This is a genomic window from Rhizobium sp. BK619 (assembly GCF_014195245.1).
Lineage (GTDB): Bacteria > Pseudomonadota > Alphaproteobacteria > Rhizobiales > Rhizobiaceae > Rhizobium > Rhizobium acidisoli.
In genome coordinates this window covers 1-115,343 of record NZ_JACIBH010000003.1, presented here as the reverse complement: position 1 = coordinate 115,343, position 115,343 = coordinate 1, and the positions used below count along the sequence as shown (strand labels likewise).

103 protein-coding genes, 2 tRNA genes and 1 other RNA gene are annotated in these 115,343 nt (G+C 61.3%); 56 read left to right on the top strand and 50 right to left on the bottom strand.

Features of this window, described 5'->3' with window-relative positions:
• Positions 1-211 precede the first annotated feature (211 nt).
• From recF to FHX14_RS06245, 3 genes are read left to right on the top strand one after another with little or no spacing between them, the layout of a single operon-like run.
• Positions 212-1,336, top strand: a complete 1,125-nt coding sequence (recF, locus tag FHX14_RS06255) for a DNA replication/repair protein RecF (RefSeq protein ID WP_184376585.1) — start codon at positions 212-214, stop codon at positions 1,334-1,336.
• Positions 1,333-2,157: a molybdopterin-synthase adenylyltransferase MoeB gene (locus FHX14_RS06250; protein ID WP_184376584.1), complete on the top strand. Its 825-nt coding sequence runs from the start codon at positions 1,333-1,335 to the stop codon at positions 2,155-2,157. Before recF ends, FHX14_RS06250 begins: the two co-directional genes overlap by 4 nt.
• Positions 2,154-2,642 (top strand): GNAT family N-acetyltransferase, encoded by a 489-nt coding sequence (locus FHX14_RS06245; RefSeq protein WP_184376583.1) that lies wholly within the window; start codon positions 2,154-2,156, stop codon positions 2,640-2,642. Before FHX14_RS06250 ends, FHX14_RS06245 begins: the two co-directional genes overlap by 4 nt.
• Positions 2,643-2,654: 12 nt before the next feature.
• On the opposite strand, the gene FHX14_RS06240 is transcribed toward FHX14_RS06245, so the two are convergent.
• Positions 2,655-3,656 (bottom strand): D-glycerate dehydrogenase, encoded by a 1,002-nt coding sequence (locus FHX14_RS06240; RefSeq protein ID WP_184376582.1) that lies wholly within the window; start codon positions 3,654-3,656, stop codon positions 2,655-2,657.
• A gap of 184 nt (positions 3,657-3,840) precedes the next feature.
• Here FHX14_RS06240 and FHX14_RS06235 point away from each other — a divergent pair, with 184 nt between their 5' ends.
• Positions 3,841-4,380 (top strand): SH3 domain-containing protein, encoded by a 540-nt coding sequence (locus tag FHX14_RS06235; RefSeq protein WP_003589321.1) that lies wholly within the window; start codon positions 3,841-3,843, stop codon positions 4,378-4,380.
• Here the strand turns inward: FHX14_RS06235 and FHX14_RS06230 are convergent.
• The gene (locus tag FHX14_RS06230; protein ID WP_003589322.1) at positions 4,373-5,365 is read right to left on the bottom strand and encodes an adenosine kinase; all 993 of its coding nucleotides are present in this window, start codon (positions 5,363-5,365) and stop codon (positions 4,373-4,375) included. The two genes, FHX14_RS06235 and FHX14_RS06230, sit on opposite strands and share 8 nt — an antisense overlap.
• A gap of 243 nt (positions 5,366-5,608) precedes the next feature.
• On the opposite strand from FHX14_RS06230, the gene FHX14_RS06225 reads away from it, so the two are divergent.
• Positions 5,609-5,803, top strand: a complete 195-nt coding sequence (locus FHX14_RS06225) for a hypothetical protein (RefSeq protein WP_157179771.1) — start codon at positions 5,609-5,611, stop codon at positions 5,801-5,803.
• Between the two features lie 36 nt (positions 5,804-5,839).
• The gene (locus FHX14_RS06220) at positions 5,840-6,787 is read left to right on the top strand and encodes an AEC family transporter (RefSeq protein WP_003589323.1); all 948 of its coding nucleotides are present in this window, start codon (positions 5,840-5,842) and stop codon (positions 6,785-6,787) included.
• Between the two features lie 176 nt (positions 6,788-6,963).
• Here FHX14_RS06220 and FHX14_RS06215 read toward each other — a convergent pair whose 3' ends face one another.
• The gene (locus FHX14_RS06215) at positions 6,964-7,530 is read right to left on the bottom strand and encodes a cytochrome c family protein (protein WP_003589324.1); all 567 of its coding nucleotides are present in this window, start codon (positions 7,528-7,530) and stop codon (positions 6,964-6,966) included.
• 153 nt (positions 7,531-7,683) lie between these two features.
• On the opposite strand from FHX14_RS06215, the gene FHX14_RS06210 reads away from it, so the two are divergent.
• Together FHX14_RS06210 and FHX14_RS06205 are read left to right on the top strand one after the other, a co-directional pair.
• Positions 7,684-8,439 (top strand): 3-deoxy-manno-octulosonate cytidylyltransferase, encoded by a 756-nt coding sequence (locus FHX14_RS06210; RefSeq protein ID WP_012559498.1) that lies wholly within the window; start codon positions 7,684-7,686, stop codon positions 8,437-8,439.
• Between the two features lie 123 nt (positions 8,440-8,562).
• Complete coding sequence (locus FHX14_RS06205; protein ID WP_003589326.1) at positions 8,563-9,417, top strand: prephenate dehydratase; 855 nt, start codon at positions 8,563-8,565, stop codon at positions 9,415-9,417.
• Between the two features lie 75 nt (positions 9,418-9,492).
• Here the strand turns inward: FHX14_RS06205 and FHX14_RS06200 are convergent, their stop codons facing one another.
• From FHX14_RS06200 to FHX14_RS06180, 5 genes are all read right to left on the bottom strand, one after another.
• Complete coding sequence (locus tag FHX14_RS06200; RefSeq protein WP_184376581.1) at positions 9,493-9,861, bottom strand: VOC family protein; 369 nt, start codon at positions 9,859-9,861, stop codon at positions 9,493-9,495.
• A gap of 132 nt (positions 9,862-9,993) precedes the next feature.
• Positions 9,994-10,254 carry a hypothetical protein gene (locus FHX14_RS06195; protein WP_184376580.1) on the bottom strand — a complete coding sequence of 87 codons (261 nt, stop codon included), beginning with the start codon at positions 10,252-10,254 and terminating at the stop codon, positions 9,994-9,996.
• 72 nt (positions 10,255-10,326) lie between these two features.
• Positions 10,327-11,019 (bottom strand): YafY family protein, encoded by a 693-nt coding sequence (locus tag FHX14_RS06190; protein WP_003589329.1) that lies wholly within the window; start codon positions 11,017-11,019, stop codon positions 10,327-10,329.
• A gap of 4 nt (positions 11,020-11,023) precedes the next feature.
• Positions 11,024-11,983 carry an NAD(+) diphosphatase gene (gene nudC, locus FHX14_RS06185; protein WP_054182194.1) on the bottom strand — a complete coding sequence of 320 codons (960 nt, stop codon included), beginning with the start codon at positions 11,981-11,983 and terminating at the stop codon, positions 11,024-11,026.
• Entirely contained in the window at positions 11,980-12,390 is a 411-nt protein-coding gene (locus FHX14_RS06180) for an HIT family protein (RefSeq protein WP_184376579.1), read from the bottom strand. The genes nudC and FHX14_RS06180 overlap by 4 nt, the downstream gene beginning before the upstream one ends.
• 89 nt (positions 12,391-12,479) lie before the next feature.
• Here FHX14_RS06180 and ffs point away from each other — a divergent pair.
• The 4 genes from ffs to FHX14_RS06160 all read left to right on the top strand — a co-directional run bounded on the left by ffs (position 12,480) and on the right by FHX14_RS06160 (position 15,678).
• Positions 12,480-12,576, top strand: an RNA gene (ffs, locus tag FHX14_RS06175) — signal recognition particle sRNA small type.
• A gap of 45 nt (positions 12,577-12,621) precedes the next feature.
• On the top strand, positions 12,622-14,502 hold the full coding sequence (locus tag FHX14_RS06170; protein ID WP_184376578.1) for a DNA polymerase III subunit gamma/tau: 1,881 nt from the start codon (positions 12,622-12,624) through the stop codon (positions 14,500-14,502).
• Between the two features lie 20 nt (positions 14,503-14,522).
• On the top strand, positions 14,523-14,846 hold the full coding sequence (locus FHX14_RS06165) for a YbaB/EbfC family nucleoid-associated protein (protein WP_003571208.1): 324 nt from the start codon (positions 14,523-14,525) through the stop codon (positions 14,844-14,846).
• A 262-nt stretch (positions 14,847-15,108) separates the two neighbouring features.
• Complete coding sequence (locus FHX14_RS06160; RefSeq protein ID WP_184376577.1) at positions 15,109-15,678, top strand: hypothetical protein; 570 nt, start codon at positions 15,109-15,111, stop codon at positions 15,676-15,678.
• Between the two features lie 43 nt (positions 15,679-15,721).
• Here the strand turns inward: FHX14_RS06160 and FHX14_RS06155 are convergent, their stop codons facing one another.
• Positions 15,722-16,339 carry an MOSC domain-containing protein gene (locus FHX14_RS06155; protein WP_184376576.1) on the bottom strand — a complete coding sequence of 206 codons (618 nt, stop codon included), beginning with the start codon at positions 16,337-16,339 and terminating at the stop codon, positions 15,722-15,724.
• Positions 16,340-16,396: 57 nt separating this feature from the next.
• Here FHX14_RS06155 and recR point away from each other — a divergent pair, with 57 nt between their 5' ends.
• Positions 16,397-17,002: a recombination mediator RecR gene (gene recR, locus FHX14_RS06150; protein WP_012559493.1), complete on the top strand. Its 606-nt coding sequence runs from the start codon at positions 16,397-16,399 to the stop codon at positions 17,000-17,002.
• A 182-nt stretch (positions 17,003-17,184) separates the two neighbouring features.
• Complete coding sequence (locus FHX14_RS06145; RefSeq protein WP_037073379.1) at positions 17,185-18,456, top strand: lytic murein transglycosylase; 1,272 nt, start codon at positions 17,185-17,187, stop codon at positions 18,454-18,456.
• Positions 18,457-18,459: 3 nt separating this feature from the next.
• On the opposite strand, the gene FHX14_RS06140 is transcribed toward FHX14_RS06145, so the two are convergent.
• Both FHX14_RS06140 and FHX14_RS06135 read right to left on the bottom strand, forming a co-directional pair.
• Entirely contained in the window at positions 18,460-18,915 is a 456-nt protein-coding gene (locus FHX14_RS06140; protein WP_003589341.1) for a GNAT family N-acetyltransferase, read from the bottom strand.
• An 8-nt stretch (positions 18,916-18,923) separates the two neighbouring features.
• A complete protein-coding gene (locus FHX14_RS06135; RefSeq protein ID WP_184376575.1) occupies positions 18,924-20,555 on the bottom strand; it encodes an MFS transporter in 1,632 nt (543 codons plus the stop codon).
• A gap of 243 nt (positions 20,556-20,798) precedes the next feature.
• On the opposite strand from FHX14_RS06135, the gene rimP reads away from it, so the two are divergent.
• The 10 genes from rimP (at position 20,799) to FHX14_RS06085 (ending at position 33,156) form a co-directional block, all read left to right on the top strand.
• Entirely contained in the window at positions 20,799-21,404 is a 606-nt protein-coding gene (gene rimP, locus FHX14_RS06130; RefSeq protein WP_003589345.1) for a ribosome maturation factor RimP, read from the top strand.
• Between the two features lie 59 nt (positions 21,405-21,463).
• Complete coding sequence (gene nusA / locus FHX14_RS06125) at positions 21,464-23,065, top strand: transcription termination factor NusA (RefSeq protein ID WP_003589346.1); 1,602 nt, start codon at positions 21,464-21,466, stop codon at positions 23,063-23,065.
• Positions 23,062-23,760, top strand: coding sequence for an RNA-binding protein (locus FHX14_RS06120; protein ID WP_172643259.1), 699 nt, complete (start codon positions 23,062-23,064; stop codon positions 23,758-23,760). Before nusA ends, FHX14_RS06120 begins: the two co-directional genes overlap by 4 nt.
• Positions 23,761-23,861: 101 nt before the next feature.
• The gene (gene infB, locus FHX14_RS06115; protein WP_003589348.1) at positions 23,862-26,615 is read left to right on the top strand and encodes a translation initiation factor IF-2; all 2,754 of its coding nucleotides are present in this window, start codon (positions 23,862-23,864) and stop codon (positions 26,613-26,615) included.
• Between the two features lie 161 nt (positions 26,616-26,776).
• Positions 26,777-27,181 (top strand): 30S ribosome-binding factor RbfA, encoded by a 405-nt coding sequence (gene rbfA / locus FHX14_RS06110; protein WP_003589349.1) that lies wholly within the window; start codon positions 26,777-26,779, stop codon positions 27,179-27,181.
• A 12-nt stretch (positions 27,182-27,193) separates the two neighbouring features.
• Entirely contained in the window at positions 27,194-28,126 is a 933-nt protein-coding gene (gene truB / locus FHX14_RS06105; RefSeq protein ID WP_003589350.1) for a tRNA pseudouridine(55) synthase TruB, read from the top strand.
• 113 nt (positions 28,127-28,239) lie between these two features.
• Positions 28,240-29,091 (top strand): alpha/beta hydrolase, encoded by an 852-nt coding sequence (locus FHX14_RS06100; protein ID WP_003589351.1) that lies wholly within the window; start codon positions 28,240-28,242, stop codon positions 29,089-29,091.
• Positions 29,092-29,244: 153 nt separating this feature from the next.
• Positions 29,245-29,514 (top strand): 30S ribosomal protein S15, encoded by a 270-nt coding sequence (gene rpsO, locus FHX14_RS06095; protein WP_003571238.1) that lies wholly within the window; start codon positions 29,245-29,247, stop codon positions 29,512-29,514.
• Between the two features lie 356 nt (positions 29,515-29,870).
• Positions 29,871-32,009, top strand: a complete 2,139-nt coding sequence (pnp, locus tag FHX14_RS06090) for a polyribonucleotide nucleotidyltransferase (RefSeq protein WP_003589352.1) — start codon at positions 29,871-29,873, stop codon at positions 32,007-32,009.
• Positions 32,010-32,139: 130 nt separating this feature from the next.
• Positions 32,140-33,156, top strand: coding sequence for a class I SAM-dependent methyltransferase (locus FHX14_RS06085; protein ID WP_184376574.1), 1,017 nt, complete (start codon positions 32,140-32,142; stop codon positions 33,154-33,156).
• A gap of 107 nt (positions 33,157-33,263) precedes the next feature.
• Here the strand turns inward: FHX14_RS06085 and FHX14_RS06080 are convergent, their stop codons facing one another.
• The 5 genes from FHX14_RS06080 to fabA all read right to left on the bottom strand — a co-directional run bounded on the left by FHX14_RS06080 (position 33,264) and on the right by fabA (position 36,559).
• On the bottom strand, positions 33,264-33,659 hold the full coding sequence (locus tag FHX14_RS06080; RefSeq protein ID WP_003589354.1) for a type II toxin-antitoxin system HicB family antitoxin: 396 nt from the start codon (positions 33,657-33,659) through the stop codon (positions 33,264-33,266).
• Positions 33,656-33,853, bottom strand: coding sequence for a type II toxin-antitoxin system HicA family toxin (locus tag FHX14_RS06075; protein ID WP_012559482.1), 198 nt, complete (start codon positions 33,851-33,853; stop codon positions 33,656-33,658). The genes FHX14_RS06080 and FHX14_RS06075 overlap by 4 nt, the downstream gene beginning before the upstream one ends.
• A 103-nt stretch (positions 33,854-33,956) precedes the next feature.
• On the bottom strand, positions 33,957-34,763 hold the full coding sequence (gene fabI, locus FHX14_RS06070) for an enoyl-ACP reductase FabI (protein WP_003589356.1): 807 nt from the start codon (positions 34,761-34,763) through the stop codon (positions 33,957-33,959).
• 4 nt (positions 34,764-34,767) lie between these two features.
• Positions 34,768-36,000: a beta-ketoacyl-ACP synthase I gene (gene fabB / locus FHX14_RS06065; protein ID WP_003589357.1), complete on the bottom strand. Its 1,233-nt coding sequence runs from the start codon at positions 35,998-36,000 to the stop codon at positions 34,768-34,770.
• Between the two features lie 43 nt (positions 36,001-36,043).
• The gene (fabA, locus tag FHX14_RS06060) at positions 36,044-36,559 is read right to left on the bottom strand and encodes a 3-hydroxyacyl-[acyl-carrier-protein] dehydratase FabA (RefSeq protein WP_003589358.1); all 516 of its coding nucleotides are present in this window, start codon (positions 36,557-36,559) and stop codon (positions 36,044-36,046) included.
• A gap of 300 nt (positions 36,560-36,859) precedes the next feature.
• Between fabA and irrA the strand changes: the two genes are divergently transcribed.
• Positions 36,860-37,279, top strand: a complete 420-nt coding sequence (irrA, locus tag FHX14_RS06055; protein ID WP_003555773.1) for an iron response transcriptional regulator IrrA — start codon at positions 36,860-36,862, stop codon at positions 37,277-37,279.
• Positions 37,280-37,291: 12 nt separating this feature from the next.
• Here irrA and FHX14_RS06050 read toward each other — a convergent pair whose 3' ends face one another.
• Positions 37,292-37,927 carry a trimeric intracellular cation channel family protein gene (locus FHX14_RS06050; RefSeq protein WP_003583389.1) on the bottom strand — a complete coding sequence of 212 codons (636 nt, stop codon included), beginning with the start codon at positions 37,925-37,927 and terminating at the stop codon, positions 37,292-37,294.
• A gap of 175 nt (positions 37,928-38,102) precedes the next feature.
• On the opposite strand from FHX14_RS06050, the gene FHX14_RS06045 reads away from it, so the two are divergent.
• Positions 38,103-38,576, top strand: coding sequence for a hypothetical protein (locus tag FHX14_RS06045; RefSeq protein WP_003589362.1), 474 nt, complete (start codon positions 38,103-38,105; stop codon positions 38,574-38,576).
• 1 nt (position 38,577) lies between these two features.
• On the opposite strand, the gene FHX14_RS06040 is transcribed toward FHX14_RS06045, so the two are convergent.
• The gene (locus FHX14_RS06040) at positions 38,578-39,363 is read right to left on the bottom strand and encodes a YdcF family protein (protein WP_003589364.1); all 786 of its coding nucleotides are present in this window, start codon (positions 39,361-39,363) and stop codon (positions 38,578-38,580) included.
• A gap of 68 nt (positions 39,364-39,431) precedes the next feature.
• On the bottom strand, positions 39,432-40,154 hold the full coding sequence (locus FHX14_RS06035; RefSeq protein ID WP_003589366.1) for a YoaK family protein: 723 nt from the start codon (positions 40,152-40,154) through the stop codon (positions 39,432-39,434).
• 247 nt (positions 40,155-40,401) lie between these two features.
• Between FHX14_RS06035 and FHX14_RS06030 the strand changes: the two genes are divergently transcribed.
• The 3 genes from FHX14_RS06030 to FHX14_RS06020 all read left to right on the top strand — a co-directional run bounded on the left by FHX14_RS06030 (position 40,402) and on the right by FHX14_RS06020 (position 44,625).
• Positions 40,402-41,628 (top strand): alpha/beta hydrolase, encoded by a 1,227-nt coding sequence (locus tag FHX14_RS06030; protein WP_003589367.1) that lies wholly within the window; start codon positions 40,402-40,404, stop codon positions 41,626-41,628.
• An 11-nt stretch (positions 41,629-41,639) separates the two neighbouring features.
• Entirely contained in the window at positions 41,640-43,577 is a 1,938-nt protein-coding gene (locus tag FHX14_RS06025; RefSeq protein WP_003589369.1) for a mechanosensitive ion channel family protein, read from the top strand.
• An 88-nt stretch (positions 43,578-43,665) separates the two neighbouring features.
• On the top strand, positions 43,666-44,625 hold the full coding sequence (locus FHX14_RS06020; RefSeq protein ID WP_003589371.1) for a hypothetical protein: 960 nt from the start codon (positions 43,666-43,668) through the stop codon (positions 44,623-44,625).
• 121 nt (positions 44,626-44,746) lie between these two features.
• On the opposite strand, the gene FHX14_RS06015 is transcribed toward FHX14_RS06020, so the two are convergent.
• Positions 44,747-46,555 carry a hypothetical protein gene (locus FHX14_RS06015; protein WP_003589373.1) on the bottom strand — a complete coding sequence of 603 codons (1,809 nt, stop codon included), beginning with the start codon at positions 46,553-46,555 and terminating at the stop codon, positions 44,747-44,749.
• Positions 46,556-47,070: 515 nt separating this feature from the next.
• Between FHX14_RS06015 and cax the strand changes: the two genes are divergently transcribed.
• The 3 genes from cax (at position 47,071) to FHX14_RS06000 (ending at position 48,897) form a co-directional block, all read left to right on the top strand.
• Positions 47,071-48,165, top strand: a complete 1,095-nt coding sequence (gene cax, locus FHX14_RS06010) for a calcium/proton exchanger (protein WP_003589375.1) — start codon at positions 47,071-47,073, stop codon at positions 48,163-48,165.
• Between the two features lie 47 nt (positions 48,166-48,212).
• The gene (locus tag FHX14_RS06005; RefSeq protein ID WP_157179772.1) at positions 48,213-48,524 is read left to right on the top strand and encodes a potassium channel family protein; all 312 of its coding nucleotides are present in this window, start codon (positions 48,213-48,215) and stop codon (positions 48,522-48,524) included.
• A 136-nt stretch (positions 48,525-48,660) separates the two neighbouring features.
• The gene (locus FHX14_RS06000) at positions 48,661-48,897 is read left to right on the top strand and encodes a hypothetical protein (RefSeq protein ID WP_003589377.1); all 237 of its coding nucleotides are present in this window, start codon (positions 48,661-48,663) and stop codon (positions 48,895-48,897) included.
• Positions 48,898-48,933: 36 nt separating this feature from the next.
• Here the strand turns inward: FHX14_RS06000 and FHX14_RS05995 are convergent, their stop codons facing one another.
• From FHX14_RS05995 to FHX14_RS05975, 5 genes are all read right to left on the bottom strand, one after another.
• Positions 48,934-50,091, bottom strand: a complete 1,158-nt coding sequence (locus tag FHX14_RS05995; RefSeq protein WP_003589378.1) for an AI-2E family transporter — start codon at positions 50,089-50,091, stop codon at positions 48,934-48,936.
• A 17-nt stretch (positions 50,092-50,108) separates the two neighbouring features.
• Positions 50,109-50,954: a polyphosphate kinase 2 gene (gene ppk2, locus FHX14_RS05990; protein ID WP_184376573.1), complete on the bottom strand. Its 846-nt coding sequence runs from the start codon at positions 50,952-50,954 to the stop codon at positions 50,109-50,111.
• Positions 50,955-51,037: 83 nt separating this feature from the next.
• Complete coding sequence (locus tag FHX14_RS05985) at positions 51,038-52,729, bottom strand: SulP family inorganic anion transporter (protein WP_210300968.1); 1,692 nt, start codon at positions 52,727-52,729, stop codon at positions 51,038-51,040.
• A 110-nt stretch (positions 52,730-52,839) separates the two neighbouring features.
• Positions 52,840-53,997: an HlyD family secretion protein gene (locus FHX14_RS05980; protein ID WP_003589381.1), complete on the bottom strand. Its 1,158-nt coding sequence runs from the start codon at positions 53,995-53,997 to the stop codon at positions 52,840-52,842.
• Positions 53,997-54,338, bottom strand: coding sequence for a DUF3302 domain-containing protein (locus FHX14_RS05975; RefSeq protein ID WP_003589382.1), 342 nt, complete (start codon positions 54,336-54,338; stop codon positions 53,997-53,999). The genes FHX14_RS05980 and FHX14_RS05975 overlap by 1 nt, the downstream gene beginning before the upstream one ends.
• Before the next feature lie 321 nt (positions 54,339-54,659).
• On the opposite strand from FHX14_RS05975, the gene FHX14_RS05970 reads away from it, so the two are divergent.
• From FHX14_RS05970 to FHX14_RS05960, 3 genes are read left to right on the top strand one after another with little or no spacing between them, the layout of a single operon-like run.
• On the top strand, positions 54,660-54,971 hold the full coding sequence (locus FHX14_RS05970) for a hypothetical protein (RefSeq protein WP_184376571.1): 312 nt from the start codon (positions 54,660-54,662) through the stop codon (positions 54,969-54,971).
• 42 nt (positions 54,972-55,013) lie between these two features.
• Positions 55,014-56,399: a DUF3300 domain-containing protein gene (locus FHX14_RS05965; protein ID WP_184376570.1), complete on the top strand. Its 1,386-nt coding sequence runs from the start codon at positions 55,014-55,016 to the stop codon at positions 56,397-56,399.
• A 29-nt stretch (positions 56,400-56,428) separates the two neighbouring features.
• On the top strand, positions 56,429-57,367 hold the full coding sequence (locus FHX14_RS05960; protein ID WP_184376569.1) for a DUF2950 family protein: 939 nt from the start codon (positions 56,429-56,431) through the stop codon (positions 57,365-57,367).
• A 37-nt stretch (positions 57,368-57,404) separates the two neighbouring features.
• On the opposite strand, the gene FHX14_RS05955 is transcribed toward FHX14_RS05960, so the two are convergent.
• Entirely contained in the window at positions 57,405-57,890 is a 486-nt protein-coding gene (locus tag FHX14_RS05955) for a CYTH domain-containing protein (RefSeq protein WP_012559465.1), read from the bottom strand.
• Positions 57,891-57,912: 22 nt separating this feature from the next.
• Positions 57,913-58,380: a hypothetical protein gene (locus FHX14_RS05950; RefSeq protein ID WP_003589388.1), complete on the bottom strand. Its 468-nt coding sequence runs from the start codon at positions 58,378-58,380 to the stop codon at positions 57,913-57,915.
• A 261-nt stretch (positions 58,381-58,641) separates the two neighbouring features.
• On the opposite strand from FHX14_RS05950, the gene FHX14_RS05945 reads away from it, so the two are divergent.
• The gene (locus FHX14_RS05945) at positions 58,642-60,432 is read left to right on the top strand and encodes a hypothetical protein (protein ID WP_184376568.1); all 1,791 of its coding nucleotides are present in this window, start codon (positions 58,642-58,644) and stop codon (positions 60,430-60,432) included.
• Between the two features lie 74 nt (positions 60,433-60,506).
• On the opposite strand, the gene FHX14_RS05940 is transcribed toward FHX14_RS05945, so the two are convergent.
• Positions 60,507-60,582, bottom strand: a tRNA-Ala gene (locus FHX14_RS05940).
• Positions 60,583-60,732: 150 nt separating this feature from the next.
• A complete protein-coding gene (locus tag FHX14_RS05935) occupies positions 60,733-61,116 on the bottom strand; it encodes a TIGR02300 family protein (protein WP_003589408.1) in 384 nt (127 codons plus the stop codon).
• Positions 61,117-61,444: 328 nt separating this feature from the next.
• Here FHX14_RS05935 and cmk point away from each other — a divergent pair, with 328 nt between their 5' ends.
• Both cmk and rpsA read left to right on the top strand, forming a co-directional pair.
• On the top strand, positions 61,445-62,092 hold the full coding sequence (cmk, locus tag FHX14_RS05930) for a (d)CMP kinase (RefSeq protein ID WP_184376567.1): 648 nt from the start codon (positions 61,445-61,447) through the stop codon (positions 62,090-62,092).
• Between the two features lie 177 nt (positions 62,093-62,269).
• Positions 62,270-63,973: a 30S ribosomal protein S1 gene (gene rpsA / locus FHX14_RS05925; protein WP_003571265.1), complete on the top strand. Its 1,704-nt coding sequence runs from the start codon at positions 62,270-62,272 to the stop codon at positions 63,971-63,973.
• A 69-nt stretch (positions 63,974-64,042) separates the two neighbouring features.
• Here the strand turns inward: rpsA and FHX14_RS05920 are convergent, their stop codons facing one another.
• The 3 genes from FHX14_RS05920 to FHX14_RS05910 form a co-directional block, all read right to left on the bottom strand.
• The gene (locus FHX14_RS05920) at positions 64,043-65,599 is read right to left on the bottom strand and encodes a hypothetical protein (RefSeq protein ID WP_184376566.1); all 1,557 of its coding nucleotides are present in this window, start codon (positions 65,597-65,599) and stop codon (positions 64,043-64,045) included.
• A gap of 228 nt (positions 65,600-65,827) precedes the next feature.
• Positions 65,828-66,454: a ribonuclease D gene (locus FHX14_RS05915; protein ID WP_179613384.1), complete on the bottom strand. Its 627-nt coding sequence runs from the start codon at positions 66,452-66,454 to the stop codon at positions 65,828-65,830.
• Between the two features lie 140 nt (positions 66,455-66,594).
• Positions 66,595-67,404, bottom strand: a complete 810-nt coding sequence (locus FHX14_RS05910) for a MerR family transcriptional regulator (RefSeq protein ID WP_184376565.1) — start codon at positions 67,402-67,404, stop codon at positions 66,595-66,597.
• Between the two features lie 166 nt (positions 67,405-67,570).
• Here FHX14_RS05910 and FHX14_RS05905 point away from each other — a divergent pair, with 166 nt between their 5' ends.
• On the top strand, positions 67,571-68,851 hold the full coding sequence (locus tag FHX14_RS05905; protein ID WP_184376564.1) for a 4-aminobutyrate--2-oxoglutarate transaminase: 1,281 nt from the start codon (positions 67,571-67,573) through the stop codon (positions 68,849-68,851).
• A 63-nt stretch (positions 68,852-68,914) separates the two neighbouring features.
• Positions 68,915-70,396, top strand: coding sequence for an NAD-dependent succinate-semialdehyde dehydrogenase (locus FHX14_RS05900; protein ID WP_184376563.1), 1,482 nt, complete (start codon positions 68,915-68,917; stop codon positions 70,394-70,396).
• A gap of 46 nt (positions 70,397-70,442) precedes the next feature.
• Here FHX14_RS05900 and FHX14_RS05895 read toward each other — a convergent pair whose 3' ends face one another.
• Positions 70,443-70,652, bottom strand: a complete 210-nt coding sequence (locus FHX14_RS05895) for a SlyX family protein (protein WP_183694343.1) — start codon at positions 70,650-70,652, stop codon at positions 70,443-70,445.
• 181 nt (positions 70,653-70,833) lie between these two features.
• On the opposite strand from FHX14_RS05895, the gene uxaC reads away from it, so the two are divergent.
• Positions 70,834-72,249 carry a glucuronate isomerase gene (gene uxaC, locus FHX14_RS05890; RefSeq protein WP_184376562.1) on the top strand — a complete coding sequence of 472 codons (1,416 nt, stop codon included), beginning with the start codon at positions 70,834-70,836 and terminating at the stop codon, positions 72,247-72,249.
• Entirely contained in the window at positions 72,246-73,703 is a 1,458-nt protein-coding gene (locus tag FHX14_RS05885; RefSeq protein ID WP_184376561.1) for a mannitol dehydrogenase family protein, read from the top strand. The genes uxaC and FHX14_RS05885 overlap by 4 nt, the downstream gene beginning before the upstream one ends.
• A 262-nt stretch (positions 73,704-73,965) precedes the next feature.
• On the opposite strand, the gene FHX14_RS05880 is transcribed toward FHX14_RS05885, so the two are convergent.
• From FHX14_RS05880 to FHX14_RS05850, 7 genes are all read right to left on the bottom strand, one after another.
• Complete coding sequence (locus FHX14_RS05880; RefSeq protein ID WP_184376560.1) at positions 73,966-76,416, bottom strand: FAD-dependent oxidoreductase; 2,451 nt, start codon at positions 76,414-76,416, stop codon at positions 73,966-73,968.
• On the bottom strand, positions 76,417-77,292 hold the full coding sequence (locus FHX14_RS05875; RefSeq protein WP_184376559.1) for a phosphotransferase: 876 nt from the start codon (positions 77,290-77,292) through the stop codon (positions 76,417-76,419).
• Between the two features lie 79 nt (positions 77,293-77,371).
• Positions 77,372-78,448, bottom strand: a complete 1,077-nt coding sequence (gene ugpC, locus FHX14_RS05870; protein ID WP_012559454.1) for a sn-glycerol-3-phosphate ABC transporter ATP-binding protein UgpC — start codon at positions 78,446-78,448, stop codon at positions 77,372-77,374.
• 32 nt (positions 78,449-78,480) lie between these two features.
• Positions 78,481-79,578 (bottom strand): Gfo/Idh/MocA family oxidoreductase, encoded by a 1,098-nt coding sequence (locus FHX14_RS05865; protein WP_003589428.1) that lies wholly within the window; start codon positions 79,576-79,578, stop codon positions 78,481-78,483.
• Entirely contained in the window at positions 79,578-80,456 is an 879-nt protein-coding gene (locus FHX14_RS05860) for a carbohydrate ABC transporter permease (RefSeq protein WP_012559452.1), read from the bottom strand. Before FHX14_RS05860 ends, FHX14_RS05865 begins: the two co-directional genes overlap by 1 nt.
• Position 80,457: 1 nt before the next feature.
• Entirely contained in the window at positions 80,458-81,417 is a 960-nt protein-coding gene (locus tag FHX14_RS05855; RefSeq protein WP_184376558.1) for a sugar ABC transporter permease, read from the bottom strand.
• 6 nt (positions 81,418-81,423) lie between these two features.
• A complete protein-coding gene (locus tag FHX14_RS05850) occupies positions 81,424-82,710 on the bottom strand; it encodes an ABC transporter substrate-binding protein (RefSeq protein ID WP_003589431.1) in 1,287 nt (428 codons plus the stop codon).
• Between the two features lie 205 nt (positions 82,711-82,915).
• Here FHX14_RS05850 and FHX14_RS05845 point away from each other — a divergent pair, with 205 nt between their 5' ends.
• The 5 genes from FHX14_RS05845 to FHX14_RS05825 all read left to right on the top strand — a co-directional run bounded on the left by FHX14_RS05845 (position 82,916) and on the right by FHX14_RS05825 (position 88,488).
• A complete protein-coding gene (locus tag FHX14_RS05845) occupies positions 82,916-83,593 on the top strand; it encodes a TetR/AcrR family transcriptional regulator (RefSeq protein WP_003589432.1) in 678 nt (225 codons plus the stop codon).
• Positions 83,594-83,992: 399 nt separating this feature from the next.
• The gene (locus tag FHX14_RS05840; RefSeq protein ID WP_054182232.1) at positions 83,993-85,141 is read left to right on the top strand and encodes a Gfo/Idh/MocA family oxidoreductase; all 1,149 of its coding nucleotides are present in this window, start codon (positions 83,993-83,995) and stop codon (positions 85,139-85,141) included.
• Between the two features lie 3 nt (positions 85,142-85,144).
• A complete protein-coding gene (locus FHX14_RS05835; protein ID WP_184376557.1) occupies positions 85,145-86,308 on the top strand; it encodes a dihydrodipicolinate synthase family protein in 1,164 nt (387 codons plus the stop codon).
• A 30-nt stretch (positions 86,309-86,338) separates the two neighbouring features.
• Positions 86,339-87,169, top strand: coding sequence for a sugar phosphate isomerase/epimerase family protein (locus FHX14_RS05830; RefSeq protein ID WP_179613394.1), 831 nt, complete (start codon positions 86,339-86,341; stop codon positions 87,167-87,169).
• A 41-nt stretch (positions 87,170-87,210) separates the two neighbouring features.
• Complete coding sequence (locus FHX14_RS05825) at positions 87,211-88,488, top strand: Gfo/Idh/MocA family oxidoreductase (protein WP_179613395.1); 1,278 nt, start codon at positions 87,211-87,213, stop codon at positions 88,486-88,488.
• 30 nt (positions 88,489-88,518) lie between these two features.
• On the opposite strand, the gene FHX14_RS05820 is transcribed toward FHX14_RS05825, so the two are convergent.
• From FHX14_RS05820 to FHX14_RS05810, 3 genes are read right to left on the bottom strand one after another with little or no spacing between them, the layout of a single operon-like run.
• Entirely contained in the window at positions 88,519-89,529 is a 1,011-nt protein-coding gene (locus FHX14_RS05820; protein WP_184376556.1) for a hydroxyacid dehydrogenase, read from the bottom strand.
• Positions 89,526-91,382: a DUF2264 domain-containing protein gene (locus FHX14_RS05815; protein ID WP_184376555.1), complete on the bottom strand. Its 1,857-nt coding sequence runs from the start codon at positions 91,380-91,382 to the stop codon at positions 89,526-89,528. The genes FHX14_RS05820 and FHX14_RS05815 overlap by 4 nt, the downstream gene beginning before the upstream one ends.
• A 5-nt stretch (positions 91,383-91,387) precedes the next feature.
• Positions 91,388-92,419, bottom strand: coding sequence for a LacI family DNA-binding transcriptional regulator (locus tag FHX14_RS05810; RefSeq protein ID WP_184376554.1), 1,032 nt, complete (start codon positions 92,417-92,419; stop codon positions 91,388-91,390).
• A gap of 144 nt (positions 92,420-92,563) precedes the next feature.
• Here FHX14_RS05810 and FHX14_RS05805 point away from each other — a divergent pair, with 144 nt between their 5' ends.
• Positions 92,564-93,850: an ABC transporter substrate-binding protein gene (locus FHX14_RS05805; RefSeq protein WP_184376553.1), complete on the top strand. Its 1,287-nt coding sequence runs from the start codon at positions 92,564-92,566 to the stop codon at positions 93,848-93,850.
• A gap of 188 nt (positions 93,851-94,038) precedes the next feature.
• Here the strand turns inward: FHX14_RS05805 and FHX14_RS05800 are convergent, their stop codons facing one another.
• From FHX14_RS05800 to FHX14_RS05780, 5 genes are read right to left on the bottom strand one after another with little or no spacing between them, the layout of a single operon-like run.
• Positions 94,039-95,007 (bottom strand): glycosyl hydrolase, encoded by a 969-nt coding sequence (locus FHX14_RS05800; protein ID WP_184376552.1) that lies wholly within the window; start codon positions 95,005-95,007, stop codon positions 94,039-94,041.
• Between the two features lie 3 nt (positions 95,008-95,010).
• On the bottom strand, positions 95,011-95,538 hold the full coding sequence (locus tag FHX14_RS05795; protein WP_012559441.1) for a DUF995 domain-containing protein: 528 nt from the start codon (positions 95,536-95,538) through the stop codon (positions 95,011-95,013).
• Positions 95,539-95,575: 37 nt separating this feature from the next.
• Positions 95,576-97,444 (bottom strand): glycosyltransferase family 2 protein, encoded by a 1,869-nt coding sequence (locus FHX14_RS05790; RefSeq protein ID WP_012559440.1) that lies wholly within the window; start codon positions 97,442-97,444, stop codon positions 95,576-95,578.
• Positions 97,441-98,424, bottom strand: coding sequence for a UDP-glucose 4-epimerase GalE (galE, locus tag FHX14_RS05785; RefSeq protein WP_003589445.1), 984 nt, complete (start codon positions 98,422-98,424; stop codon positions 97,441-97,443). The genes FHX14_RS05790 and galE overlap by 4 nt, the downstream gene beginning before the upstream one ends.
• A 1-nt stretch (position 98,425) precedes the next feature.
• The gene (locus FHX14_RS05780) at positions 98,426-99,448 is read right to left on the bottom strand and encodes a UDP-glucuronic acid decarboxylase family protein (RefSeq protein WP_012559439.1); all 1,023 of its coding nucleotides are present in this window, start codon (positions 99,446-99,448) and stop codon (positions 98,426-98,428) included.
• 400 nt (positions 99,449-99,848) lie between these two features.
• Here FHX14_RS05780 and FHX14_RS05775 point away from each other — a divergent pair, with 400 nt between their 5' ends.
• Positions 99,849-100,169 (top strand): hypothetical protein, encoded by a 321-nt coding sequence (locus FHX14_RS05775; RefSeq protein ID WP_184376551.1) that lies wholly within the window; start codon positions 99,849-99,851, stop codon positions 100,167-100,169.
• A gap of 183 nt (positions 100,170-100,352) precedes the next feature.
• Here the strand turns inward: FHX14_RS05775 and FHX14_RS05770 are convergent, their stop codons facing one another.
• Positions 100,353-101,135, bottom strand: a complete 783-nt coding sequence (locus FHX14_RS05770) for a response regulator transcription factor (RefSeq protein WP_012559437.1) — start codon at positions 101,133-101,135, stop codon at positions 100,353-100,355.
• Positions 101,136-101,957: 822 nt separating this feature from the next.
• Between FHX14_RS05770 and FHX14_RS05765 the strand changes: the two genes are divergently transcribed.
• The 7 genes from FHX14_RS05765 (at position 101,958) to FHX14_RS05735 (ending at position 114,904) form a co-directional block, all read left to right on the top strand.
• Positions 101,958-102,932, top strand: a complete 975-nt coding sequence (locus tag FHX14_RS05765; RefSeq protein WP_003589453.1) for a hypothetical protein — start codon at positions 101,958-101,960, stop codon at positions 102,930-102,932.
• 139 nt (positions 102,933-103,071) lie between these two features.
• Positions 103,072-105,141, top strand: coding sequence for a hypothetical protein (locus FHX14_RS05760; RefSeq protein ID WP_184376550.1), 2,070 nt, complete (start codon positions 103,072-103,074; stop codon positions 105,139-105,141).
• 25 nt (positions 105,142-105,166) lie between these two features.
• The gene (locus FHX14_RS05755; protein ID WP_184376549.1) at positions 105,167-107,509 is read left to right on the top strand and encodes a type I secretion system permease/ATPase; all 2,343 of its coding nucleotides are present in this window, start codon (positions 105,167-105,169) and stop codon (positions 107,507-107,509) included.
• A gap of 5 nt (positions 107,510-107,514) precedes the next feature.
• Entirely contained in the window at positions 107,515-108,864 is a 1,350-nt protein-coding gene (locus FHX14_RS05750) for an HlyD family type I secretion periplasmic adaptor subunit (RefSeq protein WP_184376548.1), read from the top strand.
• 125 nt (positions 108,865-108,989) lie between these two features.
• Positions 108,990-109,481 (top strand): hypothetical protein, encoded by a 492-nt coding sequence (locus FHX14_RS05745; RefSeq protein ID WP_003589459.1) that lies wholly within the window; start codon positions 108,990-108,992, stop codon positions 109,479-109,481.
• A gap of 258 nt (positions 109,482-109,739) precedes the next feature.
• The gene (locus FHX14_RS05740) at positions 109,740-111,392 is read left to right on the top strand and encodes a GNAT family N-acetyltransferase (RefSeq protein ID WP_184376547.1); all 1,653 of its coding nucleotides are present in this window, start codon (positions 109,740-109,742) and stop codon (positions 111,390-111,392) included.
• A gap of 131 nt (positions 111,393-111,523) precedes the next feature.
• Positions 111,524-114,904, top strand: coding sequence for a DEAD/DEAH box helicase (locus tag FHX14_RS05735; RefSeq protein WP_184376546.1), 3,381 nt, complete (start codon positions 111,524-111,526; stop codon positions 114,902-114,904).
• 99 nt (positions 114,905-115,003) lie between these two features.
• On the opposite strand, the gene FHX14_RS05730 is transcribed toward FHX14_RS05735, so the two are convergent.
• Positions 115,004-115,080: transfer RNA gene (locus tag FHX14_RS05730), tRNA-Met, on the bottom strand.
• Positions 115,081-115,343 lie beyond the last annotated feature (263 nt).

Sequence of the window (115,343 nt, the reverse complement as noted above, 5' to 3'; positions counted from 1 at the left end):
TCAAATAGGCTGACGGCCACAGCGCCCGGGCGGCACCGGAACGTCCTCCCCCAGGTTGTATTTTCATTGAGAATTTGGTTCCGCGCTGCATCGTGCCTGGAGCTCATCCCGCACCGAGGGCAGCACCAATGATCCACGGCAGCGAAGTTGCGAGCCTTGCCATCAACGCCGCTTGGGCTTAGCTGTCACGCTTCACGATTCCGGACATTCGATGCCGCACAAGGTTTCTCTTTCCCGCCTGAAGCTGACAGACTTCCGCAATTATGCGGCGGCGGCGCTTGACCTTGACGGCCGGCACGCCGTGCTGACGGGAGACAACGGCGCCGGCAAGACCAATCTCATGGAGGCTGTCTCGCTGCTTTCGCCCGGCCGGGGGCTGCGCCGCGCCGCCTATGGCGACATTACCCGCGTCGGCGCGGCCGGCGGTTTTTCGATCTTCGCCGCGCTCGACGGCATGGAAGGCGAAGTCGAAATCGGTACCGGCATCGAAACGGGCGAGGAGACCACGGCCCGCAGGCTGCGGATCAACGGTACCCAGGCCAAGACCGCAGATGAACTTACCGACCATCTGCGCCTTCTCTGGCTGACACCGGCCATGGACGGCCTCTTTACCGGCGCCTCCTCCGACCGTCGCCGCTTTCTCGACCGGCTGGTGCTGTCGCTCGATCCCGCCCATGGCCGTCGCGCCAGCGATTTCGAGCGTGCCATGCGCAGCCGCAACAAATTGCTCGATGAAGGCCGCTTCGACCCCTCCTGGCTTGCCGGCATCGAGGAACAGATGGCCAGCCTCGGCATTGCTATGGCGCTCGCCCGGCAGGAGATGCTCGGCTTGCTGAGCCGGCTGATCGAGGAAACGCGCGAGACGTCGCCCTTCCCTTCGGCATCGCTGCAGCTTTCCGGCTTCATGGACGGTCAATTTACGCGCCCCTCGGTCGATCTCGAGGACGAATATGCGGCCATGCTTTCAGAGAGCCGCTACCGCGACGCCGGCGCGGGGCGCACGCTTGACGGGCCGCATCGGGCCGATCTCATCGTGCACCACCGGGAAAAGGCGATGGAGGCGGAACGCTGCTCCACCGGCGAGCAGAAAGCGCTGCTTGTCGGTCTGGTGCTTGCGCATGCGCGTCTCGTCGGCAATCTCACCGGCCACGCGCCGATCCTGCTGCTCGACGAGATCGCCGCCCATCTTGACGAGGGCCGCCGCGCCGCGCTGTTCGACCTCATCGACGGGCTGGGCGGCCAGGCCTTCATGACCGGAACCGATCGCGCGATGTTTTCGGCGTTGGGCGACAGGGCGCAAGTCTTCACGGTGGCCGACGGAAAGATATTCGAATGACGGAGGCGACTTTTCCCGGTATCGAGCGCCATGATAAGATCGGCGCCATGGAACCGCTCAGCCCCGACGAAATCGCCCGTTATCACCGTCACATCCTGCTCCCCGAAATCGGCGGCGCGGGTCAGCAAAAGTTGAAAGCCGCCCGTGTGCTGGTGATCGGCGCAGGCGGCCTCGGTGCGCCGGTGCTGCAATATCTGGCCGCAGCCGGGATTGGCACGCTCGGTATCGTCGACGACGACCGGGTGTCGCTGTCGAACCTGCAGCGCCAGGTGATCCATGATTCCGGCACGATCGGCGAATTGAAGACGGAAAGTGCCGCCTTCGCCATCGCCAGGCTCAATCCGCATGTCCGGCTGATCCGCTTCGAGGAACGCTTTTCCGCCGAGACCGCCCGCCGGCAGCTCTCCGGCTTCGATCTGCTGATCGACGGCTCCGACAATTTCGACACGCGTTATGCCGCCGCCGATGCGGCTGAGGAAGCCCGCCTTCCGCTTGTCAGCGGCGCCGTCGGGCGCTTCGACGGCTCGCTGACGGTTCTCAAACCCTATGAGAGCGCCGAGGACGGGACGCCCAACCCCAGATATCGCGACCTTTTTCCGGAAGCGCCGCCGGCCGGGCTCATTCCCGCCTGCGCCGAGGCCGGGGTCATCGGCGCACTCACCGGCGTCATCGGCACGATGATGGCGATGGAGGCGATCAAGCTCGTCACCGGCACCGGCGAGCCGCTGGTCGGACGGCTGCTGCTCTATGACGCGCTCTCGGCCCGGTTCGACACGGTCCGCTACAGAAGACGCCGCACAACGCAAAGACAGGCCGGATGACGATTTTTCCTCTTGATCATAATTTCACGCGCTGGGACGAGTTGCTCGCACTGATCCTCACCGCCTTCGCTTCGATGAACGGCAGGATCGATCCGCCATCCTCGGCGCTGACGCTGACGGCGGAGTCGCTGGCCGAAAAGGCAAGAGCCGAGATCGGTCATATCGCCATCGACGGCGAAAAGCTGACCGGCTGCCTGTTTTTGCGGCCGGAGGCTGATTGTCTCTATGTCGGCAAGCTCGCGGTTCTCCCCTCAGCGCAAGGCAAGGGTCTCGGCAGGCGGCTGCTGGCGATTGCCGAGGAAACGGCCGCAAGTCTCGGCCTTGCCGCTTTGCGGCTGGAGACGCGCATCGAGCTCACCGACAATCACGCCGTCTTCGCCGCCTGCGGATTTTCGAGAACCGCCGAGAAGGCGCATCCGGGCTTTGCCAGGACGACCTTCGTCGAGATGCGCAAGACGCTTGCGCATCGGATCCAGGTCGTCTGACCCGGCTCGGCTTCAGCGGCCGGGCAGCACCCGGTTCGGCGGCCTGTGACCGTCGATGAAGGTGCGGATGTTGATGATGACCTTGTCGCCCATGTCGATGCGGCCCTCGATCGTCGCCGAACTCATATGCGGCAGCAGCACGACCTTGCCCTCATTGGCGAGCTTGACGAGCTTCGGATTGACGGCAGGCTCGTTTTCGAAGACGTCGAGGCCGGCGCCGGCGATCCGACCCTCCCTCAGAGCCTTGATCAGCGCAGCTTCATCGACGACGTCGCCGCGCGCGGTGTTGACGAGATAGGCCGTCGGCTGCAGCAGCGCCAGCCGGCGCGCCGAGATCAGGTGGAAAGTTGCCGGCGTCGACGGGCAATTGACCGACACGATGTCGACGCGGGCGAGCATCTGGTCGAGGCTTTCCCAATAGGTCGCTTCCAACTCGTCCTCGACGGCCGGATTGACGCGCTTGCGGTTGTGGTAGTGGATCGACAGGCCGAACGCCTTGGCGCGGCGGGCGACCGCCGTGCCGATGCGGCCCATGCCGACGATGCCGATGCGCTTGCCGTGAATGCGCCGACCGAGCATCCAGGTCGGAGACCAGCCGGCCCATTCGCCAGGCTTGTCGGTGAGCACACGCGCGCCTTCTCCGAGCCGCCTCGGAACAGCGAGAATGAGCGCCATGGTCATATCGGCGGTATCCTCGGTCAGGACGTTCGGCGTGTTGGTGACGGTGATGCCCTTGCGCGCCGCCGCCTCGACGTCGATATGGTCTATGCCGTTGGAGAAGCTCGCAATCAGCTTCATCTGCGGCCCCGCCTGATCGATCAGCGCCGCATCGATGCGATCGGTGACGGTCGGCACCAGCACGTCGGCGGTCCTGACGGCGGCGATCAGCTCGGGCACGGAGCGCGGCGCGTCGTCGATGTTCAGCTCGGCGTCGAACAGCTCGCGCATGCGCGTTTCGACGGCATCGGGCAGCTTGCGGGTGATATAGACCTTCGGTTTTTTCTTCGCTGTCATGGCTGGCTGTGGTGCCTTGTTCAGAGGTCTTTAACCAAGAGGGGTGATAATTTTCCCATCCGGGCATTTTCTACCAGACCCGCACGCGAAGACAAACAAAACTCGCGGTGCAGGTGGGGAATGTCAGAGCCCGGACCGCGAACAGGCCGGGCCTGCCCGCGAATTCGAGCAAACGGAAACTTCCATGCGCAGCAAAGTCCTGAAGTCCTGCCTTGCCCTTGCCATCGCTCTGGCCGCATCCATGGGAACCGTCGAATTGGCCCATGCGCAGGCCGCCAAGGGGCCAAGCGGGCTGCCATTGCCGCGTTTCGTCACGCTGAAATCCAAGCGCGTCAACCTGCGCATCGGCCCGGGAACGGATTATGCCGTTTCGTGGATGTATCTGAAATCCGGATTGCCGGTGGAGATCATCCAGGAATACGACAACTGGCGCCGCATCCGCGATGCCGACGGCACCGAAGGCTGGGTCAACCAGTCGCTGCTGTCAGGCCAGCGCGCGGCGATCGCCGCTCCGTGGATGAAGACGAAGGCGAAGGGCGTCTTCGTCAATCTGCGCCGCGAGGCGCTGCCCTCCGCATCGATCGTCGCCAAGCTGGAACCCGGCGTGATGCTGACGATCGGCGAATGCAACGGCGACTGGTGCCGCGCCGAAACCGACGGCGCCTCCGGCTGGGTGGCGCAGTCGGAAATCTGGGGCGCCTATCCCGGCGAAGCCTTCAAATAAGCCCAGCCTGCTTGGCCGCCTCGGACAGCGAGGTCATCGGGCGCGGGCCGATCTGCTGGATAACGATGCCGGCGGCGAGGCAGCCGAGCTTACCGCAATCCTCCAGAGAGCGCCCCTGCGTATAGCCATAGAGAAAGCCGGAGGCGAAGAGATCGCCGGCGCCCGTCGTATCCACGACTTCCCTGATCCTGATCGCATCGACGTAATAACGCTCGCGGCCCTTCAGAATGACGGCGCCATCCTCGCTCATGGTCACGGCGGCGATCTTGCAATCGGCAGCGATCCTGTTCAGCGCCTCTTCGAAATCGTCGGTTTCGTAGAGCGACAGCGCTTCCTGGCGATTGGCGAAGACGATATCGATCTTGCCGGAACGCATCAGATCGAGGAATTCACCGCGATAGCGGCCGACGCAGAAGCTGTCGGACAGCGTCATCGACACTTCCCGGCCGTTTTCATGGGCAATACGGGCGCAATCGAGGATCGCTTCCTTGGCGCGCGGCGGATCCCAGAGATAACCTTCGAAATAGGTGACCTTGGCCTCGGCCACGACGTCGGCCTCGACGTCCTCCGGCCCGAGCTCGACGCAGGCGCCGAGATAGGTATTCATCGAACGCTCGCCGTCCTCGGTGACGAAGATCATCGAGCGCGCCGTCGGCGGGAAGGTTCCCTTGGGCTTCGTCTGATAGTGGACGCCCTGGGCGCGGATGTCGTGGGTGAAGATGTCGCCCAGCTGATCGGCGGCGACATTGCCGAAATAGGCGGCCTTGCCGCCGAGATTGGCAACGCCCGCAGCCGTATTGCCGGCGCTGCCGCCGGAGGCTTCGAGCGCCGGCCCCATGCGCGAATACAACAGTTCGGCCCGCTCGGCATCGATGAGGTTCATCGCCGCCTTGGTGATCTGGTTGTCAATGAGGAACTGGTCGTCGCAACGGGCAATGATGTCCACGATTGCGTTGCCGACTGTCAGAACATCGAATCTTGTCATGAAATGGGGAGTCCCGGATTTGTGATAGCCGGGGTTCGGTCTTAGCGAAATTTCCGCGGTTTGGAAGGATAAATGGTGGATGGCGCATCTATTTCTTCGCAAAACTGCCGCTTGTTCGTCATGCCCCTGTCACTTTGGAAATCTAGATATAGTCGCGAGAAGACCGGCATGAGCAGCTTTCAGTTGCAGCCGGACGCACGAGGGATGAACCCCTCGATCTTACTGGCGCGATGCTGACCACGGATGAACTGGCAGCTTCGCGATCGCTTCGGCAAGGCCGGAGCGGAAAAGCGGGCTGTGCCCGCTTTTTTTGTTTCTCGGATGCCGCCGGATCGGCGGCGATCGGCTCTTCAATCCAAGCCGTTTGCTGCTGCAGCATTTTCAGATGCTGCATTATTTATCCTTAAACCGATTCCGATTTACGGAATTATGCGGTAGAGGTGCGACACTCCCCCGCGCAAAGCAGCCTCCCCCATGTCAGCCATCATTCTCGACGTTCTTCCCATCTTCATCCTGATCCTCATCGGCTGGGTGATCGTCCGCAGCGGCTTGATGGCATCGAATGTCGGCGAAGCGCTCAGTGAATTCGTCTTCAAGATCGCGGTGCCGCTGCTGCTCTTCCGCACCATCGCCGAGGCGGATTTTCACGGCGCCTCGCCTTTCCGGCTGTGGATCGTCTACTTCTCCGGCGTTGCCATTACCTGGGCGACCGGCCATATCGCCGCCACGCGCCTCTTCGGCCGCGACGAACGGATCGGCGTGCTGGCCGGCGTTTCCTCGGCTTTCGCCAATAATATCTTCATCGGCCTGCCGCTGGTCGAGCGCACCGTCGGCGACGAAGGGCTGGTGGCGCTGTCGATCCTGCTTGCCGTACATCTGCCGGTGATGATGGTCGCCGGCACGGTGTTGATGGAGCATGCCGAACGCAAGATCGCCGGCAAGAGCGATCGCAGCATGGTGCTGGTGCTTCGCCAGATCGCCGTCAATCTCGTGCGCAACCCGCTGGTGATCGGGCTTGCGGCCGGCATGGCCATGCATCTTTCCGGCCTCACCATGCCGGTAACGCTCGAAACTGTCGTCAAGCAGATCGCCGGCATTGCCGGCCCGGCGGCGCTGATCTCCCTCGGCATGGCGCTGGAGAAATACGGCATCTCCGGCAATCTCGGCATCGCCAGCGTCACATCGAGCTTGAAGCTGCTGCTGCTGCCAGGCTGCGTGTGGGCGGCGAGCCATCTCCTCGGCCTCAGCCCGGAATGGACGGCGGCGATTGTGCTGACATCCTCGGTGCCCACAGGCGTCAACGCCTGGCTGATCGCCAACCGATTCGGCGTCGGCCATAGTATTGCTGCCTCGACGATCACGGTGACGACGGCGCTCGGCGCCATCACGGTCTCGCTCTGGGCCTATTTCCTGGGTGCCTAAAGCGCATCACGATCTTACAGATTCGTTCCTTGCGCTTTAGGTCTTTATTTTCTCGCATGTCGTTGTCGCAAAACCGCTCTACACTTTTACGCGACATGCTTTAAACGTCCTTCCGCACAGCAAAAAGCCCGGCTTCGCGGGCCGGGCTTTCATGAGATGCGATCATTCCGTCCGCGTCACTGCGTCGCGGTCTTCGGGTCCGGCAGCGGCACCGGCGAATCGGCGAGCGTGTGCAGGTAGAGGATGACGTTGGCGCGGTCCTGATCTTTCGCCAGACCGGCAAAGCCCATGGCAGTGCCGGGAACGTCCTTCTTCGGCGCCATCAGGAATTTGTTGAGGAATTCGAAGGTCCACTTCTCGCTGCTGCCCTTGGAGAAATCCTTCATGGCGGCGGAATAGCCAAAGCCCTCATGCGAGGCGATCGGGCGATCTACGACACCAAAGAGGTTGGGACCGACCTTGTTCGGTCCCCCTTTGGTGCCGTCATGACAGGCCTGACACTTCTTGAAGACCGTTTCACCGGCCTTGGCATCGGCAGAAGCGAGCAATTGCGCGATCGGAACGGCAGCAGCGGCAGGCGCAGCTTCGCCACCAGCGGCGGGCGCCTCTTCGGCAACGATCGCGAAACCTTCCTTTTCCGGTGCTTCGGAATGGAAGATCCCTTCGGACGCGATAGAGACCGACATCAGAACGAAAATCGTTCCGAGCAGTGCCCCCACGGCCGTATTGACGTATGAATTCATCTGCAATGCTCCCCTTGCAGCCGGCAGACCATAACCGGACCATCTTGAAATCGCGCGGAACCTATGTCTTTTGGCTGATCGTTGCAACTGTCTAAATGGTCTTGTGCGTGAGACTTTTTGACACTTTTCAGCCCGGAATAGAAGGCCCGACCAATGAGTGATTCAAATTTAGACGGCGTGCTCGTACTGATCCCGGCGCGGATGGCCTCCACCCGGCTTCCGGGCAAGCCGCTCGCCGATATTTGCGGGCTGCCGATGATCGTCCAGGTGGCGATGCGCGCCCAAGAGGCAGCCATCGGCCGCGTCGTCGTCGCCGTCGACGACATCAGGGTGTTCGATGCGGTTTCTGCCGCCGGCTTCGAAGTCGTCATGACCAGCAGCGATCATCAATCGGGTTCCGATCGGATCTTCGAGGCGCTGCAGAAAGTCGATCCTGCCGGCAAGGCGGAATTCATCGTCAACGTCCAGGGCGATCTGCCGACGATCGATCCGGAAACCGTGCGCGCGGCTTTGCGCCCTCTCGAGAACGAGGCGGTCGATATCGGCACGCTGACGACCGAAATCGATAATGAAGAGGACAAAACCGCGCCGCACATCGTCAAGGTCGTCGGCTCGCCCGTGTCCGACACCCGACTGCGCGGGCTCTATTTCACGCGTGCGACCGCACCTTACGGCAAGGGTCCGCTCTACCACCATATCGGCCTTTACGCCTATCGGCGCGCGGCGCTGGAACGGTTCGTCTCGCTCGGGCCTTCGACGCTCGAAAGGCGCGAAGCGTTGGAGCAGTTGCGGGCGCTGGAGGCGGGCATGCGCATCGACGCCGAGATCGTTGACACGGTTCCGCTCGGTGTCGATACTCCCGCCGACCTCGAAAAAGCGCGGCGCATCCTCTCCGCCAGAACAGGATGATTTTAGGCTCGGTTGGCCTAAAATCTGAATCCTGTTCTCAATTAAAGAGTTAGAGCATGATGTCGTCCGAAAACCGCTCACACTTTTCGGCATCATGCTCTAAGTCGAACTGACGGAACCATCATGAACATCAAGACCAACAGGATCGCCTTCCAGGGCGAATTCGGCGCCAATTCCGACATGGCCAGCCGCGACATGTTTCCGACCATGGAGCCGCTGCCCTGCCAGACCTTCGAGGATGCGTTCACGGCGGTCGACAATGGCGACGCGGATATCGGGATGATCCCGATCGAGAACACGATCGCCGGGCGCGTCGCCGATATCCACCATCTGCTGCCGGAATCGCGGCTGCACATCATCGGCGAATATTTCATGCCGATCCGCTTCCAGCTGATGGTGCTGCCGGGGGTGACCAAGGACGAGATCCGCACGGTGCACAGCCATATCCACGCGCTCGGCCAGTGCCGCAAGATCGTCCGCGCCAATGGCTGGAAGCCTATCATCGCCGGCGATACGGCCGGCGCGGCAAAGCTGGTGAAAGAGACCGGCGATCGGTCGATGGCCGCCTTGGCGCCACGCCTTGCCGCCGATCTCTACGGGCTCGAGATCATCGCCGAAAATGTCGAGGATACCGAAAACAACGTCACCCGCTTCGTCGTGCTGTCGCGCGACGAGGAATGGGCGCAACGGAATTCGGCGGATGAAAAGGTTGTCACCACCTTCGTCTTCAACGTCCGCAACATTCCGGCCGCGCTCTATAAGGCGCTCGGCGGGTTCGCCACCAACAATATCAACATGACCAAGCTCGAAAGCTATCAGCTCGGCGGCAGATTTGTGGCGACGCAGTTCTACGCCGATATCGAAGGCCACCCGAACGATCCGAACGTGCGCCGGGCATTGGAAGAGCTGCGGTTCTTCTCCGAGAAGGTGCGCATCCTCGGCGTCTACAAGGGGCATGCGATGCGAGGGCTGCTGTAGCTCTTTGTTCTATGCATATGCCCGGAAGCGCTGCACACTTCCGGGCATATGCACGAGGGGCCTCGACATCGGCTCTTATTTATCCGGCTCGCAGACGCGCAGCCGATGACCGTCCGGATCGAGCACGACGAAGGTCGGGCCGAAATCCAGTTCGGTCAGTTCCTGAGCGATCGGCAGGCCGCGACCGCGCCAATCCTCATACTGCCGGGCGACGGCATTTTCCCCCTTGACCATGAAGGCCACTTCGCCACGGTTGCCGATGGCGGAGGGCTGCGGCTCGACCTTGCTGCGCCGCCAGAGGCCGAGAGTGAAACCGCCCTCGAGCGGAAAGGCGACAAAATTCGGCGCTTCCACGGCCGGTTCGCGGTTCAGGAGGTTGCGGTAGAAACTGGCGCTTTCGCCGGGGTCCTTGACGTAAAGGATTATCAGGTTGGGGCTGGTCATTTCGGTTCTCCCGTTTATGTGAAATGGAAAAGGCGAGGCCCGCTGCTGCCAATGAATGGCAGCAGGACGCAGCGGACGCTGCCGAAGCAACGCCCTCATCTGCCGGGTTGATGCGGATGACGATGAGATGGTCTAGAGCGGAAACCGATCCTCGCGGCGCGGGCTGCGCCCGTCCATGAAGCCGAGGTCACGCTTCAAGGAATCCGGTGTCGATTCAAGATCGAGTTTCGGGCGGCTTCTCCCGGGATTCCGGAGAAAGCCGATGACCAGCCGCAGAAAGCCGGAGCGCGCCGATTGGCGGACGTCGGCAAAAGTTTCGGCCGAAATCACATCGGCAAAGGTCTCAGCTGTAAAACGCTCATTGGCGAAATGGATGGCGGGAGGCATTGCCATGATCAGTACTCCTTCCTGGTGGATTGGCACTGATATTAATCCTGACTGCTGACAGTTTATGGCAGCAGCGTTTCAGTTCTCAAGCGGCACGTCCTGCTCGCGCCATTCCTTCAGAAGAACCGTGCGGCGGCGCGGATAGCGCACCTCATGCAGCGTCATGTCGATAATGCGGTCGGTGCGGAAATGGCGGAAGTCCTGGCGCAGTTCGCACCAGGCCATGAGGACCCGCACATGCTCGAAATAGCCGAGTGCGAAAGGCCAGACGCGGCGACGCGAGATCCGGCCCTGTTCGTCGCCGTAATGCAGTTCGAGAATACGCTCGAGGCGGATCGCCCGGCGGATGGCCGAAACGTCAGCCTTGTCCTCGTCCCGGCGCTTGGGGCCGACGAAAAGGGCGGCCGAATCGATCATGTCCCGCATATCGGCCGGCAGCACCGCAGCAATCTTGGCCAGCGCATCGGCGCCGGCGCCGGCCAGGCGCGGCTCGGCGGCGCGGGCGACCCAGCGCGAGCCGAGAACCAGCGCCTCCAGTTCTTCTTCGGAAAACATCATCGGCGGCAGCATGAAGCCGGGCTTCAGCACGTAGCCGATACCGGCTTCGCCTTCGATCATCGCCCCCTGGGCCTGCAGGCTGGCGATATCGCGATAGAGCGTGCGCAGGCTGACGCCGGTCTCCTCGGCAAGCACGATACCGGTCACCGGCCGCCGGTAACGCCGAAGCGTCTGGAGCAGCGTCAGCAGCCGTTCCGAGCGGGCGACCGGCATGGCGCTATCGCTTCCACTCCACCCAGTCGCGCATCAGGCGGTGGGCGATCGCCCCTTTCGGCGGCGAGGCCTTGCCTGTCGCGCTCGGGCGTTCCAGCATCTCGATCGTTTCCGCGCGGGTGAACCAGCGGCAATCCTCCAGCTCCGTCTCGTCGCGGGTGATTTCGGTGGATTTGGCCTCGGCGTAACAGCCGATCATCAGCGAGTGCGGCATCGGCCAGGGCTGCGAGGCGTGGTAGCGGATGCGACCGGTGCGGATGCCCGATTCCTCCAGCGTTTCGCGGCGCACGGCGTTTTCGATGGTCTCGCCGGGTTCGACGAAGCCGGCAAGACAGGAATACATGCCGGGCGCGAAATGCGGGCTGCGGCCGAGCAGGCAAAGGTCGCGGCTCTCGTCGATGGTCAGCATGATGACGACGGGGTCGGTGCGCGGGAAGATCATGTGTTCGCAGGCGGCGCAGACACGCTTGTAGCCGCCGATGTGGATCTCCATCGCCGAGCCGCAACGGCCGCAGAAGCGGTTGTCGCCATTCCAGCGGATGAGGCTCGCGGCCTGGGCGAATTCCCCGAGCAGCACCTCGTCGATCAGCATTTCGCGAAACAGCGTGCGGCCGTCGGCGGGCTTATACTGGCTGGCGAGGTTCTCTACGTCGATGCCGACGGGAACGGCAAGGCGCGGCTCGCCGGATTTGCGGTAGCCGAGAAGCACCGTCTCGTCCCAATCCGGCTGCAATTCCTTCAGCTCGTAGCGGGCAAAGAGCGGATCGAGCACCTGGCCGTCATGCTTCAGCACCAGCTTATCCCCAGCGAAGGCGAAGATATGCGTGCCGTCCCTTGCCAGCGCCTTTTCGACGGAGTGTTCGTCGCGATGCTCGGAATCGCGATTGAGGTCGTTGGCGGCAAAAGCCGTGAGATTGCTGGGTTCGGGATGCGGCACATCCGAATCGAAAAGCGAATGACTCATGATGAAAGGGCTTCCCGCAGCTTCGCTATGAATTCGTCTCTCTTTCCGTCCTCGTAAGGCTCCGCCTGTCCGAAGCCCCAGACGGGACCCGGCCAGTTGGCATCGCCTTCGAAGCGGGCAATGACATGAACATGAAGCTGGCGGACGATATTGCCAAGAGCCCCGATATTGATTTTTGCAGCACCGGTGATCTCTTTCAGCGCTTTGGCGACAAGCTCGGTCTCGAAGGCAAGCAGCACCTGGTCGAGCGGCGTCAGCTCGAAGATTTCGGTGATTTCAGCCCGACGCGGCACGAGAATGAGCCAGGGCCAGCGGGCATCTTTCGACAATCTCAGATCACAGAGACCGGTGACCATGATGCTGACGCTGTCGTTTTCCAGCCGGGGGTCGAGCGCGAAACCTTTCAAAGGGCATTCTCCTCATGTTTTCCAACGACTAGCAGTTTTTTCGCATGTTGGCTTGCTTTTGATGACGATATTGCCGATATGTGCATCCGGGAGGTTGGTGGTGGACGAGCCACTCGCCAACCGGGTCAGGTCCGGAAGGAAGCAGCCCTAACGAGCCCGGCACGGGTCATCGTGCCAGCCTCCCACCTTCTCTCCACGAAGTGCCCGACGATCCGGGCGACAAGCAGGGCGATGAGCGACACCGAGCGACAATCAAAAGATGCCGCCTCGACGGGCACCGGGTACCGGGTGCTGGCTCGCAAATACCGCCCCAAGGATTTCACGGACCTGATGGTCGGCCAGGAGCCGATGGTCCGCACGCTGACCAACGCCTTCGAAACCGGCCGCATCGCACAAGCCTATATGCTGACCGGCGTGCGCGGCGTCGGCAAGACGACGACGGCGCGCATCCTGGCGCGGGCGCTGAATTACAAGACATCCGATGTCGACAAGCCGACGATCGACCTTCGCACGCCCGGCGAACACTGCCAGGCGATCATGGAAGGCCGGCATGTCGACGTGATCGAAATGGATGCCGCCTCCCATACCGGCATCGACGATATAAGAGAGATCATCGAGCAGGTGCGCTACCGGCCGGTTTCGGCGCGCTACAAGGTCTATATCATCGACGAAGTGCACATGCTGTCGACGCAGGCCTTCAACGGCTTGTTGAAGACGCTGGAAGAGCCGCCGGAGCACGTGAAGTTCATCTTCGCCACCACCGAAATCCGCAAGGTGCCGATCACCGTGCTGTCGCGCTGCCAGCGTTTCGACCTGCGCCGCATCAGCGCGTCGGATCTCGTCGGGCTGTTTTCGACAATCGCCGCCAAGGAAGGCATCGAGGCCGAACCGGATGCGCTGGCGATGATTGCACGCGCGGCCGAAGGCTCGGCGCGTGACGGGCTGTCGCTGCTCGATCAGGCGATCGCCCATGGCGCAGGTGCGGTGCAGGCGGAAGCCGTGCGCGGAATGCTCGGCCTTGCCGACCGCGCCCGGATCGTCGACCTCTTCCAGCATGTGGTCAAGGGAGACGTCGCCGCAGCCCTCGGCGAATTCCAGAGCCAATACGAGGCCGGCGCCAATCCGGTGGTGGTGCTGACCGATCTTGCCGATTTCACCCATTTGGTGACGCGGCTGAAATATGTGCCGGATGCGGCGAACGATCCCTCGCTCAGCGAAGTCGAGCGCACCAAGGCGGCGGAATTCGCCAAAGGCGTCGCAGTCACGACGCTGTCGCGCATCTGGCAGATGCTGCTGAAGGGCATTCCGGAAACGGAAGGCTCGTCGCGGACGGCGGGTGCGGCCGAAATGGTGCTGATCCGCCTCGCGCATGCCGCGCATCTGCCGGCGCCCGAGGATGCGGCGCGGCGGCTTGGCGAATTTTCCGGCGACAATGCCGGCCCGCGGCCTTCCTCCTCGCCATCAGGCAATGGCGGCGGCAGCGGCACGCGTGTTCCCTATCAAAGCAGCGTCGCGGCACGCGCGCCAGAAATCGCGCCTGGCAAGCCGCAGGCGTCCGCGCCGGTGGCGATGTTGCGCGCCGTGCCGAGCAGCCAGCCCGAGACGATGCCTGTCGGACGGATCGAGACGAAACCGGCTGAGACACCGAAGCCGCTCGTCCCGGTCAATTCGGTCAGCGATATCGTCGAGCTCGCCGCCGAGAAGCGGGACGTCAAGCTGAAGGCGCTGGTGCGCAACTTCGTGCGGCCCGTCCGCATCGAACCCGGCCGGCTTGATGTGAACCTCACCGAGGGCGCACCAGGCACGCTGCTCAACGAGCTTGCCGTCAAGCTCAAGGAATGGACGGGCATCCATTGGATCGTCAGCACCAGCCGTGAAGAAGGCGGGCCGACGATGGTGGAGGCGGAAGCCAAGGCTCAGCAACAGCGCGTCAGCGATGCACGCCAAGACCCTGATGTCGCGGCGATCCTTGCACAGTTTCCGGGCGCCAAGATCATCGACGTGCGCGTAAGGGCGCCGACGCCGGAGGAGGAAGCCGAAGAGGCGATCCCGCCTGCCGCCGCCGAATCGGAAGACGGTGATATCCTGCCCGGCGATGACATAGAATTCTGATTTCAAGAAGGAGCGAGACGATGCGCGACATCATGGGCATGATGGGCAAAGTCAAGGAAATGCAGGCCAAGATGGAGCAGATGCAGGCGGAGATCGCCGAGCTCACGGCCGAAGGCAAAGCCGGCGGCGGCCTCGTTACCGTCATCATCTCCGGCAAGGGCGAGCTGAAGAGCCTGAAGATCGATCCGTCGCTGTTCAAGGAAGACGATGTCGAGATCCTCGAGGACCTGATCGTCGCCGCCCATAAGGACGCCAAGGACAAGGCCGAAGCGCTCGCCGCCGAAAAGACCAAGGCGCTGACCGCCGGCCTGCCGATCCCGCCCGGCTTCAAGCTGCCGTTCTGAGAGCAGGCAATTCGCCTTCTAAAGTATTTCCGCTTGCTTCGAATTTGCGCAGATATTCAAAAGCGCATCGCATGAAATCTTATTCATGCGATGCGCTTTTTGTTTTGAAGCATGTCGTTATCGTGGAGCCTCTGCACGCTCCCAGCGACATGCTTTATTTCTTTGCCTTCAAGTAGTTCTCGAAACAAAAAACACGCCATAGTTTTGCTGGAATTGCTCTCATATTTCTCAACAAGTAAACCCAATATCTCAAAGGCTTTTCATGAATATCGCTGGCGTTTTTCGCCTTTTCCTCGCCGCCGCCTTGGCCATGCCGACGGTTGTCAATGCGGGTCAGTGCGATCGAAACAAACGTGTTTATGTCTTTGATCAGTCTAATCCGGGCGACGACACTAAAATCTTCTACAAGGTGCGCGCTGGAGAACATCCATTCTATGCGGAACTGGTAAGATTTGAAACTTGGCGAAAATCCAAACTGGTTTGGTCTATCGACGGCGTTGTCATATGCAGCGATGTGATACCCATGTGCAATTTAGACTTGCCTACCGCCAAGAAAAATAGTGACAAATCCGTGGCTTACGAGTGCTTTAAAGAAATCAATGATCCGGCTACATCCAATGAGCAGACGGCACCGTTCATGATCCCGGTCACCGACATTTCCTCCGGCGATCAAACGCCGTACATTGCCTTCGGTAATTTGACCGCCTTCTCCATCGCCTGCAGCAAGCACATGGGCGTCCAAGTTAAGCGGAAGGATCTGCTAACCGAAGACGAACGGAAAATTGGATTCATATTGCCTCCTTTTGTTCGGCTAGATTCATGCCAGGAATAGCTTCGGCGCGGATGCGATCGCCATTGTTGGTGCGCACTGCCCTTTATATTCCGAGCTCCAATATCGCCCGCAGCTTGTAGTGGATGGGAGCAGCGAGATATCGCGCCCGGTCCGCCTCCGAAAGCCGCCGGCCGAAGGTTTCCATTAGTTCCGGCATCATCACCCTTTCTCCGGGAAAAGGCTGATATTCCACCGGCGTCCCGGCTTCGGCCACGCCACCCGTGACAACCCGGCAATAAATGCCGGGTCGGGCGGCGGCGGTATAGCGCTTGACGAATTTCGGATCGTTCATTTTGGCGGCGAAGGTGGCGCAGGGGATACGGCATGCGCTGACTTCGAGGTCGAGATCGCCCGATATGAATCGGTCGCCGACGGAAACGTCGCGATTGTCGAGGCCTGAGATCACCATGTTTTCGCCGAAGGTGCCGGGCTCGTACGGGCGGCCGAGTTGCTGCGCCCACCAGTCGAGCGTCAGCGATCCCTCGATATAGACGGCCTGATCGACGCCGCCATGGTGTTTGCGGTTGCAGATGGCATCACCGACCAGCCCTTCGGCATCGATCATCACCGCGCCGTTGACGGCATGTTTGAAGATGCCGGTCTTGTAGCTCTTGCCGGGCAGCCTTTCCGGATTGCCGATGCAAAGCGCCAGGATTTTCATGGGACGGCCGATCCTTCCGCGATTCCGTTTTCGTTGCATATCAGCTAAGAACGGCGCATGGCAAAACGAGTCACCGGCCCCGAAATCGAAAAACTCATCCAGCTTCTGGCGAAGGTGCCGGGCCTCGGGCCGCGCTCGGCGCGCCGGGCGGCACTGCATCTGATCAAGAAAAAGGACCAGCTGCTGGGGCCCCTGTCGAATGCGATGGGTGAGGCTTACGACAAGGTGAAGATCTGCTCGCGCTGCGGCAATGTCGATACCGTCGATCCCTGCACCGTCTGCACCGACACGCAGCGCGATCAATCCATCATCATCGTCGTCGAGGACGTATCCGACCTCTGGGCGCTGGAGCGGGCAGGCGCGATGAACGCCGCCTATCACGTGCTCGGCGGCACGCTGTCGCCGCTCGACGGGATCGGCCCTGACGATCTCAATATTCGCGGGCTGATCGACCGGATCGGTGAAGGCGGCATCCGGGAGCTGATCATCGCCGTCAACGCCACCGTCGAGGGACAGACGACAGCGCATTACATCACCGACCAGCTGCAGGGGCTTAACGTGAAGATCACCCGGCTGGCGCATGGCGTGCCGGTCGGTGGCGAGCTCGACTATCTCGACGAAGGCACGCTTGCCGCAGCACTTCGGGCACGGACGGTGATATGAAGGGCTTGCGTATGCCGAAAGATACCCCCCTCTGCCCTGCCGGGCATCTCCCCCACAAGGGGGGAGATCGGCAAGTTTCACCGGCGTCGCGAAATTTTGACCGCGCGCCAGGCGGCGGCGATCTGCAGCGTTTGGTTCGGACGAGAGGGTGCCCCCAGCCGATCTCCCCCCTTGTGGGGGAGATGTCCGGCAGGACAGAGGGGGGTGTTCCACGACGGCTGCGGATATTCGCATTGGCGATAATGACCGCCCTCCTCCCCCTCTCCGCACACGCAGCCCCTTCAAAAACCGATGTCGAGGCGCAGTTCGAGACGTGGGTGCAGAAGGACCTCTGGCCGGAGGCGAAGGCGAACGGGATTTCCGAGAAGAGCTTCAAGGCCGCTTTCTCCGGCATCACCCTGAACTGGAACCTGCCCGATCTCGCCCCGCCCGGTTTCCCGCCGCCGAAGGAGCAGAAGCAGACGCAGGCGGAGTTTTCCTCGCCCGGTCCCTATTTCAACGAGGACCATCTGAAGAGGCTTGCCGCAACCGGCCGCGGCTTTGCCGCGCAATATGGCTCGACGCTGAAGCGGATCGAGAAGACCTATGGTGTGCCGGGGCCGATCGTGCTGGCCATCTGGGGTCGGGAGACCGGCTTCGGCGCCGCGAAGATCCCGAATTCGGCGATCGAGGTGCTGGCGACCAAGGCCTTCATGTCGACGCGCAAGGAGATGTTCCGCACCGAACTGGTGGCGGCGCTGCATATTCTCGACGGCGGCGACGTGACGCCTGCCGATTTCAAGGGTTCGTGGGCCGGCGCGCTCGGGCAGCCGCAATTCATGCCGACGAGCTACCTGAAATATGCCGTCGATTTCGACGGCGACGGCCATCGCAATATCTGGACCTCGGTGCCGGATACGCTCGCCTCGATCGCCAATTTCCTGGTCAAGAAGGGCTGGCAGCGTGACCGCGACTGGGGCTTCGAGGTGTCGATACCAGAGGCGGTCTCCTGCGCGCAGGAAGGCCCGGATCTGGCAAAGCCGCTGTCGCACTGGGCCTCGCTCGGCATCGACCGCATCTCCGGCAAGGATTTCCCCTCAAGCGAGATGAAGGCCGAGGGCATGATGCTGGTTCCGGCGGGCCGCGACGGGCCTGAGTTCATCGTCACGCCGAATTTCTACATCATCAAGGAATACAATAATTCCGATCTCTACGCGCTCTATATCGGCAATCTCGCCGACCGGATCGGCTCGAATGGCGGCGCCTTTCAGGGTCGCTGGGGCGATGTCGGCAAGATGCTGCGCTCGGATGTCGCCGCCATGCAGAAGGCGCTGGAACGGCAGGGCTACGATGTCGGCGGTTCCGACGGCCTGCCGGGCTACAAGACCCGGCGTTCGATCGGCCAGTGGCAGGCGAAGAACGGCATGAAGCCGACCTGCTTTCCCGAAGCCACGATGAAAGGCAAGCTCAAGTAGCGTTCAGAGATTGCGCTTCAGCCCTTCGTGGCTCGCGACGAAGCCAAGCCTCTCGTAGAAGCGGATCGAATCCGCCCGCGTCTTGTCCGATGTCAGCTGCACGAGGCCGCAGCCGCGCGCGGCGCATTGGCCAATCGCCCATTCGATGAATGCGGAGCCGAGGCCCGAGCCGCGAAGATCGCTCGCGACGCGCACGCTTTCGATCTGGCCGCGCCACATGCCCGTCCTCGACAGGCCGGGAATGAAGCTCAGTTGCAGACAGCCGACCACCCGATCGGAAGCGTCGATTGCAACGGCCAGAAGCTGATTGGCATCCGCCTCGATCGCGGCAAAGGCCGAGAGATAACGCGCGTCGACGGGCTCCGAGATGATCTCTCTGGTGCGGCCGAGATCGTCATCGGCCAGAAGCCGGACGATGGCGCCAAGATCGGATTGGCGGGCAAGCCTGAAATTATACATGACTCACCTCAATGATGCAGATCGATCGGCGCCTTGTGGAAGACGTCGGTATCGGGCGGAATGGCCTGGCGTTCGATCATGCGGTGGACATGCAGCGGGCCTTCGCCGCGATGAAGCGCACGAAGTCTGTCGGTGTTTTCAGCATCGGCCTGCGTGCGCCGCTGGTTGTGTCTTATATATTCAACCCAGGTCGGCGTGTGATAGGTTTCCGTCCAGAGCCCGGGATTTTCGAGATCGCGCATCAGCGCCCAGTTGCGGGCGCCGTCGCGGATGCGGATGCGGCGGCGTTCGCCCATCAGCTGCATGAATTCGGCAAGGTCGTCATCTCCGATCTCATAATCGACCTGGATGACGATCGGGCCGCTGCGGGGGGTGATGTCGAGGCTGAGAGCCGGCTCGGTGAAGCGGTTCAGCGGATCGAGATTGAGCGAGGCAAAGGCCGGCATGGAAAAGGGCAGGCCGATCACGATGCCGAGCAGCATGACGACCGATGACATCAGCAGCGCGTCGGCGACACCGTAGCGATCGGCGGCCACACCCCAGAGCCAGCTGCCGCCGGCGATGCCGCCGAAGGTGACGGTCTGGTAGAGCGACAGCGCCCGTCCCACCACCCAGCGCGGCGTCGACAGCTGGACGATGGTGTTGAAGAGCGACAGTGCGGAGACCCAGCAGGCGCCGGAGATGAGCAACCCGGCCGAGGTCAGCACTGCGCTTGGGCTGAAGGCAGCGATGACGGCGCTCAGCGCGAAGCCTGTAAAGGCCAGACGGATGATCATCTCGCTCGACAGCATCTGGCGCAGCCGCGCATTCAACACCGCGCCGCCGATCGCGCCGATGCCGAAGGCGCCGAGCATGAAACCATAGGTCAGCGGGCCGCCGCCGACGAGATCGAGTGCCACGACCGGCAGCAGCGCCAGGATCGAGCTGGCGCCGATGCCGAAGAGCAGCCCCCGGAGGAGAACCTTTTCGAGATTGGGCGACATCGAGACATAACGCAGGCCGGCGAAGATGGCGCTGCCGAGCGCCTCGCGCGGCAGGGTCGAGACCGGCGTGCTCGGGCGCCAGCGCAGCAGGGCATAGATCAAAGCGAGGTAGCTCACGGTGTTCACCGCGAAGGCCGCCGCCGCGCCGGCTGCTGCGACGATGACACCGCCGATGGCCGGGCCGACGCTGCGGGTAATGTTGAAACCCATGCTGTTCAGCGTGACGGCGCCCGGCAGATCGGCGCGCGGCACCATGTCGCCGACCGAGGCCTGCCAGGAGGGATTGTTGAGTGCAGTGCCGCATCCAATCAGGAAGGTGAAGAAGAGCAGCAGCCAGGGTGTGATCCAGCCGAGAAGGGCGAAGATCGTCAGCAGAGCCGAGACCGTCAGCATCATGCACTGGGCCGTCAGCATCACCCGGCGGCGGTCGTAATTGTCGGCGAGAGCGCCCGAGATCAGCGAAAACAGCATGATCGGCAGCGCCGTCGAGGTCTGCACCAGCGCGACCATGTCCTCCGAGGCGGTGATCGTCGTCATCATCCAGGCAGCACCGACCGCCTGGATCAGGCCGCCGAAATTCGAGGACAGGCTGGCGAACCAGATGGTGCGGTAGGTATCGTGCCGCAAAGGCGCCAATGTCGACGAAGTGTAGGCCACGATTTCTCCGCTTTTGTTGTTGCGCCCCACGGCAATATATGCGCAAGACCGGCGCTGGCCATAGGTCTCTTCGCCTCGCCGGAAGCGAATTGGCCGAATCGGTCGCAGACCTTGCAATTTCGGAAAAACCCGACTATATGGCTCTCAAATTCTTGATCGCTTGATGAAGAGTGGGCCGCAAGGACCCGCTCTTTTTTATTAGCGCGATCCCTAAAAAACATGAAATTGCGAGGAGCGCATCGCTTGTCGGACATGACAAACGCAGGCAACGAACTTGAGCCGCGGCTGATTACCGAAACCGGGCTCGACCAGCGTCTTGCCGATATCATTGAACCCGTCCTGATCGGCATCGGCTTCCGGCTTATCCGCGTCCGCATGCTGAACCAGAACGGCGTGACGATGCAGGTGATGGCCGAACGCAACGACGGGACGATGACGGTTCAGGACTGCGAAGAAGTCTCGATGGCGATTTCTCCTGTCCTCGATGTGGAAGATCCGGTCGATAAAGAGTATCATCTCGAAGTGTCTTCGCCCGGCATCGACCGTCCGATGGTGCGGAAATCCGATTTCGTCCGCTGGCAGGGCCACCTTGTGAAATGCGAGACGTCGATTTTGATCGACAATCGCAAGCGCTTCCGCGGCAAGATCGTCGAGGCAGGCGTCGATGGTTTCACGCTCGAGCGTGACCAGGTCGCTTACGGGGAAGAGCAGAAGGTCACCATTCCCTTCACGGCGCTTAGCGATGCGAAGCTCATTCTGACCGACGACCTGATCCGTGATGCGTTGCGCGCCGACAAGCTGGCGAAAGCCCAGGCCGCCAACCAGAACGAAGCGGACGACCAGGAATAACCGATCAACAGACCGCTACAGGGACGGGAACCCTGGAGTAAAGACGGAGAAACAAGACAATGGCAGTCAGTGCGAACCGGCTCGAACTTCTGCAGATCGCAGATGCAGTGGCGCGCGAAAAGGTCATCGACCGCGAGATCGTGCTGGCCGCAATGGCCGACGCCATCCAGAAGGCGGCACGCTCCCGTTACGGCACCGAGTCCAACATCCGGGCCGACATCAATCCGAAGACCGGCGAAATCCGTCTGCAGCGCCTGCTCGAAGTCGTCGACAAGGCCGAGGATTATTCGACGCAGATCCCGCTGGAGCTTGCCCGCGACCGCAACCCGGACGCCGCACTCGGCGATTTCATCGCCGATCCACTGCCGCCGATGGATTTCGGCCGTATCGCCGCACAGTCCGCCAAGCAGGTGATCGTGCAGAAGGTGCGTGAAGCCGAGCGCGACCGCCAGTTCGACGAATTCAAGGATCGCGTCGGCGAAATCGTCAACGGCACGGTCAAGCGCGTCGAATATGGCAATGTCATCGTCGATCTCGGCCGTGGCGAAGGCATCATCCGCCGCGACGAAATGATCCCGCGCGAAAACGTCCGTTATGGTGATCGCGTCCGTGCCTATGTCTATGATGTCCGTCGCGAACAGCGCGGCCCGCAGATCTTCCTGTCGCGCACGCATCCGCAGTTCATGGTGAAGCTGTTCACCATGGAAGTACCCGAGATTTACGACGGCATCATCCAGGTGAAGTCGGTCGCCCGCGATCCGGGCTCGCGCGCCAAGATCGCCGTGATCTCGAACGACAGTTCGATCGATCCGGTCGGCGCCTGCGTCGGTATGCGCGGTTCGCGCGTTCAGGCCGTCGTCGGCGAGCTTCAGGGTGAGAAGATCGACATCATTCCGTGGAGCCAGGACCCGGCGACCTTCGTCGTCAACGCCCTGCAGCCGGCCGAAGTCGCCAAGGTCGTTCTTGACGAGGACGCCGAGCGTATCGAAGTCGTCGTTCCCGACGAACAGCTGTCGCTTGCGATCGGCCGCCGCGGCCAGAACGTCCGCCTCGCCTCGCAGCTGACCGGCTGGGACATCGACATCATGACGGAGGCCGAGGAATCGGAACGCCGCCAGAAGGAATTCAACGAGCGCACCAACCTGTTCATGGATTCGCTCGACGTCGATGAAATGGTCGGCCAGGTTCTAGCCTCTGAAGGCTTTGCCGCGGTCGAAGAACTGGCCTATGTCGATCTCGACGAAATCTCCTCGATCGACGGTTTCGACGAAGAGACGGCGCAGGAAATCCAGCAGCGTGCCCGCGAATTCCTCGAGCGTCTCGAAGCCGAGATGGACGAGAAGCGCAAGGCGCTCGGCGTTCAGGACGAGCTGCGCGAAATCAACGGCATCACCGCCCAGATGATGGTGGCGCTCGGCGAAGACGGCATCAAGACGATCGAGGACTTTGCCGGTTGTGCCGCCGACGACCTCGTCGGCTGGTCGGAACGCAAGAACGGCGAAACGAAGAAGTTCGAAGGCCTGTTCTCGAAGTTCGACGTCTCGCGCGTCGAAGCCGAACAGATGATCGTCCAGGCCCGCCTTTCGGCCGGCTGGATCACCGAAGAGGACCTGGCTAAGGGGACCGAAGAAGAGGTCACCGAAGCCGAACAGGAAGTATGATGACCGCGCATGAGCCGGACGCTCTCCCTGATGAGGACGACGATCTTGCAGGTTATGACGTGAACGGACGCATGTGCATCGTGACGCGCGAAAGCGGATCGCCGGAAGAGCTGATCCGCTTCGTTGCCGCTCCCGATGGAACGATTGTCGCCGACCTGAAGCGCGAGCTTCCGGGACGCGGATGCTGGGTGAAGATCGACCGGTCGCTGGTCGACAGGGCAGTGGCGAAGAAACTCTTTGCCCGCGCGCTGAAAATGGATGTGAAGGCGGCGGACGATCTCGGCGCGAGCGTCGATCGGCTGCTCGCGGCGCAATTGATGCAGATGATGAACATGGCGCGGAAAGCCGGCCAGTTCGTCAGCGGATCCTCGAAAGTGGATGCCGCAGTCAGAAGCGGGGCAGCCCTTGCGGTGTTCCATGCGACTGATGCAGCGGACGACGGCGTCCGGAAAATCGACCAGGCCCGCAAGGCCTGGCACCTCGGAATGGAGACCGAGGAGGAGATACCTTCCTTCCGTCTCTTCTCGGAGAGCGAAATGGAAGGCCTGATGGGCCAGAATGCTTTTATCCATGCCGCAGTGCTTGCAGGGCAGGCGGGTGAGGGTGTAGTGAAGCGCGCAAAGATGCTCGAACAGTACCGTATTGGCGGTCAGTCCCGGGCAGCAGCGGGCGACGCTGGCCGGCAAAAACAATGAGGCGGTCACCGGCATCGGCCGGTCGCATTCTCATTGATCGACAGTATTGAACGACAGGGTCTGATCTAGTCATCGCTCCCTGTCCGAAGGAACGGGAACGAATGACCGATAGTAACGACGACAAGACAATCAGCGTGACGGGCAAAAAGACGCTTTCCCTGAAACCATCGGGGATGAGCCAGGGCACCGTTCGCCAGGATATGGGTCGAGGTCGCACCAAGGCGGTTGTCGTCGAGACCCGCAAGCGGCGCCCGATGCGCCCGGAAGACGAAAAGCCGATCACACCTGCCGCTCCGGTGGCCCCTGTGCGTGCTGCCGAACCGGCGCCCGCGCCTGTGCAGGCGCGCCCGCAGCAGCCGACGCCGGCACCGCGGATCCAGCAGGGCAACAACAACAGCCAGACGAACCAACGTCCGCAGCAGTCTCACCAGTCGCCGCGCCAGAACGATCGTCCGCGTCCGGTGGTGCTGAACCATCTGTCGCCTGAGGAAATGGACGCCCGCCGCCGTGCGCTTGCCGACGCTCAGGCGCGTGACGCCCAGGATGCGATCCGCCGCGCCGAGGACGAAAAGCGCCGTGCCGCCGAAGAGGTTGTCCGCAAGGCAGCCGAAGCGGAAGAAGCTGCCCGCAGGGCCGCTGAAGAGGCCATCCGCCAGGCTGAGGCGCCCGCCGTGGTTGCTGAACCTGCTGCCGCAGCAGCGGCTCCGGCCGAAGCACGCGCCGACGCCCCGCAGCAGCCGGCATCGTCGGCACCTGCCGCGCGCCGGCCCGATGCGGCTGGAGCACCGGCTGCTGCCCGCCCGGCAGCGGGCGCTGCTGTTCCCGGCGCCGTTCGCGGCCGCCGCGACGAAAAGGAAGAAGAAGATCGGGGTGCCGCGCGCGGCGGTCCGGTCCGTGGCCGTGTCGTTCGCCCGGAACCGGCAAAGCCGGTCACCACGCGTCCGAAGACGGATGAAGAGCGCCGTCGCGGCAAGCTGACGATCTCTACTGCCAACGTCGACGGCGACGACAATGCCCGCGGGCGTTCGCTCTCGGCGATGCGCCGCCGGCAGGAGAAGTTCCGCCGCGGTCAGATGCAGGAAACCCGCGAGAAGATCTCCCGCGAGGTGGTTCTGCCGGAGACCATCACCATTCAGGAACTGTCGCAGCGCATGTCCGAACGCGCCGTCGACGTCATCAAGTACCTGATGAAGGAAGGCCAGATGATGAAGCCGGGCGACGTCATCGACGCCGACCTTGCCGAACTCATCGCCAGCGAATTCGGCCATACGGTCCGGCGCGTGTCGGAATCCGACGTCGAACTCGGCATCTTCAACGTCTCCGACGAGGATGGCGAACTGGTTTCGCGCCCGCCCGTCGTCACCATCATGGGCCATGTCGACCACGGCAAGACCTCGCTGCTCGACGCCATCCGCCATGCCAACGTGGTCTCCGGCGAAGCCGGCGGCATCACGCAGCATATCGGCGCCTATCAGGTGGAGCAGAGCGGCCAGAAGATCACCTTCATCGACACCCCCGGCCACGCCGCCTTCACGGCCATGCGTGCCCGCGGCGCCCAGGCGACCGACATCGCGATCCTGGTCGTTGCAGCCGACGACAGCGTGATGCCGCAGACGATCGAATCGATCAACCACGCCAAGGCGGCCGGTGTTCCGATCATCGTTGCGATCAACAAGGTCGACAAACACGAGGCCGATCCGCAGAAGGTCCGCAACCAGCTGCTGCAGCACGAAGTCTTCGTGGAATCCATGGGCGGTGAAGTGCTCGACGTCGAAGTTTCGGCCAAAACCGGCAAGAACCTCGACAAGCTGCTCGAGGCGATCCTGCTGCAGGCGGAAATTCTCGACCTCAAGGCCAACCCGAACCGGACTGCCGAAGGCACCGTCATCGAAGCCCAGCTCGATCGTGGCCGCGGTTCGGTCGCGACCGTGCTCGTCCAGAAGGGCACGCTGCGTCCGGGCCAGATCATCGTCGCCGGCGACGTCTGGGGCCGCGTACGCGCGCTCGTCACCGACAAGGGCGACCATGTGAAGGAAGCGGGTCCCGCGACCCCGGTCGAGGTTCTCGGTCTTTCCGGCACGCCGCAGGCGGGCGACAAGTTCGCCGTCGTCGAAAGCGAAAGCCGCGCCCGCGAGATCTCGGAATATCGTCAGCGTCTGGCCCGCGACAAGGCGGCTGCCCGCCAGTCGGGACAGCGCGGTTCGCTGGAACAGATGATGATGCAGCGCCAGAGCGCCGGCATCAAGGAGTTCCCGCTGGTTATCAAGGGTGACGTACAGGGCTCGATCGAAGCGATTGCCGGCGCACTTGAGAAGCTCGGCACCGACGAGGTCCGCGCCCGCATCGTCCATTCGGGCGCCGGCGGCATCACCGAGTCGGATATCTCGCTCGCCGAAGCCTCGAACGCGGCCATCATCGGCTTCAACGTTCGTGCCAATACGCAGGCACGCCAGTTCGCCGAGCGCGAAGGTATCGAAATCCGCTACTACAACATCATCTACGATCTGGTGGATGACGTGAAGGCGGCGATGTCGGGCCTGCTCTCTCCGGAACGGCGCGAAACCTTCATCGGCAATGCCGAAATCCTCGAAGTGTTCAACATCACCAAGGTTGGCAAGGTCGCAGGCTGCCGTGTCGTCGAAGGCAAGGTCGAACGTGGTGCGGGCGTCCGCCTCATCCGCAACGATGTCGTCGTTCACGAAGGCAAGCTCAAGACCCTCAAGCGCTTCAAGGACGAAGTGTCCGAAGTGCCGATGGGCCAGGAATGCGGCATGGCCTTCGAAAATTACGAGGATATGCGCGCCGGCGACGTCATCGAGTGCTTCCGCGTCGAACATATCACGCGCACGCTCTAAACCGCCGCGCTTTAAGCGCAGCATCAGCTTTCCGAAAGCCATTCGCCAGCCGGCGGATGGCTTTCGGGCATCCGCCGGCTTGACCTTTTCGGCCAAAGGAGTCATTGACGCTCTCCTTTGACGGGTTCGATTCCCAGCCGCATCGGCAAATAGAGATAACAATGACCAGAGCAACTTCTTCCGCGCCTTCGCAGCGCATGCTGCGCGTTGGCGAACAGGTCCGCGCCGCGATCACCCAGGTACTGCAGCGCGGCGAAGTGCGCGACGATGTCATCGAAGCGACGGTGATCTCGATCTCGGAAGTGCGTATGTCGCCCGACCTGAAGATCGCCACCGCCTATGTGACGCCGCTCGGCGTTTCCGACCACAGCGTCGTCATCGAGGCGTTGAACCGTCATGCGAAGTATATCCGCGGCAGGCTCGGGCAGCAGCTTCGGCAGATGAAATACATGCCGGAAGTGCGCTTCCGCGACGATACCAGCTTCGACAACTACAAGAAAATCGACGAGCTGCTGCGTTCGCCCGAGGTGAGCCGCGACCTCGATGGCGATAACGACGAACAATAACAGAAGAGACGCATGTCCAAACCACGCAAACCCAAAGGCCGGCCGATTTCGGGCTGGCTGATCCTCGACAAGCCGGTGGATTTCGGCTCGACGGAAGCCGTTTCCAAGATCAAGTGGCTCTTTAAGGCGCAGAAGGCCGGTCATGCCGGCACGCTCGATCCGCTCGCCTCCGGCATGCTGCCGATCGCGCTCGGCGATGCGACGAAGACCGTTCCCTATGTGATGGACGGCCGCAAGATCTATGAATTCACGGTCAGTTGGGGCGAAGAGCGGGCGACAGACGATCTCGAGGGCGAAGTGACCGCAAGCTCGGACAGCCGTCCCAGCGAACAGCAGATCCGCGATATCCTGCCCGGCTATATCGGCACCATCAGCCAGGTGCCGCCGCAGTTTTCGGCGATCAAAATATCGGGTGAGCGCGCCTATGACCTGGCTCGCGAAGGCGAAACCGTCGAAATCCCCTCGCGCGAAGTCGATATCTTTCGGCTGACCCTGCTCGCCTGCCCGGATGCCCATAGCGCGCATTTCGAAGTGGAATGCGGCAAGGGCACCTATGTCCGGGCGCTCGCCCGCGATTTCGGCCGCGAGCTCGGCTGTTACGGCCACGTGTCGGGTCTCAGGCGCACCTTTGTCGCGCCCTTCGCGGAAGAGGCGATGGTGCCGCTCGCAGACCTCGTGGCGCTGGAGGCGATCGAGGACATGGACGAGCGGCTTGCCGCCCTCGACGCGCTGCTGATCGACACTTGCGAGGCGCTATCGGCCCTGCCCCATCTCGTCATCAACGACGACCAGGCGCACCGGCTGAAGATGGGCAACCCGATCCTCGTGCGCGGCCGCGATGCGCCGATTGCCGAAAGCGAAGCCTATGCGACGGCCCGCGGCAGGCTGATCGCGATCGGTGAGATCGGCCAGGGCGAGTTTCGCCCGAAGCGGGTTTTTGCCTGAACCTATGCAGCTGACGATTGTCAGGCGGTAGCGATACGATATCTTCCTTTCGGGCCGGCCCGAGGGGCCATTGCGGCCCGAGGGGCCGTGGCGGCCCGACAAGGGGGATGATGATGCGCGCAACCGCGATCGGCCTGCTGACGTTGTTTTCGATGTTTCTCACCGTTACCGGTGCCCAATCCGGCGAGCGCTGGGCAGAGCTTCCGGCTTTTCCGGCGATGCCCGTGCCGAAGACCAGCGGCATGGCTGAAGTGAACGACATCAAGATGTATTACGCCGAATATGGTGAAGGCGAGCCGATGCTCTTCATCCATGGCGGGCTTGGCAATGCCGATGTCTGGGGTCACCAGATCGCCGAATTCTCCAAAGACCACCTGGTCATCGTTGCCGACAGCCGCGGGCATGGACGCTCGACGCGCAGCCAAAAGCCCTTCGGCTACGACCTGATGACATTGGATTATGCAGCCCTTCTCGACCATCTGAAGATCGGCAAGGTGACGCTGGTGGGTTGGTCGGACGGCGGCATCATCGGCATCGACATGGCGATGAACCATCCGGAAAAGCTGACGCGCGTCATTGCCCAGGCGGCCAACGTCACGACCGACGGCGTCAAGCCTGACGTCATGAGCAACAAGACCTTCAACGACTATATCAACGTCGCCGGCGAACAATACCGAAAGCTGTCGCCGACGCCGAGCGAGTACGACGCCTTCGTCACCCAGATCTCCGAGATGTGGGCGACCCAGCCGGCCTGGACGGCAGCGGATCTCGGAAAGATCACGGTGCCGGTCACGCTCGCCATCGGCGATCACGATGAAGCCGTGAAGCTCGACCATACAGAGATGATGGCGAAAGAAATTCCGGGCGCAAAGCTGGTGATCCTGAAAGAGGCCAGCCATTTCGCCATGCTGCAGGATCCCGCGGGTTACAATGCGATGATCCGGGAGGCGATGGCGGGCCGCTGAAAACCGCTGCCGGCGCTCCCCTCTTTCCATCGCTGCTTAATTGGTTTATAGGCAGCGCCAGCGTCAGGTTCGCCTGCTCGCATTCACGGCCAAAGCTGGACGACATCCCGGCTTTTGGCGACCTTTATCTCCTCTCTTAGAAAGGATCACCCGATGTCGATCACTGCTGAGCGCAAGTCTGCGCTGATCAAGGAATACGCAACCGTCGAAGGCGATACCGGTTCTCCGGAAGTCCAGGTCGCGATCCTGACCGAACGCATCAACAACCTGACCGAACACTTCAAGGACCACAAGAAGGATAACCATTCCCGCCGTGGCCTGTTGACGATGGTTTCGAGCCGCCGCTCGCTTCTTGATTATCTCAAGAAGAAGGATGAAGGCCGCTATTCCAAGCTGATCTCCAGCCTGGGTATCCGCCGCTAAGATTGTCCGGCGGGCGCTTTCCGAGCGCCCGCCGGATCCTGTTTGGGGACACGGTTCCCGATGAAATGTTCCAGCCGCGCCCTATCTGAAAGCGGTGGAAAGATCGGCGGACCCGGATGGGCCGGTTCTGCCAAACCAACCGTTGACCTGTCATGGGGCAGGATTGCCGGATGCTTTCGGCCAAGGCTTCTTCAAAGCTTTGGACTGGTTTTCCAAGGGATCTCGGATTTATCGAGGAACCGACGATGAAAAGCCTCCCGTTGTCTTGCCCGTGATACGTCACATTATTTGCGGTCGACTGTGCGCTGCGCCTTGGTATCGGCGATGGCGCGTGCTCCCGCATTGAAGGACAAGTCATGTTTGATACACACACAGTCGAAATCGAGTGGGCCGGCCGCCCGCTGAAGCTCGAAACCGGCAAGATCGCCCGTCAGGCCGACGGCGCGGTTCTTGCCACCTACGGCGAAACCGTCGTTCTCGCCACCGTCGTTTCGGCCAAGGCGCCGAAGCCTGGCCAGGACTTCTTTCCGCTCACCGTCAACTACCAGGAAAAGACCTACGCAGCCGGCAAGATCCCCGGCGGCTATTTCAAGCGCGAAGGTCGTCCGTCCGAGAAGGAAACACTGGTTTCCCGCCTGATCGACCGTCCGATCCGCCCGCTCTTTCCGGAAGGCTACAAGAACGACACCCAGGTCGTCGTCACTGTCGTCCAACACGATCTTGAAAACGATCCCGACGTGCTGTCGATGGTTGCCGCTTCCGCAGCGCTGACGCTTTCCGGCGTTCCCTTCATGGGCCCGGTCGGCGGCGCGCGCGTCGGCTACATCAATGGCGAATACGTTCTCAACCCGCATCTCGACGAGATGGACGAGTCGAGCCTCGACCTCGTCGTCGCCGGCACCTATGACGCCGTGCTGATGGTTGAATCCGAAGCCAAGGAACTCAACGAAGAAGTCATGCTCGGCGCCGTCATGTTCGGCCACAAGGGCTTCCAGCCGGTTCTCGACGCGATCATCAAGCTCGCCGAAGTGGCCGCCAAGGAGCCGCGCGATTTCCAGCCGGAGGATTACTCCGAGCTCGAAGCCGAGATGCTGAAGCATTTCGAAGCTGAATTGCGCGAAGGCTACAAAATCACCCAGAAGGCCGATCGCTACGCAGCCGTCGACGCCGTCAAGGCAAAGGTCAAGGCTCACTTCTTCCCTGAAGGCGTTGAGCCGAAGTACACTGCTGAAGTCATCGGCGCCGTTTTCAAGCACCTGCAGGCGAAGATCGTTCGCTGGAACATCCTCGACACCAAGAGCCGTATCGACGGTCGTGACCTGTCGACCGTTCGCCCGATCGTTTCGGAAGTCGGACTCCTGCCGCGCACGCACGGTTCGGCCCTGTTCACCCGCGGTGAAACGCAGGCGATCGTCGTTGCGACGCTCGGCACCGGCGAAGACGAACAGTATGTCGACAGCTTGACGGGCATGTACAAGGAGCGCTTCCTGCTCCATTACAACTTCCCTCCCTACTCGGTTGGCGAAACCGGCCGCATGGGCTCTCCGGGCCGTCGCGAAATCGGCCATGGCAAGCTCGCATGGCGCGCAATCCGCCCGATGCTGCCTACGGCTGAGCAGTTCCCCTACACGCTGCGCGTCGTCTCCGAGATCACCGAGTCGAACGGCTCGTCCTCGATGGCGACCGTCTGCGGCACTTCGCTCGCGCTGATGGATGCCGGCGTACCGCTGGCCAAGCCGGTTGCAGGTATTGCCATGGGTCTGATCCTGGAAGGCGATCGCTTCGCCGTCCTCTCCGACATTCTCGGTGACGAAGACCACCTCGGCGACATGGACTTCAAGGTTGCAGGGACCGCCGACGGCATCACCTCGCTGCAGATGGACATCAAGATCGCCGGCATCACCGAAGAGATCATGAAGGTCGCTCTTGGCCAAGCCCAGGGCGGTCGCGCCCACATTCTCGGCGAAATGGCGAAGGCCATCACCGAAAGCCGCGGCCAGCTCGGCGAATTCGCTCCGCGCATCGAAGTCATGAACATCCCGGTCGACAAGATCCGTGAAGTCATCGGCTCCGGCGGCAAGGTCATTCGCGAAATCGTCGAAAAGACCGGCGCGAAGATCAACATCGAGGACGACGGCACCGTCAAGATCGCCTCCTCCTCAGGCAAGGAAATCGAAGCGGCCCGCAAGTGGATCCACTCGATCGTCGCCGAGCCTGAAATCGGCCAGATCTACGAAGGCACTGTTGTCAAGACCGCCGACTTCGGCGCCTTCGTCAACTTCTTCGGCGCCCGCGACGGCCTCGTCCACATCTCGCAGCTGGCTTCCGAGCGCGTTGCCAAGACGCAGGACGTCGTCAAGGAAGGCGATAAGGTCTGGGTCAAGCTGCTCGGCTTCGACGAACGCGGCAAGGTCCGCCTGTCGATGAAGGTCGTCGACCAGGCCACCGGCCAGGAGATCCCGAACGAGAAGAAGAAGGAAGAAGCGGCCGAATAAGCCGCGTCTCCCCGATTTCATTCCGGGCGCGGGAATCTTCCGCGCCCTTTTTGTATCCTGGTTTTGCGCATGTCGTGGCCGCAGAACCGCTCAACACTTTTGCGCGACATGCTTTAACGAGACGAGACCCATGAGCCGCGAGACGCTGAAGACCCTGTTCCATCCCTTTGCCAGCGGCACGGTCGCGGCGCCCGGCGAGGGCGAGCGCGTGCTCTTCCTCGGCGCCGAGGCAGGCTTTGCGCTGCCGGAAGGTTTTGCCGCCGCGCTCAGCGCTGTCCAGGGCTTCCGGCCGCTCTACCGGCAGCTTCAGGCGCAGCGGATCGAAGCAAAGCCCGAGATCGACGGCGAGGACTATGATGCCGCCCTGGTGCTCTGCACGAAGCACAAGGGCGAGAACGAGGCCAATCTTGCCGCCGCCATCGCCCGCACACGGGTCGGCGGCCTGATCGTCGTTGCCGGCGCCAAGGAAGACGGCATTCAGCCGTTGCGCAAGCGCCTCGAAGGCTTCGGCCTCGCCATTGACCATATGCCAAAATATCACGGCGTCGCCTTCTGGTTCGGCCGCCCTGCCGATGCCGAGGAGATCGTCTCGAAGCTGGCAAAGGCGCCGGTGCGCGTCGACGGCCGCTTCAACGCGACCGCCGGCATATTCTCGCATGACCGGATCGATGCCGGGTCGGAACTGCTCGCCTCGCGCTTGCCGCAGGATTTTACCGGCGACGTGGCGGATTTCGGTGCCGGATGGGGTTATCTCTCCGTCGAGCTGGCACAGAGGTCGCGCGGACTGACCCGCCTCGACCTCTACGAGGCCGATCACGCGGCTCTGCAGGCTGCGCGGGATAATCTGGCCGAGAACTGCCCGAACGCGCCTGCGCGCTTCTTCTGGCACGATCTGGCGGGCGAGCCGGTCAAGGACAAATACGATCTCGTCATCATGAACCCGCCCTTCCACGAAGGGCACGCCGCCGATCCGGCACTCGGCCAGGCAATGATCAAGACCGCCGCATCGGCCCTTCGCGGCGGCGGCCGCCTGATGCTGGTCGCCAATCGCGGGTTGCCCTACGAGCCGGTTCTGGCGGCGAATTTCAGGGAAAGCGGTGAAACCTGCCGCAACGCCCGCTTCAAGGTGCTGTGGGCGAAGAAATAAAGCATGTCGCGCAAAAGTGTGCAGCGGTTTTGCGGCAACGACATGCGCAAAAACAAAGAGCTAAAGCGCGAGGAGCGAATCTGAAAGATCGCGACGCGCTTTAGAGCTCAGGCGGCTTCGATTTCCTTGCGGGCCGCACTCGCAAGGAAAGCCGAGCGGGTCAGACCACGCTCCTTTGCAGCCTTGTCGATTGCCTCAAGCATGCCTTTGTCGAAGGTGACATTGGCTCGAACGGTGCGCGTGGCGTCTTCGATAAAGGGAACACGCGTCAGGAAAGCACCGGCAGCCAGTTGCTCGCGGATATCCTGCCGAGAACTGATCTCGTCATATGAGGATGGCATCGGCAAAGTTTCATCTTCCGCCCAGAGGCGAAGGGCTTCTATGGCGTTGGCAGTCAGGTCTTCTTCCTCATCGGCGGCCGAAAATACCGCCGGCAGATCTGGAAAGCTGATCCCGAATGCGCTGTCGCTGTCCTTATGCACGAGAGCAATGAAATATTTCATGATTTGTCACTCGCATTCCATCCGGCTTGCTTGGCAATAGCAAGCGCCGTGCCGATCGGCAGATCCTTCTTCGGGTGCGGAACGATGATGGTTTGATTGCCTCTTCGAAGCTTGTGGTGCGAGCCCTTGATCGAAACGATTTCGAAGCCCTCCCGCTTCAGCCTGGCGATGATCTTCTGACTGTTCCGCTCCACGGATCGCCCCAAATCCCTGTTCAATATAATTCTTGCAGCCAAAAACAGCAAGGCCATGCGCATCATGATGCGCATGGCCTTTTAGACACATCGGAACAAGTTCTTACTCGACGTCGGCCCTGCGCAGCGTGTCCAGCGTCGGCATGGAGGTGACGTTGAAGCCCGCGTCGACGAAGTGGATTTCGCCGGTAACGCCGGCGGAAAGATCCGAAAGCAGGTAGAGCGCGGAGTTGCCGACTTGGTCGATGGTGACGGTCTTGCGCAGCGGCGCGTTACGCTGGTTCCAGGAAAGGATCGCGCGCGCGTCCGAGATGCCGGCGCCGGCCAGCGTGCGGATCGGGCCGGCCGATATGGCGTTGACGCGGATGCCGCGCGGGCCGTAGTCGGCGGCGAGATAACGCACCGAAGCCTCGAGCGCTGCCTTGGCGACGCCCATCACATTGTAATTCGGGATGACTCGCGTCGAGCCGTTATAGGTCAGCGTCAGCATCGCACCGCCATCTTCCATCAACGGCGCGCAGCGCTTGGCGATCTCGGTGAAGGAGAAACAGGAAATGACCATGGTGCGGCTGAAATTCTCGCGCGTCGTATCGGCGTAGAGACCCTTCAGCTCGTTCTTGTCGGAAAAACCGATGGCATGGACGATGAAATCGAGCTTGCCCCAGCGCTCTTCGATCGCGTCGACCAGGGCATCGACCGAGGCGATGTCCTCGACGTCGCAGGGCATCACAAAATCCGAGCCGACTTCGGCGGCAAGCGGCTTGACGCGCTTGCCGAGCGCGTCGCCCTGATAGGTGAAGGCGAGTTCCGCACCCTGTGCGGCAAGAGCTTTTGAGATTCCCCAGGCGATCGAGTGGTTGTTTGCGACGCCCATGATGAGGCCGCGCTTACCCTGCATGATTCCAGTCATTTTATTATCCGTTATAGCGCTGGAAGACGAGCGTGGCGTTCGTCCCGCCGAAGCCGAAGGAGTTGGAGAGGGCGATATCGATCTTCGCATCGTCGATACGCTTGCGCACGATCGGCACGCCTTCGAATTCGGGATCGAGCTCGGTGATATGGGCGCTTTCGCCGATGAAGCCTTGCTGCATCATCAGCAGCGAATAGATCGATTCCTGCACGCCCGCCGCACCCAGCGAATGGCCGGTCAGCGACTTGGTCGACTGGATATGCGGGATCTTGGCGCCGAATACCTCGCGGATGGCGCCGATTTCCTTGCTGTCGCCGACCGGCGTCGAGGTGCCGTGGGTGTTGACGTAGTCGACGTCGCCTTTGACGGTGGCGAGCGCCTGGCGCATGCAGCGGATGGCGCCTTCGCCCGAGGGAGCAACCATGTCGTAACCGTCCGAAGTTGCGCCGTAGCCGACGATTTCGGCATAGATCTTGGCACCGCGGGCCTTGGCGCGCTCCAGCTCCTCGAGCACCAGCACGCCGGCGCCGCCGGCGATGACGAAACCGTCGCGGTTGACGTCATAGGCGCGCGAGGCGCTGTCGGGCGTATCGTTGTACTTGGAGGACATGGCGCCCATGGCGTCGAAGAGGTTGGACATCGTCCAGTCGAGATCTTCGTGGCCGCCGGCGAACATCACGTCCTGCTTGCCCCACTGGATCATCTCTGCAGCGTTGCCGATGCAATGCGCCGATGTCGAGCAGGCCGACGAGATCGAGTAATTGACGCCGTGGATCTTGAACCAGGTGGCAAGGGTCGCCGATGCGGTCGAGGACATCGCCTTCGGCACGGCGAAGGGGCCGATGCGCTTCGGGCTGTTGTTCTTGACGGTGATGTCGGCCGCCTCGATCAGGGTGCGGGTGGACGGGCCGCCGGAGCCCATGATGATGCCGGTGCGCTCGTTCTGAGCGTAGTCCTTCTCGTCCAGCCCGGAATCGGCCAGTGCCTGCTTCATCGCGACATGGTTCCAGGCGCCGCCCTGCGACAGGAAGCGCATGGCGCGGCGATCGACCAGTTCGGCAAGCTCCGCAGCGCCGAGCTTGGGGCTGCCCCAAACCTGGCACTTGAAGCCGTGCTCTGCGAAATCGCTGGAGAAGGAGATACCCGACTTTGCCTGCCGCAAGGATTCGGTGACTTCGGCGGCGTCGTTTCCGATCGAGGACACGATACCCAGACCCGTGACAACTACCCGTCTCATCTGATCAAACCTTTTTTGTTTCGTGAGCCGCTCGAGATGCGGTTCAGGCCGTCTTGTCTTTCGAGAGACCGACGCGAAGATCGGCCGCCTGATATATGGTTTCGCCGTCCGCCTTCAGCCAGCCGTCGGCCGTGCCGAGGACCAGACGGCCGCGCATGACGCGCTTGAAGTCGATGCCATATTCGATCAGCTTGGTGTGCGGGCGGACCATGCCCTTGAATTTCACTTCGCCTGTCGACAGCGCCATGCCGCGGCCTTCCTCGCCGAGCCAGCCCAGGAAGAAGCCGGTCAGCTGCCACATGCCGTCAAGGCCGAGGCAGCCCGGCATGATCGGATTGCCTTCGAAATGGCAGGGAAAATACCAATCGTCGGGACGTACGTCGTATTCGGCCCTGAGATACCCCTTGTCGAAGGTCCCGCCCGTTTCGGAAATATCGGTGATGCGGTGAACCATCAGCATGGGCGGCAGCGGAAGCTGCGCATTGCCGGGCCCGAACAGCTCGCCATGTGCGCAGGCGATGAGTTCGTCGTACGAGAAGCTGGACTGTCTGGTCGTCATAAAGTTTCTTTTCCCTCCCGCGTGAGCCCATGGATGTGAACGTGTAGTCCAAGTTCTTCAGAAAATGAAGCACGAGCAAGGCGGCTTCATCCATGGTCCCGGACCAAGCTTGCGCTATTATTTGGTGGTCGCATACAGGAAGGCCAGGGCTGCGACCAGACCTATTTGCGTTAAAAGCCGGTTTTGGCGGCGTTTATCAGGCTCTTGTCCCCATTGAACTATTGAAAGGCTCCTGTGCAAAAGTTATACCGCTTGAAGAAACATGATTGAATTATGCAGGAATAACCGGAGTTGGTTTTGATGACGGGTGCACTCCCGATCGCCATAGAGGTCAGGCTGCGCGGCGCAGGCCTGCGGCCTACCCGCCAGCGCGTCGCGCTCGGCGACCTGCTGTTTGCCAAGGGTGACCGGCATTTGACGGTCGAGGAACTGCATGAGGAGGCGGTCGCCGCCGGCGTGCCGGTGTCACTGGCAACCGTCTACAACACGCTGCATCAGTTCACCGAAGCCGGCCTCATCCGCGTTCTCGCCGTCGAGAGTGCCAAGACCTATTTCGACACCAATGTTTCCGACCACCACCATTTCTTCGTCGAAGGCGAAAACGAGGTGCTCGACATTCCCGTCAGCAACCTGACGATCGCCAATCTGCCGGAGCCGCCTGAAGGCATGGAGATCGCCCATGTCGACGTGGTGATCCGGCTGCGGGCGAAGCAGGGCTGACGACACGCTGTTTCACATGACATCGTCGGGGTGCCGGCCGGGCTTGTGCCTGTAGGTCGGAAAAGTCCAGCCGAACCACAGAGCGCCGCCGCGCACCGCGAAGGCCGCCACGACACCGCAGGCAGACGCCAGATAGAGCGGCATTCCCAGCCCATTGGCGAGCGTGAAGACGCCGGCGCCGATAAGGGCGGCGGTCACGTAAATCTCCGGCCTCAGCAGCACCGAGGGCTCATTTGCCATCAGATCGCGCAGAATGCCGCCGAAGGTCGCCGTCAGCGTGCCGGTGACGATCGCAATGGTCGGTGAGCCGGTGGCGGCAAGGCCCTTGGCGGCGCCGAGCACGCAATAGGCGGCAAGGCCGATCGCATCCAGCCAGATCAGCAGGCGATAGCGCGACTCCAGCAGGTGGGCGGTGAAGAAAACCACGACGCCGACGATGCAGCAGACGAGGATATAGGCCGGGTTCAGCACCCAGAAGACCGGCACGCGGCCGAGCACGATATCGCGCACGGTGCCGCCGCCCGTTCCCGTCACCATGGCGAAAAACAGAAAACCGATCAGGTCCAGCTGCTTGCGCGAGGCGGCGAGCGCGCCTGTCGCGGCAAACAGCGCGATGCCGGCGTAATCGAGATAAACGAGCAAGGACATGCGAACCCCGGAACGGCGGAATATTTCACCAAAAACCACGGCGGCAAGGGCGGCGCAAGGCGGTGCGGCCATAAAGATAATGTGTTTATTGATGCATGTCGTTGACCAAGAACCGCTGCACACTTTGTGGGCGACATGCATCGGGCTGCAGAGCCTTATCCAAAAGAGGAAAGCCGTGAAAACGCTGGTGCTCGCCGTTCTGAATATTCTCCTGCTGGTGATCATGCCGGCTGTGGCCTTCGGCCAGCAATCGCTGATCTCCGATCCGGAGATCTACGAGAAGAAACATTTCCAGGCGCAATGCAAGGCGGCCGAATTCGCCGACGGCTTCGTCACCCGGCAGGACATCAACAATGACGGGCTGATCGATGCCGTGGTCAATGAGGGCCAGCTGACCTGCGACGGTGAGAAGGGGCCGCAATGCAACGATGATGGCTGCACCTATAATTTCTATCTGCAGGTGGCCGAAGGCGGTTATTTCATGATCGCGACGGCGCAGATCTACGGTTACGACTTCGTCCAGCGCTTCGGCAACATGGTGCTGGCGATGAAGATGCATCCGCGGTTCTGCGACCGCACCGAAGGTGACCCCTGCATCGTGACCGCGCGTGTGCGCGGCACGAAATTCGTCACCATCTCAAAAAAGTAACTCAGCGCGGATAAAGCGCCGAGGTCCGGCCGGCGAGATAATAGCCGACCAGGCCGTACCATTCGCGGATCGCCGTCGCCATGTTCTGCGCGTTGAGGTTCGGCTGGGTGAAATCCAAGCCCGCCTTCACCTCACCGTCGGTGCGATAATCGGTCGGCCAGGGCACGATATCGATGCCGAGCTTGCGGAAGATGCCGACGGAGCGCGGCATATGGAAACCCGAGGTGATCAGCAGGCAATTGACAAGCCCCTGGCTTGCCAGGAATTCCTTGGTGTTGACGGCGTTTTCGAAGGTGGTGCGCGACTGCGTCTCCTCGATCAGGCGGTCCTTGCCGACGCCGAAGAGCGGGAAGAAGCGCTCGGATGCCGCCGCGTCGCCTTCATAGATGCCCGAAAGGGAGCCGTCGCCGCCCGACACCAGAATGCGCGACTGCGGAAATTTCTGCGCGAGCCGCAAGGCTTCGACGAAGCGATCGGCCGCGGCGTTGAATTCGATGCCGTGGCGCGCCGTGTTCACCTCGTTTTCGAAGCCGCCGCCAAGCACGATCATGCATTGCAGGCTATCGGGGTCGGCGGGCTTTGCGAAGCGCTGCTCGAGGCCTTGCATCATCAGGTTGCCGGCCGTGGTGTAGAGCGTGACGAAGAGGATGAGGGCCGAACCCGTTGCGCTAAGGATACTCAAGGTCCGCCACCGCAGCAGGCCGGCAATGAGGGCAAGAAAGACGAGGAAGAATGCCAGCGACAGCGGCTGGGCGAAAATCCAGACAAGCTTCGAAATGACGAACAAGACCTACTCCTTGAGGATGGGCGGCGGTCCTTCCTATCCGATTCGATGGTAACAGGAATGCGACGGTTCTATTTCGCCGGCGCAACGGCCGGTCGATGCGGCGCGATCTTCTGGTTGAAGCGCCGCTGAAGCGGCCGGGGGATGAACATGGCGGCGAGCGCAAGCACCATGGCAAAGAGAGAAACCATCCACAGCGCATGCGCACCGGTCAGCCGCGTCAGGACGGCGCCGGCGATCGCCCCGAGCACCATGCCGCCCCAGGGCACGATCTGGATCGTCCATCCGATATGGCGATCGCCGATGATCCAGCGGCCAATGCCGCGGCCGAGGCGCGACAAGGCACCGGTGACATAAGTCAGCCCAATCGGCAGGCCCTCGATATGCTCGACAGCAGCGTTCACCATGCCCATGGCGAAAACGATCATATAGAAGCGGGCAAGCAACAGGCCCTGCATCGTCGTCACCGAGGCGAGCGCCAGGACGAGACCGACGCAACCGAGCACCACGAAAATACGGCGCTCGGAGATATGGGCAATGACGATGCCTGCCGCATTGCCGAGCACGAAAACGAGGATGGCGGAGATCAGCACCGCCGCGTGGTAGAGATTGCCATCACTCAGGGCGAGTGCGGCCCGCGTCGTATTGCCGGTCATGAAGGACACGAAATCGCCGGTCAGCAGCAGCCCGGTCGCATCGGTCATGCCAGCCAGAAAAGAGATCGAGCCGACGAGGCCAACCCCGGTCAGGGTTCGCCTAGTACGGATGAGGCGGCGGCGTCTTGCTCTGGTCATGACTGCTAGTCCTGAAGCCGAATCGCTGAGATTCCGGCAGCAAATATACATGCTGTTCATTTAGGAATTGGCAAAGACGATCAGACGGACTGCAGCAATTCGCCCAGGTTGGATCGGGACTTGTCGATCGATGATCTCCATCGCCTTGAACGCCACAGATATTACGTGATGCTACAAGCGCCGATATAACCCGCCTGCTAGTATCCAGGGCTCGGAACGCCCTCTCGAGCGATTGCTGGATGCGTGAATGGCAAAGCGTAGCGTGGCTCTTTTTCTTCTACTTCTTCTGGCAAGTTGCGGGCATCCGGGCGGCGTGATGACGCCAGTTTCAGCCTCATTGTCTTCATCGTCGATAGCGCCGACCTCCACGGTCGACATGCTGGTTGCGACCACGCGCGAGCCTTCCGGGAACCCGGCGACGCTCTTCAACGGCGAGCGCAGTTCTAAGCCGCATCTGACGCAGATCTCGATTTCGATCCCGGCAAAGCGCGAAGCCGGCACCGTGCAGTGGCCGAAGCGGCTTCCGCCCGATCCGGCCACCGACTTTGCCGTCACCCGTGTTCAGCAGATCGACACCGTGGCACAGGGCCGCGTCTGGTTCCGGCAGCATGTGCACGGCGGCCATGCGCTCGTCTTCATCCATGGCTTCAACAACACCTATGAGGATTCCGTCTTCCGGCTGGCGCAATTGGTGCATGACAGCAAGATGCAGGCGACGCCTGTCCTGTTCACCTGGCCGTCGAGAGCGGAGATCACCGCCTACCAATACGACAAGGAGAGTACGAACTATTCGCGTACCGCGCTGGAGCAGGCGCTCCGCACGCTGGCAGCCGACCCCGACGTCAAGGACATCACCGTCATGGCCCATTCGATGGGAACGTGGCTTGCCATGGAATCGCTGCGGCAGATGGGAATACGCGACGGTCACGTCATTTCGAAGATCCACAATGTCATCCTGGCCTCGCCCGACATCGACATCCAGGTCTTCGCCAAACAATATGTGGAGATGGGCGAGCCGCGTCCGAAATTCACGATCTTCGTTTCCCAGGACGACAAGGCTCTTGCGGTTTCGAGCTTCATCACCGGACGCGTTTCCCGTCTTGGCGCGATCAATCCGGCCGAGGAGCCCTACCGCTCGAAGCTGGAAAATGCGGGCATCACTGCCATCGACCTGACGAAGGTGAAGACCCACGACAGGCTCAATCACGGCAAATTCGCCGAAAGTCCCGAGATCGTCCAGCTCATCGGCCAGCGCCTCATGACCGGCCAGACCTTGACCGATTCCAAGGTCACGCTGGGTCAGGGCATTACGGCCGTCGTCGGCGGAACGGTATCGACGATCGGCACCGTTGCCGCGACCGCCGCCGCGGCGCCGGTTGCGATCATCGAACAGCCCGTCACGCGGAAGAAGCCGCCGCGAGCTGCCAACGAGACGCTCGACGGCGACCTGAAGCAACAGACGCTGACACAGTGAGGAGTTTCAGGTTGAAATGGCTTCTTTCCTTCACCGCCGCTTTTCTCTTCGCGTTGAGTGCTTTGGCGCAGACGCCGCCGGTGGGCCAGCAGCAGAAGATCGACGACCTCGTGCGCCTTCTGCAGGATCCAGAGGTGAAAGCCTGGCTGGATAGCCGCAAGGCGGAGAGTGCGCCTGTGACACCTGCTTCACCGGCCGGCAATTCGTCCTTGGCCCGGTGGGAGGCCGGCGCGCGGGAACGTGTGAACGCTGTTCTGACGGCGATTCCGGCGATCCCGGCAGAGGTGACGGCCGCGGCAACACGAGCAAGGCGCGAAGCTGCCGGCAGAGGCTATGCGCCGGTCTTCGTCATATTCGGCGGGCTGGTCGCTTTCGGTCTCGCCGCCGAGGCGGTGTATCGCAGATTTGCCGCGCGCCGCGAGGCACTGCTTGGCCGGCTTATCCCGGTCGGCATATTCGCGGGAGCGATGGGCATCGTCTTTTTCGCAGTGGAATGGCCGCCGCTCGCGCGGGTGACGCTGCTTGCCTATCTCTCGGCCTTCATCCTGTTTCGATTGGCGGCCGCGCTTCTGTCGACGGCGACGATGGGCTCGTCGCTGCGCAGGCGGCTCTTGATCCTGTTCGGGGTCATCAGTTTTGCGATCGCGACAGCAGCCGTCGGCGAGCCGCTTGGCGTTTCCCCTGAGGTCAGCAGCGCCATCACCTACTGCTTCTCGGTGATCGGGCTGTTGCTTGGGATCGAGGCCGTATGGTCGATCTCGGACGGAAGCCGCGCCTGGAAAGCCGCGAGAACAGCCTTTCTCGTCGTCCTGTGGCTCATCTGGTGCGTCAATATGAAGGGCCTGTTCTGGATCGGCATCTATGCGCTGGTGTTGCCGGGGATCCTGAATGCCGTCGGCCGCATGGCGCTCTCCTTCACCAGCGATCCAGGCAGCCTGCGCGGCATCCTGGTCGCCCGCGGCGCGCGCGCCGCGGTTATCGCGGCCGCCGTGGGATGGCTGGCGCTCGTCTGGCATCTCAATCCGGATACGCTCGGTCAGCGCGACCCGATGATCGCCGCCTTGTTTTACGGCTGCCTGAAGAGCGTGCTGATCCTCGTGGTTGCCGACCTTCTTTGGCAAATAGCGCGAGGCTGGATCGATCGGACGCTGCGTGTCTCCACAGGCACGACATCCCTCGCGCCGGCCGACGCCGCCCGACGCGCCCGGTTTCGCACCCTTCTCCCAATCTTTCGCAACGCCTTGGCCGTCGCTGTCGCGGTCATGGCCGGGCTGATCGTATTGGCGCAATTGGGTGTGCAGATCGGCCCGCTGATTGCCGGAGCAGGCATCTTCGGCGTCGCCATCGGTTTCGGCTCGCAGACCCTGGTCAAGGACGTCATCAACGGTGTGTTCTACATGCTCGACGACGCCTTCCGGGTGGGCGAATACATTCAGGCCAAGGACTACAAAGGGACTGTGGAGAGCTTCAGCCTGCGCTCGGTTCGTTTGCGCCATCATCGCGGCCCGGTGTTCACGGTGCCGTTCAGCGAGTTGGGTGCCGTCGAGAACATGAGCCGGGACTGGGTGATCGACAAGTTCAGGATCACCGTCGGTTTCGACACCGACATAGACAAGGCGCGCAAGCTGACCAAGAAGGTCGGAGCCGAACTGATCGAAGATCCGGAACTCGGCCAGCACTTCATCGAGCCGCTGAAAATGAAGGGCGTCGAGCAGTTCGGCGATTATGGCATCGTGTTGAGCTTCGCCATGACCACAGTGCCGGGCATGCAGACCTATATCCGCCGCAAGGCCTATGCCAAGATTCGCGAGGTGTTTCTCGCCAACGGCATCGCATTTGCGCAGCCAACGGTGCAAGTCGGAGGCGACGACAAAGGCGGCGGCGCAGCGGCAGCCGCGCAAGCGATCCGCGCGCAGCAGGCGGCAAACACGGCGGCGCCGGCAAAGTGACCTCGCCGGCCGCTGTGGCAGGCGACCGCCGACAGATGGATAAAACGATCAGCCTTGAAGTGATATGACCGCATCGCGGGAGGTCCAAATGGCACCGGAAGAACGAGGAGACAGCCAGGCCCGTCAAGACCCCGAAGGCGTTCGCGCGCAGCTTGATCGTATCCTCGCAAGCCCGGAATTCCTTGCGCCTGAACGCGGGCGCCGCTTTCTGCAGTATATCGTCGAAGAGACGCTTGAAGGCCACGGCGACCAGCTTAAGGCCTTTGCGATCGCACAGGCGGTATTCGGCCGCGATGCCTCCTTCGATGCCCAGAACGATCCGGTTGTCCGCATCGAAGCGGGGCGCATCCGTCGCGCCCTCGAACGATACTATCTCGTCTGCGGAAGCGGCGACCCGATACAAATCACCATTCCCAAAGGGGGCTATGCTCCGCATTTTTCCAGCGATGACGAAGGCTCCACCCCTGGTGGGGCGGCCACGCCGCCAAACCGCCAGGGCCATGTGCCCGGGCATGAGCGACCGCTACGCTATCGCGATCTTCTGCTGCCGATCGGGATTCCTGCCCTCTTCGGTGCAATCGCGGTACTTGCCCTCATCCGTCCGATGGAATCCTACCTCTCGCCACAGAAAACGCCGGCAGCACCTGCCGCGTCGACATTGATGGGCAAGACCAGGATGGTTGTCGAACCCTTCGCGGCCCTCGGCGGCACCGCGCGCGCGGCGGATTTTGCCAAGGGCCTGGTCGATCAGCTGATCGCCAAGCTCATGAAGGTGGACAGTCTTGTCGTGCTTGCTCCCGGTCGATCCGGCATGGAGACGACCGGCTCGCTGTTCAATCTTCAGGGCAGCACCGTAGTCGAGGGCACGGTCCTGCATCTGCATGTCCGCCTGGTCAACGGCGCCGACGGCGCGGTCGTCTGGGCAAATCAATATGAACGCGAGCTGCGCGATCAAACCATTCTCGATGTCGAGGACGAAATTGCCGCTCAAATCATTATGGAAATTTCAAGTAGCCGCAAACTGAGCGGCGCAGGGCCGCTTCCGTAGCCGCGGTGCAAGCGACCATGTTTCAGATCGCAGGGGGACCATCCAATAGGCATGGTTGCTCGCACCAAAGCTCTTTGATTTGTCCATGTCGGAACCGCCGCACACTTCCGGGCAACATGGATTATCCTCCCGACGGCAGGTCAATGGCGACGCCTGCGGCCCGCAGTCCCGCAAGGACCCTTTCCTGATCCTCCGGCCGCTGCAAGCGTAGGGAAATCTCCTGGCGGATGTTCGTCATCAATGCCGGCGCGTTGGCAAGGAGCCAATCCTGCTCCAGCTTGGCCTCAGCCGTTTTGCCCGCTGCCCCGAGAATGGACAGCAGGGCAAGGTGGCGCATGGGATTGAAGTCGAGATCGGATATTCTCGACCATTGTTCCGCCGCGTCGATATCGCCCCGCATAAAGGCGCACATCGCCATGCCGCCCGCGTAATAACCTCTGGGGCCGACATTTTTGTCGAATGCGATCGAAACCAACTCGCAGCCCGATTGCCATTTCCCCGCCATCGCCAAACGCAAACCGTACTCGCCCGCAACTTCCACATCGTCGGGATCTGCAGCATAGGCCGCCGTTCCAGCCGCCAGTGCTTTGTCGATATCTCCCCGGAAGAAATTCACCAGCATAACGGCGCGGAGCACGCGGGTATTGTCCGGCGCGAGCGATGCCGCCCGTTGCGCTGAAGCATTCGCCAATTCGAGAGGTTCGGCCGAAGATGGGGTGCCGAGCCTGTAGCGAAATCGCACTTCGTCAAGATAGACAAGGGACAAGAGCGCCCAGGACGTAGCATTATCAGGGTTACGCTGGGTTGCCTGTCGCAGGCACTCGCGCACGACACTATGGCTTTGCGCAGTCATCGTCTGAAGATAGCTATCATAGGCCGGGCTACAGGCTTCAGCATTTTGGTCTGCCTTTAGGCCCGACCGCGCGATCATCGCTGGCTCGGCCTGAAAGATCGCGCCATGGGGCTGCGCTATCGCACCGGCGATTTGCCGGGCGACGTTTGCTTGAATTCCAAGCTTGTTTTGAGCGCGAAAATCGGCATCGAAATTATCGGCCCAGATGACGACCCCGTCCCTTTGGCGCACCAGCCTGGCGACCGAACGTAACCTGCTGCCGTCCATCTGGATGTTGCCTTGCAGCGCGTAGTCGGCAGCAACGGCACGATCACCCGTCGACGGATCGGCGACGACGATGACCTCATCGCGCTGAGCAAGCTGGCCGATAATATCATCCCTCAGGCCGCGGGCGATATCCGCCCTGGAATCGACGGAGCTGCTTTCGGCGAACACCTCGACGGCAACCGTCGGCGAGGCGGCTGCCGGCGGCGGCGCGCGCACCGGGACACTTCGGGCAATAAAAAGTGCGGACACCAGTGCGAGGAGAAGAAAAACGAAGATGGCCGGTAGAGCGATCCCGCGGCCGCGACCCGCCGGCAGCGTCGGAGGGTGCGCCTCCGGAAGTGGATGAGCTTGATTCGCGAGGTCTGCGATCCGAGCATTTTCCGGCTCGTTCAGCGGCGGCGTCATCGCCGCATCGCGGACATATTCGAAATGCGGGACATATCCGCCTTTCGGCATCGTAATAATGACCTCGTCTGCCTGGCCCGCGACGAGATAATACCGTTCCAGGGCCTTTCGTATCCGGCCGGCCTCGATCCGGACGACCGGATCATTCTGCGGATCGAAGGACGCTTCCCTGCCAAAAACCACATTTGCGATGGTGAACGCCTTCAGGAAGCCAGATCGGCCGGCGAGCGTCTCGTTGACGACAAACTCCAGAAAATTTCGGCCGCGCTGCGGCGCGTGAAATTCTTCACTTGCGAGAATTCTCTCGGCCTGCCGGCAGATTTCCTCAGCCGTCGGCCCAAGACTGCTGAATAGATTGACGTTTGTCGCGTTTCTCATGATCGCCCCCACGACAAGATCACGCATTTATGTAAGCTTCTTCTAAAGCATCATATCCGAGGAGCTTGCAGTTGCAAGCATCGCTTCGATTTATCGAGCGCCGGCCGGCCTGGGGGGCGCGGCAAGAGTGGATGCAATTCCTCCCCAGCCCGGTGGGTGGGCAATCCTTGTAGTATCGCGTAGCCTCTCTTGCTCGTCGAAGGTCTTGGGTGCAAATCTATAGGCGGCGCCGGATTTCATCGCCATTGGTTGGGCTCAAAGCCCCGCCTTCGGGGAGACAATCACAATCTATCGCAGCAAACGGTCTTCGATCAGCGTCCGCGCCGCGCATAAAATCGGCCCCGTGCCGACAGTGACCAACAGGCGCAGGCAATCCGGTCTGCTGCACGTTCCAGGCGTCTGGCCTTCCTTGCAAACGACGTTTCCGGAGGCCGCGTCCGGGATAGGGGAACGAGCAAGGCAGAATCCTCGGCGTTGGGTAGGAGCAGATCAGCTCCCGCTGACATTGCTGCAACGCGCGAGGATAATCACGGGGGGAAAGGTTGAGCCCACTTTTCAAAGAGATTCGCGGCAGCCCCATACGCTGGCTGCTGGCCGCTGTGCCGGTGGTGTTCTTGGCTGCGGCACTCTTTCCCGAAGCCCACACGGCGCTTTTCGTCCTGTCGGTGTTGGCCATCGTGCCGCTCGCCGGGCTACTCAGCCATGCGACGGAATCTGTTGCCGCCAAGACGGGTGACGCAGCCGGCGGGCTGCTGAATGCGACCCTCGGAAATCTGACCGAGCTGGTCATCGCGCTGGCTGCGCTACAGGCCGGTCAATATACGCTGGTCAAGGCATCGATCGCCGGAGCGATCGTCACCAACACGCTGTTCATGCTGGGCGCTTCGTTTCTGCTCGGCGGGCTCAAATACCACATTCAGGAATTCAACCGCGCCAGTGCGCGTATTCAGGCCGGCCTGCTTTTCCTGGCTACAGTCGCCCTGCTGATGCCTTCGGTGCTTGGCGGATTGGACACGGCATCGGTTGCCCCGGTCACCCAAACGCTCAGCCTCAGCCTGGCCGTTCTGCTGATCATCGGATACGGCCTGGGGCTGTTGTTCACGCTTGGAACGCATCGAGAATTTTTCTCGTCAGCAGATCATGCCGAGGCCGGTGAGGCGCCGTGGCCGATCGGCCTTGCTCTCGGCACGCTTGCCGGGGTCACCGTCCTTGTGGCCTTGGTGAGCGAGATTTTCGTCGAATCCGTGCAGGAAGCGGCCGTCGCCTTCGGAATGACCCCCGCCTTTGTCGGTTTCATCGTCGTCGCATTGGTCGGCGCCGCCGCCGAAATGGCCTCGGCGTTTTCCGGCGCGCGTAAGAACCGGCTCGATCTGAGCGTCGGCATCGCGCTCGGGAGCGCGTCCCAGATCGCGTTGTTCGTCGCGCCGGTCCTGGTCTTGATGAGTTACGTGATCGGCCCGTCACCGATGGATCTGCAGTTCTGGCCGGGGGCCGTGATGATGATGTTCCTTGCGACGGTGACTGCGATGTTCGTCACCAACAGCGGGCGATCGGCGTGGTTCGTCGGCGTCCTGGTGCTGATGGTGTACATCATTTTCGCCACAACCCTGTATGTCTTGCCGCCGGCAGTGCGATGAGGTTCCGCGTTCCCAAGCAATCAGGCGGCGAACCGCAAACTCAAAAGATGAGGCGGTTGTTCTTCATCGCACTCGCAAAGCAGCTTCGCGTCATCTGGCCGATCCTTTCCGGCATCGTATCGATCATGGTCGCCTCTGGTCTTGCAATTTGGCAGATCGAGGATTGGCGGATCGATGAAGCGCTTTATTTTACCTTCGTGACGGGACTTACGATCGGCTACGGCGATTTCACGCCCAAACATGTTTCGGCACGAATACTGGCCTTGCTCATCGGTTTTGCAGGAATCGTGCTGACCGGCGTCATTGCGGCCATCACAGTAAAGGCCCTGAACGCAACGGACCGAGACGGCAGCAGCTAGATGTAGAGCCGTTCCTAGTCGGATGCGGCATCCCGTCGTTCTCAAGTCCATACATTAATTCGTGATCTCGGGAACGATCCGCTCCCTCGGCGACTTCGTATCCATTGCAGGAGTGTTTTGAATGCGGAGCTGACCCATGAGCCAAGAGCGCGGCCGCAGAAAATTGATGTTGAGACTTCCCGATATCCGGCATCTGCTGGCGAGCATGACTAGTGAGGCCCTCGCTGAAATGTTTGAATCCTACGATCTCGCCGTCGATGCGCTGGAGCGGTTCCGCAATAAGAGCCCCAGCGAAGAGAGGCTGATCAGCGAGTATGAACAGCTCTGCCGCGAAATCGAGCAGGAGGTTGTCGTCTACTGCAAGAACCGGTGACCCCGAAAACGCTCACTGCGACCTATCGGCAGACCGTCATTGCCTGTGCTCGATGCGTTCCGGCAGAGCATCGAGCTTGGCTGGGCCGCTATTTTCCGACACGGTCTGGACTGAGGGCCAGGCCCAGGCTTTCAGAAGCTCGTAGAAGACGCTGAGCACGACCGGCCCCAGAAATAAGCCCAGCAGCCCGTGGGAAAGTGTGCCGCCGATGACTCCGATCAGGATGACCGGCATCGGGGTCGAGAGACCCCGCGCCATCAGCACGGGCTTCAATATGTTGTCGATGAGCATGATGGGCACGGTAATGGCGGTAAAGGCAAAAGCAGCGGCGGGCGACCACGAAAACCACGACCAGATAATAACGGGAAGAAGCACGAGCCCCGGCCCCAGCTGCATCAGGCAAAACATGAAGATCACGAATGTCAGCGCCCCACGCGCCGGGACGCCAAAGAAAGCAAAGCACAATCCGCAGAGCAATGTCTGCAGGAAGGCAACGCCGATGACACCCCGCGATACATTGCGCACCGTGGCTCCCGCCAGCCGGGCAAAGCCGACACCCTTTTCACCGGCGATCCGGTTTGCCAGCACTTGTATGGCCGCCGCCAGGCGTGCTGACCGCGTGAGAAATATTCCCGAAAGCATGATCGAAACGACAAAGCTCAACACACCGCCGCCGATCGAGGCAAGCTTGGTGACGATAACGGCCGTCACTTCACGAATGGGCGCCTGAAACTTGACGATCGTCGCGGCCAGATCGCTTGCAATCTGATTCCAGGCGTCATGGATCCGCTCGCCGACGACGGGCCACTCCCGAATGGCGGCCGGCGCCGAGGGCAGCGTGAATTCCCCCGCCCGCAACTTGCCGATCAATGCCTGCGCGGTGTCGGCAAAATTGACCGCGACCAGAGCCAGGGGCGCAATGATCAGGACGAGGCAAAAGACGACGATGATACTGGCTGCGATGACGGGCCTGTTTCCAAGCAGCCTGCAGAGCGCTTGGAATATCGGGAATAGCGCCACCGCCAGAATGGCCGACCAAATAACGATTAGCGCGAAGGGAGCAATCAAGACGATCGTCCAATAGGCGAAAAGCCCGATGATGCCCAACCGGACAAGATCGCTTATTCTCGCCTCTACTGAAGTCTGCCCTGACCCGGCTCCCTGCGCTGCCGTATCGCCTGTGTTCTCCGCCATGTTCGGCTAAAGCCGTGTTATGACGTCGCGTCGGGCACAACATGGCGGACGCTGAGGTCCTCCACGAAATCCGCCGGCCGCTTCTGACGTTTGCCGAGATCGGGCGCCTCAAACTTCACCCGTTCATACGGAATGGATTGCAGGATGTGCGAGATGCAGTTGACCCGGGCACGTTTCTTGTCATCCGAGGGCACCACCCACCACGGCGCGTGATTGCTATCGGTCATCCGCAGCATCTCGTCATAAACACGCGTGTAGTCCCACCAGCGCTGATAGGATTCGACATCCATGGGGCTGAGTTTCCACTGCCGCAGCGGGTCGTCGATCCGGCGTCTGAAACGGCGTTCCTGCTCTTCCTCGCTGACCGTCAGGAAGTATTTCAGCAGAACGACGCCGCTTTCGACGATCGCCGCCTCGAAGCGGGGCGCCAATTCAAGAAAGCGCTGCGCCTTCTTGTCGCTGCAAAATCCCATGACGCGATCGACGCCGGCGCGGTTGTACCAGCTGCGGTCGAATATGACGACTTCGCCGGCCGCCGGCATATGCGCGATATAGCGCTGCATGTAGATCTGGGATTTCTCACGGTCGGTCGGCGCCGGCAATGCGACGATGCGAAAGACCCGCGGACTGACCCTTTCGGTTATACGCTTTATCATGCCGCCTTTGCCGGCGGCATCCCGCCCCTCGAAGACGATGACGATCCTCGCACCGGATTTCTTGATCCAGGCTTGCAAATGGGCCAGTTCCACCTGCAGCCGCCCGATTTCCTTGTCATAATCCCATGATTTCTTTTTCTTCTTCTTATCCTTTTCGACGCGGCCTGCCTCTCCATCCGTCCGGCTGGGTTCGTAATTCTCGTCCATTTTCTCTCCCTCCTTTTAGCGAAACCTCTTTGTTTTCACACAATTGCGGACGCAAACCGCTGCGCAGCTTTGCCGGAATTGCTCTAGCCTGCCGACGCGGCAGTGCCGGCCTCGCCGACAGTCCCGATCAACGCTCTCAGTGCTTCTTCCCTGCCATTGAAGAGATTGTGGGCGCCGATCGCCTCGATGACCCCGGCACGCTCGAGGATGCCGCGGCTTTCTTCGCTGAGATCGGCCATGGCGAAGACGATATTCCGCTTTGCCAGGATCTCGGCCACGGCGTCGAGCGCGGCTGCGCCGGTGCTGTCGATATGGGTGACGGCGCCGGCATCGAGCACGAGGCATCTGGTTTCGGCGGGAAGTGCCCTGGCCACCGAGGTCAGCCGCGTGCGCACGTAATCGGCGTTGTAAAACAGAATGCTGCCTTGGATGGCGAAGACGGCAGCACCCTCGACGGGGCGCGCTTCCGGAAAGCGGGCAAGATCGAAAAAGCCGTGCCGTCCCTCGATGCGGCCGAGAAGACCGTCGCGGGGAAACATCGTCTGCCGCAAGAGGTAGACGAGGGTTGCCGCAACTGCGACGATGACGCCGTTGAGAACACCGAAGCTGATTGCGCCCCACATGGCGATCAGCGCAAAAATGAATTCCATGCGGCTGATGCGCCAGATCTTTTTCAATTCGTGAATATCGATGAGGCTGATCGCCGCCGTTGCGAGGATTGCGGCGAGCGCGGGAATGGGGAGTATGCGCAGCGCGCTGTGAAGGAACACAAGAGCGGCAACCAGCGTCGCGGCCGATACCAGTCCCGCGGCCTGGGAGACGCCGCCCGTCGACAGGTTTATCGCGGTTCGGGAATCCGAGACGCTGACCGGAAACGAGCCGAACAGAGCGGGCGCGATATTGGCGGCGCCAAGTCCGATCAATTCCTGATTGGCGTCGACCTCCTCGCCGGTTCGCGACCCGAAGCTCCTTGCCGCGACGATGCCGGCGCCGAAACTGACCAGAAAGATCGCGGCCGAACCGAGCACGATCTTATCGAGAGGCATCTGATGCAAGGCAGGCAGAGACAGGCTCGGCAGTCCGCTCGGGATATCGCCGACAACGGCAATGCCCCGGCCTTGGAAATCGAAGATCGCCGAAAGAACGACCGAGAGGACAACCACCAGAACGGGGCCCGGAACTCTGAACCGGAAGGCTTTGACGATCCATAACAAAGCGAACATCACCAGGCCGAGGACGAGCGAAGGCCAGTGGATCAGACTGCTCTTGGCGAGCATTTCGACAAGCGGCGGGATCAGTCCATCCGATTGGATCTTCACCCCCGTGAAGCGGCCGATTTGCCCGACAAGGATCGACAGCGACACGCCGGCGAAGAAGCCGACCAGGATGGGACGGGAGAGAAAGCTCGCGAGAACGCCGAGCCTCAGCAATTTCGCGGCGATGCAGAAGACGCCGACGCCAAGCGCAAGGGCCGAGGCAATGGCGACCCTGTCGACACTTGCCGTCGCGGGTTCGGCGGCGATGATGGCACCCATGGCGGCCGCCAGCACGGTCATGGTCGCAGCGTCTGGCCCGACGACCAAAAGCCGGGAAGGACCAAAGATCGCATAGGCAATCGGCGCAACGATGCTGGCATAGATGCCGGTCTCCGGCGGCAGGCCGGCGATGGCGGGATAGGCGATGGCGCTCGGCAAGCCGACTGCGGCGATCGACAGGCCGGCCGGAATGTCACTGCGGAGCCAGGCTCTGTTGAAGCCGGCCAGGCCCCGCAACATGGGAAGACTTCCTATCACCCCTGGCTCCCTATCTGATGCCGTTGGCCCCCGTGCCGCTCGATCCTTGATTTTGCGGCGCAAGCCTAGGCAGGGTTTTCGCGGACATGGCCTTAGTGTTCGAGGAACACGAAGTTCATCCAGCTGCTCATCCGCAGCAGCACCTTGCGAAGGACAGCGACATGGTGCCAATGATGGGTGTAGACCGCGACCTCGGCGACGACGCCGCCGGGCAATTGATATTCGTCGGTACTTTCGAGCAACTCGATCCGAGCCAGCGTCTGTCCCGGCGAGACGCGCTCGGGCGATTGCGGATCGATCAGCGCACCGCTCGGCTGCAACTGGCCCTGGGCCATCACATCGATGACCTCCTGAACCCGCGCCTTGAAAATCTTGCCGGGCACGGCTTTGAAAGAGACCTCCGCCTCATCGCCGACACGGACGCGCTGCAGCGAGTTCTGGATGAAGGCTGCCGCCAGCATGCGGTCCTGACTGTCGATGAACACCATGACCGGCCGCAGGGGTAGCGGGTTGGCCATCATTCCAGGGCGCAGGAAGACCTGCGTGACGTAGCCATCGGTCGGCGCCCGCACAACCGTCTGGTCGAGTTCGTACTCGGCATTGTGCAATTCCGCTTGCAGCCTTGCGACTGTCGGGTTGGTTCCGTCGATCTCGGACTCATAGGCAAGCTTTGCCTGCACCGCTTGCGCGCGGGCCGTGGCGACCGCAGCCTCCGATGTCAGGTAGATGCCGCGTCGGTTTTCGACCTCGAGTTCGGAAAAGGCCGCACCCTTGCCGCTCGACTTCGCATTCTCGTTTGTCTGCTGGAACTTTTCGAAGGCCTGCTGTGACCTGTCCCTCGTGGCCTCGGCGCCCGTGACCCCTGATTCGGCGGCATCCATGGCGGCTTTCAACTGCAGGACGGACTGCTCAGCCTCGGCGAGCGCCGCTTTCTTTTGATCGACGGTAAACTGATAGGGCCGCGGATCGATGCGAAAGAGGATATCGCCCTTTTTGAGAGGCGCATTCGGTGTCACCGGCACCTCGACCACCTGGCCTCCGACGACGGGAATAACCGGCGCGGAGGTGAAATAGATGCGGCCGTCGCTCGAATAGGGATGGTTGTAGCTCATCAGGAGCAGGAGGGTAGACAGAAGGAAGATCCCTCCAAGGACGGCGGTTGCGAGCGTCCACTGGTTTACCGGGATCCTGAATATTTTGAAGATTGCCCAACAGATCGCGGCGTAGGTGAGTATCAGGAGCAGATCCATCAGGCGTTCTCCTTCTCCGGCGTCTTTGCTTCGAGTTCGGCGATTCTTGCATGGAGACGAGCGATTTCCGCATTCGCCTCAACTTCCGCCGATAATTTTCCGTCCTGCCGGATGCCCCAGCCCCTGTCTTCGCGGTAAAGCGTTGCCCAAATGAACAGAAACGGCCAGATCACGTGGAGCGTGAAGAGGCTGACCCATCCGGCAACATGGATGGCGTCTTGATGGGGATGATTTCGTGCCTTGGCCATCAGGTGGGGAATGTCGTGAATGGCAATCACGGCATAGAAAAGCGTGATCACGACGAAGACCAAGACGCCCAAGGCAAAATAGTCGAGAAACACGGATCCCCCTTCTGGCTTGGTCTGCCCGAGCCAATCTGATCGCAAGCGACAACCGGATAATAAGCCCGTTTCGGCGCAAAGACCCGTAGCATCGCGTAATCTCTATCGAGACTTTCGCAGCCGATCCGGCTGGCGAGATTGCCTGCCCAGGAAGGAAAGATGCGCGATCGCCCGACGATCCCCATTCGTCCTCTCGAATGGCGACCGGGATGCGGCAGTCAGAAGCCGGCGACCGTAGGTTCGCGTATTTTACGTCTCCTGACGGTCCGGCTGTTATATAGTTTTCGCACTGCTTAGCGCAGTTCGTCGGCGGGGGCGGAGATGGCGTCGGGAGAAAGTGGTTCGACATATTTGTCCGCCCTTGAAACGGCAGAGACTTATTTTCCCGACCAGGCGAGGCTGGTGCAGCGGCTTTTCTACGTCAATGAGGCCTTTCACAGCATGTGCGAGGATCTGGCTGCCGCGGCGCAGGCTTTGGCGCATGCCGAACAGTTACCCGACACGTTGAAGGAGGCGCGGCGGCTCGAATATGCAGGCCTGGTCGACGCCCTGTTGAAAGAGATGAGGGAGGCGATTTCACAATCGAAAATCGTGATGCTCCGGCGGTCACCTGTCACCGGCCCAAGAAAGTAAACGCGTCCGTCCTTCAACCGATTCAAGGGAGGTGCATGTGCGATGAAAGCAATTTCCCGCAAACTGCTTGGTGGATTATCGGCTCTGGCGATCATTGTGCTGCAGCCGGCCTTCCCCGCACGAGGACAGACCCCCGCGCCGGCTGCGGCGCCTATCCAGGCCGGCGCCGAACAGCCCGCGGCTGCCCTTCTTTCAGAGGATGAGCTCGAGGTGCTCGTGGCGCGGATCGCGCTCTATCCGGACGAACTGGTCGCGGCGATTTCGGCCGCTTCGCTCTTTCCCCTGCAGATCATCGAAGCGCAGCGTTTTCTGGACGCGACAAAGAAAAGTGCCGACCTCAAGCCCAAAAGCGATTGGGACGGCAGCGTCGTGTCGCTTCTCAACTACCCCGACATTATCAAGATGATGAGCGAGGATCTCGATTGGACTCAATCGCTCGCCGATGCGCTCGCCAATCAACAGAAGGACGTGCTGATCGCCATCCAGCAGCTTCGCGACGAGGCGGTGGCAAAGAACATCATCAAGACGGATGACAAGGTGACGGTCGTCACCGAAAACGATAATGTCATTATCCGTCCGACCGATCCGGAAAAAATCTATATCCCGCAATATGCGCCGGAGATGCTTTACGAGCCCGGCTATGCGTCTGAGCCGATCTCTTATTATCCGGAGCCGTACGACAATTATTACTATCCCGGAGCCACTTTTTTTGCCGCCGCGGTCACTGGGCTCGCCTGGGCGGCCGTCGTTAATTGGGACGACTGGGGGGTGTGGGGCGGTCGCTGGGGCGGTGGTGACATCGATATCGATTGCAACAATTGTCTGAACAATCGCAACTTCAACGGAAAAATGAAGTGGAACGATGTCGACTGGGCGAATGTCGACCGCAGCAAGCTGAGCATCGGCAAGGATCAGCTTGCCAAGCTGGACCGGTCGGCGATCAAGTCAGGACTTCAGACCGACAATCGCAATCAGCTGCGCAACAAGGCAGCAGATATGCAGGCAGGCCAAAGGCCTGGCAATCGCGGGACTGCCGCTCGCGCGGAAGATATCCGGAAAAACACCGCGCAAGGGCTGAAGGCCAAACCGCAGGCGGACAGGCCGACGGCGGCCAATCGCCAGAACGCGTCGCGGCCGGAGAACCGTCCTAATCAATCGGCCAATCGCCCCTCGGCGAAACCCGCGCAGAAATCCGTTAAGAAACCCAGCAAACCGCAGATGGCTGCGAGGCCCGACAATCGCGGGCGCCAGTCGAGCGCACTCGGCAATGTCCAGTCCGGCCGCCAGCAGACCGTCGCTTCGAAACGAGGCGCGCAAAGCATGGGCGCACACCGCCCGGCAGCCCGTCCCGTCCAGCATTCGCGCCCGATGCCGTCTCGCGGCGGTGGCGGCCGCGGTGGCGGTGGCGGCGGCAGGGGACGGAGATAACACCCTTTACGAGCCCATGGAGTTACATCATGAGACGTCAATCGATCGTAATCCCGCTCATGCTTGCGACAGCGCTTTCTACGATGCCGGCGACGCCGGCGCTTTCGCAGGCGCAGACAGATCTCGGCGAATACAAGGCGGCAAAATCTTCGCCGAAATTCGACAGCCCGACTCTCGCCCTCGATCGGCTGAAATCGGTGCTCGGTTCCAACAATATCGGCGATCTTGCGGATCTGCTCGGTCTGAACACAGACAGGCTGCGGGCGAGCAACGAGGCGATGATCGCTTATGGATTGATCCGAGAGGGCGCCGAGCGACAGATGATCCTGAAAGACGCAAACGGTGCCAAAGTCGTTGCGATCGGCGATCGGCTCTGGCCCCTGCCGTTTCCGCTGACCGAGGACAAGGACGGGAAATGGTCCTTCGACACGCGGCGCGGCCTTGAGGAGATCGTCAATCGGCGCATCGGCGAAAACGAACTCGCGACGATCGACACGATGCACGAATATGTGGGGGCGCAGTATCAATATGCCTCCGACGATCGCGACGGTGACGGTATTTACGAGTTCGCCAAAAAATTGATCAGCAGTCCGGGCAAGCTGGACGGCCTTTACTGGGATCCGAGCGTCTCTGCGGAGGAAAGCCCGGCAAGCGCCCTGGTCGAGACGGCCGCCTTCGGCGCCGCCAAACGCGGGGAAGGTTACTTCGGTTATCGCTATCGTATCCTGACCGCCCAGGGCGACAATGTGCTGGGCGGCAAACAAAGCTACCTCGTCAATGGTTATATGACCGGCGGTTTTGCGCTCATCGCCTGGCCGGTCACCTATCGGGTGACCGGCGTGCAGACTTTCGTCGTCAACGGCATGAGCGTCATCTATCAACGCGATCTCGGGGCCCAAACGGAACAGCGCGCCGCCGCGATCAAGGATTTTAACCCGGACGCCAATTGGACCATTGTCAGCGAATAGGGTCTTACAGCACGCGCCTCTTAGACGGGCGCCGTCATCAGCCGCCGCATGCACCCAGAGGCGGCTGACGTGAGGCCTCAGCCATAGCGCGATTGGAATAGCGCTTGTTACCCGTGACTTCCCGCCCAAGCCATTGCGGCAGGGCCGGCAGATCGTCTTCGCCAGCCATTTCGATCTCGGCGAGCGTCAATCCCTCATAGGCGCCGGCAAAAACGTCCACATCCCAGTTTCTGCCCTCGTGCAGGACCCGGTAGCGCGTTTTCTCAATGACGTGGCCGGTCGCATGGCGAAGCAGGTCCCGTGCCTCCTCGACAGGAATCTCGTATTCATATTCGTCTTTGGCGAGCCCTGCCGTGTGGAATTTGATCGTCAAGCAAGCAGAACGGCCGTCAATCAGACGAACACGGACCGAGTTCTCATCGCGAGACAGATAAGCCTGCTGCAGGACATGCGGAATGCCGGCGCAATCGCGCCAGCTATCGTTGCGCACGAGAAACTTGCGCTCGATCTCGATCGCTTTCACGTTGATCGCCCCTACGTGCTGGTCACTCGACAGGCGGCTCCCAAGTGAGGAAGAAGCCGACGTCTCCGGGCATGCCATCGGGGAAGTTGATGATCATGGCCTTCAGCCCATAACCCTGCGGCCTCGCGACCTCCTCGAAGAGTTCCAAGAGTTCCTTTGCCTTTCCCTGCAGCGTCTTCTGCCATCCGGACAGGTTGTTGTTGATGGCTCGGCCGCTGTCGGAGCAGAACGTCGATGGAAAACTATAGATCAGTGCTTCGTATTTGCCGTCTGCGGCCGCTTTCATGACCAGCCGCTTGATGGTGGCGCGTTCCGTTTCGCCAATCTGCTTGCGGAAAAAATCCTCGACGAATTCCGCGTGTTTCTTCGCTTCACGCGCCTTGATCCTTTCGCTGCGCTCCATCTCGACGAGCTGAAGCTCCAGAGCACGTTTGCGCAGTTCCTCCGCGCTTGTCATGGGATGGGGTGTAGAGGTCTCAGGTGATGTCATCGCAGCCTCCTCCAGAATACACGGCGATGATAGGGCGAGCTTGCAGACTAAGGCAGTAAGATACATGACGGCGCCGGTAGAATACGGTATCCTACGCTGGCATTTCGTAAGCCGTGACTACGTCCATCCTTGGCTAATCATCGGATTCGTTTAGCGTTGGTTAGGGTATTCGGCCGGTCGCCATTGCCGTTACGCGGCGGCGAGACTATCGTTTAAGACAGCGTGCTGCAGGTTGTTCGCAATCGGCGTCTGGGGGAACCGATGACGAGTGCAGGCATAAATAGGATCGCCGCCTCGCAGGAGGAGGTACAGCAGCAGCTTGAGCGCATTCTTTCCAGCCGCGAGTTCCGCCTGCCCGAACGAACGAGGAAGTTCCTCGAATTCGTGGTCACGGAAACGCTGGCGGGCCGTCGCGACTATCTGAAGGCCTTTACCATCGCACAGGCCGTTTTTGGCCGGGACGCGAACTTTGATGCCCAGCAGGATCCCTGCGTTCGTATCGAAGCCGGCCGGCTGAGACGGGAACTGGAACACTATTACCTCACAGCCGGCGGCACCGACCGGATCATCATCACCATCCCGAAGGGCGGCTACGCGCCGGTCTTCGATGTCATCGGCGGCGCTGAACCCGCTGATATCCTGCCGCTCGAGCAGCCCGAACAGCCGGGCGTGTCAGGCGCCGATAACGGACAGATCCATGCGGCAACGGATGCGATCAGCCGGAACCCCGGGGGCTCGCGCCTTTCGCCTCGATATTGGCTGCTTGCGGCAGGCGCGGTGATTATCCTCGCCTCGGCAGCAGCTCTGCTTCGGCAGGTCGAATCGCCGAGTGCAGAGCGCGAGGCGGGACAGGGCGCCAACAACCGTCCCACCATCATCGTCGAGCGTTTTGAAAGCGGCTCCGGCGGGAACCTTGCCTCCGATATCTCTCGCGGCATGACCGACGACATCATCGAGAAGCTGGTGCGCTTCAATGACATCGTTGTCGTCACCGCCATGCCGCGGAATAAGTCCGGCGAAGTTTCGGCAGAGTCGCTCTATGCCCTGCAGGGAAGTGTGCGGCTCGAAGGCAGCATGCTGCGCTCGACGGCAAGGCTCGTGCGGCGGGCGGATGCGGCTGTCATCTGGGCAAGCAATTACGACGCCGATATGACGGTGCAAGGCATCCCGAAAACGCAAGCGAGCCTTGCCGGGGATATCGCGACTGCGGTCGCGCGCCCGTTCGGCGTCATGTTCCAAACCGATACCGCGACCATCGCCGGACGCACGGACGCCTTTTCATGCATTCTCTCCTACTATAGCTACCGCAGCGAAATGACCGTGCAGGCGCATGAGGTGGCGAAATCCTGCCTGCAACGGGCCGTGGAGAAGATGCCGGCCGATTCCAATGTCGTGGCCCTACTTTCGTTGATCCATCTCGACGAGTTCCGCTTTTCATACCAACTTCACACGAAATCGACGGCCGCGACGCTTGGCCTGGCAAAGCAACTTGCCGAGCATGCGGTGCGGCTCGACCCGAAGAATGCACGCGCTCTTCAGGCGCTGATGCTTGCCAATTTTTTCGACAATGATCCGGCTGCGGCCCTCAGCGCCGGCGCCGGCGCCTATGCCAGCAATCCAAACGATACCGAAGTGGCCGGTGAATACGGCCTGCGGCTGTCGATGTCGGGGGAATGGGACAGAGGCTGCACGCTGATTTCAGAAGCGGTCGGCAAGAATGCGGGGCCACGCGGATATTACGAGGTCGGAATGGCGCTCTGCGCCTTCATGCGGGGCGATACACAGGCAGCGGAACTCTGGTCGCGCATGTCGGATCTCAACTACAATCCGATGCATCGCCTCGTATTGCTCTCCATTCTCGGCGCGCTTGGAAAAAAGCAGGAAGCGGAGGAGCAGCTTGATTGGCTCCGGCGCGAGTCACCCGCGTTGATCCCGCACATCAGGCAGGAAGTCACCAGGCGGCTGGCGCGGACCGAGGATCAGCGGCGGTTTCTTGCGGGAATAGAGTCTGCCGGTTTGTCGGTGCAAGATGGTGAGGCGCCGAAGGATTGAGTTGGCGGCCGGGCACTGCTTTGGCCTAATGGTTTCTCGCGACTGCGCCACGCGAAGCCCGTAAGGGCGAAGCGTGGTGGAGCTAAGCGGGATCGAACCGCTGACCTCTTGCATGCCATGCAAGCGCTCTCCCAGCTGAGCTATAGCCCCATCAAGGTGGTCCGGCTCAGGGCCGGTCCTGGGATGCTTCGCAGGGCGTGCCCTGCGGAGTGGCGGCTTATTACTTCCGGTTTTCGGAGATAGCAAGCCTAAAAAATCCGGCCCGGAGAATTTTTTCCTCACCGGGCCGAAATGCAGTCGTCAAACTTCGTCTTCGTCGCCGGTCACGCCGATGATGTCGCTCATGTCGTCATCGTCATCGTCTTCGTCGGGTGTGAGGAAGGTATCGTCGTCGTCATCGCCTTCGATTTCGACATCGTCGTCGCCGATATCGGGGATGTCGTCGCCGGAGGCGGCGTCATCGGCATCCTCAAGCGAAACCAGTTCGACTTCGGTGTTTTCGGTATCGACTTCCGCAACCTCGTCTTCTTCGGCAACGTCGGCGATCGCCGAGGTTTCCTCGAAGAAGGACAGGGGGTAGGACTTGCCGGTATAAGGAGAAACGATCGGATCCCGGTTCAGATCATAAAACTTCTTGCCGGTTTCCGGATCGGTACGCTTGGTTCCAAGTTCCGCTTTCGCCACTATAAGCCTCGTGAGAATGGCCGAATGCAAGATTCGGCAAATGCCGTTCAAGCCGGCGTTCCATCGGAATTTATAAGCCGGTCCCCTTAATCGCTGTGGCTTCCCATGTCAAAGCCAAACTTTATGATCGGAGTGCAAGGTATTTCCGGCATCGGCGGATGACCGGCCGGCGGGTTTATGGTAACGAGCCGCGGCAGCCGCAGAACCGAGCGAAGATCGTCGCCGGAAAGGGCGGCCTTGCGAAGAAAATGCTGCGCCTTTACAAAGGATTACGCCAAGCACGGCCTTCGCGCCGGGGCCTTTGGGCCCGCTGCCCAGGATTGATCGCATGACCACCAAGACTTTCACTATCGCCATCGATGGCCCGGCTGCGGCCGGCAAGGGCACGCTTTCGCGCCGCATCGCCGAGCAATACGGCTTCCATCATCTCGACACCGGCCTGACCTATCGCGCCACGGCCAAAGCGCTGCTCGATGCCGGCCTGCCGCTTGACGATGAGGCGGTGGCGGAAAAGATCGCGCGGGAGGTTGAACTCGCCGGATTGGATCGCGATATACTTTCCAAACATGAGATCGGCGAAGCTGCCTCGAAAATAGCGGTCATGCCGGCGGTGCGCCGGGCCCTGGTCGAAGCGCAGCGGCGATTTGCGACGAAGGCGCCGGGAACCGTGCTCGACGGGCGCGATATCGGCACCGTCGTCTGCCCGGATGCACCTGTAAAGCTCTATGTGACGGCGACGCCGGAGGTCCGCGCCAGACGCCGTTACGACGAGATCCTCGGCAAGGGGGCGACGGCGGATTTCGATGCGATTTTCGAGGACGTCAAGCGGCGCGACGAACGCGATATGGGACGGGCCGACAGCCCTTTGAAACCAGCTGATGATGCGCACTTGCTTGATACGTCGGAAATGAGTATAGAGGCCGCGTTTCAAGCCGCTCAATCGATCATCGATGCGGTCTTGAGCCGAAATGCCTAAATTCAAGCGATTTTGCATGCTCAGACGCATGGATCGCTTTTAATACAGCAGCCTGAAATTCCGTCCAAGCGCCGGATTGCCTTCGTGAAAGAGGGCGGACTGGGTTCAGGCCCGTTCAACGCAAACCAACCGGCGCATACGTGTCCGCTCCGCTATTTGGGACACGCAGGAGATTTTATGTCAGTAGCTACTCCCTCTCGCGAGGATTTCGCGGCCCTTCTCGAAGAGTCCTTTGCCAAGAACGATCTGGCCGAAGGCTATGTCACCAAGGGCATCGTCACGGGCATCGAAAAGGATGTCGCCGTTGTCGACGTCGGCCTGAAGGTCGAAGGCCGCATCGCGCTCAAGGAATTCGGCGCACGCGCCAAGGATGGCCAGCTCAAGGTTGGCGATGAAGTCGAAGTTTACGTTGAGCGCATCGAAAACGCGCTCGGCGAAGCCGTTCTGTCGCGCGAGAAGGCTCGCCGCGAAGAGAGCTGGGTCAAGCTCGAAGCCAAGTTCGAAGCCGGCGAGCGCGTCGAAGGCGTGATCTTCAACCAGGTCAAGGGCGGCTTCACGGTCGACCTCGACGGTGCGATCGCCTTCCTGCCGCGTTCGCAGGTCGATATCCGCCCGATCCGCGACGTCACGCCGCTGATGCATAACCCGCAGCCCTTCGAAATCCTCAAGATGGACAAGCGCCGCGGCAACATCGTGGTATCGCGCCGTACGGTTCTGGAAGAATCCCGTGCCGAGCAGCGTTCTGAAATCGTTCAGAACCTCGAAGAAGGCCAGGTTGTTGACGGCGTCGTCAAGAACATCACCGATTACGGTGCGTTCGTTGACCTCGGCGGCATCGACGGCCTGCTGCACGTCACCGACATGGCATGGCGCCGTGTGAACCATCCGTCGGAAATCCTGAACATCGGCCAGCAGGTCAAGGTTCAGATCATCCGCATCAACCAGGAAACCCACCGTATCTCGCTCGGCATGAAGCAGCTCGAGAGCGATCCTTGGGATGGCATCCAGGCCAAGTATCCGGAAGGCAAGAAGATTTCCGGTACCGTCACGAACATCACCGACTACGGTGCATTCGTCGAGCTGGAGCCGGGCATCGAAGGCCTGATCCACATTTCGGAAATGTCCTGGACCAAGAAGAACGTACACCCGGGCAAGATCCTGTCCACGAGCCAGGAAGTCGAAGTCGTCGTTCTCGAAGTCGATCCGTCCAAGCGCCGTATCTCGCTCGGCCTCAAGCAGACGCTGGAAAACCCGTGGGCAGCATTCGCCCGCAGCCATCCGGCCGGCACTGAAGTCGAAGGCGAAGTCAAGAACAAGACCGAATTCGGCCTGTTCATCGGCCTCGATGGCGATGTCGACGGCATGGTGCACCTCTCCGACCTCGACTGGAACCGTCCGGGCGAACAGGTCATCGAGGAGTTCAACAAGGGTGACGTCGTCAAGGCCGTCGTTCTCGACGTCGATGTCGAGAAGGAACGCATCTCGCTCGGCATCAAGCAGCTCGGCAAGGATGCGGTCGGCGACGCCGCTGCATCGGGCGACCTGCGCAAGAATGCAGTCGTTTCCTGCGAAGTCATCGCGGTCAACGACGGTGGTGTCGAAGTGAAGCTCGTCAACCACGAGGACATCACTTCCTTCATCCGCCGCGCCGACCTCGCCCGCGACCGCGACGAACAGCGCCCCGAGCGCTTCTCGGTCGGCCAGGTCTTCGACGCCCGCGTCACCAACTTCTCCAAGAAGGACCGCAAGATCATGCTGTCCATCAAGGCTCTGGAGATTGCGGAAGAGAAGGAAGCCGTTGCTCAGTTCGGTTCGTCCGACTCGGGCGCTTCGCTCGGCGACATCCTGGGCGCAGCCCTGAAGAACCGCGGCGGCGAATAAGCCTCGCATCCGCCTTTGAATTGAAGAACCCGCCGGAGCGATCCGGCGGGTTCTTCATTTTCAGGTCATTTATTCCCAGCCGACCATGCGCTGATAGAGCGCATAAACCGGGTCGGCGGCCGCGTCCGGCTGATATGGCGTCGGCTCGGAATCGATCATCCTCGGCGTCCGGCGCTCAGGCGCCGCATTGGCTGCTTCGCCAGCGGCCGCGGCATCCCCGCCGCCGGTCTGCGCCTGCTGCTGATCCTCTTGCTGCTGATCTGGCGACCCGCCCTCATGGTGGTGCTGATTCTGGTGGCTGGTTTCATCCGCCTTCCCGTCCGCCGGGACATCCTTGGCGAACTGATAGGGCAGTTGCGTATAGGCAAGTCCCTCCGGCATCCGTGCCGCGAGCGGCACATAGGCAGCATCGGCCGTCTCGGGAAGCGGCATCATCGGCGGTGGCGCGTCGGTCTCTTTCGGCTGGCGGGCAGCCGCAGCCACGATCTCCGTTTCGGTCGGCGATGGGTGCAGCGCCGCGGAGGCGCGCGGGTCGGCTGCTGCGAGCTCAGCCGGCTGCCTGGTCAAGGTCTCAGCCGCATCGCTGATGACGGCATCGTCGAGGATCGTATCGATCTCCATGGCCGCTTCGACGGGACCGTCCTCCAGCACGGCTTCGACGTCCTGCTCGCGGATGATGGTGACGATCATCTCGGAGACCTCTTCGGTCATCGAAGCGACAATTCCTGTCCAGTTCCTCGGAATGACGGGATCGCCCTTTTCCGACACAGTGCGAGGCTGGAGAGCAGACGCCTCCGGCGTTTCCTGCGCCTCGGCCGCTGGGGTTTCGGCCACCAAGGCTGGCGCGGCGTCGATCTCCTGCGGGTAAGGCTCTTCCGGGGCGACCTCCCCTGCCGCTGCCGACGCGGACTGAGCCCGATTTTCAAGCCGCGGCGTTTCCGGATCGGTTACTTCCGCGGCCTCGGCGATTACCGCTTCTTCGGCGGTCGCCAGCGCCGCAGCCTCGATAAAGGCACCGGCCGGCCCCGACAGCTTGTCTGCCGGCTGGCGCATGGCGACAGACGCATGATCCTCATGCAGCTGGATCTCCGGCCGGGCTTCGGTGCGCATCGGCGAAGCGTCATTCTGGCCATAGGAGCGCACGACGGCGCGGGCGGCGAGATCGCGGTCCTTGTAGCGGACGATTTCCAGATAGGCGACGATGCGGGCCGCTTCCGGGCCTGCAGGGTTCTTCAGGGCTGCGGCGATCATCCGAAGCGGCAGGCTGTGGCCTTGCTCCGTCAGTTGGCGCTCGACCTCGTCGATCTTGGCGGCCGGCAGTCGCTGGATGGCATCGGCAAGCCGGGAGGCAAAGGCAAGATTGGTTTCGTCCTCGCCGCGATCCAGCGAGATCGCGCGCCCGGCAGCATCAATGGCATCGAAGAGGGCTTCGATCATGCGCTCGCGTGCGGCAAGGAGCAGGATACTGAGCTTGCCGGCAATGGCGGAATTCAGGTCGGCGGCTTCGACGGCGTTGACGGGCGCGGGCGCAATCACAGAACGGCCGAGGCCGCCGGCGACGATCGCCGCAGTCTGGCCTTGAGACGAAAAGCTTGCATTGGACGCTGCACGAACGGGAGTCAACATGGCATGCTCCTTTCGTAAAGTGACGATGAAAGCAGGCTCTATAAAGGACCGCGCTCATCCGGCCCCTTGCATCCCCGCAGATCCTCCTGTCCGCATGACGCAACAGCGGCGTCATCGAAATGCATAAATATTAACGGGAATTTTAGGAAAGAGGCGTTAACGAATCGCTAACGCCGCGGACATGCCGATCCACGATCTCTGTTTTCATGCGTGCCGCAGGCAATTTACTCAGCTATGGGCGAAGATATCGGCCTCTTCCCAGCCAAGCAGGTCGAGCTTGGCGCGGGTCGGCAGGAATGCGAAGCAGGCCGTCGCATGGTCGAAGCGGCCGTCACGGAGCAGGCGTTCCGTCAGCTTGTCACGCAACGCGTGCAGATAAAGCACATCGGAAGCGGCATATTCGAGCTGGGCCGGAGACAGCGTCTCGGCCGCCCAATCGGAAGATTGCTGCGCCTTGGAAATATCGACATCGAGCATCTCCTTGAGATTGTCCTTGAGGCCGTGGCGATCCGTATAGGTGCGGATCAGGCGCGAGGCGATCTTGGTGCAGAAGACCGGGTTCGTCGTGACCCCGAATGTGTGGAAGAGCACGGCAATATCGAAGCGGCCGTAATGAAAGATCTTCTGATGGGTCGGATCTTCGAGCAGGGCGACGAGATTGGGGGCCTCTTTCTGGCCGGCGGCGATGCGGATGACGTCGGCGGTGCCGTCACCCGGTGAAAGCTGGACGACGCAGAGCCGGTCCCGGCGCGGCACCAGGCCGAGCGTTTCGGTGTCGATGGCAATCGCGCCGGTGTAGCGCGCGGCATCGGCTGCGGAAATATCGCCTTCGTGATAACGTATGGTGGCGGCCATGAGACTGTCTTTCCTTAGGACGCTGTAGCACTTTGAATTGCCGCATAATTTTATCCTTAAATCGATGGCGATTTAAGGAATTATGCAGTGCGCTATAGCGCAAAGCCGCAAAATGCGAAACCGCTTCCTCTGCAGGCGTTTCAGAATGTCGGCGGCGTGTTGATCCAGAGAAGCACGGTTTCGCCATCATGGCGGTTGCGCCAGGAATGGTAGCGGCGGCTTTCGAAGTAAAGTGAATCGCCCGGGCCGAGATCGAAGAACTGATCGCTGTCGAGCACCAGCTCGAGCCGGCCGGACAGGACATGCATGAATTCCTCGCCCTCGTGGCGATAGGCGCCCTCGCTGGCAGCACCCGACGCCAGCACGAAACGATGGCAATCCATCATCCTCGGGCCCTCGGCCAGCAGCTGCACCGCGACTCCAGGCGTCGTTTCCGGCCAGCTGCGCCATTCCCCGGCACGCACCAGCACCGGCACCTCAGCACTTTCTTCGCCGGAGAGGCGTGAGACGGTAGTGCCATAATACTCGGCGAGGTCATGCAGCGTCTTGAAACCGACGCCCTGCGAAGTGCGCTCCAGCGTCGAAAGCGTCGAGGAGGTGACGCCGATATCGCCGGCCACCTGATCCAGCGTCTTGCCGGCGGCGTGGCGCAGGCTGCGCAGCTTGCGGCCGAGGCCGGTGCCCTGGCTTGCCTCGGCGCCATCGGCAGAAGGCTCCTCGCCTTCCAGCGCCTCGCGGATGGCGGCGGGATTGAGACCACGTTCGACCCGATACCAGGAGATGCGCTTCAGCCGCGCCACATCGTCGGCGCTGTATTGCCGATGACCGGTCTGCGAACGGTCGGGAACGACCAGGCCCTGGCTTTCCCAGAGACGCAGCGTCGAGGCCGAAACACCCGCCAGCCTTGCGGCCTCCGCCACCTTGTAGCGTACCGGCCCGTTATCGTTCATCCGCCAATATCCCCGATTCCAATCGCTGCCGAGCATTTATCAAAAAGCGTGATGTTTGAAGCAAAAAATCCCACTTGTTTTCTTGCAGGAAAAATGTAGGAGTTTTATAAATAACTTGCAGAACTTATACAAGATAATTTCAAGCCCTTCAGACAGGAGCGCATCGATGACCGCGACGAGCCTTACGGACCGGAAGAACGCCGCCATTTCACGGGGCGTCGGCATGACGACCCAGATCTATGCCGATCGCGCCGAGAATGCCGAGATCTGGGACAAGGAGGGCCGCCGCTACATCGATTTCGCCGCCGGCATCGCCGTTCTCAACACCGGCCATCGCCATCCCCGGGTGATTGCGGCGGTCAAAGATCAGCTCGACCACTTTACCCATACCTGCCATCAGGTGGTGCCCTATGAGAACTATGTCAGTCTCGCCGAGCGGCTGAATGCGCTGGTGCCGGGTGACTTCGAGAAGAAGACGATCTTCGTCACCACGGGTGCCGAAGCGGTCGAAAATGCCGTCAAGATTGCGCGGGCGGCAACCGGCCGCTCGGCTATCATCGCCTTTGGCGGCGGTTTCCATGGCCGTACCTTCATGGGCATGGCGCTGACCGGCAAGGTGGTGCCCTACAAGGTCGGTTTCGGCGCGATGCCGGGCGATGTCTTCCATATTCCCTTCCCGGTCGAGCTGCACGGCGTCACCGCCGATCAGTCGCTGGCGGCGCTGAGGAAGCTCTTTGCCGCCGATGTCGATCCGCAGCGGGTCGCCGCCATCATTATCGAGCCCGTGCAGGGCGAAGGCGGTTTCTACCCGGCGCCCGCGGCCTTCATGAAAGCGCTGCGCGAACTCTGCGACCAGCACGGCATCCTGCTGATCGCCGACGAGGTGCAGACCGGTTTTGCCCGCACCGGCAAGATGTTCGCGATGGATCATCACGACGTGGCGGCCGACCTGACGACGATGGCAAAGAGCCTTGCCGGCGGCTTTCCGCTCGCCGCCGTCACCGGCCGTGCCGACATCATGGATGCGCCGGGACCGGGCGGGCTCGGCGGCACTTATGGCGGCAATCCAATCGGCATCGCCGCCGCGCATGCCGTCCTCGACGTCATCGCCGACGAGGATCTCTGCAACCGCGCCAACCTGCTCGGCGGCCGGTTGAAACAGCGGCTGGAATCGCTGCGCGAGACGGTGCCTGAGATTGCCGATATCCGTGGGCCGGGCTTCATGAATGCCGTCGAATTCAACGACCGGACGACGGGATTGCCGAGCGCCGAATTCGCCAATCGAGTACGGCTGACAGCGCTCGACAAGGGCCTGATCCTGCTCACCTGCGGCGTCCACGGCAACGTCATCCGCTTCCTTGCACCGATCACCATCCAGGACGAGGTGCTCGGGGAGGCGCTCGACATTCTCGAGGCCTCGATGCTGGAAGTGAGTGCGGCCAAGTGAGGCGACAGGCACCGGATTTCAATGGCTGCCGGCGACCGGCAGCCGCTGCCAAGGAGATATGACATGGCTTTCACCACCGCGCTGACCAGACACGTTCCCTTCTCTTCACCGTTCCTGCGCGCTGCCGGCTATATCAACGGCGTCTGGACATCGGGCGATGCCGCCGGGACTTTCGACGTGCTCAACCCGGCAACCGGCGAGCTGCTTGCCTCGCTGCCCGATATGGGGGCTGCCGAAACGCGGACGGCGATCGATGCGGCCTATGCCGCTCAGCCGGCCTGGGCCGCCCGTCCGGCCAAGGAGCGCAGCGTCATCCTGCGCAAATGGTTCGACCTGATGGTCGCCAATGCCGACGAACTCGCCGCGATCCTGACCGCCGAAATGGGCAAGCCCTTCGCCGAAGCGCGCGGCGAGATCCTTTATGCCGCCGCCTATATCGAATGGTATGCGGAAGAGGCAAAGCGCATCTATGGCGAGACGATCCCCGCGCCGTCCAATGACAAGCGCATGATCGTCATCAAGCAGCCGGTCGGCGTCGTCGGCACGATCACGCCATGGAATTTCCCCGCGGCGATGATTGCCCGCAAGATTGCGCCGGCGCTGGCCGTCGGCTGCACCGTCGTGTCGAAGCCCGCCGAACAGACGCCGCTAACGGCGATCGCCCTTGCCGTGCTTGCCGAACAGGCCGGCATCCCCGCCGGCGTCTTCAACCTCATCGTCGGCGTCGACGGCCCGGCGATCGGCCGCGAGCTCTGCGGCAACGACAAGGTGCGCAAGATCAGCTTCACCGGCTCGACGGAAGTCGGCCGCATCCTGATGCGGCAATGCGCCGATCAGATCAAGAAGGTGAGCCTGGAGCTCGGCGGCAACGCGCCGTTCATTGTCTTTGATGATGCCGATCTCGACGCCGCCGTCGAAGGCGCGATCGCCTCCAAATACCGCAATGCCGGCCAGACCTGCGTTTGCGCCAACCGCCTCTACATCCAGTCGGGCGTTTATGACGCCTTCGCGGCCAAGCTTGCCGCCAAGGTCGCCGCAATGTCGGTCGGCGACGGCTTCCAGCCGGGTGTCGAGATCGGGCCGCTGATCGACGAACAGGGCCTTGCCAAGGTGGAAGACCATGTGGGTGACGCGCTTGCCAAGGGCGCCAAGGTTTTGACCGGCGGCAAACGCGTCGACGGCGCCGGCACTTTCTTTGCGCCGACGGTGCTGACCGGCGTTGCCCGCGGCATGAAGGTGGCGCGCGAGGAAACCTTCGGGCCGGTGGCGCCGCTCTTCCGCTTCGAGACGGCCGAAGATGTCATCGCTCAGGCCAATGACACGGAATTCGGTCTTGCCGCCTATTTCTATGCCGGCGACCTGAAGAAGGTCTGGCGGGTGGCCGAAGCGCTGGAATACGGTATGATCGGCATCAATACCGGCATCATGTCGTCCGAGACGGCGCCTTTCGGCGGCATCAAACAATCCGGCCTCGGCCGCGAGGGCTCACGCCACGGCGCCGACGACTATCTGGAAATGAAATATCTCTGCATCGGCGGCGTCTGATCCGCCGGCCGGAAAAATCGGGCACGCGGCCTCTCGCCGCGTGCCGTCAATAATGCGGCGGGCGGGTGATACCAGGCGCTTCCAGCGACTGTTCCTCGAGCGACAGGAAACGTTCGGTCAGCCGGTCGAGCTTGGTGCGCATCTGCTCGACGATCTTCCATTGCTCGGTCAGCTGATCGGACAGTTCCTCGATCGTCTTTGCCTGATGGGCCAGCATTTCCTCCAGCCGGGTGATGTGGTTCGTCTCGTCGGACATCGATCCTCCTTTGCCGAAACCGGCAGTACAGATGCCTCTCCCAAAGCGGAAATAGGCCGCTTCGTCAATGCTTTCCATGGCTGGTGCGGCCGTGCGCAAAAACCGAACCATCTGGTTACTAAAAGACCTTGCCGCGCCTGATGTTGTGGGGTAGGCCCTTATCCATCAGGGAGGAATACTGATGGATGTAGGAAACGGATTTCTTCATCCGGACCGGCTCTTTCCGGCCGACCCGGCAACGCGGACCATTGCGCGCGACCTCTACGAGACGGTGCGTAATCTTCCGATCGTCAGCCCGCACGGGCATACCGAACCGTCCTGGTTCGCCGACGACAAGCCCTTCGAAGACGCGGCTTCGCTGCTGGTCATTCCCGATCACTATCTCTTCCGCATGCTGCACAGCGTCGGCGTCGCCCTGGACGAGCTCGGCGTTCCCAGGCTCGACGGCAAGCCGGTGGCTGAGGGACGGGCGATCTGGCGGACTTTCGCGAAGCATTACCATCTCTTCCGCGGAACGCCGTCGAGCCTCTGGGTCGACCATGCGATGTCGGCAGTGCTCGGCTGCACCGAGCCGCTGACATCCGACAACGCCGATGCGCTCTATGACCATATCAATGCCCAGCTTGCGCTTCCCGAATTCCGCCCACGGGCGCTGCACCAGCGATTCGGCATCGAAACGATCGCGACGACGGAAGGCGCGCTCGACCCGCTGGCCCATCACCAGAAGATGGCGACCGACGGCTGGATCGGCAAGGTCCGCACCACTTACCGGCCGGACAGCGTCACCGATCCCGACGCCGTCGGCTTCCGCGACAATCTCGTCAAGTTCGGAGAGATTACCGGTGCTGACGTAACACGCTGGGACGGACTGATCGAGGCGCATCGGCGCCGGCGCGCCTATTTCCGCCAGTTCGGCGCCACCGCGACCGATCACGGTGTGCCCACAGCTTTCACCGCCGACCTGCCGCTTGCGGAAAAGCAGGCGCTGCTCGACAAGGCGCTGAGGGGGCCGCTTTCGCGTGAAGAGGCGGAACTTTTCCGCGGCCAGATGATGACCGAGATGGCCGGACTTTCGGCGGAAGACGGCATGGTGATGCAGATCCACGCCGGCTCGCGGCGCAACACCGACAGCGGGCTCTTTGCGACGCGCGGCCCGAATATGGGCGCCGATATCCCGACGCGCACGGACTGGGTCGGTGGCCTCAATGCGCTGCTTTCCAGATATGGCCATGCGCCGGGGCTGCGGGTGCTGCTCTTCACCCTCGACGAGACGACCTATGCGCGCGAGATGGCGCCGATGGTCGGCCATTGGCCCTGCCTGATGATCGGCCCGCCCTGGTGGTTCCACGACAGCCCGCTCGGCATTCGCCGCTATCTCGACCAGGTGGTGGAAACCGCGGGCTTCGCCAATATGGCCGGCTTCAACGACGATACGCGGGCGCTGCTTTCGATCCCGGCGCGGCATGACGTCTGGCGCCGCGAAGTCTGCCGCTTCCTCGCCGGGCTCGCCGCCGAGCACCGGATTTCCAAGAGCGAAGCCGAGATCGTGGCGGGCGAACTCTCCTATGGCAATGCGAAGAAGGCCTACAAGCTGTGAGCGAACGACTGCAGACCCTTTCCGACCTCGCCCCGACGGCGAAGCTTCCCGCCTATGACCGCAGCCGGCTGAAAAGCGGCATCCTGCATCTGGGTCCCGGCGCCTTCTTCCGTGCGCATTTCGCGCCGTTTACCGATGGCGCGCTGGCAGCCGACGGCGGCGACTGGGGCATCGAGGTGGCAAGCCTGCGCACGCCCGATGTCGCCGACAATCTGAGCGCCCAGAACGGGCTCTACACGACGCTGATCCGCGATACGTCGGGCACGACGGCCGAGGTGATCGGCTCGATCCTGAAGGCGCATGTGGCGCCGCGCGATCCGGCCGGCCTGCTGGCGCGGCTCGAAGACCCCGCAATCCGCATCGTCAGCATGACGGTGACGGAAAAGGCCTATGGTTTCGATCCCGCAACCGGCGGCCTCGACCTCAAACATCCCGATATCGTCGCCGACCTCGCCAACCGGCATGCACCGCGCGGCGTCATCGGCTATCTCGTCGAAGGCCTCGCACGCCGCCGGCAGAAGGGGATCGCCCCCTTCACACCGCTCAGCTGCGACAACCTGCCGAGTAACGGCGCTGTTTTGAAACGCCTCGTGCTCGAATTCGCCTCTCGCATCGATACCGATCTGCATGACTGGATCGAAGCGAATGTGCCCTTCCCGTCGACGATGGTCGACCGCATCACGCCGGCAAGCACCGAGGCGACCTATGCCGATGCCGAGCGGCTGACAGGCCGCACGGATATGGCGGCGATCGAGACGGAGCCCTTTACGCAATGGGTCATCGAAGATCATTTCGCCGATGGCCGTCCGGCCTGGGAAAAGGTGCGTGGCGCGCTGATGGTCGAAGACGTCTCGGCCTATGAGAAGATGAAGCTCCGGATGCTGAACGGCGCCCATTCGCTGCTCGCCTATCTCGGATATATCGGCGGCTATGAATTTATCCGCGACGTGATGGACGATGCCGCCCTGGCAGCGCTTGCCTACCGCCACATGCATGCGGCGGCGAGAACGCTCGATCCGGTTCCCGGCATTGATCTCGACGACTATGCCAATGAATTGATAGCACGCTTTGCAAACAAGGCGATTGCGCATCGCACCTATCAGATCGCCATGGACGGCACGCAGAAACTGCCGCAGCGGCTGCTGGAACCGGCATGCGAAGCGCTGGCGCATGGCGACCGGGCGGAGACCTATGCGATCGCCGTTGCGGCTTGGATGCGCTACGCAATCGGCGAGCATGGCAATGGCGATCGTTACGAACTGCGCGATCCCCGTGCCGCGGAGATCGCCGCGCTGATTGCCGATGTCCCGCGCACCGGCCCGGCGATTTCGGCAGCGCTGTTCACCCTGCCCGGCCTCTTCCCCTCGGCTTTGACCGGACATCGGGCCTGGACGCAGGATGTGTCGGACAAGCTGGAGATCCTGATCCAGGATGATCGGCTGCCGTTGTTTTGACCTTCTGCGTAGGAGAGGGCGTGCCGTGTAAGCCCCCCTCTGCCCTGCCGGGCATCTCCCCCACAGGTGGGGAGATTGGCTGGGAGCGCTGACTTCCCCAAACAATTGGCGTCACAGCCCGGTGAAACGATAGACGGATGCGAAGGTTTGGCTACTTGTGATCTCCCCACCTGTGGGGGAGATGCCCGGCAGGGCAGAGGAGGGCGACCACGGCACGCCCTCTCCTCGTCAACTCCGCTCCAGCGCACAGGAATTCGCCCCGTCAACCCTTCACCCGCGCCATATCCGGATCGTAAAGCGGCGCCAGCGTCACCTTGCAGGGGATGCGCTCCCTGGCGACATCGAGTTCATAGGTGCCGGAGAGGATGAAATCCTCCGTCACGCCGTCGGCATTGCGGATGTAGCCGTAGCCGATTGGCTTGCCCAGCGTGTAACCGAAGCCGCCGCTCGATAGCCAGCCGACGCGTTTGCCGTTGCGATAGATGGTTTCGCGGCCGAGCAGCACGGTATCGGGATCGTCGGGAACGAAGCAGGCGAGGCGCTTCTTCACACCCTCCTTAAGCTGGCGCTCAATCGCCTCGCGGCCGCGGAAGGGAATGTTCTTCCTGATCTTCACCGCCCAGCCGAGGCCGGCTTCAACAGGCGTATGGTCGGGGCCGATATCCGAGCCCCAGGCGCGATAGCCCTTTTCCAGGCGGCAGCTTTCGATGGCGCGGTAGCCGGCGTTGATAAGGCCGAACGAGCCGCCTGATGCCATCAGCAGATCATAGACCGTGGTCGCATATTCGATGGGGACATGCAGCTCGTAGCCGAGTTCGCCGACATAGGTGATACGCAAGGCCCGCACCGGGCAGCCTGATATGCCGATGGTTCTGACCTGGCCGAAGGGGAAGGCGGTATTGGAGACGTCGCTGCCGGTCACCTGTTCCAGCACGGCGCGCGCATTCGGTCCCATCAGCGACAGCACAGAATAGGCTGAGGTCACATCGACCAGTTCGGCATGCATCTCCGCCGGAATATTGCGTGCGATCCAGTTGAAATCATGGGTGGCGAAACCGGTGCCGGTGACGATGTAATATTCGTCCTCGGCGATGCGGGCGACGGTCAGATCGCATTCGATACCGCCCTTGTCGTTCAGCATCTGCGTATAGATGAGCGATCCCACAGGCCTTGCGACATCGTTGGCGGCGATCCAGGAGAGCGCTGCCTCGGCGTCCCTGCCCTTCAGCACGAATTTGGCAAATGAGGTCTGGTCGAAGATGACAGCCGCCTCGCGCACCGCCTTGTGTTCACGGCCGACGGCGTCGAACCAGTTCTGCCTGGTATAGCTGTAGACATCCCGCGGCTCCTCGTTGGCGAAGAGATCGGCAAACCAGTTCGGCCGCTCCCAGCCGAGCTTTTCGCCGAAACAGGCCCCCTGCGCCTTCAGCCGGTCATAGAGCGGCGACTTGCGGCAGGGGCGGCCGCTCGAATGCTCCTCGAACGGCCAGGCCATAGTGTAATGCTTGCCATAGGCTTCGAGCGTGCGGGTGCGCACCCCGTCGGTATCGAAATGCGGGCGGCCGAAACGACGGATATCGACCGGCCAGAGATCATAGGGCGGCTCGCCCTTCGTCACCCATTCGGCAAGCGCCATGCCGGCGCCGCCGGCCGAGGCGATGCCGAAGGCGTTGAAACCGGCGCCGACGAAGAAATTCTTCAGTTCCGGCGCCTCGCCGAGAATGAAGTTGCCATCCGGCGTGAAACTTTCCGGGCCGTTCAGCAGCTGTTTGACGCCGACATTCTCCAGCGCCGGAACGCGGCCGAGCGCCTGTTCCATGATCTGCTCGAAATGATCGAAATTGCTGTCGAGCAGCGTGTAGTGGAAACCCTCGGGAATGCCTTTCTCCGCCCAGGCGATGGGGTTCGGCTCATAGCCGCCCATGACGATGCCACCAACCTCCTCCTTGTAGTAGGTCAGGCGATCGGGATCGCGCAGCGTCGGCAGGTTCGAGGGCACGCCGAAGGATTCGGTGATGATATATTGATGCTCGACCGAGACCAGCGGCACGTTGACGCCGAAGCGGGCAGCGAAGGCACGCGTCCACTGGCCGGCGCAGACGACGACCCGCTCGCATTCGATACGGCCTTCGGCGGTCACGACGGCGCGGATTCGTCCCTTGTCGATCTCGAGATCGAGAACTTCGGTATCCTCGAAAATCGAAACGCCGGACAAACGGGCGCCTTTCGCCAGCGCCTGGGTGATGTCGGAGGGGTTGGCCTGGCCGTCTGTGGGAAGGAAGGCGGCGCCGACGAGATCGTCTGTCGTCATCAGCGGCCAGAGATCGAAGGCCTCCTGCGGCGTCAGCAACTGCATTTCGAGGCCGAAGGACTGCGCCGTGGTCGCCTGGCGCTTGACCTCCGTCCAGCGCTCCTCGTTGCAGGCAAGGCGCAGACCGCCATTCATCTTCCAGCCGGTGCCGAGGCCGGTTTCCTCCTCCAGCCGCTTGTAGAGATCGACGGAATAGCCGAGCAGCTGGGTGATGTTGGCGCTGGTGCGCAGTTGGCCGACGAGGCCGGCGGCATGGAAAGTGGTGCCCGAGGTGAGCTTCTTGCGCTCCAGCAGCACGGTATCGGTCCAGCCGAGCTTGCCGAGATGATAGGCTGTCGAGCAGCCGATGATGCCACCGCCGATGACAACGGCTTTCGCCGTCTTCGGTAATTGTCTCGTCATTTATCTTTTCCGTTCAAAGGCTTGGTAGGCGCGCTCGAAACGCGCGAGGTTTTCGGCCGTATAGGCGGCATAGTCGAATTGGATGGTGGAGTGGATTTCCGAAATCATGCTCCAGAGCGTCTCGCGCAGCAGCGAGGCGCATTTCATCGCGGCGTAACGGCGGCTGAGATCATCGGTCAGCGGCCGGTCGAAATAGTTCTCCAGCATCATCTGCTCGGCAGCTTGCGAAAACTCGTTGTTGGAGGCCAATCCGCCGAGATCGAACAGCGGCGTGTTGAAGCCGGCATAGTCCCAGTCGATCAGCCAGAGCCGCTTGCCGTCGTCGAGAAAATTGGCGGCGAGCAGATCGTTGTGGCCGAAGGCGATCTCGAACGGCCCTGCCGCTTGTTCCAGCGCCTCGGCCTTGGCGATCAGCCCCGGCAAAAGCGGCAGATAGGAGCTGCCCGCCTCCTTCAGGCTGGCGGCATAGTCACGGATGACGTGGAAGACCCAGAAGATCATCGCCTGGCCGCGGAAATGCCGGGCGATGTCGTGATGGCAGGCGCGCACCAGGGGAATGATCCGGGCGAGCATATCAGGCGCCCTGATATCCTCCGGGCAAAGCGCCTTCGCCTCGATATAGTCGAGCACCAGAACACCGGGCGAATGGTGGATGACGGCAGGCGATATGCCGGCGGCATGCGCCGCGCGGCTGGCGGCAAGCTCGTTCTGCCTGTTGATGTGGTGGATCGGAATATCGGTTCCGAGCCTCACCACACAACGCGCAACCGCATCGCTGACCAGATAGTTCCGATTGGTGATGCCGCCTGAGATCGGCGCAATTTCGATCGGGCCCTGCCAGATGCCGAGCGCATGAATCCTATCTTCAGGCGTCATGCCAACCCCCTCGCCTTCTCGAAATGATGAGGCAGAGGAGGATCGGCTGTCAAGCAGCGGTTACAGCGCTGCAGCCGGATTAGATGGTCTTGCCCGAGCCATCGAAGACATGACAGCGAACCGGGTCGAAGAAGGTCTTCACATTGGCGCCGCGCTCGACCTTCTGCTGGCCGTCGAGGGCGACGGTCAGGAGCTGGCCATCCGGCGTCGTGGTGTAGAGCATGGTGGCCCCGCCGAGATTTTCGACCAGATCCACGTTGACGGTCGACAGCGTAATGGCACCCTCCGTGAGGGAAAGATGCTCGGGGCGAATGCCGAAGGTGACATCCTGGCCGGCTTCGCCTTTCAGCCGACGTGGCAGGCGGACGGAATTGCCGCAGACATGGATGCTGGTTTCGGTCTCTCCGACCTGCTCGATGCGGGCCTTCAGAAAATTCATCTTCGGGCTGCCGATAAAGCCGGCAACGAAGCGGTTGGCCGGATTGTTGTAAAGATCGAGCGGCGCGCCGACCTGTTCGATACGGCCGGAATTCAATACGACGATCTTGTCAGCCATCGTCATGGCTTCGACCTGGTCATGGGTGACATAGATCATCGTGTTGCCGAGCTGCCGGTGCAGACGAGAAATCTCGACGCGCATCTGCACACGCAGTTCCGCATCGAGATTCGACAGCGGTTCGTCGAACAGGAAGATGCGCGGCTCGCGGACGATGGCCCGGCCGATCGCCACACGCTGGCGCTGGCCGCCGGAGAGCGCCTTCGGCTTGCGCTCCAGGAGCTTTTCGATCTGCAGAATCTCGGCGGCGCGTTTGACCTTCGGCTGGATATCGGCCTTTTTGTAACCCGCCGTCTCCAGGCCGAAAGCGAGGTTTTTGTAAACCGACATATGGGGATAGAGGGCATAGGACTGGAAAACCATGGCGATGCCGCGCTTGGCGGGCGCCACCTCGTTCATGCGCTCATTGTCGAGCAGCAGCCCGCCGCCGGTGATTTCCTCGAGGCCGGCGATCATCCGCAGAAGGGTCGATTTTCCGCAGCCGGAGGGACCGACGAAAACGACGAATTCGCCGGGATCGATCGTCAGGTCGATGCCATGGATCACATCCAGCGAGCCGTAGCGCTTCTCGACCTTCTGAAGAACGACACTGGTTGCCATCTTCTCAAAACCCCTCTCGTTTTATTTATCGGTTACTTCGTTCTTGCACGCCAATCGGCGTATTTCGGACTGTCCGGACCGACCGGCAGCGGCACTTCGGCGCCGCTGTCGGAAGACTGGTAGATGGCGGTGACGAGTTCCAGCGCGCGGCGTGCATCCACCGTCGTCACCGGCAGCGGCCCATGGCCGCTGAGGTAGTCGTGAAACTGGCCCATCTGGGTGGTGAAACGCGGCGCGACCGGCTGCCAGTCGCTGATCACCCTGTCGATCTTTGCCTGCACGTCGTCATTGGCGGCGATGATCTTCCAGGGGTCCTTGCCTGGCGTATACGGCTCATGGCTGCTTTCGAAGGTGACATTCTCGAAGTGCAGCCTCAGCCGGCTCAACTGTTCCTGCGAACCCAGCGTGCAGGACAGCGAGACGAAGGCGCCGCTTTCCATCAGCAGGCTGGCGGAGGCGCAATCTTCGACCTCGATATCGTTGACGCGGGTGGCGACACGGCCGAAGACCCTCGCCGCCGGCCCCATCAGATGCATCATCATGTCGTGCAGATGCAGCGCATGGGTGACGAGCACGCCGCCGAGTTCCGTCGCCCATTTGCCGCGCCAGGGCACGGCGTAATATTCCGGCTTGCGCAGCCAGAAGGTTTCGACCGAAGCCGTGTAGGCCTTGCCGGCAATGCCGGCATCGATGATCCGCTTGGCCTTCTGGATGCCGTCGCCGTAGCGATACTGGAAGATCGGCATCAGCACGCCTTTGGCGGCTTTCTCCGCCGCCATGATCGTATCGACGGCGGCAAGCGAGCCGGTCAGCGGCTTTTCGCAAACGACATGTTTGCCGGCGGCAAGGGCAGCCACCACCTGTTCCAGATGGATGCCGGGCGGAGTGCAGATATCGATGATGTCGATCGTTTCGTCGGCGAGCAGCTCCGCAAAGGAGGTGGTGCGCCGTTCGATGCCGAACTCGTCGCCGACTGACGCCATGCGCTGCTCATTCAGGTCGCAGATCGCCACGACCTTGAACTTGTCGGCATGCGGCAGATAACCCTCGACAATGTGGGAGCGGCCAATACCGCAACCGACGATCGCGACCGTTCTGATGCTCATGTCACTGTTTCCCGTGACCGCCATCAACGCTTCATACCCGTCGTGGCGATGCCTTCGATCAGCAGGCGCTGGAAGAACAGGAAGAAGAAGAACACCGGCACGAGCGTCAGCGTCGACATGGCGAACAAGCCGCCCCAATCCGATGCGCTGGTGGAATCCACGAAGGTGCGCAGGCCGAGCTGGATCGTATAAGTGTTCATGTCGTTCAGGTAGATCAGCGGCCCGAAGAAATCGTCCCAGGTCCAAATGAAGGAGAAGATGGCGGCCGTTGCCAAGACCGGCAGCGACAGCGGCAGCATGATCTTCCAGTAGATGCGCCAGGCGCTGCAGCCGTCCATCATCGCCGCCTCGTCAAGCTCGCGCGGGATGCCGCGGAAGAACTGCACCATCAGGAAGATGAAGAAGGCATCGCTTGCCAGGAACTTCGGCACGACGAGCGGTAGGATGGTGTTGACCCAGCCGAGGTTGAGGAAGAGCACATATTGCGGGATCAGCGTCACGTGATAGGGGATCATCAGCGTGCCGAGCATGATCGCGAACCAGAAATTGCGGCCGGCGAAACGCAGTCGCGCAAAGGCGAAGGCCGTCAGCGAGCAGGCGATGACATTGCCCGTCACCACCAGCAGCGAAATGACGAGCGAATTCCAGAAGAACCGGCCGAAGCTGACATCGAGACCGACCCAGCCGCGCGCATAGGAGGAAAAATCGATCGACGACGGGATAAGCGAGGTCGACGAGAAAATCTCGGTTTCCGGCCTGACCGATGCCGAAACCATCCACAAAAGCGGATAGACCATCAGAATCGATGCGGCGATCAACAGCGCGTGGATGACAAGCGAGGCCGGCAGGCTGCGTTTGGTGATGTCCGATGGCGGCCTGGCCGCAGTGACGGAAGCGGTCATCTCAGTCATCGTAGTGCACCCAATAGCGCGAGGTCAGGAAGGAAAAGGCCGTGAAGATCGCGATGATCACTACCAGGATCCAGGCGAGCGCCGAGGCATAACCCATGCGGAAATTGCCGAAGGCTTCCTGATAGAGGTAGAGCGTGTAGAACAGCGTCGAGTTGATCGGGCCGCCGGTACCGCCTGATATGATGAAGGCCGGGGTGAATGCCTTGAAGGCGTCGATTGTCTGGACCACGGCGTTGAAGAAGATGACCGGGGTCAGCAGCGGCAGGGTGATCTTGTAGAACTGGCGGAATTTCGAGGCCCCGTCGAGGCTTGCCGCTTCATACATATCCTGCGGGATCTGGCGCAGACCGGCGAGAAAGATGATCATCGGCGAGCCGAACTGCCAGACCGACAGCGCCACCAGCGTGTAGATCGAATAGTTCGGATGCGAGATCCAGCTGGGACCTTCTATGCCGAACTGCGAGAGCGCGGCATTGACGAGACCATCGCTGGCGAAAAGCTGGCGCCAGAGCACTGCGATCGCCACGCTGCCACCCAGCAACGAAGGGAGGTAGAAGATGGCGCGATAGAAGGTCAGCCCGCGCAGGCCACGATTCAGCGCCATGGCAACCAGCAAGGCGAAGGTCAGTTTGAACGGCACCGAGAAGACAACATAAGTCAGGGTGACGTGCATGGCGGCCGAAAATTTCGGATCCGCCGTGGCGATGCGCACGTAATTCGAAATACCCACCCACCGCGGCGACTGCAGCATGTCGAAGTCGGTGAAGGAGAGGTAGAGCGAAATCAGGGCCGGCCCCAGCGTCAGCCCGAAAAAGCCGATAAGCCATGGCAGGAGGAAGAGATAGCCGGGAGCATTGGCGTTCCAGACACGCCGGAAGCGTCCCTCGGCCACGGCCCCCTGATATCGTTCCACTGATATAGCCCCTGCGGGCGTGCGCATCGCATTGCTCATACGGGATCAGCCTCGTGCGAGAATCTGCGTGATTTCGGTGACAAGCTGTTTGCCGCCATCGGAAGGAGATAGCTGGCCGAAGCCGACCTGTTCGGCGATGTTGCGCAGCATCAGCTCGCCTTCACCGGCCCCGGCCGGCGGCGGCGGCGGCAATTTGCCGGCAAGATCGCCGAGACCGCTGACATAGGCCAACGCAACCTTGCCGTTCTCGTCGAGCTTAGCCGCAACAACCTCGCGCATGGCAGCCGATTCCGGAATGCCGCGTTCGACATCCAGGAGCAGCACTGCTTCGGGGTTCTTGACGAAGAAGTTGATGTAATCCACTGCCAAGTCGATCGCCTTTGACTGGGCCGAGACCGAGAAGAACATCGAAGGCTTGCGGTAGTGGCCGCCCTTCGAATCCGCCTTGATGCGCATGTAGTTGGTGAGCGCCAGCTTGTCCTTGTTCATGGCCTGATAGGCGACGAACTGGTTTGAATGTGCAAAACCGGCGGCCGCTTTGCCGAGCGACACCGTGTTGGTTTCGATATCGTTCTTGTCGAGAGCCTGGATATCGGCGGGAACGCAGGCGCCGGCCTCACGGAACTTCGCCCACATGTCGTACCATTCCGATGCGTCGTCGACGTCGAAGGCGATCTTGCCGTCGGCGGTATAAAGGCCCTTGCCGCGCTGGCGCAGCCAGTTTTCGAACAGCGGTTCACCGCCACTGCCGTCGGCGAGGCCGAACATGCCCTTGCGTTTGCCGGCCTTGGTGATCTCCGCACCCATGCGGCCGAATTCTTCCCAGGTGGTCGCCTGTGTCGGCAGATCGACCCCGGCTTCCTTGAAGGCGGTGGTGTTCAGCACCGTCGCGGCCGAGTTTGCACCCAGGCTGACGCCATAGAGATGGCCGTCGACGCTGCCGCCTTCGATCTGCGCCTTGTCGAAATCGTCAAGGTTGAGCTTGGCCGGCATATAGGATTCAAGCGGTGCGAGTGCGCCGCGCCGTGCATACTGAACGATATAGCGATAATCCATCTGGATGACGTCGGGCGCGTTGCGGCCGGCGACCTGGGTCGCAAGGCGCGGCCAGTAATCGCCCCAACCGAGGAATTCGCCGGTGATCGACGTACCGGCATTCTTCGTCTGATAGAGCTGGGACACCTTGTTGGTGCGGTCGGCGCGCGGCTGCGAGCCCCACCACAGGAGGCGCAAGCGCTTTTCCTGTGCAAAAGCGCTGGTTCCGAGCGCCGAGAGCGAAAGAAGCGTTGCGCCTCCCGCCATGAAATTACGTCTGCTTACACGTAGGCTCATTTTTTCCTCCTCCAAAGGGGAAGCGCCTCCACACGCTTCCGATGTCGTTACTCTTGCATAAATAACTAATTGGTTACAAGCTACGAGCAAAGCGGCAAGCCTGTCAAGCGGGGTGTCGGTTCTTGCTCGCCGCCCTTCTAAATTCGGTTTTTACAATTTCGCACCGAAGGCTTATGAGCGCAACATGCGAGACGGAGGGGAAACGATGAACGACAACGGCGAAAACGGGGAGAAGAAAAAATCCCGGCGCCCATCTCAGGAACGCACGGCGCAACGCGATCCGGAGCGGACACGCGCCGCGATCCTGGAAGCGGCCACCCGGGAATTTGCCGAAAACGGCATGGGCGGGGCCCGCGTCGACGCCATTGCCGAGCGCGCCGGCACCAACAAGCGCATGCTCTACCACTATTTCGGCGACAAGGAGCAGCTCTATCTGAGAGTGCTCGAAGAAGCCTATGTCGGCATCCGCACCGCCGAGCGCGCGCTGCATATCGGCGACCGCAGCCCGGAGGAGGGTATCGGCGAACTGGCGCTCTTCACCTGGCGTTATTTTCTCCAGCACCCGGAATTCCTCAGCCTGCTCGGCACGGAAAATCTGCATCGGGCCCGCTGGCTGCGCCAGTCCGTCCGGCTCAAGGAACTGCATTCGCATCTGATCGGTGAGCTTTCCGACGTCCTTGAGCGGGGAAAGAAGCAAGGCGTCTTCGTCGAGACCGCCGATCCGCTGCACGTCTATCTGACGATCGCCTCGCTCGGCTATTTCTACCTGTCCAACCAGTACACGCTTTCAACGATCTTTGGCCGCGACCTGATCGAGCCGAACCATCTCAATGCCTGGGAAAGACATATCGTCCACGTGACGCTCGCCTCGATCAAGCATTAGAGCCTTTCCGGGTTAGATTGCAGCATTCTGTTGGCTCAAACGGAGTCGGATGGTCGACCGGCCGGCGCGCGTCGTAGCCAACCTCTACGGCCAAGCCGGCCGGTCGATCAGCCGGCCCGTTTCAGCCAACCCGAAGGGCCGGGCATCTCTAGCCAGGATCAAAGGCGATCGGCTCGGACGTACCAAGAGGTATGTCCTTCGCCAATCGCCTTTGCCCTGACGAAAACCTGCTCCGGCAGAATGCTTCAATCTAACCCGGAAAGGCTCTGATTCCGAAATCAGGATTTGACTATTGACAGCCTCGCCGCTCTTCTGCCATCAAGTAACTGTTTAGTTACCGGCTTGGGAGGGCCGGGCTTGATGCCCGCTCCCGCCGCAAACGATTCCAGGGAGGAAAACATGGCACGCTTGGGGATCATCTTGCACGGCGTTACCGGCCGCATGGGGTACAATCAGCACCTGGTGCGTTCGATCCTCGCGTTCCGCGATCAGGGTGGCATCACGCTGAAATCGGGTGAGAAACTCGAAATCGACCCGATCATCGTCGGCCGCAACGGCGCCAAGATGGAAGAGCTGGCGAAGAGGCATAACATCAAGCGCTGGTCGACCGATCTCGATGCCGCTCTCGCCAATCCCGACGACACCATCTTCTTCGACGCCGGCACCACGCTGATGCGCGCCGAACTTCTGTCCCGGGCGCTCGATGCCGGCAAGCATGTCTATTGCGAAAAGCCGATTTCCGACGACCTGCAGGTGGCGATCGATCTTGCCCGCAAGGCGCGCGGCTCCGGGCTCAAACACGGCGTCGTGCAGGACAAGCTCTTCCTGCCCGGCCTGCGCAAACTGGCGCTGCTCAGGGATTCCGGCTTTTTCGGCAAGATCCTCTCGGTGCGCGGTGAATTCGGCTATTGGGTTTTCGAAGGCGATTGGGGTGTGCCGGCCCAGCGTCCCTCCTGGAATTACCGCAAGGGCGACGGCGGCGGCATCATTCTCGACATGCTCTGCCACTGGCGCTACGTGCTCGACAATCTGTTCGGCGAGGTGAAGGCCGTCTCCTGCCTCGGCGCCACGCATATTCCGCGCCGCATCGATGAGCAGGGCAAGCCCTATGACTGCGACACCGATGATGCCGCCTATGCGACCTTCGAGCTCGACGGCGGCGCCATCGCCCAGATCAATTCGTCCTGGGCGGTGCGCGTGCGCCGCGACGATCTCGTTACCTTCCAGGTCGACGGCACGCATGGTTCGGCCGTCGCCGGCCTGACGAAATGCTGGAGCCAGCACCGCGTCAACACGCCGAAGCCGGTGTGGAACCCCGACCAGCCGCAGACGATCGACTTCTACAAGACCTGGGACGAGGTTCCGGACACCCAGGCTTTCGACAACGGTTTCAAGGTGCAGTGGGAAATGTTCATCCGCCATGTCGTCGAAGACGCGCCGTGGCCCTATGGGCTGGAAGCCGGCGCCAAGGGTGTGCAGCTGGCCGAACTCGGCCTGAAATCCTGGGCCGAACGCCGCTGGCTCGACGTTCCCGCACTGGAGTTCTAAGCCGTGACGACGATCAATCTCCCGCTGGACGGCAAGATCGTCCCCTACACGCTGACCGGCACGCCGATCGAACTGAAGAAACGCGACGCGAAGGCCTTTCCGCGCATCGCCTTTGCCGCCGCCCATGTCGTCGCCGATCCGCTCGCCGACAACGATCCCTGGCTGACGCCGGCGATCGACTGGGAGCGGACGCTCGCCTTCCGTCATCGGCTCTGGGATCTCGGCCTCGGTGTCGCCGAAGCGATGGATACGGCGCAGCGCGGCATGGGTCTCGGTTGGCCTGAAGCCCGCGACCTCATCCGCCGGGCGCTTGGCGAAGCGGCCGGCCGCAAGGATGCGCTGATCGCCTGCGGCGCCGGCACCGACCATCTGACGCCGGGACCCGACGTGACCATCGACACCATTCTCAGAGCCTATGAAGAGCAGATCGAAACGGTGGAGGCGGCCGGCGGCCGCATCATCCTGATGGCGAGCCGGGCGCTTGCCGTCGCCGCCAAGGGACCGGACGATTATGTCAGGGTCTATGACCGCATCCTCCGCCAGGTCAAGGAACCCGTCATCATCCATTGGCTCGGCGAAATGTTCGACCCGGCGCTTGAGGGCTACTGGGGCAATGGCGACCATCTGAAGGCGATGGAAACCTGCCTCGAAGTGATCGAAGCCAATGCCGCCAAGGTCGACGGCATCAAGATCTCGCTGCTTTCCAAGGAAAAGGAAGTGGCGATGCGCCGACAGCTGCCGAAGGTCGTGCGCATGTATACCGGCGACGACTTCAACTATGCCGAACTGATCGCCGGCGATGAAGATGGCCATTCCGATGCGCTGCTCGGGATTTTTGATGCGATCGCGCCGGCAGCGTCGGCTGCGCTCGACGCGCTCGGCCGCAAGAGCAACCACGAGTTTTTCGACCTGCTCGAGCCGACCGTGCCGCTGTCACGCCACATCTTCAAGGCGCCGACCCGCTTCTACAAGACCGGCGTCGTCTTCCTCGCCTATCTCAACGGCCTGCAGGACCATTTCACCATGGTCGGCGGCCAGCAGAGCACCCGCTCGCTGACGCATCTGGCAGAGCTCTTCCGCTTGGCCGACAAGGCGCGGGTTCTGGCCGATCCGGAACTGGCAACAGCGCGCATGCGCCAAGTGCTTGCCGTCCACGGCGTTCATTGAGCGCCGGCATGGCGATGGGAGGAGAATGACATGCAGGTCGAAGGACTTTCGATCAACCTGGCGACGATCCGCGAGCAATGCGGTTTTGCCGAAGCCGTCGACATCTGCCTGAAGCACGGCATCACCTCGATCGCGCCCTGGCGCGACCAGGTCGCCAAGGCCGGACTCGACGAAGCGGTGCGGATCGTCAAATCGAACGGCATCAAGCTGACCGGGCTTTGCCGCGGCGGCTTCTTTCCGGCGGCAAACGAGGGCGACTGGCAGAAGAACCTCGACGACAACAGGCGCGCCATCGACGAGGCGGCGGCGTTTTCGGCCGATTGCTTGGTGCTCGTCGTCGGCGGCTTGCCGGGCGCTTCAAGGGATATCGTCGCAGCCCGCCAGATGGTGTTCGACGGCATTGCCGCGGTGCTGCCGCATGCCCAGGCTGCCGGCGTGAAGCTTGCCATCGAGCCGCTGCATCCGATGTATGCCGCCGACCGGTCCTGCGTAAACACGCTCGGCCAAGCACTCGACATGTGCGAACCGCTCGGCGAGGATGTCGGCGTTGCGATCGACGTCTACCATGTCTGGTGGGATCCCGATCTTGCCAACCAGATCGCCCGCGCCGGCCGGATGAAACGCATTTTCGCCCATCACATCTGCGACTGGCTGGTGCCGACCAAGGACATGCTGCTCGACCGCGGCATGATGGGCGATGGCGTCATCGACCTCAAGGGCATAAGACGGATGGTCGAGGCCGCCGGGTTCTTCGGCGCGCAGGAGGTGGAAATCTTTTCGGCCGAGACCTGGTGGAAACGCCCCGCCGACGAGGTGATCGCCACCTGCGTCGAGCGCTTCAGAAGCTGCTGCCAGATCTGATTTCAATATTCGTTTCATCACGCATGCAGGAGGATCATTCGATGGAGAAACGCCGTTTTGCCCTGATCGGCACGGGAAACCGCGGCACCACCATGTGGGGCAAGGATCTGCTGGCCGGCTGGCGCGAACATGTCGACCTCACAGCCATCGTCGAGACGAATTCGCTGCGCGGCGAGCGCGCCCGCAACATGATCGGCAGCAACGCGCCGCTCTATGAAAACATCGATTCCATGCTCGCCGAGCAGAAACCGGATTTGGTCATCGTCTGCACGCCCGACCATACGCATGACGATATCGTCGTGCGGGCGCTGGAGGCCGGTATCGACGTCATTACCGAAAAGCCGATGACCACCTCGGTCGAGAAAATTCGCCGGATTCTCGATGCCGAAAAACGCACCGGTCGCCGCGTCGACGTCTCCTTCAACTATCGCTACGCGCCGACGGCCGCAAAGATCAAGGAGCTGCTGAACAGCGGCGAGATCGGTCGGGTGACCTCCGTCGATTTTCACTGGTATCTGAACACCAAGCATGGCGCCGACTACTTCCGACGCTGGCATGCCTATACGGAAAATTCCGGCAGCCTGTTCGTCCACAAGGCGACGCATCATTTCGATCTGTTGAACTGGTATCTCGACAGCGATCCCGACGCCGTCACCGCCTTCGCCGACCTGCAAAACTACGGCCGCAAGGGCCCGTTCCGCGGACCGCGCTGCAAGCTCTGTCCGCACGCGCATGAATGCGACTACTATCTCGATATCGAAAAGGATTCCTTTCTCGATCAGCTCTATGAAGATCCCTCGAAGATCGACGGCTATTTCCGCGACGGCTGCGTCTTCCGCGAGGATATCGATATTCCCGATACGATGGTGGTCAGCCTGCGTTACCGCAACAATGTCCATGTCTCCTATTCGCTAAACACCTTCCAGCCGATCGAAGGCCATCACCTGGCATTCAACGGCACCAAGGGACGCATCGAAATTCGCCAGTATGAGGCCCAGCCGTGGGAAGAGCCGAAGCAGGACACGATCCTGCTCATCCGCAATTTCCCGAACGGCAAGGAGGCGGTCGAGCGTATCGTCGTTCCGCATTTCACCGGCGGCCATTACGGCGGCGACGACCGGATGCGCAACATGATCTTCAAGCCCGATATGGAAGACCGGCTCGCCCAGCGCGCCGGCACGCGGGCCGGCGCCATGTCCGTGCTCTGCGGCATTGCCGCGCTGACGAGTTCGCGCACCGGCAAGGTGGTCAATATTGCCGATCTGATGCCCGAACTTGCCGATGACGGGTCGTCGAATTCGCTGCGGACATCACGCTGATATCTCGTCGCCTGGGTCGCTCGACGCGTCTCAGGCGATGTTTTCTAGATTGGCCTGGTGGATCTGGTAGAGCAGCGGCCGGCCGGTGATGAAGCGCTCGACCTCGTCCACCGCCATCTCGCCGAGGCGCGCCCGTTCCAGCCCGATGGCGCCGGCAATATGCGGCGTCAGAAAGACGTTCGGCAGATCGTAAAATATAGAATCCGGCTCCGGGATTTCCGGATCGGTGACATCGATGACCGCATCGATGCGGCCGGTCTTCAGCTCCGAAAGCAGCGCCGCCTCATCGATGAGAATGCCGCGCGCCGTATTGATCAGCGTCGCCCCGTCCTTCATCAGCGACAGCCCTCGCGCGTCGATCATATGCCGGGTCGACGGCAGCGACGGCGCATGCAGAGAAACGATATCGGCGCGGCGCATCAATTCGTCGAGCTCGACCTTCTCGGCGCCGAGGCCGGCCGCCTCGGCGGCATCAAGCATCGGGTCGAACAGCAGCAGCCTGTAGCCAAAGGGTTTCAACAGCTCGATCACCCGCCGGCCGATGCGCGAGGCGCCGACGATGCCGAGGGTGCGGCCGTAATTGCCGATGGCTTCGCGCTGCATCGGATAGGTTCGATCGCGGTTGCGGTCGGCGACGTAGAGATCGCGGAAACGGAAGGCGCGTTTGCCGGCGAAGAGGATCGCCGCCAGCGTGAATTCGGCGACCGGCACGGCATTGGCCTCGGCCGCGTGGCTGACCGCTATGCCGGCTTCGAAGATGGCGTCGTCGATGATGCCCTTCACCGTGCCCGCCGCATGGACGATGAGGCGAAGCCGCGGCGCGGCTGTGAGGATGTCAGGCCCGACATAGGGCGCGCCCCAGCCGGTCATCAGGATTTCGGCTTCGGCCAGCAGACGCCTCGCCCGCGCATCGTCGAAATGCTGAAGCGGCTCGGCATCCAGCAGACGGCCGATGCCATTCAGCCGGCGCAGGATCTCATCCGGCAGGACATGCTCGGTGCGCGAGGGCTGCATGGCAAGGACAATGGCCGGTCGGCTCATGGCATCTGTCCCGGGGCTTCGATGGCGCTGACGGTCACGCCCTTTTCCCGCACCAGGGCCTCCAGCGCTGCGATGTCGGGCGCCTTCGGCGGCTTCGTCCAGGCCGAGGAGACGGCAGCGGGATCGTCGAGCGCCAGTACCGCCGTCACCAGGATGGTTTCGCCGGCCGGGATCTGGCCGCGCAGTTGTGGCACCAGTGTTTTCGCAACGATCACATTGGTGTTCGGCTGCGCCTTCTGGGTCAGCCCGGTGCGCCTGACCGAAGAACCGAGATCGAGAATGCCGCTGAAATCGGCTTCGCCGATCGCATAGGCAGCCCCATCCGAAGCCGACAGCCTGTCGAGTTCGAAATCCCGGCGGCCGATCGCAAAGCCGCCTTCGGCGATGCGCAGCGGCCGGCCTGAGCTGATCCGGTGGAGGCGGATATGCCAGGGGGCTGCCGGGACGAGCCAGGTTTCGACGCCGACATCTTCAAAAGGCGACCATTTTGCATACAGCACATCGCCCGCGAGCTTGGCTTCCTCATTGGTTTCGCGCACCCGGTAGTGCAGCCCGTCATCGCTGAAGGCCAGCATCGAATCGAAGGCGGCGAGCGCAAAGCCGCGCTCGTCGGATTCGACACTGAAGCCGTAGCGGGAGGAATAAGCGAATTTCGCGTATTTTTCCGTACCGAACCGCATCTGCAGGTTTTCCTGCCCGGAGGACAGCGCCACGACATCGCCGCCCGGCTGCATGATCACCATGCCGGGATGACGCTGGGGGACGATGTCAGGTGCCGGCTCCGGCACCTTTTCCTCAGCGGTCCAGAACGGATGGTCCTCGGGGATCGCCAGCGGCAGGAAGGCCTTGAGCGCCCAGTAGGGCGAGCCAGCGGAATTGTAACTTTCCGACATCAGCAGGTTCGGATAGCCGAAACCGATCGACAACACGCCGTCACGATCGGCGATCGGCTTGTCCCTCCACCAGCGCAGATGCTGCAGGCAGAGATGCTTGATCTCGCCCCAGGGCAAAGCCTCGACATCGGCAAAGGCGAGCGCCGACCAGAAGCCGGCGCAGGCGAAACGATAGGTCAGGCTGCGGCCGAAGGGGATCGTGGCGCCGTCGGCGGCGAACCAGTGGCGAAAATCCCGGGCGAAGAGGATCGCGCGCTCGCGATAGCGCTTGGCATAATCGTCGTCGACGAGCTTCGAATAGATCAGCCCATAGAAATGCATCGCGAAGGGAATGTAGTGGTCGATGCGCCGGACGTTTCCGTCACGATACCAGCCGTCGCCGATATAGAAGCCTTCGAGTTCCTCCAGATATTGCCGGGTCAGGCTGCGGTCGAAATCGGCGCCGAGGCGATCGAGGGCGATATCGACGAAAATCCGGAAGAATTTCCAGTTGTTGTCGGCATAATCGAACTGCCTGGCATGTTTGAGATAGGCGACGACATTGCTGCGGGCGCACGCATCGAGCGGTTCCCAGATCTTTTCCGGCACCAGCGCCAGGGCAAAACCGAGAGCGGCAAGCTCGACCATCCGCTGATCGCGGCCATTGACCGTTCCCCAATATTCCGGATGGGCGGGATCGGTGCCGTTTGCGAGGCCTTCGGCGAACCGATGCCAATGGGCGAAGTCGCCCTTGCCGGCGCCAAGCGGCGCCAATCCCCAGAGCGGGCGGGCAAAGCCTTCGAGATCGGCCGCCGCCCGGTCGAAATGGGCGGCCGCACCGCTCAGCCTGACGCGGGCATTGCCTTTTGAGAAGCAGGCAAGCAGCGGATCGAAGAGTTCAAGCAGGGCCCGGCTCATATCGGCGCGGGTTTCGAGCGGATTGCCTGCGAGCGGGTTGGCGCTGGCGGGATCATAGGTCATCGGCATCACTCACGGGTTTCAGCGTTCGGAACGGTCCCTCCCGGAACGGGAATGACAGCCTGGCAAATGTGGCGCGCCGGCGCCGTCCTGTTGCGGAAACGGGACAGCATCAGCGAGATGGCCTCACGCCCAAGGGCGGCACGGTCGACGCGCATGGTGGAAAGCTGCGGATTTGTCATCAGCGCGCAGGGCAGATCATCGAAGCCGACGATGGCGAAATCCTCCGGCACGCGCAGACCGGCTTCGGTGACGGCCTCCAGCACGCCGACGGCGATGAAATCATTCATGCAGAAGGCGGCGGTGAAACCGGCATTTTCAGCAAGGATCGCAGCCGTGCATTCATGGGCCTCGCCGCTGGCGCTGCCCTGCAGCGCGAGGTCGACGAAACGGCCCTCGGTGCCGGGAACGGCGGCGATCGCCGCCTCGAAACCGCGGATGCGCTCCCGGATCGTATGGCGGTGAGACCCGCTCAGATGCAGGATGCGGCGGTGGCCGGCTTTCATCAGCCGACTGGTCGCCTGATAGGCGCCGAAGAAATTAGCCGGCGAAACGCCATCCAACTGCATCATCGGATCGGTCCCATTGACGAGCACTGCCGGCGTCATGGTGTCCCGCAGCCAGGCGCGCAGCATTTCGTTCGGATCGATGCCGACCAGAAAGAGGCCTTCGGCGCTCGCTGCCCGCATATAGTCGCGCACGGCATCCGGCGTTGTGCGATCCTCGCGGACCATGCGGATTTCGAAGGGCATGCCCGCTGCGGCAGCGCCGGCGCGCAAGCCGTCGACGATCGCTTCGTAAAAGACGCTGAGGCCGCCGGTGACACCATCGCTGGCGATCAGCGCCAGCCCGCCAGCAACAGCTTCAGTTGCAGACTTGACGGGATAGCCGTGCTCGGCAGCCACTTTCAAGATCTGGCGGCGCACGGTTTCGCTGATGCCGGGCTCGTTGGCGAGCACCCGCGACACCGTCGAGACGGAGACGCCTGCCAATGTGGCGATATCGGCCTGGCGCGGCCGTCTGATTTTCTGTTCGTTCATAGCCAAAGTCTATGCAAGTTATGCAAATTTGCAAGATAATCATTATTTCTTGCAATAATTATTTTTTTGCGTACTCTTTGTGACGAATTGCTCGCGAACGCCATTGGAGGATGGCAGCGGGCATATAGGGGCAAGGAGGATATCATGCAGGTCAACCGCCGTTCATTTCTGATGGGATCAGCCGGAGCAGCCGCCGGCCTCGCTTTTGGCGCGGGAAGCGCCATTCCGGCTTTTGCCGAGGACACCTCGCTGCGCGCCATGTGGTGGGGTTCGAACGACCGCGCCAAGCGCACGCTCGATGTCGCCAAGCTCTATCAATCGAAGACACCCGGCGTCACGATCGTCGGTGAATCGCTGTCCGGCGACGGCTACTGGACCAAGCTCGCAACGCAGATGGCCGGCCGCTCGATCGCCGACATCTTCCAGCTCGAGCCGGGAACGATCTCCGATTATTCCAAGCGTGGCGCCTGCCTGCCGCTCGATGAGTTCGTCCCCTCGACGCTGAAGGTCCAGTCCTTCGGCGCCGACATGCTGAAGCTGACCACCATCGACGGCAAACTCTATGGTGTCGGCCTCGGCCTCAACTCCTTCTCGATGTTTTTCGACACGGTCGAATTCGAAAAGGCCGGCATCCCGCTGCCGACACCCGACCTTACCTGGGATGAGTATGCCAAGCTCGCCGTCGAACTCACAAAGTCTTCCGGCAAGAGCGGAGGCCCCTATGCGGCCCGCTACGCTTATGTGTTCGACGCCTGGCTTCGCCAGCGCGGCAAGAGCCTTTTTGCCAAGGAAACCGTCGGGCTCGGCTTCACGGCCGACGATGCCACGGAATGGTTCGACTACTGGGAAAAGCTGCGCAAGGCGGGCGGCACCGTTGCCGCCGACGTCCAGACGCTCGATCAGAACACCATCGACACCAACAGCCTCGGTGTCGGCAAATCGGTGATCGGCATGGCCTATTCCAACCAGATGGTCGGCTATCAGCTGATCATCAAGAACAAGCTCGGCATCACCATGCTGCCGCGGGAAAAGAAGGGCGGGCCGTCGGGCCACTATTACCGTCCTGCGCTGATCTGGAGTCTCGGCGCTACGACCAAGAACGGCGAAGCGGCCGCGAAATTCATCGACTTCTTCGTCAACGATATCGAGGCCGGCAAGATCCTCGGCGTCGAGCGCGGCGTGCCGATGTCGCCGACCGTGCGTGAAGCCATTCTGCCGCAACTCAACCCGACGGAGCAGGAAACGGTCAAATACGTCAATCTTCTGAAAGATCAGGTCGGCGAATATCCGCCGCCGGTGCCGATGGGCGCAACCCAGTTCGACCAGCGCGTGCTGCGCCCGATCTGCGACGAACTCGCTTTCGAACGGATTTCGCCGTCCGATGCGGCGACCCGGCTCGTCGAAGAGGGTAAGGCGACGCTCAAAGGATGATCGATCGCCTGAAGCATGTCGCGCAAAAGTGTGCAGCGGTTTTCCCAGGCAAAGCGCGAGCGCTTTTGCCGCAAACGACATGCGTAAAAACAAAGAGCTAAAGCGCGTCGTGATCATGTCGCGCGCCATGCTTTAACCTGCGAGGAGAGGCCCGCGAACCCCGGCGGACCTCTCCTTGTTTTGTGGGATCAGTTGCTGACGCTATCGACCACGCGCCAATCCGGCCGGCCGAGATCGAACGGCCAGGCGTGCACATCCCGATCGTTGAAATAGACGACTTCCTGCAAGTTCGGAAAGGCGCTCTGTTTCAGCGTCGCGGTTTCGATCCAGGGCCTGACATAGGCGTCGCCGCCTTGATAGCCGAGCTCCGCCACCCAGATCGGCTTGCCGTAGCCGGCGACGAGATCATAACCCTGCTTCAGCGCTTCGGAGAACGTCCGAAGCTTGTCGTAGGCAAGCTCGTCGTAGTGTTCCAGGCCGAAGACCGAGAGCCCGACGAGATCGACATAATCGTCACCGGGATAGTAGTCCTGCAAGCCCGGCTCGCCCTTCGGCGACCACATGATCTGCGTGCCAGGCGCCTCCTGCCGGACGATATCCATCATCCGCTTATAGGCGGCGATATAGTCCCGCGGGTTCCACCCGGACCACGAAAACCGCCCAGACTTGTCCTCCATCTCCTGGCCCCAGCGGACGATCACCGGACTTTTCAGCTGGGATATCATCTGCGCGATCGCCCGCATATTGACATCGTAGTCGCCGCGCAGAACCTTTTGGCGAAGCTCGTTGGATGTCAGCCGCCAGTCGACGTCCCAGGACCACGGCTCCACGGTGATCAGCAGATTACGGCCTCTGGCCTGCGCGTAGGCATCGGCGACGCGCAACGTCTCCAGATCGACGTCTTCCCAGGGCAGGAACAGCGCTTCGGTTGAGACATTCGATTGTGCGCCGAAATCGCCATGCGGATCGTAGGCGCCGAACCTGATGCCGTCGGCATGAAGAACGGGGCGTTTATCGATGATCGTCTTGACGCTTGCTGCCGGGTTCGGGGCTATGCCCGCATATTGCATCTCGCTTCGGCCGGGCATATCCGCGGCACACAGCAGGAGCAGCGCGATCGCTGCGGTGGAGAGGTTCTTTTTCATCAGCTTCTTCATGGCTCACCCTCCTTTTCGGGCTACTTCCTGGCTCAGCAGGACCTGCTTCAGGTCACGCGCCTTGTCGCTGACCGAATCCATGGGAACGAGCTTGCGAAACTCGTCATCCCCGCGCACCGACGCGTGACGGAAGACGTACCAATTGCCGTCCGGCTGGCGCCGCTGATAGATCGTGTTGCCGACCTTGCGGTGGCCGAAACAGGTGCTGGCGCGGGCCGCACCCTCGGCATTCGTCCAGGTGGCGCGCATGCAGAGCTGGCCGAGATCGTCGACCACCCACTTGCCTTCGGCAAAGGATTGCTTGCCTTTGTCGTTCACCCAGGCGACGAAACGCCGGCGGTCATCCGAGAAACGGCCGCCGCCGGTGTTCCAGACCCAGGTCTTGTCGCCGTAGATGCGGTAGAGTTCATAGGCGCTGAGCGGCGTCGGCGTCGGCGCCATCTTGCCGGCTGCCTCGGCGCATTGTGCCGCCACCGGCAGACACAGGCTGAGAGCAAGGGCTCCTCCATAAAGTTTCGATCCGATACGCATTACTTCCTCCTGTTCGACACTTACCGGTTCCGCCGGCTCAGACACCCTGTTGGTCCCGTCCCATGTTGCCGAACCCATTCCATTTGAGACGGAATTTCGTGATCTTGGTCTTGCCGCCGCCGAGGCCGGCGCCGGCTACGGCAAATTGCGTTTCGGTGAAGCTGACGAATGGCTGGCCATGGGAAAGGGCTTCGAGGCTGCGGAGGCCATGGCCGCCCAGTTGCATGCCGCCGGTAACCCAGATGGCAAGCCCCATGGCGGTCGCGAGCCGCAGCCCATGCGATTGCGGCAGCAGCGGCAGACCGTTCTCGATTGCATGGCGAACGACGATCAGCACCGTCAGCGACAGATAGATCGACAGGTTCATCGCGGCGAAGATGTAGAAGCCCTGGGCGGCAGCGGCCTTGCTGGCAAACGCCATGGCGACGGCGCACAGCCCGGCGAGCGCGATATAGGGCGCGACGACGCGCAGAGGCAGAGAATGCTGCTGCTGCTGTCCCTTCGGCGTGATGCGGAAATCGACGAAGGAGCCGGAGATGCGATCGCGCATGGCGGCCAGGCTGCCGGCGAGCGACCACGGCCAGCGCAGGAAGATGAAGGCGAGCCCTTCCCAGCCGAACAGTTTCGCATCATACGGCCTGAAAGTGCCCGTCGCCCGCCAGAACACGGAAAACAGCGTCAGCACGGCGGATATCGGTGCGAAATGCAGCAGGAAATCCGGATAGGTGACGTTGACGAAGACATGGCCCGTCAGCAAGGCGGCAACCGGCAGCAGGAACATGACGGCCATGAAGGCGGAAAAGAGCGGATACCACAGCTGCGAGAACACGAACTGAAATTTCAGCCGCCACGGCAGATGCTCGATGTAACGGCCGGAATGCTGCAGCAGAATGGTGACGAGGCTGCGCGACCACTGGAATTCCTGGACGACGAGATCGGCAAAATTCGCCGGGCCGTCGCCATGGGCGATCGCATCGACGGCATGTACGCCACGCCAGCCGCCGGCATTCATCATCAGTGTCGTCGAATGGTCTTCGGCGAGTTCCGGGCCGAGGCCGCCGATCTCCCGAAGTGCTGAGGTGCGAACGGCATAATGCGAGCCGATGCAAAGCGGCGCCCAGCCATTGTTGTAACCCGTCTGCAGCGAACCGTGCAGGCTGGCTTCGGCATAGAGCCTGCCGCGCGCGGCCCAGCTCGTAGCGGCATTGGCATCGCAGATGCTGGGCGCCGAGACATAGCCGATGCCAGGGTCGGCGAAGGGACGCAGGACCTCACGGAGATAGGTCGGCGTCGGCACATGATCGGCATCGAACTGGGCGACGAAATCGTAACGCGCATAGCCGAAGTGATCGTAGAAATAGGCGAGATTGCCTTCCTTGCAGCGCGTCCGGCGCGGCCAGGTGGCGCGATGATATTCCGCCACCCCCTTTCGGGTGGAGATCAGCACGCCGTGCTCCGCACACCAGCGCCGGGTTTCCTGTGAAGGATCTTCGTCGGCCAGCCATACGTCGAAATCGACGCCGATCTGATCGAGCATAGCCCGCAGTGTTGCGCGGACCACGGCAAAGGGCTCGGATGGCGCCTTGGTGACCACCATCGCCACCCGCCCTTCCGGCAGCCGCGCGTGAGGGCTGACCGTTCTCGCATCGAGGAAGATCAGGATGAAATAAGCCGGCACAAGCGTGATCCAGCCCAGCACGAGAGTGATGAGCACGAAGGCCGTCCAGGAAATGATGTGAGCCGACTGGCACCACCAGATCCAGAAATAGCCGAGTGCCGCCAGCCAGCAGAGGATGCCGAAACCGTAAACGACGCGGCTCCAGCCGGCGAAGACAGCATCGAAAGCATTCGCGGAGGCAGCTTTCGCCGTCCTGGCGCGTTGACCGATTTCCGAACCGATGCTCATGCCTTCACCTCCAGCCCGAAGGTGGGACCGGCGGTGCGGATGATCGTATCGATATCCGAGAGAGCGGGCGCGAAGCCGAGTTCCGCCCTGGCTTTTGCCGTGTCGGCAAAGAGGATCGGCGGATCGCCGGCCCGGCGGGGACGATACCGGACGGGAACCTCACGACCGGTCGCACGATAGATGGCTTCGAGGATCTGGCGCACCGAGGTGCCGCGGCCGGAGCCGAGATTGACGCTGAGCGAATCGCCGTCGGCCATCAGGTGATTGACGGCGGCAAGATGCGCCTGGGCGAGATCGCTGACATGAATATAGTCACGCACACAGGTTCCGTCTTCTGTGGGATAATCGGTGCCGAAGACATCGAGCCGCTCCAGCCTGCCGGCGGCAGCGAGAAGGGCGCGGGGGATGAGATGGGTTTCCGGATGGTGGCGCTCGGCAAGCTCGCCGTCCGGATCGGCGCCGGCCGCGTTGAAATAGCGCAGCGCGGCGAAGCGGATGCCATAGGCGGCGGCAAAATCCTCGAGCGCCATCTCGAAGATCAACTTGGTGCGGCCGTAGGGATTGACCGGGTGCTGTGGAGTTTCCTCGCGTATCGGCAACGAGGCGGGGACGCCATAGGTGGCGCAGCTGCTCGAAAAGACGATCCGGTCGATATCCTGGTCGAGACAGGCCTCAAGCAGCGTCAGGCTGCCGACGACGTTGTTGCGGTAATATTTCCTGGGCATTTCGACGGATTCGCCGACATAGGCATTGGCGCCGCAATGGATGACGCAATCGGGCGAAAACTCTGCAAGGGTCCGGCGCAGCGTGGCGGCATCGGCGAGGTCCGCCCGGATAAGCGGTCCCCAGCGGACACTGTCGGCATGCCCGGTCGAGAGATTGTCGTAGGTGACCGGGACCATGCCGGCACGCGACAACGTTTTGCAGATATGACTGCCTATGAAACCGGCGCCGCCGGTAACCAAAATGTAGCGGGGCATCTCATACGGCCTCCGCCTTCTCGGCGCCGGCAAGCAAGCCGTCGAAATAATCGACGGTGCGCGCCAGACCGGTTTCAAGCCCGATGCAGGGCTGCCAGCCCAGATCGGCCATGGCCCGCGAAATATCCGGCCGCCGCTGGCGGGGGTCATCGGTGACCGCCGGCAGATGAACGATTTGTGAGCGCGAATTGGTGAGGTCGCGAACGATCTCCGCCAGGCGCCGAACCGTGATCTCGGCCGGATTGCCGAGATTGATCGGGCCGTGGCAGGCGTCGCCGGCGGCCGAGAAACGCAGGAAGCCCTCGACGAGATCGTCGACATAGCAGAAAGAGCGGGTCTGCTGACCGTCGCCATAGATCGTCAGATCTGCATTGCGCAAAGCCTGTACGATGAAATTGGAGACGACGCGGCCGTCATCCAGGCGCATGCGCGGCCCATAGGTGTTGAAGATGCGGCCGACCTTGATGTCGACGCCGTACGTCCTGTGATAATCGAAAAACAGGGTCTCGGCGCTGCGTTTGCCTTCGTCGTAGCAGGCCCGCGGTCCGATCGGGTTGACATTGCCGCAATAGGATTCCTGCTGCGGGCTCTGGTTCGGGTCGCCATAGACTTCCGACGTCGACGACTGAACGACGACCGCACCGGTCTTGCGGGCGCAATCCAGGGTGTTGACGGCGCCAAGCACGTTGGTGAGCAATGTGCCGACAGGATCCCGCTGATAGTCGGGCGGAGAAGCTGGTGAGGCGAAGTTGAAGATGAGCGACGCTTCGATATCGAAGGGTTGGCGAACATCGTGCTCGACGAGCTGAAAACGGGCGTTCGATGCGAGGTGATCGACATTCACGCGGCGCCCGGTCGAAAAATTATCGAGGCAGATGACTCGGTGGCCGCGCTGCAGAAGCCTTTCGCAGAGATGCGAACCGAGGAAACCGGCCCCGCCATTCACAAGAGCGGTGCCCAACTCCTTGCGCACCGGCATGTCTGTCACTTCGGAATATCCTTCGCTGGGAACGAAACTACGCATTACAAACTCCTTCCCATGTTTTAGTCTTTTGTTTTAGTTAAGCACTTCATGCCGCCCTTATCCTGTTGGATATTCATTGTACCGACTCTGTACCGACTATCTCAACATGAATAACTTTTGAGTTATTCTTAGAACAACTGAGTTACTATTAAAATGATAAGACGATTGCGGATAAGGTCAACTTCAAAAGTTCCAAGTATTCAAAATAATTACGCAACTATTCTTTGAAGTAACAAATGATTAATCATTTTCTATCCATTTTACCCTTAGAACGAGTGTCCAGACCGCGCTCAAGCTTCACTCAATGCAGGTGATCTAGAAGTAACGGGGAAGATCGGCCGGGCTGAACCGCACGGCCGGCCTTGCATCCGGAAGCGCCATATGCGAGGGGTTTTTGGCCATGTTGAAAAAACAAGCTGCAGCGCAGCCGAAAGGCTGGCGTCTATTTCATCTTGCTATGTTTGCCGGGGGAACGACGCTTTTTGCGGTCGGGACAACGGCCTGTACCGTCGTGAACGACGACATAGCCGCCGTCGCGAAAAAGAACGTTGTCGTGGTCGAGGCCCCGCGCGTTGCAAAAGCCTATGCCTATCCGGCAAATCGGCCCGAACGCCCGGCTACATCTACGGTTCGCGTCGCCTATCACGGCTCAGCGCCTTATATCTGCTCTCCCAGCGGCTTCGGACAGAAGTCGCGCTGCTTCGCACGTCCGTCGATCTGACGCAGCAATCAGTGCGACGGCCTTGTTTGCGCGTCTGAATGGCCGCGCGGCGCGCGAGCGTATTTGCGTTTTCTTCGGTTCACGAAGAAGCTCAATCTTTTTGTTTTCATGCCATTCCCGGCAAATGCGCTTTGTGCTTTGCCTGGCAAAACCGCTAGGCAATTTTGCCGGACTTGCTCTGGATCAGTTGCGCCAGCGGCCGGACATGTCGTCCTCGCCGGCTGGATGCTCATTGAAGAAACGGGATGCAGCTTCCGTGCGGTTTCGGACGTTCATCTTCTTGTAGATGTTGCGGACGTGAACCTTCACGGTGTTTTCCGAAAGATGCAGCTTGTCGGCGATGATCTTGTTTTGCGTGCCCTTGCATATGAGGTCCAGGATCTGAACCTCGCGCGTGGTCAAGGAGGAGATGCTGTCGCGTCTCAGCTTCAGCGCATTGGTGCGCGCCGCATCGACCGATTTTGTCTGATAGAGCGAAGGCTCGAGCGGGGTGTTCTTGTTGGTGAGGCGATTGAGAAGGGCTGACGGAAAATGTTCGCCACCCTTCATCAGCAGATCGACCGCGGCCATGAAGACATCGAGCCGCAGGTTGAGCGGCAGGACGCCATCGATGATCCTTGCCTCCACCAGCCGGCTGACATAGGGTTCGAGCATGTCGATCGCTTCGACGACGAGTCCGACGGATGTTTCCGGGTGATTTTCGCGGGCGGCCTGCAGCGCTTCATGAAGCTCGGGCGCAGGTATGTGATAGAATAAAACAAGCTTTATATCGTTGGCATCCTTGTCCAGCATCGGCTTTGTGCTCGTTATGCTTGACACCTCACAGTTCGGAAATTTCTTCGCCAGCGCTTCTACCATGCATTCAGAAAACAGATCCGCCTTGGCGACCACCAGTATAGTATTTCTCGATGACTCCAACTTCCGTCCCTGGTCAGAATTCTCCGTCTCTGAGCCTGTCATGAACATATACGCCTCCCCTAGCGTTACACTTTACTCAAACGTGGAGCGATGGCGGGTATTCAATAGTATGAAATGCCGGCCCCGGATGTCACCGCCTTATTTTTTAGACATTTCTTAATTATGTTAATACGGATTGAGAAGGAAGGAAATGGCCCAAAGTGATTAGTTTTAGCGGGCGAAAAACAACAATATACTAAGCTTTGGTTGTATTTTTACTGTGATGTGTACTTCGAGGTTAAATTTGCTCCCAATATAGATCAGAGCCCGATGTAATATTTGAGTACAGATTGTTATATTTTCGTCCTCCAGCGGATATGCGCCGAACAACCATCGAATGGCGCCACTCAACCCGGCGGCGAGTGCTGCAATTCTTACTCTCGTCACTCGGCAATACCCCGGCTGAGACGTCCCATTGCTCCGGCGATAGGGCTAGACGGAGGTGGTCAATCTGCCTTAGCCCGAATTGATATCTATCGGCTCCGCATTTTTTCCAGCAATCTGTGATCGTCGCCGAAGTGGCGGCATGGACGATCCAGGTATCGGCGTGTGTTTTTGGTACGTGGCATCCATTTAGGGCAAATCAACGACAATAAAGCCTGAATACTCCTCATCCTCGTCAGGATGCGGAGCTGGATATGTGCGGCCTTGTACTGAGTACGTGCGGTCCCAATACCAACGGTTTGACGAACAAATCGCGATGAAGCTGCAGATGACTTGTACCGAATACATCTGCCGATGTTAACCGCATCGGAGCGAGCGCGAGCAAAATCCCATTTGAGATGAGAGGGATTTCGAAAAGCTGCTCCGGTTTTTTCTGGAGAGATTTTGATGTCTGACGCCTATAAACACGACCCGAAACCATCGGGCGACGTAACCGAAATCACGAAGGTCGGGGCGCTGGCCGACGGCTTTGCCAACAGCGCTATCAATTCAACTGAAGTCGACGACGGCTCGACAGGTTATGTCGGCGGCGTCGCCAATGGCGACAATCGTGACAATACCGACAACAGCGTCGACGTCGACGTCAAAGCCGAACTCTCCGCCAACAATGGCGACAACCGCGATAACGACTACGACTGGAGCTACAAGTCCGACGACGACACGAGCACCAAGACCACGACGATCACCGACACCAAAACCGACTACGACTGGAGCTATGACAGCAAGTCGTACAGCGACAACGACACCGACACCAAGACGATTACGGACACCGATACCAAGACCGTGACCGACACCGATATCAAGACCATTACCGATACCGACACCAAGACGGTTTCCGACAGCAATAATACCGCTGACAGCTTCAACAAGACGGACACCGACTTCGCCGTCATCGAGGACGTCAAGGATTTCGACAACCTCGGCGTTGCCGGCCACGACCTCACCTTCAACCTCGGCGACGACTTCTCCTTCACGCTCGACGTCGACAGTATTCTGAACGACTCGCTGTCCGGCGCGGGCAACGACAGCGGCTTCAGCGCCGTTCAGGCAAACCATCTGGCCGACCAGGACAGCGCCTGGAACATCAAGATGGAGAACGAAGGCGCCCAGAACCACCTGAACGCCAACGCCGGCACCGCCGATAGCGCGGAAGGCATGGAAATGGACGGCAGGGGCTGGGATCTCAAGGCCGGCGACGACGCCACCGGCTCGAGCACGGCCGATGCTTCGGCGATCCTTGCCAATTCCGGCTTCCACCTCGAGCTCGTTCAGGGCGCGAACCTGCTCAGCAACACCGTCGACTCCAGCGTCATCGGCGGCAATTCTCATGTCTCCGACGTCGGCGAGGATACCGGCACCTGACACTGACCTCCAGCGACCAAGACGAACTGCACCGGCCGGCGCCGGTGCAGTTCGACTGTTTGAAAACGGTTTGACGACCATGGCTCCCGGCGGGGCCGCTTCAAAGGCCGATCGTCATTTCGAATGGGAGGGCCGAACCATGCATATCGAGAAGATTTCGGAAATCATTGCGCACTTCATCGGTCTCTTCGAGATGACCACCGAAGAGATGAGGGCGCGCACCAAATATGCCGAAGGCGCAGGAGCCGGCGAAGATGGGCCGGTTCTGCCGGATCAGGACGCGTTTACCGCGGCCTTCACTTCCAATCTGCAACTCAAGGACTACGATCCCGAGGTCATCTACAAAAGCGGCAGTTACGAGATCGAATTTGGTCCGTCGCGTCATTTGGGCCGCGTCTTCGAAGAGAGCATCGAGAAGCTGGCGGCGATTGCCGCAAGGGACATCCCGTTACCGCATTTCGGCTCGCCCACGGATATCGTGCTGTCGGATGAGCCGGAATTGAATGTCTTTGCCGGGCCCGGTTCGGCGATCAGTCATGTCCTCCAGGTCAACGTGCTTTACGACGACGACTATCTCGACATGACGGACGGCATTCATGCTGCCCGGGACACGAGTTTCGTCACCGAGCGGCTGGCGGAGTTCGGCACCAAGGCCGAAGTCTTCACGCCTTTTTCGGATCTCCACCGAACCGACAGCTATGACGGCGCCCTGAAAATCGCCCAGGAACTGGAAAGCTACATCCAGAATGCCCGCGATGCCCAGGATGCCGAGAAGGTCCAAAATGAGAATAGCGAGGACAGTGGCACAACGCCGCCAAGCACCGACGCCACGCATGATTTCATCCGCCTCGATCCCGAGGTCAACGGTCCCGTTTACGTCAACGGCAAGATCGAGGCCGAGATCCCTGTCCTCGATGACTTCCTGCCCGACCGCGGTCTCGCCAAGATCCCGGAGGAGCCGGACGACAGCCATTCATCCGTTGAGCATACCGACCCGAGCGGCAACAGCCTTGAGGTGACCGCCGGGGCGAACTTCGTCATCAACGTCGCCTCGGTGATCAATACCGCCGTCATCACCTCGGTCACCGCTGTCATGGGCGACTACCACCAGGTTGACGCGGTTTCCCAATCCTTTGTCTATAGCGATAATGACGATATCGCCTCGGCGCTGCGCGCATCCGCGCACTCGGCCGAGGAGGCCGGGACAGTCGCCAAGAATATCGCCGTCTTCCAGCAAAGCACCTTCGAAGCATCGAGCCATGCCGAAACCGATGCTGCCGATCCGACGTTCCCGACCAGCTGGCGCGTCAGTGTCATCGACGGCGATGTCTCCTTCGTACAGTGGATCGAGCAGTATCACTTCGTCAGCGACAACGACACGATGACGGTCACCACCTCGGGATCCGAAACCACGGTTCTGACAGGCGGCAACACCGCCATCAACCTCTCCTCCTTTTTCGGGATGGGCATGCAATATGATCTGGTGATCATCGGCGGCAATGTGCTCGACATCAACAGCATCACGCAGATCTCGCTGCTCTACGACAATGACTGGGTGCGGGCGGAAGACGGCGCCGATCCCGGCGCCGACATCGAGACCGGCGACAACCTGATCTGGAATTTCGCCTCTATTCACAATGTCGGCACAGGCAGCCCGTTCGAGGCGATGCCGGACTATATGGTCGAGACCCAGAAAGCCATCGAAGACCGCGATCCCAACATGCCGGAAGGGCTGTCCTTCGATGTGAATTTCCAAGGCTATGCCGGCCTCAACGTGCTCTACATTACCGGCAATCTCTACGACATGACTGTTATAAAGCAGGTCAGCATCCTCGGCGATTCCGATGATGTGACCCAGGCCGCATCGACGCTTCTGAAGAACAATCCCGATGCAACGGTCACGATCGACACCGGCAGCAATGCGGTCGTCAATATCGCCGAGATCATCGATTATGACAGTTTTGGCCAGACGACCTATCTGGCAGGCCAGCTCTACTCGGACGCCATCCTCATTCAGGGCGGGCTGGTAGAGCATGACACGACCCAGCCGCACCAGGCAGACGACAGGCTCGCCAACGAAGTCATCGCCTTTCTCAACGACGATGATCCGGCGGGCGGCGATTCTGCCGATGGCGTAATCAATGCAGGGCATGACCTTTCATGGTCGTCGGCGCATCCCGCCGACGTCATGCAAGCCGTGGTCGCGTGACCCTAAGGATTGTGAGAGAATCACGATGAACCAGATTTCGAAACAAGTTTTTGCAGCGGGCAGCGCCCTCGATTTGAGGTCAGGCAATATTCCCTCCGCTGCGCCCTCGGAAGCGGCGAGGAACGATCTGTGCATCTCTGCGATCGACGAAGCCGTCGAGAACCTTCGTCGGCTGACCGGCGCCGCCGCTTCGTCTGCCGATCGCAGCAAGGCGCCGGCCGATGTTGCAGCAAGCGACGCCGCCGATATGGCGCGCGCAGCCACGGTGCAGGCACCCCTCCCGCAAAAGACAGTGACGCTGGAAGCCTCATTGAAAGCCTGGAATGCAGAACCGGCGGCTCCCGCCGCCGTGATGCGGGGCCCGGCACCGACAAAACCGGTCGAAGAAAAACCGGTTGAAGCGACACTGGGGGAGGCATCCGCCCCATCGCCGATCGAGGCGCGGGCGGCGCCTGAACTGCCGAAAGAGAAAACCGAGCTCAAATCGAGCCCGACGATGCCTTTCGCCAAGACCATCGAAGGCGACAGCGGTCCGGTCAGCGAAACCGACAGGCGTCTGCGCACCGGCGGAGGCGGAAATGGCAAGCATTCCGATCCCGGGGGCGGCGGGGGCGGGGGCGGGGGAAGTGGCGGCGGTTTTCACAAGCGCAGCGAGCCTGTGAATTTCGCCGCCAGCCTCGCGCGCGGCATGGGGGCCGTACGGCGCAACATGGTGGTCGTCATGATGTTCACGATCGCCATCAACGTGCTTCTGCTGGCGATCCCGCTCTATCTCTTCCAGATATCCGACCGGGTGCTGACCAGCCGCTCGATCGACACGCTCGTCATGCTCTCGATCGCCGTGCTCGGCGCCGTGCTGCTTCAGGCCTTCATGGATACGGTCAGGCGCTTTATCCTGATGCGCACCGCGGTGGAGCTCGAAGTGCAGCTCGGCGCGCCGATTCTCAGCGCTGCGGCGCGAGCCTCGCTGCATGGCAGCGGCAAAGACTATCAGACACTCCAGGACCTGCAGCTGCTGCGTGGTTTCCTGACATCCGGCACGCTGATTGCGTTTCTCGACGCGCCGCTGATGCCGTTCTTCGTCGTCGTCGTTTATTTCGTGCATCCGCATCTCGGCATCATCATCATGACCTGCTGCGCGGTGCTATTCTTCATCGCCTATCTGAACCAGAAATTCACCGCCCGGCAATTTGCCGAATCCAACAGCTATCTCAGCCGGGCGAATTTCCACCTGGATTCCATGTCGCGCAATTCGCAGATCATCAACGCAATGGCGATGATCCCCGAGGCCGTGAAGATGTGGGGCCGGGAAACGGCGGGCTCGCTGAAATCGCAGGTCGAGGCGCAGGACCGCAACATCATCTTCTCCGGCATATCGAAGGCCTGCCGCATGATCACCCAGATCACTCTGCTCGGCTGGGGGGCACATCTGTCGCTCTCCGGTGAGCTGACCGGCGGCATGGTGATTGCCTCTTCGATCATCTCGGGACGCGCGCTGGCGCCGATCGAGGGCGCCATCGAAGGCTGGCACCAGTTCAACCGGTCGGCAGCCGCCTATTCCAGGATCAAGAGCCTGCTTTTGAACTCGGCGTTGAACTTCCCGCGCCTGCGCCTTCCCAATCCTGAAGGCCGGCTCGATGTCGAACGCATTCTGTTCGTGCCGCCGCCGCAAAAGAAGGTCATTCTCAACGGCATCTCCTTCTCCCTCAGGAAGGGCGAATCGCTGGCGGTCATCGGCAATTCCGGGTCCGGCAAGACGACGCTCGGCAAGATGCTCGTCGGCTCGATCGTGCCCACGTCCGGAAATGTGCGCCTTGACCTGATGGATCTGCGAAACTGGGACCAGCGCCAGTTCGGCGAAAGCATCGGCTATCTGCCGCAGGACGTGCAGCTCTTTCCCGGCACGATCAAGGCGAATATCTGCCGCATGCGCGACGACATCGAAGATCACCAGATCTACGAGGCCGCGGTGCTGGCCGACGTGCACGAGCTCATCGCGGGTTTCCCGCAAGGTTACGAGACCATCGTCGCCGCCGACGGCGCTCCGCTTTCGGGCGGCCAGAAGCAGCGCATCGCGCTTGCCCGCGCCTTCTTCGGCAATCCCAAATTCGTCGTCCTCGACGAGCCGAATTCGAACCTCGATACACAGGGTGAGGCAGCCCTTGCCAAGGCGCTGATCCACGCCAAGAAGCAGGGCATCACCACCGTGACGATCACCCAGCGCCCGGCCCTGCTCCAATGCGTCGACAAGATCCTGGTGCTCAAGGACGGCACTGTCGCCATGTTCGGGGAGCGGATCGAGGTGCTGCAGGCGCTTTCGAAGAATAACAGCAATAACGGTCAACAAGCACCGCGTATCGAAGGGTGAAGGCTATGGCACGGAAACAACAGGAGACCGCCGGTCCGGTGCAGCTCGAATGGTATAGCGATGTGCCGCGCTCGATCCGGATGCACAGCATCGTCGGCCTGACGGTTCTCTTCACCTCGTTCGGAGGGTTCGGCTTTTGGGCCGCAACGGCGCCGCTTGCCTCGGCTGTCATCGCCCAGGGAAGTTTCGTTGCGACCGGCAACAACAAGATCGTCCAGCATCTGGAAGGCGGCATCATCAAGGAGATGCGCGTCAGCGAGGGTGATACCGTGAGGGAAGGCGATATTTTGCTGACCCTCGATCCAACCGCCTCTCGCTCGAATGAGCGGATGCTGCAGCTTCGCCGCCTGCGCCTGGAAGCCGTCGTCACAAGGCTCCGCGCCGAAGCGCAGGGTCTGCGAGAATTCCAGCTTCCCGCTATTGTGACGAAAGAGGCGGGCGATCCGGACATCAATGCGATCATGCAGAGCCAGAACATCGTCTTCCACAGCAAGCAGATCAAGCTCGAAGAGCAGCTCAATCTGATCGAGAAAAACATCCAATCGCTGGAATACCGTTTCGCCGGTTATACCGGCCAAAAGGAATCCTTCGAAAGGCAGCTATCGCTGCTGACAGAGGAACGCGACTCCAAGGCCCGGCTGGTCAAGGTCGGCTATATGCGCAAGACGGATCTGCTGGCGATCGAGCGGGCGATCGCCGATGCCATGGGCGACATTGCGCGCCTGAACGGCGAGATCAACGAGAGCGAGGCAGAGATCGCCAAATTCCGCCAGGAAGCCGTCATCGCCGTCAACTCCAACAAGCAGGCGGCACTCGACGCGCTCGAGACCGCCGAATCCGATCTCGACAGCGTACGCGAACAGATGCGCGAGGCTGCAGGCGTGCTCGAGCGCACCACCATCCGTTCACCGGTGTCGGGAACCGTCGTACGCTCCTATTTTCATACCGCCGGCGGCGTCATCACCACGGGCAAGCCGATCATGGAAATCCTGCCGGCGCATGTGCCGCTGATCCTGGAGGCGCAGGTGCTGCGAACCTCCATCGACCAACTGCGCGAGGGAGAAATGGCATCGGTCAGGCTGACGGCGCTCAATCGGCGGACGACGCCGGTTCTAGAGGGCAAGGTCTTTTACGTCTCGGCCGATTCGATCGAGGAGAATGCAGGCCTCTCGGTCAAGGACGTCTATATCGTTCGCGTCGCAATACCCGATTCCGAGATTGCGCGGGTGCATAATTTCCATCCGGTTCCAGGCATGCCGGCCGAAGTGCTGATCCAGACGTCAGAACGCACCTTTTTCGAATATATCAGCAAACCAATCACCGACAGCATGTCCCGGGCATTCAAGGAACGCTGACCGCGGCGATCGGCAAACGACGGCGGTCCGCGAGGATGAGGGATTTGTCCGGGTTCTGAAATGGTGTCAGTAATCTATCATCCCCTTCGGGATGGATCGTCCCCTCCGGGGAAGAAAGGGCGAACATGGCGGCGATGTCGGATGTCCTGCTGCGGGTCGGGCGCCTGAACTATGTCTGGACGAATACCGAAAGCCTGCTGATCTACATCATTGCCCATCTGCTCCGGGTCGAAAAAGATGCGGCAATCGTCGTGTTCCTGACCCTCAACACGACACGCGCACGGATGGATCTCATCGAACGGCTTGCGAAGCTCGCTTCGACCCCGCCTTCCGACCGGAAAGCGATCCTTTCAGCCATGGCGCGGCTGAAGAAGGAATCCAAGACCCGCAACAAATACAATCATTGCATTTATTCCTTCGACGAGAAGGGAGAGATCTCGAGCACACAATTGATGCGGCTGGTCGAGGACGACAAGGAAATCCGCTATGGCAAGATCGAGCAGATGGATGCGCGCGAGATCGACCATTTGGAGAAGTCGATCGCCGAGATCGTCGCCATCAGCCGGACACTCTGGGCCTTTATCCATGCGAGCCCGCGGATCTCCGGCGAGCTCTGATCTAATCCTTATGTATGGTGAGTGGCCGAACTTTGGACAGCTTGGGCGGCCTATATCGAAGCGTCGCGTTCCATACAAAATGCGCAACTCTATGTGATTGAATTATTTAACAGAAACATGTCCGGATTCTGGGTTATTTGCCGGCTTAGAACTAATCATAATTAAGCCCCGAAAATCATCCGGACGGTTTATTTGAAGATCGGTTTTTCCCCTTAGAATGAAAGCTCCCGAGTAACGTATGGGGTATTGGGGGCGGCCATGCGCATAGACATCATCGATACCATTGCCGGGTTGGAGGCGGTGCGCGACAACTGGGATCAGGTCTTCATGGACGATCCCGACGCGCAGCATTTCCTCTCCTGGATCTGGCTGAAGAATTATCTGTCCCGCCGGCGCCGCTGGTTCATACTCGCCCTTCGCGAACGCGATCCGGATGCACCCTACGTTGCTTTTTTTCCATTGCGCCTCATCACGCATCTGAACGAAAAGACCGGGCTCTTCTACGACGAGATCATCATGGCCGGGAATTTTGCGGCCGATTATACCGGCTTCATCGTCAGGCCGGACTACGAACATCATGCCATTGCCGGCTTTGCCTCGTTTATCAAACATCAGAACTGGACCGACCTGAAGCTCGAATATTTCGGCGGCCCTGCCGGGCGGCGCGAAAAGATGATCGAGGCGCTGCGGGGGCCGGAGGTGATGTTTCGCGACAGCTCGCCCAAAAACAATGAGAACATCGACAATACGATCTGCCCGATCGTTTCCCTGCCGGCAAGCTTCGACGATTATCTCGAAAGCCGCATGAGCAGCCAGACGCGCCAGAAGCTCCGCCGGTTCCTGCGCAAGGTCGAAGGCGGCGATCTCTACCGCATCACGATGGCGACACCCGAGACCATCCATCGCGACCTGGACATCCTCTTCGATCTCTGGCGGACCAAGTGGAGCGCCCGCAAAGGCGCGGAGCGGACCGAGCGGCTGATCATCACCACCCGCGAAATGCTGATGGACTGCTTCAACAACGGCAATCTCGAGGTGCCGGTCTTCTGGTATGGCGACCAGCCGCTCGGCGCGCTGGCGAATATCGTCGACCGGCAGAAGAAGGCGATCCTCTTCTACATCACCGGCCGCGACGAAAACTGGAAGACGCCGTCTCCCGGTCTCATCCTGCACGGTTACTGCATCCGGCGGGCGATCGAACAGGGCTTCAAGACCTATGACTTCCTGCGCGGAAACGAGCCCTATAAATATATGTTCGGGGTCGAGGAACGACACATCAGCTGCACGCTCTTCCGCACCCGCAATGGCCAGAATCTGCATGACGCGCTCAACCCGCGCAGCATTCGCTTCGTCTATGAGCAGGCGCTCGACATGTACCGCAACGGCGCCCGCGGGAGAGCGGAGATCGTCTTCAACCAGGTCCTGCAATCGGCTCCAGGCCATACCGGCGCGGGATTTGGCCTCGCCAATCTGCTGTTCGACCGGGGCAAGCTGACGGAGGCACTGGCTGCCTATAAGGCGCTCGCCGAACAAGCGCCCGATCCGACACCGATCCGGATGCGGCTTGGCGACACGCAGCTTGCCCTGCATCAATACGACCAGGCCGCCGAGACGTTCCGCCTGGTCGGCGAGGTCGGGCCGCATCTGATCCAGGCGCATTACAAGCGTGGCATTGCCCTTGTTGCCGGTAAACGGCTGGCCGAGGCGGAAGCTGCTTTCGCCGCGATCCGGGACGTGCATTCGGACGATCCGGCCGCACTCGACTATATCGCCAAGGCAAATGCCGCCCTCGAACGGATCCAGGCGAGCGCCGAACCCACGCCTCACAAGACCGATGTCGTGTCCGAGACCATCGCCCGCTGGAACCGGGGCTGGCAGCTCAGCGAGCGACGCCGGCCGCGTCTGCACTGACGAGTACCTGCCGGCGGCGACGATGCGTTGCGGCGGTTCCTGGCAGCGAAGCCGCCATGGTCTTTGATTTCGAGCTGCGATCGTTGTTAATAGAGGCGCAAGCCTAATTTGCAACGCCTCAGTGGAACCTCATGCAGACCAATGCAGATGGCGCCGAAAGGGAACGGCTTCTGGCCATTCTCGATTTCTGGCACAAGATCGAGTTCTTCATTCCCTACGATCTCTCCAGCCGTATCGTCGCAGGTGAAGGGCGAACTGTCTTTTGGCTGCATGCAAGGACGCTCGAGGATGACAGTGCCGCGCTCAGCCGTCCAGCAATCCCCGCGGAGAAGCAGATCACAGGTTTTACCCTGTTCCTCGGCGTTTTCGGCAAATCCGAAATTACCGCTGTCCGCAGGCACTTCGATAGCGCTGCGGCCGGTATCGCCGAATATGAGGATGCCGAACGCGGCGATCTAGACGGCGATACCTGTTTTGCCAGCATGCAGCTGACACCCCTGGGGCAGCCGATCTTCGAAACATTTTCCGTTTCCACGCTTCCATGGGCTCTGGGACGCGTGCGAATATCCGGCCTCTCCTCGCTCAGCCACGAGGCATTTGCCGAGGGCAAGCGGCAGCTGACGGAATTGCTTCAGAATTTTCGGGCGCAGCGACAGCTGAGATCCTCATCCTTCGACGACGGCGCCGGTCAGCCGCTCGATGCCGGCGAAATTCTGACGCTGCATGAATTGCTCTGCGATTGGGCGAGCTTCGCCGCGCATCAGGAGAAGCCGATCGCCGCGGTCGAAATACGCTACAAAGACAGGGCGGAAAGGCCCGAAATCCTCTCCCTGCCACCGCAGCCGGAAAGCCATCCGCCCGATGCCGACGATGAGGAGGATGAGAGCGCAAGCGCCGCGGAAGAGATCGGTATCCTGAACAGCTTCTTCATCGAGGATATCGAGCGGGCGATGATGCGCGTCAAACAGGGTGATATTCCCGAGCCGCTCAGGCGATATCTCACCCCGCTTGCCCCGGAGAAGCGGATCGACCTCTATTCGGAGGATGGGCGCAAGGCGATCGTTCGGGCCTTGCATCCCGGAAATCTCAACCGCGGACGCTGGCTCAGCGAACCTCAGCACGCGATGAGCCTCATGCAGCAGTTCGCGATCAATTCGGCCATCGGCGAGCTTTCGGAAACCGGACTTTTCTCGGTCAACGGCCCACCGGGGACGGGAAAGACCACCCTGCTTCGCGACATGTTCGCGGATAATATCGTTAAGCGCGCCCGGGTGCTCTCCTCCTTGAAGACGGCGCGCGATGCCTTTGACGGATCGCCGCGCCGCGCCATCTTCGCAGACCGCAGCACCGCCTCGATCTCGGCGCTGATCCCGGCCCTTACCGGTTTCGAAATGGTCGTCGCCTCTTCCAACAATGCCGCGGTGGAGAATATTTCGCGCGACCTTCCCAAGCGAAGCGCGATCGCCTGGACGTCGTCCCTCCAATATCTGCAGACGGTCGCGCACAAGATCGCTTGCCAAAAGGACAATGGCGCCGCCGTCAAGCTCTCCGACAGCGACCGCCCATGGGGGCTGATCGCCTGTGCGCTCGGCAACTCAAGGAACCGGCGAGCCTTCAAGGAACGTTTCGCCTTCATGGAAATCCCCGAAAGGCCGAACCCCGGCTGGTCCGGCGCGGCCAAGCCGCAGACGATCTGGCAATGGCGAGAGAGCTATGAGGGGCCAAGCTTCGCCGAAGCAGCGTCGGCTTTTCGTGCCGCCGATGACCGGGTTCGCGACAAGATCGGTCAATATGCACGTTATGCCGATCTCCATGACGACATCGTGCGGGTCTCGCAGGATGCATTCTGCCGGGACGCGCTTGAACGGGTCGCGGCTGCCGCCGCCGACCTTCAGGGCACGCAGGAGCGCTGCGATATGGCGGCGGCTGAAATGCTCCAGATCAAGGAAGAGTTGTCGCATCTGAAGGAAGAGGAACAGCTGCTCGACCGCAGCGCGCCTGCCTGGTGGGAGCGGGTGATGCCGAGCAGCCCCGCCCGCCAGCACCGGCAGGATGTCGGCGCCAATGCGCGCCGGCAGCTGGAATTGCGCAAGGCACTGGCGGAATGCGAGCAGCATCTTGCGAAGATCCATGGGCCTCAGCGGGAACAGGCTTTGCGAGAATATGAGCGGGCAGAACAGGCACTGCGGTCACGGCAGAAAATCCGGGAGAGGAAAAGAGAAGAATTCGACCGTCTGGGGGAAGTTTTCAGCCATCCCGCCATACCCGGGCGCCTTGCCGATCTCGAGACCGACCGGTTCCAGGTCGACGGTCTCTGGCATCAGGACGAATTGGCGGGTCTGCGGTCGGCATTGCTGGAAGCGGCGTTGACGCTGCACGAAGCATGGCTGGCGGAGGTTGGCAGGAAGGGCGGAGGTTTTGGCGGAAACATCGTCGCCATCAGCAAACTGCTGTCCAACAACAGTCCCGTCGATGACGAGCACATTGCATTGATCTGGCAGAGCCTTTTCATGATCGTTCCCATCGTCTCGACGACATTCGCCTCCTTCGCCCGGCAATTCCGCGGGCTGGGCGCCGGTTCGATCGGCTGGGTCTTCATCGACGAAGCCGGTCAGGCGGTGCCGCAAGCGGCGGTCGGGGCCCTGTTGCGGGGGCGCCGCGTCATGGCGATCGGCGATCCGCAGCAGATCGAACCGGTCTTTATCCTTCCCAGCGCGCTGATCACCGCCGCGTCTGCTCTCTCAACCCACACGGCGGCGGGGCAATATTCGCCGAACCGGACGTCGGTGCAGATGCTCGCCGATGCCGCCAACCGCTATGGAACGACTGTTGCCGGCGAGGAAGCGGACGGGCTGTGGATCGGCTGCCCTCTCCGGGTGCATCGGCGCTGCATCGATCCGATGTTCGGCCTGGCCAACCGGATCGCTTATCAGAACAAGATGGTATTCGGGCTGGAAAAGCGCCGGCCCGCCGGAGACGCGCCGCCATTTTATGGCGACAGCGCCTGGATCGACATCCGAGGCAGGGTATCGGGCAAACAGACGGTTGTTGAACAGACGGGCTTCATCGTCGACGTCCTCACTGCCACCTATCGCCGCGACGGCGCATTGCCGGACCTCTACATCATCTCGCCCTTCAAGGAGATCAAAAACAATCTGAGGCAGGCTCTGGCCCATGCGCCATGGATCGATCCGCTCGGAAATATGCGATCTCCCCCTTTGCGGTTGTCGCGGTGGCTGCGGGAGCGGATAGGCACGGTCCATACCTTCCAGGGCAAGGAGGAAGACATTGTTTTCATGGTGCTCGGCGCCGATGCCTGGCATAGCGGAGCCGCAGGCTGGGCCGCATCGAAGCCGAACCTCCTGAACGTGGCGCTGACACGCGCCAAGCGCCGCTTCTATATCGTCGGCGACCGCACTCTCTGGCAAACCTTGCCGTACTTCAGGGAGACAGCAAATGCCTTGGCGACGATGAAGGCAGCAGAATTCCTGGCCCGGAATGGGCTGAACTGACGGATCCCGCTGCCGCGCGCTGAGTGCTTTTCGACATCCGCAGTAACGCAAAAACCCGCCGAGAGGCGGGTTTTTGGTTCGGAATAATATCGGGAGATTTGGTTGCGGGGGCAGGATTTGAACCTGCGGCCTTCAGGTTATGAGCCTGACGAGCTACCGGGCTGCTCCACCCCGCGCCATGTTGAGCTGTCTGGGCATGCCCGGACTTTTTGTTTGCCGGTCCTCGAAGGCTTTGCCTTCTGCGATTCGGCGGGGGCTGCTCCACCCCGCGAGATATAGTAACACGAAAGGCCGCTTTGTGAGCGGCCTTTTGTTTCGGCCTTGGCCGTTAGTCAGTTTCATTGTGAGAAGATTTAAAGTTGCGCTTTGCAGACCTGGCAGCGACCTACTCTCCCGCGTCTTAAGACGAAGTACCATGGGCGCAGGGGCGTTTCACGGC

Bases quoted from the DNA above. Each gene is read 5' to 3' on its own strand.
- nudC (WP_054182194.1), bottom strand. From the start codon at position 11,983: ATGAGTCATTCGCTTTTCGATTCGGATGTGCCGCATCCCGAACCCAGC.
- truB (WP_003589350.1), top strand. From the start codon at position 27,194: ATGTCCAAACCACGCAAACCCAAAGGCCGGCCGATTTCGGGCTGGCTG.
- FHX14_RS06215 (WP_003589324.1), bottom strand. From the start codon at position 7,530: ATGAATTCATACGTCAATACGGCCGTGGGGGCACTGCTCGGAACGATT.
- ppk2 (WP_184376573.1), bottom strand. From the start codon at position 50,954: ATGGACGAGAATTACGAACCCAGCCGGACGGATGGAGAGGCAGGCCGC.
- infB (WP_003589348.1), top strand. From the start codon at position 23,862: ATGACCGATAGTAACGACGACAAGACAATCAGCGTGACGGGCAAAAAG.
- FHX14_RS05765 (WP_003589453.1), top strand. From the start codon at position 101,958: ATGTCTGACGCCTATAAACACGACCCGAAACCATCGGGCGACGTAACC.
- FHX14_RS05840 (WP_054182232.1), top strand. From the start codon at position 83,993: ATGGCACGCTTGGGGATCATCTTGCACGGCGTTACCGGCCGCATGGGG.
- FHX14_RS05795 (WP_012559441.1), bottom strand. From the start codon at position 95,538: ATGCGTATCGGATCGAAACTTTATGGAGGAGCCCTTGCTCTCAGCCTG.
- FHX14_RS06190 (WP_003589329.1), bottom strand. From the start codon at position 11,019: ATGCCGGTCGCCCGCTCGGAACGGCTGCTGACGCTGCTCCAGACGCTT.
- FHX14_RS05735 (WP_184376546.1), top strand. From the start codon at position 111,524: ATGCAGACCAATGCAGATGGCGCCGAAAGGGAACGGCTTCTGGCCATT.
- FHX14_RS06050 (WP_003583389.1), bottom strand. From the start codon at position 37,927: ATGTCCTTGCTCGTTTATCTCGATTACGCCGGCATCGCGCTGTTTGCC.
- FHX14_RS05815 (WP_184376555.1), bottom strand. From the start codon at position 91,382: ATGACCTATGATCCCGCCAGCGCCAACCCGCTCGCAGGCAATCCGCTC.
- FHX14_RS05985 (WP_210300968.1), bottom strand. From the start codon at position 52,729: ATGTTGCGGGGCCTGGCCGGCTTCAACAGAGCCTGGCTCCGCAGTGAC.
- FHX14_RS05780 (WP_012559439.1), bottom strand. From the start codon at position 99,448: ATGCGTAGTTTCGTTCCCAGCGAAGGATATTCCGAAGTGACAGACATG.
- FHX14_RS05810 (WP_184376554.1), bottom strand. From the start codon at position 92,419: ATGAACGAACAGAAAATCAGACGGCCGCGCCAGGCCGATATCGCCACA.
- FHX14_RS06240 (WP_184376582.1), bottom strand. From the start codon at position 3,656: ATGACAGCGAAGAAAAAACCGAAGGTCTATATCACCCGCAAGCTGCCC.
- FHX14_RS06080 (WP_003589354.1), bottom strand. From the start codon at position 33,659: ATGAAATATTTCATTGCTCTCGTGCATAAGGACAGCGACAGCGCATTC.
- fabA (WP_003589358.1), bottom strand. From the start codon at position 36,559: ATGACGACCAGACAGTCCAGCTTCTCGTACGACGAACTCATCGCCTGC.
- FHX14_RS05950 (WP_003589388.1), bottom strand. From the start codon at position 58,380: ATGACATCACCTGAGACCTCTACACCCCATCCCATGACAAGCGCGGAG.
- FHX14_RS06195 (WP_184376580.1), bottom strand. From the start codon at position 10,254: ATGGCAATGCCTCCCGCCATCCATTTCGCCAATGAGCGTTTTACAGCT.
- FHX14_RS06200 (WP_184376581.1), bottom strand. From the start codon at position 9,861: ATGACCAGCCCCAACCTGATAATCCTTTACGTCAAGGACCCCGGCGAA.
- FHX14_RS05770 (WP_012559437.1), bottom strand. From the start codon at position 101,135: ATGTTCATGACAGGCTCAGAGACGGAGAATTCTGACCAGGGACGGAAG.
- cmk (WP_184376567.1), top strand. From the start codon at position 61,445: ATGACCACCAAGACTTTCACTATCGCCATCGATGGCCCGGCTGCGGCC.
- FHX14_RS06030 (WP_003589367.1), top strand. From the start codon at position 40,402: ATGGCAAAGCGTAGCGTGGCTCTTTTTCTTCTACTTCTTCTGGCAAGT.
- FHX14_RS06035 (WP_003589366.1), bottom strand. From the start codon at position 40,154: ATGACCAGAGCAAGACGCCGCCGCCTCATCCGTACTAGGCGAACCCTG.
- fabB (WP_003589357.1), bottom strand. From the start codon at position 36,000: ATGAGACGGGTAGTTGTCACGGGTCTGGGTATCGTGTCCTCGATCGGA.
- rpsA (WP_003571265.1), top strand. From the start codon at position 62,270: ATGTCAGTAGCTACTCCCTCTCGCGAGGATTTCGCGGCCCTTCTCGAA.
- FHX14_RS05750 (WP_184376548.1), top strand. From the start codon at position 107,515: ATGGCACGGAAACAACAGGAGACCGCCGGTCCGGTGCAGCTCGAATGG.
- FHX14_RS05905 (WP_184376564.1), top strand. From the start codon at position 67,571: ATGACCGCGACGAGCCTTACGGACCGGAAGAACGCCGCCATTTCACGG.
- FHX14_RS06140 (WP_003589341.1), bottom strand. From the start codon at position 18,915: ATGTATAATTTCAGGCTTGCCCGCCAATCCGATCTTGGCGCCATCGTC.
- FHX14_RS05850 (WP_003589431.1), bottom strand. From the start codon at position 82,710: ATGAGCCTACGTGTAAGCAGACGTAATTTCATGGCGGGAGGCGCAACG.
- FHX14_RS05875 (WP_184376559.1), bottom strand. From the start codon at position 77,292: ATGACGCCTGAAGATAGGATTCATGCGCTCGGCATCTGGCAGGGCCCG.
- FHX14_RS05860 (WP_012559452.1), bottom strand. From the start codon at position 80,456: ATGACCGCTTCCGTCACTGCGGCCAGGCCGCCATCGGACATCACCAAA.
- FHX14_RS06145 (WP_037073379.1), top strand. From the start codon at position 17,185: ATGTCCGGCAGGACAGAGGGGGGTGTTCCACGACGGCTGCGGATATTC.
- FHX14_RS05760 (WP_184376550.1), top strand. From the start codon at position 103,072: ATGCATATCGAGAAGATTTCGGAAATCATTGCGCACTTCATCGGTCTC.
- FHX14_RS05945 (WP_184376568.1), top strand. From the start codon at position 58,642: ATGACGAGTGCAGGCATAAATAGGATCGCCGCCTCGCAGGAGGAGGTA.
- FHX14_RS06155 (WP_184376576.1), bottom strand. From the start codon at position 16,339: ATGAAAATCCTGGCGCTTTGCATCGGCAATCCGGAAAGGCTGCCCGGC.
- FHX14_RS05830 (WP_179613394.1), top strand. From the start codon at position 86,339: ATGCAGGTCGAAGGACTTTCGATCAACCTGGCGACGATCCGCGAGCAA.
- FHX14_RS06020 (WP_003589371.1), top strand. From the start codon at position 43,666: ATGGCACCGGAAGAACGAGGAGACAGCCAGGCCCGTCAAGACCCCGAA.
- FHX14_RS05960 (WP_184376569.1), top strand. From the start codon at position 56,429: ATGAGACGTCAATCGATCGTAATCCCGCTCATGCTTGCGACAGCGCTT.
- FHX14_RS06015 (WP_003589373.1), bottom strand. From the start codon at position 46,555: ATGCGTGATCTTGTCGTGGGGGCGATCATGAGAAACGCGACAAACGTC.
- ugpC (WP_012559454.1), bottom strand. From the start codon at position 78,448: ATGGCAACCAGTGTCGTTCTTCAGAAGGTCGAGAAGCGCTACGGCTCG.
- fabI (WP_003589356.1), bottom strand. From the start codon at position 34,763: ATGACTGGAATCATGCAGGGTAAGCGCGGCCTCATCATGGGCGTCGCA.
- FHX14_RS06210 (WP_012559498.1), top strand. From the start codon at position 7,684: ATGAGTGATTCAAATTTAGACGGCGTGCTCGTACTGATCCCGGCGCGG.
- FHX14_RS05800 (WP_184376552.1), bottom strand. From the start codon at position 95,007: ATGAAGAAGCTGATGAAAAAGAACCTCTCCACCGCAGCGATCGCGCTG.
- FHX14_RS05740 (WP_184376547.1), top strand. From the start codon at position 109,740: ATGCGCATAGACATCATCGATACCATTGCCGGGTTGGAGGCGGTGCGC.
- FHX14_RS05880 (WP_184376560.1), bottom strand. From the start codon at position 76,416: ATGACGAGACAATTACCGAAGACGGCGAAAGCCGTTGTCATCGGCGGT.
- FHX14_RS05900 (WP_184376563.1), top strand. From the start codon at position 68,915: ATGGCTTTCACCACCGCGCTGACCAGACACGTTCCCTTCTCTTCACCG.
- FHX14_RS05915 (WP_179613384.1), bottom strand. From the start codon at position 66,454: ATGGCCGCCACCATACGTTATCACGAAGGCGATATTTCCGCAGCCGAT.
- nusA (WP_003589346.1), top strand. From the start codon at position 21,464: ATGGCAGTCAGTGCGAACCGGCTCGAACTTCTGCAGATCGCAGATGCA.
- FHX14_RS05845 (WP_003589432.1), top strand. From the start codon at position 82,916: ATGAACGACAACGGCGAAAACGGGGAGAAGAAAAAATCCCGGCGCCCA.
- FHX14_RS06160 (WP_184376577.1), top strand. From the start codon at position 15,109: ATGAATATCGCTGGCGTTTTTCGCCTTTTCCTCGCCGCCGCCTTGGCC.
- irrA (WP_003555773.1), top strand. From the start codon at position 36,860: ATGACGGGTGCACTCCCGATCGCCATAGAGGTCAGGCTGCGCGGCGCA.
- pnp (WP_003589352.1), top strand. From the start codon at position 29,871: ATGTTTGATACACACACAGTCGAAATCGAGTGGGCCGGCCGCCCGCTG.
- FHX14_RS06005 (WP_157179772.1), top strand. From the start codon at position 48,213: ATGAGGCGGTTGTTCTTCATCGCACTCGCAAAGCAGCTTCGCGTCATC.
- FHX14_RS05805 (WP_184376553.1), top strand. From the start codon at position 92,564: ATGCAGGTCAACCGCCGTTCATTTCTGATGGGATCAGCCGGAGCAGCC.
- FHX14_RS06205 (WP_003589326.1), top strand. From the start codon at position 8,563: ATGAACATCAAGACCAACAGGATCGCCTTCCAGGGCGAATTCGGCGCC.
- FHX14_RS06225 (WP_157179771.1), top strand. From the start codon at position 5,609: ATGAACTGGCAGCTTCGCGATCGCTTCGGCAAGGCCGGAGCGGAAAAG.
- FHX14_RS06245 (WP_184376583.1), top strand. From the start codon at position 2,154: ATGACGATTTTTCCTCTTGATCATAATTTCACGCGCTGGGACGAGTTG.
- rbfA (WP_003589349.1), top strand. From the start codon at position 26,777: ATGACCAGAGCAACTTCTTCCGCGCCTTCGCAGCGCATGCTGCGCGTT.
- FHX14_RS05910 (WP_184376565.1), bottom strand. From the start codon at position 67,404: ATGAACGATAACGGGCCGGTACGCTACAAGGTGGCGGAGGCCGCAAGG.
- FHX14_RS05865 (WP_003589428.1), bottom strand. From the start codon at position 79,578: ATGGCGGTCACGGGAAACAGTGACATGAGCATCAGAACGGTCGCGATC.
- FHX14_RS06085 (WP_184376574.1), top strand. From the start codon at position 32,140: ATGAGCCGCGAGACGCTGAAGACCCTGTTCCATCCCTTTGCCAGCGGC.
- uxaC (WP_184376562.1), top strand. From the start codon at position 70,834: ATGGATGTAGGAAACGGATTTCTTCATCCGGACCGGCTCTTTCCGGCC.
- recF (WP_184376585.1), top strand. From the start codon at position 212: ATGCCGCACAAGGTTTCTCTTTCCCGCCTGAAGCTGACAGACTTCCGC.
- recR (WP_012559493.1), top strand. From the start codon at position 16,397: ATGGCAAAACGAGTCACCGGCCCCGAAATCGAAAAACTCATCCAGCTT.
- FHX14_RS05790 (WP_012559440.1), bottom strand. From the start codon at position 97,444: ATGAGCATCGGTTCGGAAATCGGTCAACGCGCCAGGACGGCGAAAGCT.
- galE (WP_003589445.1), bottom strand. From the start codon at position 98,424: ATGCCCCGCTACATTTTGGTTACCGGCGGCGCCGGTTTCATAGGCAGT.
- FHX14_RS05745 (WP_003589459.1), top strand. From the start codon at position 108,990: ATGGCGGCGATGTCGGATGTCCTGCTGCGGGTCGGGCGCCTGAACTAT.
- FHX14_RS05895 (WP_183694343.1), bottom strand. From the start codon at position 70,652: ATGTCCGACGAGACGAACCACATCACCCGGCTGGAGGAAATGCTGGCC.
- FHX14_RS05965 (WP_184376570.1), top strand. From the start codon at position 55,014: ATGAAAGCAATTTCCCGCAAACTGCTTGGTGGATTATCGGCTCTGGCG.
- FHX14_RS05855 (WP_184376558.1), bottom strand. From the start codon at position 81,417: ATGAGCAATGCGATGCGCACGCCCGCAGGGGCTATATCAGTGGAACGA.
- rpsO (WP_003571238.1), top strand. From the start codon at position 29,245: ATGTCGATCACTGCTGAGCGCAAGTCTGCGCTGATCAAGGAATACGCA.
- FHX14_RS05980 (WP_003589381.1), bottom strand. From the start codon at position 53,997: ATGGATCTGCTCCTGATACTCACCTACGCCGCGATCTGTTGGGCAATC.
- FHX14_RS05825 (WP_179613395.1), top strand. From the start codon at position 87,211: ATGGAGAAACGCCGTTTTGCCCTGATCGGCACGGGAAACCGCGGCACC.
- FHX14_RS06235 (WP_003589321.1), top strand. From the start codon at position 3,841: ATGCGCAGCAAAGTCCTGAAGTCCTGCCTTGCCCTTGCCATCGCTCTG.
- FHX14_RS06220 (WP_003589323.1), top strand. From the start codon at position 5,840: ATGTCAGCCATCATTCTCGACGTTCTTCCCATCTTCATCCTGATCCTC.
- FHX14_RS06100 (WP_003589351.1), top strand. From the start codon at position 28,240: ATGCGCGCAACCGCGATCGGCCTGCTGACGTTGTTTTCGATGTTTCTC.
- FHX14_RS05970 (WP_184376571.1), top strand. From the start codon at position 54,660: ATGGCGTCGGGAGAAAGTGGTTCGACATATTTGTCCGCCCTTGAAACG.
- FHX14_RS06000 (WP_003589377.1), top strand. From the start codon at position 48,661: ATGAGCCAAGAGCGCGGCCGCAGAAAATTGATGTTGAGACTTCCCGAT.
- FHX14_RS05995 (WP_003589378.1), bottom strand. From the start codon at position 50,091: ATGGCGGAGAACACAGGCGATACGGCAGCGCAGGGAGCCGGGTCAGGG.
- FHX14_RS06230 (WP_003589322.1), bottom strand. From the start codon at position 5,365: ATGACAAGATTCGATGTTCTGACAGTCGGCAACGCAATCGTGGACATC.
- FHX14_RS05755 (WP_184376549.1), top strand. From the start codon at position 105,167: ATGAACCAGATTTCGAAACAAGTTTTTGCAGCGGGCAGCGCCCTCGAT.
- FHX14_RS05820 (WP_184376556.1), bottom strand. From the start codon at position 89,529: ATGAGCCGACCGGCCATTGTCCTTGCCATGCAGCCCTCGCGCACCGAG.
- FHX14_RS05920 (WP_184376566.1), bottom strand. From the start codon at position 65,599: ATGTTGACTCCCGTTCGTGCAGCGTCCAATGCAAGCTTTTCGTCTCAA.
- FHX14_RS06170 (WP_184376578.1), top strand. From the start codon at position 12,622: ATGAGCGACACCGAGCGACAATCAAAAGATGCCGCCTCGACGGGCACC.
- FHX14_RS05775 (WP_184376551.1), top strand. From the start codon at position 99,849: ATGTTGAAAAAACAAGCTGCAGCGCAGCCGAAAGGCTGGCGTCTATTT.
- FHX14_RS06120 (WP_172643259.1), top strand. From the start codon at position 23,062: ATGATGACCGCGCATGAGCCGGACGCTCTCCCTGATGAGGACGACGAT.
- FHX14_RS06250 (WP_184376584.1), top strand. From the start codon at position 1,333: ATGACGGAGGCGACTTTTCCCGGTATCGAGCGCCATGATAAGATCGGC.
- FHX14_RS06165 (WP_003571208.1), top strand. From the start codon at position 14,523: ATGCGCGACATCATGGGCATGATGGGCAAAGTCAAGGAAATGCAGGCC.